This is a genomic window from Martelella sp. FOR1707, from assembly GCF_053484265.1.
In genome coordinates this window covers 115,344-230,686 of record NZ_JBAKFP010000007.1, presented here as the reverse complement: position 1 = coordinate 230,686, position 115,343 = coordinate 115,344, and the positions used below count along the sequence as shown (strand labels likewise).

General features: G+C 63.2%; 103 protein-coding genes and 1 pseudogene (2 of these 104 cut by a window edge). 65 read left to right on the top strand and 39 right to left on the bottom strand.

The genetic code is table 11. The annotated features are described in order from the left end of the window. Both rpoH and V6765_RS19605 read right to left on the bottom strand, forming a co-directional pair. A protein-coding gene (rpoH, locus tag V6765_RS19610) for an RNA polymerase sigma factor RpoH (RefSeq protein ID WP_448431903.1) crosses the window boundary here: on the bottom strand, positions 1-784 show its 5' portion. Its footprint begins 128 nt before the window's first position; the window shows 784 of its 912 coding nt (coding positions 1-784); it begins with the start codon at positions 782-784; its stop codon lies off the left edge, out of view. A 181-nt stretch (positions 785-965) separates the two neighbouring features. Next, a complete protein-coding gene (locus V6765_RS19605) occupies positions 966-1,991 on the bottom strand; it encodes an RluA family pseudouridine synthase (protein WP_448431901.1) in 1,026 nt (341 codons plus the stop codon). Positions 1,992-2,052: 61 nt separating this feature from the next. Here V6765_RS19605 and V6765_RS19600 point away from each other — a divergent pair, with 61 nt between their 5' ends. Next, a complete protein-coding gene (locus V6765_RS19600) occupies positions 2,053-2,442 on the top strand; it encodes a hypothetical protein (RefSeq protein ID WP_448431899.1) in 390 nt (129 codons plus the stop codon). Position 2,443: 1 nt separating this feature from the next. Continuing rightward, positions 2,444-3,268, top strand: a complete 825-nt coding sequence (locus tag V6765_RS19595; RefSeq protein ID WP_448432025.1) for a TrmH family RNA methyltransferase — start codon at positions 2,444-2,446, stop codon at positions 3,266-3,268. Between the two features lie 10 nt (positions 3,269-3,278). Here the strand turns inward: V6765_RS19595 and V6765_RS19590 are convergent, their stop codons facing one another. Together V6765_RS19590 and V6765_RS19585 are read right to left on the bottom strand one after the other, a co-directional pair. After that, entirely contained in the window at positions 3,279-3,545 is a 267-nt protein-coding gene (locus tag V6765_RS19590; protein ID WP_448431897.1) for a hypothetical protein, read from the bottom strand. A gap of 13 nt (positions 3,546-3,558) precedes the next feature. Further along, complete coding sequence (locus V6765_RS19585; RefSeq protein WP_448431895.1) at positions 3,559-4,149, bottom strand: DUF1134 domain-containing protein; 591 nt, start codon at positions 4,147-4,149, stop codon at positions 3,559-3,561. A 234-nt stretch (positions 4,150-4,383) separates the two neighbouring features. On the opposite strand from V6765_RS19585, the gene chpT reads away from it, so the two are divergent. After that, positions 4,384-5,025, top strand: coding sequence for a histidine phosphotransferase ChpT (gene chpT, locus V6765_RS19580; protein ID WP_448431893.1), 642 nt, complete (start codon positions 4,384-4,386; stop codon positions 5,023-5,025). A 361-nt stretch (positions 5,026-5,386) separates the two neighbouring features. After that, positions 5,387-6,760, top strand: a complete 1,374-nt coding sequence (locus V6765_RS19575) for a hypothetical protein (RefSeq protein ID WP_448431891.1) — start codon at positions 5,387-5,389, stop codon at positions 6,758-6,760. Between the two features lie 98 nt (positions 6,761-6,858). Here V6765_RS19575 and V6765_RS19570 read toward each other — a convergent pair whose 3' ends face one another. The 3 genes from V6765_RS19570 to V6765_RS19560 are packed head-to-tail and all read right to left on the bottom strand — an operon-like array spanning position 6,859 to position 10,631. Continuing rightward, positions 6,859-7,452, bottom strand: coding sequence for a SagB/ThcOx family dehydrogenase (locus V6765_RS19570; RefSeq protein ID WP_448431889.1), 594 nt, complete (start codon positions 7,450-7,452; stop codon positions 6,859-6,861). A gap of 53 nt (positions 7,453-7,505) precedes the next feature. Next, positions 7,506-9,281 carry a hypothetical protein gene (locus V6765_RS19565; protein ID WP_448431887.1) on the bottom strand — a complete coding sequence of 592 codons (1,776 nt, stop codon included), beginning with the start codon at positions 9,279-9,281 and terminating at the stop codon, positions 7,506-7,508. A 51-nt stretch (positions 9,282-9,332) separates the two neighbouring features. Continuing rightward, on the bottom strand, positions 9,333-10,631 hold the full coding sequence (locus V6765_RS19560; protein WP_448431885.1) for an adenylosuccinate synthase: 1,299 nt from the start codon (positions 10,629-10,631) through the stop codon (positions 9,333-9,335). A 163-nt stretch (positions 10,632-10,794) separates the two neighbouring features. Between V6765_RS19560 and V6765_RS19555 the strand changes: the two genes are divergently transcribed. Then, the gene (locus V6765_RS19555) at positions 10,795-11,706 is read left to right on the top strand and encodes a DMT family transporter (RefSeq protein ID WP_448431883.1); all 912 of its coding nucleotides are present in this window, start codon (positions 10,795-10,797) and stop codon (positions 11,704-11,706) included. Positions 11,707-11,828: 122 nt separating this feature from the next. After that, positions 11,829-12,629 carry a creatininase family protein gene (locus V6765_RS19550; protein ID WP_448431881.1) on the top strand — a complete coding sequence of 267 codons (801 nt, stop codon included), beginning with the start codon at positions 11,829-11,831 and terminating at the stop codon, positions 12,627-12,629. A 302-nt stretch (positions 12,630-12,931) separates the two neighbouring features. Here V6765_RS19550 and V6765_RS19545 read toward each other — a convergent pair whose 3' ends face one another. Continuing rightward, the gene (locus V6765_RS19545) at positions 12,932-13,870 is read right to left on the bottom strand and encodes a LysR family transcriptional regulator (protein WP_448431879.1); all 939 of its coding nucleotides are present in this window, start codon (positions 13,868-13,870) and stop codon (positions 12,932-12,934) included. 176 nt (positions 13,871-14,046) lie between these two features. Here V6765_RS19545 and V6765_RS19540 point away from each other — a divergent pair, with 176 nt between their 5' ends. The 7 genes from V6765_RS19540 (at position 14,047) to V6765_RS19510 (ending at position 21,962) form a co-directional block, all read left to right on the top strand. After that, a complete protein-coding gene (locus V6765_RS19540) occupies positions 14,047-15,057 on the top strand; it encodes an ABC transporter substrate-binding protein (protein ID WP_448431877.1) in 1,011 nt (336 codons plus the stop codon). 64 nt (positions 15,058-15,121) lie between these two features. Next, entirely contained in the window at positions 15,122-15,928 is an 807-nt protein-coding gene (locus tag V6765_RS19535; protein ID WP_448431875.1) for an ABC transporter ATP-binding protein, read from the top strand. Next, entirely contained in the window at positions 15,925-16,767 is an 843-nt protein-coding gene (locus V6765_RS19530; protein ID WP_448432023.1) for an ABC transporter permease, read from the top strand. The genes V6765_RS19535 and V6765_RS19530 overlap by 4 nt, the downstream gene beginning before the upstream one ends. Beyond that, positions 16,767-18,077, top strand: coding sequence for a cytosine deaminase (locus V6765_RS19525; RefSeq protein WP_448431873.1), 1,311 nt, complete (start codon positions 16,767-16,769; stop codon positions 18,075-18,077). The genes V6765_RS19530 and V6765_RS19525 overlap by 1 nt, the downstream gene beginning before the upstream one ends. 2 nt (positions 18,078-18,079) lie before the next feature. Continuing rightward, the gene (locus tag V6765_RS19520; protein ID WP_448431871.1) at positions 18,080-19,489 is read left to right on the top strand and encodes an FAD-binding oxidoreductase; all 1,410 of its coding nucleotides are present in this window, start codon (positions 18,080-18,082) and stop codon (positions 19,487-19,489) included. Between the two features lies 1 nt (position 19,490). Beyond that, positions 19,491-20,072, top strand: coding sequence for an NAD(P)H-dependent oxidoreductase (locus V6765_RS19515; protein WP_448431869.1), 582 nt, complete (start codon positions 19,491-19,493; stop codon positions 20,070-20,072). Between the two features lie 186 nt (positions 20,073-20,258). Further along, positions 20,259-21,962 carry a glycoside hydrolase family 32 protein gene (locus V6765_RS19510; protein WP_448431867.1) on the top strand — a complete coding sequence of 568 codons (1,704 nt, stop codon included), beginning with the start codon at positions 20,259-20,261 and terminating at the stop codon, positions 21,960-21,962. Positions 21,963-21,976: 14 nt separating this feature from the next. On the opposite strand, the gene V6765_RS19505 is transcribed toward V6765_RS19510, so the two are convergent. From V6765_RS19505 to V6765_RS19490, 4 genes are all read right to left on the bottom strand, one after another. Continuing rightward, the gene (locus V6765_RS19505; RefSeq protein WP_448431865.1) at positions 21,977-22,774 is read right to left on the bottom strand and encodes an ABC transporter ATP-binding protein; all 798 of its coding nucleotides are present in this window, start codon (positions 22,772-22,774) and stop codon (positions 21,977-21,979) included. Beyond that, positions 22,774-23,712, bottom strand: a complete 939-nt coding sequence (locus V6765_RS19500) for an ABC transporter permease (RefSeq protein ID WP_448431863.1) — start codon at positions 23,710-23,712, stop codon at positions 22,774-22,776. The genes V6765_RS19505 and V6765_RS19500 overlap by 1 nt, the downstream gene beginning before the upstream one ends. A gap of 2 nt (positions 23,713-23,714) precedes the next feature. After that, positions 23,715-24,689: an ABC transporter substrate-binding protein gene (locus V6765_RS19495; protein ID WP_448431861.1), complete on the bottom strand. Its 975-nt coding sequence runs from the start codon at positions 24,687-24,689 to the stop codon at positions 23,715-23,717. 169 nt (positions 24,690-24,858) lie between these two features. Further along, positions 24,859-25,230, bottom strand: coding sequence for a DsrE family protein (locus tag V6765_RS19490; RefSeq protein WP_448431859.1), 372 nt, complete (start codon positions 25,228-25,230; stop codon positions 24,859-24,861). Between the two features lie 101 nt (positions 25,231-25,331). Between V6765_RS19490 and ung the strand changes: the two genes are divergently transcribed. The 3 genes from ung (at position 25,332) to V6765_RS19475 (ending at position 28,081) form a co-directional block, all read left to right on the top strand. Beyond that, positions 25,332-26,027 (top strand): uracil-DNA glycosylase, encoded by a 696-nt coding sequence (gene ung / locus V6765_RS19485; RefSeq protein WP_448431857.1) that lies wholly within the window; start codon positions 25,332-25,334, stop codon positions 26,025-26,027. Between the two features lie 89 nt (positions 26,028-26,116). After that, the gene (locus tag V6765_RS19480) at positions 26,117-27,544 is read left to right on the top strand and encodes an aldehyde dehydrogenase family protein (protein WP_448431855.1); all 1,428 of its coding nucleotides are present in this window, start codon (positions 26,117-26,119) and stop codon (positions 27,542-27,544) included. A gap of 147 nt (positions 27,545-27,691) precedes the next feature. Then, the gene (locus tag V6765_RS19475) at positions 27,692-28,081 is read left to right on the top strand and encodes a RidA family protein (protein WP_448431853.1); all 390 of its coding nucleotides are present in this window, start codon (positions 27,692-27,694) and stop codon (positions 28,079-28,081) included. 28 nt (positions 28,082-28,109) lie between these two features. Here the strand turns inward: V6765_RS19475 and V6765_RS19470 are convergent, their stop codons facing one another. Together V6765_RS19470 and V6765_RS19465 are read right to left on the bottom strand one after the other, a co-directional pair. After that, positions 28,110-29,015, bottom strand: coding sequence for a sugar kinase (locus V6765_RS19470; protein WP_448431851.1), 906 nt, complete (start codon positions 29,013-29,015; stop codon positions 28,110-28,112). Next, positions 29,012-29,695 (bottom strand): GntR family transcriptional regulator, encoded by a 684-nt coding sequence (locus V6765_RS19465; RefSeq protein WP_448431849.1) that lies wholly within the window; start codon positions 29,693-29,695, stop codon positions 29,012-29,014. The genes V6765_RS19470 and V6765_RS19465 overlap by 4 nt, the downstream gene beginning before the upstream one ends. Positions 29,696-29,770: 75 nt before the next feature. On the opposite strand from V6765_RS19465, the gene uxaC reads away from it, so the two are divergent. From uxaC to typA, 4 genes are all read left to right on the top strand, one after another. Continuing rightward, positions 29,771-31,174, top strand: coding sequence for a glucuronate isomerase (gene uxaC / locus V6765_RS19460; RefSeq protein ID WP_448431847.1), 1,404 nt, complete (start codon positions 29,771-29,773; stop codon positions 31,172-31,174). Between the two features lie 117 nt (positions 31,175-31,291). Beyond that, positions 31,292-31,570 (top strand): FeoA family protein, encoded by a 279-nt coding sequence (locus tag V6765_RS19455; RefSeq protein ID WP_448431845.1) that lies wholly within the window; start codon positions 31,292-31,294, stop codon positions 31,568-31,570. A gap of 82 nt (positions 31,571-31,652) precedes the next feature. Further along, positions 31,653-33,491, top strand: a complete 1,839-nt coding sequence (gene feoB / locus V6765_RS19450; protein ID WP_448431843.1) for a ferrous iron transport protein B — start codon at positions 31,653-31,655, stop codon at positions 33,489-33,491. Between the two features lie 315 nt (positions 33,492-33,806). Beyond that, a complete protein-coding gene (typA, locus tag V6765_RS19445) occupies positions 33,807-35,630 on the top strand; it encodes a translational GTPase TypA (RefSeq protein ID WP_448431841.1) in 1,824 nt (607 codons plus the stop codon). A 343-nt stretch (positions 35,631-35,973) separates the two neighbouring features. Here the strand turns inward: typA and V6765_RS19440 are convergent, their stop codons facing one another. Both V6765_RS19440 and odc2 read right to left on the bottom strand, forming a co-directional pair. After that, positions 35,974-36,561: a GNAT family N-acetyltransferase gene (locus V6765_RS19440; protein ID WP_448431839.1), complete on the bottom strand. Its 588-nt coding sequence runs from the start codon at positions 36,559-36,561 to the stop codon at positions 35,974-35,976. 107 nt (positions 36,562-36,668) lie between these two features. Next, complete coding sequence (odc2, locus tag V6765_RS19435) at positions 36,669-37,802, bottom strand: ornithine/lysine decarboxylase (RefSeq protein WP_448431837.1); 1,134 nt, start codon at positions 37,800-37,802, stop codon at positions 36,669-36,671. A 534-nt stretch (positions 37,803-38,336) separates the two neighbouring features. Here odc2 and V6765_RS19430 point away from each other — a divergent pair. Beyond that, the gene (locus V6765_RS19430; RefSeq protein ID WP_448431835.1) at positions 38,337-39,260 is read left to right on the top strand and encodes a LysR family transcriptional regulator; all 924 of its coding nucleotides are present in this window, start codon (positions 38,337-38,339) and stop codon (positions 39,258-39,260) included. A 10-nt stretch (positions 39,261-39,270) separates the two neighbouring features. Here V6765_RS19430 and V6765_RS19425 read toward each other — a convergent pair whose 3' ends face one another. Further along, positions 39,271-40,680 (bottom strand): helix-turn-helix domain-containing protein, encoded by a 1,410-nt coding sequence (locus tag V6765_RS19425; RefSeq protein WP_448431833.1) that lies wholly within the window; start codon positions 40,678-40,680, stop codon positions 39,271-39,273. A gap of 121 nt (positions 40,681-40,801) precedes the next feature. Here V6765_RS19425 and V6765_RS19420 point away from each other — a divergent pair, with 121 nt between their 5' ends. From V6765_RS19420 to mce, 6 genes are all read left to right on the top strand, one after another. Then, the gene (locus tag V6765_RS19420) at positions 40,802-42,334 is read left to right on the top strand and encodes an acyl-CoA carboxylase subunit beta (RefSeq protein WP_448431831.1); all 1,533 of its coding nucleotides are present in this window, start codon (positions 40,802-40,804) and stop codon (positions 42,332-42,334) included. A gap of 70 nt (positions 42,335-42,404) precedes the next feature. Beyond that, positions 42,405-43,289 carry a glutathione-dependent disulfide-bond oxidoreductase gene (gene yghU, locus V6765_RS19415; protein ID WP_448431830.1) on the top strand — a complete coding sequence of 295 codons (885 nt, stop codon included), beginning with the start codon at positions 42,405-42,407 and terminating at the stop codon, positions 43,287-43,289. A 30-nt stretch (positions 43,290-43,319) separates the two neighbouring features. Then, entirely contained in the window at positions 43,320-43,697 is a 378-nt protein-coding gene (locus tag V6765_RS19410) for a hypothetical protein (protein WP_448431828.1), read from the top strand. Next, on the top strand, positions 43,694-45,706 hold the full coding sequence (locus V6765_RS19405; RefSeq protein ID WP_448431826.1) for an acetyl-CoA carboxylase biotin carboxylase subunit: 2,013 nt from the start codon (positions 43,694-43,696) through the stop codon (positions 45,704-45,706). Before V6765_RS19410 ends, V6765_RS19405 begins: the two co-directional genes overlap by 4 nt. A 22-nt stretch (positions 45,707-45,728) precedes the next feature. Next, positions 45,729-47,870, top strand: coding sequence for a methylmalonyl-CoA mutase (gene scpA, locus V6765_RS19400; protein WP_448431824.1), 2,142 nt, complete (start codon positions 45,729-45,731; stop codon positions 47,868-47,870). Further along, the gene (gene mce, locus V6765_RS19395; RefSeq protein WP_448431822.1) at positions 47,867-48,268 is read left to right on the top strand and encodes a methylmalonyl-CoA epimerase; all 402 of its coding nucleotides are present in this window, start codon (positions 47,867-47,869) and stop codon (positions 48,266-48,268) included. The genes scpA and mce overlap by 4 nt, the downstream gene beginning before the upstream one ends. Before the next feature lie 251 nt (positions 48,269-48,519). Here mce and V6765_RS19390 read toward each other — a convergent pair. Next, a pseudogene (locus V6765_RS19390) lies at positions 48,520-49,397 on the bottom strand (2-hydroxy-3-oxopropionate reductase). A 275-nt stretch (positions 49,398-49,672) separates the two neighbouring features. On the opposite strand from V6765_RS19390, the gene cysP reads away from it, so the two are divergent. The 4 genes from cysP to V6765_RS19370 all read left to right on the top strand — a co-directional run bounded on the left by cysP (position 49,673) and on the right by V6765_RS19370 (position 53,457). Continuing rightward, positions 49,673-50,671, top strand: coding sequence for a thiosulfate ABC transporter substrate-binding protein CysP (cysP, locus tag V6765_RS19385; RefSeq protein WP_448431820.1), 999 nt, complete (start codon positions 49,673-49,675; stop codon positions 50,669-50,671). 325 nt (positions 50,672-50,996) lie between these two features. After that, positions 50,997-51,854 (top strand): sulfate ABC transporter permease subunit CysT, encoded by an 858-nt coding sequence (cysT, locus tag V6765_RS19380; protein WP_448431818.1) that lies wholly within the window; start codon positions 50,997-50,999, stop codon positions 51,852-51,854. 1 nt (position 51,855) lies between these two features. Continuing rightward, positions 51,856-52,692 (top strand): sulfate ABC transporter permease subunit CysW, encoded by an 837-nt coding sequence (gene cysW / locus V6765_RS19375; protein WP_448431816.1) that lies wholly within the window; start codon positions 51,856-51,858, stop codon positions 52,690-52,692. A 12-nt stretch (positions 52,693-52,704) separates the two neighbouring features. After that, entirely contained in the window at positions 52,705-53,457 is a 753-nt protein-coding gene (locus V6765_RS19370) for an ABC transporter ATP-binding protein (protein WP_448431814.1), read from the top strand. Here V6765_RS19370 and V6765_RS19365 read toward each other — a convergent pair whose 3' ends face one another. The 4 genes from V6765_RS19365 to aceA all read right to left on the bottom strand — a co-directional run bounded on the left by V6765_RS19365 (position 53,458) and on the right by aceA (position 57,019). Further along, positions 53,458-54,522 carry a nickel/cobalt transporter gene (locus V6765_RS19365; RefSeq protein ID WP_448431812.1) on the bottom strand — a complete coding sequence of 355 codons (1,065 nt, stop codon included), beginning with the start codon at positions 54,520-54,522 and terminating at the stop codon, positions 53,458-53,460. Further along, positions 54,510-55,157: a DUF1007 family protein gene (locus V6765_RS19360; protein WP_448431810.1), complete on the bottom strand. Its 648-nt coding sequence runs from the start codon at positions 55,155-55,157 to the stop codon at positions 54,510-54,512. The genes V6765_RS19365 and V6765_RS19360 overlap by 13 nt, the downstream gene beginning before the upstream one ends. A gap of 287 nt (positions 55,158-55,444) precedes the next feature. Next, positions 55,445-55,714 (bottom strand): SMc00767 family acetate metabolism repressor, encoded by a 270-nt coding sequence (locus V6765_RS19355; protein WP_448431808.1) that lies wholly within the window; start codon positions 55,712-55,714, stop codon positions 55,445-55,447. Between the two features lie 18 nt (positions 55,715-55,732). Further along, a complete protein-coding gene (gene aceA, locus V6765_RS19350; protein ID WP_448431806.1) occupies positions 55,733-57,019 on the bottom strand; it encodes an isocitrate lyase in 1,287 nt (428 codons plus the stop codon). Positions 57,020-57,208: 189 nt separating this feature from the next. Between aceA and V6765_RS19345 the strand changes: the two genes are divergently transcribed. The 7 genes from V6765_RS19345 to V6765_RS19315 all read left to right on the top strand — a co-directional run bounded on the left by V6765_RS19345 (position 57,209) and on the right by V6765_RS19315 (position 64,094). Then, the gene (locus tag V6765_RS19345; protein ID WP_448431804.1) at positions 57,209-58,603 is read left to right on the top strand and encodes a helix-turn-helix domain-containing protein; all 1,395 of its coding nucleotides are present in this window, start codon (positions 57,209-57,211) and stop codon (positions 58,601-58,603) included. A gap of 215 nt (positions 58,604-58,818) precedes the next feature. Then, entirely contained in the window at positions 58,819-60,309 is a 1,491-nt protein-coding gene (locus V6765_RS19340; protein WP_448431802.1) for an ABC transporter substrate-binding protein, read from the top strand. 6 nt (positions 60,310-60,315) lie between these two features. Then, positions 60,316-61,278, top strand: coding sequence for an ABC transporter permease (locus V6765_RS19335; protein WP_448432021.1), 963 nt, complete (start codon positions 60,316-60,318; stop codon positions 61,276-61,278). Next, positions 61,275-62,081: an ABC transporter permease gene (locus V6765_RS19330; protein WP_448431800.1), complete on the top strand. Its 807-nt coding sequence runs from the start codon at positions 61,275-61,277 to the stop codon at positions 62,079-62,081. Before V6765_RS19335 ends, V6765_RS19330 begins: the two co-directional genes overlap by 4 nt. Continuing rightward, positions 62,078-62,884, top strand: a complete 807-nt coding sequence (locus tag V6765_RS19325) for an ATP-binding cassette domain-containing protein (RefSeq protein WP_448431798.1) — start codon at positions 62,078-62,080, stop codon at positions 62,882-62,884. Before V6765_RS19330 ends, V6765_RS19325 begins: the two co-directional genes overlap by 4 nt. Next, on the top strand, positions 62,881-63,663 hold the full coding sequence (locus V6765_RS19320; RefSeq protein ID WP_448431796.1) for an ABC transporter ATP-binding protein: 783 nt from the start codon (positions 62,881-62,883) through the stop codon (positions 63,661-63,663). The genes V6765_RS19325 and V6765_RS19320 overlap by 4 nt, the downstream gene beginning before the upstream one ends. 287 nt (positions 63,664-63,950) lie before the next feature. Then, entirely contained in the window at positions 63,951-64,094 is a 144-nt protein-coding gene (locus V6765_RS19315; RefSeq protein ID WP_230718728.1) for a DUF1127 domain-containing protein, read from the top strand. A gap of 165 nt (positions 64,095-64,259) precedes the next feature. On the opposite strand, the gene V6765_RS19310 is transcribed toward V6765_RS19315, so the two are convergent. Beyond that, positions 64,260-64,649, bottom strand: coding sequence for a DUF930 domain-containing protein (locus tag V6765_RS19310; protein ID WP_448431794.1), 390 nt, complete (start codon positions 64,647-64,649; stop codon positions 64,260-64,262). A gap of 179 nt (positions 64,650-64,828) precedes the next feature. Between V6765_RS19310 and V6765_RS19305 the strand changes: the two genes are divergently transcribed. The 5 genes from V6765_RS19305 (at position 64,829) to V6765_RS19285 (ending at position 72,602) form a co-directional block, all read left to right on the top strand. Then, positions 64,829-66,943 carry a S9 family peptidase gene (locus V6765_RS19305; RefSeq protein WP_448432019.1) on the top strand — a complete coding sequence of 705 codons (2,115 nt, stop codon included), beginning with the start codon at positions 64,829-64,831 and terminating at the stop codon, positions 66,941-66,943. 87 nt (positions 66,944-67,030) lie between these two features. Beyond that, positions 67,031-68,296: a DUF2254 domain-containing protein gene (locus tag V6765_RS19300; RefSeq protein ID WP_448431792.1), complete on the top strand. Its 1,266-nt coding sequence runs from the start codon at positions 67,031-67,033 to the stop codon at positions 68,294-68,296. A gap of 142 nt (positions 68,297-68,438) precedes the next feature. Continuing rightward, positions 68,439-70,769: a membrane-bound PQQ-dependent dehydrogenase, glucose/quinate/shikimate family gene (locus tag V6765_RS19295; RefSeq protein ID WP_448431790.1), complete on the top strand. Its 2,331-nt coding sequence runs from the start codon at positions 68,439-68,441 to the stop codon at positions 70,767-70,769. Positions 70,770-70,941: 172 nt separating this feature from the next. Then, positions 70,942-71,544, top strand: a complete 603-nt coding sequence (locus V6765_RS19290) for a superoxide dismutase (protein WP_448431788.1) — start codon at positions 70,942-70,944, stop codon at positions 71,542-71,544. Between the two features lie 374 nt (positions 71,545-71,918). Further along, complete coding sequence (locus V6765_RS19285) at positions 71,919-72,602, top strand: YoaK family protein (protein ID WP_448431786.1); 684 nt, start codon at positions 71,919-71,921, stop codon at positions 72,600-72,602. 107 nt (positions 72,603-72,709) lie between these two features. Here the strand turns inward: V6765_RS19285 and V6765_RS19280 are convergent, their stop codons facing one another. After that, positions 72,710-73,840 (bottom strand): cytochrome C, encoded by a 1,131-nt coding sequence (locus V6765_RS19280; RefSeq protein WP_448431784.1) that lies wholly within the window; start codon positions 73,838-73,840, stop codon positions 72,710-72,712. Positions 73,841-74,012: 172 nt separating this feature from the next. On the opposite strand from V6765_RS19280, the gene V6765_RS19275 reads away from it, so the two are divergent. From V6765_RS19275 to V6765_RS19235, 9 genes are read left to right on the top strand one after another with little or no spacing between them, the layout of a single operon-like run. Further along, positions 74,013-75,275 carry a Na(+)-translocating NADH-quinone reductase subunit A gene (locus V6765_RS19275; protein ID WP_448431782.1) on the top strand — a complete coding sequence of 421 codons (1,263 nt, stop codon included), beginning with the start codon at positions 74,013-74,015 and terminating at the stop codon, positions 75,273-75,275. Beyond that, positions 75,272-76,072, top strand: coding sequence for an RnfABCDGE type electron transport complex subunit D (locus tag V6765_RS19270; protein ID WP_448431780.1), 801 nt, complete (start codon positions 75,272-75,274; stop codon positions 76,070-76,072). The genes V6765_RS19275 and V6765_RS19270 overlap by 4 nt, the downstream gene beginning before the upstream one ends. Next, positions 76,065-76,865: an FMN-binding protein gene (locus V6765_RS19265; protein ID WP_448431778.1), complete on the top strand. Its 801-nt coding sequence runs from the start codon at positions 76,065-76,067 to the stop codon at positions 76,863-76,865. The genes V6765_RS19270 and V6765_RS19265 overlap by 8 nt, the downstream gene beginning before the upstream one ends. A 1-nt stretch (position 76,866) precedes the next feature. Beyond that, positions 76,867-77,529, top strand: a complete 663-nt coding sequence (locus V6765_RS19260) for an NADH:ubiquinone reductase (Na(+)-transporting) subunit D (protein WP_448431776.1) — start codon at positions 76,867-76,869, stop codon at positions 77,527-77,529. Next, a complete protein-coding gene (gene nqrE / locus V6765_RS19255; RefSeq protein ID WP_448431774.1) occupies positions 77,529-78,140 on the top strand; it encodes an NADH:ubiquinone reductase (Na(+)-transporting) subunit E in 612 nt (203 codons plus the stop codon). The genes V6765_RS19260 and nqrE overlap by 1 nt, the downstream gene beginning before the upstream one ends. Then, entirely contained in the window at positions 78,137-79,363 is a 1,227-nt protein-coding gene (gene nqrF / locus V6765_RS19250; RefSeq protein WP_448431772.1) for an NADH:ubiquinone reductase (Na(+)-transporting) subunit F, read from the top strand. The genes nqrE and nqrF overlap by 4 nt, the downstream gene beginning before the upstream one ends. A 3-nt stretch (positions 79,364-79,366) precedes the next feature. Continuing rightward, entirely contained in the window at positions 79,367-80,362 is a 996-nt protein-coding gene (locus V6765_RS19245) for an FAD:protein FMN transferase (protein ID WP_448431770.1), read from the top strand. 19 nt (positions 80,363-80,381) lie between these two features. Further along, complete coding sequence (nqrM, locus tag V6765_RS19240) at positions 80,382-80,549, top strand: (Na+)-NQR maturation NqrM (RefSeq protein ID WP_448431768.1); 168 nt, start codon at positions 80,382-80,384, stop codon at positions 80,547-80,549. Beyond that, positions 80,546-80,938 (top strand): CBS domain-containing protein, encoded by a 393-nt coding sequence (locus V6765_RS19235; RefSeq protein WP_448431766.1) that lies wholly within the window; start codon positions 80,546-80,548, stop codon positions 80,936-80,938. Before nqrM ends, V6765_RS19235 begins: the two co-directional genes overlap by 4 nt. Positions 80,939-80,997: 59 nt before the next feature. Here the strand turns inward: V6765_RS19235 and V6765_RS19230 are convergent, their stop codons facing one another. Next, a complete protein-coding gene (locus V6765_RS19230) occupies positions 80,998-82,350 on the bottom strand; it encodes a formimidoylglutamate deiminase (protein WP_448431764.1) in 1,353 nt (450 codons plus the stop codon). A gap of 82 nt (positions 82,351-82,432) precedes the next feature. Here V6765_RS19230 and hutI point away from each other — a divergent pair, with 82 nt between their 5' ends. The 4 genes from hutI to hutU all read left to right on the top strand — a co-directional run bounded on the left by hutI (position 82,433) and on the right by hutU (position 87,900). Further along, on the top strand, positions 82,433-83,647 hold the full coding sequence (hutI, locus tag V6765_RS19225; RefSeq protein WP_448431762.1) for an imidazolonepropionase: 1,215 nt from the start codon (positions 82,433-82,435) through the stop codon (positions 83,645-83,647). Next, on the top strand, positions 83,644-85,179 hold the full coding sequence (hutH, locus tag V6765_RS19220) for a histidine ammonia-lyase (RefSeq protein WP_448431760.1): 1,536 nt from the start codon (positions 83,644-83,646) through the stop codon (positions 85,177-85,179). The genes hutI and hutH overlap by 4 nt, the downstream gene beginning before the upstream one ends. A gap of 226 nt (positions 85,180-85,405) precedes the next feature. After that, positions 85,406-86,209, top strand: coding sequence for an N-formylglutamate deformylase (gene hutG / locus V6765_RS19215; protein WP_448431758.1), 804 nt, complete (start codon positions 85,406-85,408; stop codon positions 86,207-86,209). A 14-nt stretch (positions 86,210-86,223) separates the two neighbouring features. Further along, positions 86,224-87,900, top strand: coding sequence for a urocanate hydratase (gene hutU / locus V6765_RS19210; RefSeq protein WP_448431756.1), 1,677 nt, complete (start codon positions 86,224-86,226; stop codon positions 87,898-87,900). Positions 87,901-88,140: 240 nt separating this feature from the next. Here hutU and V6765_RS19205 read toward each other — a convergent pair whose 3' ends face one another. The 5 genes from V6765_RS19205 to V6765_RS19185 all read right to left on the bottom strand — a co-directional run bounded on the left by V6765_RS19205 (position 88,141) and on the right by V6765_RS19185 (position 92,073). Continuing rightward, positions 88,141-89,562 (bottom strand): alanine/glycine:cation symporter family protein, encoded by a 1,422-nt coding sequence (locus V6765_RS19205; protein WP_448431754.1) that lies wholly within the window; start codon positions 89,560-89,562, stop codon positions 88,141-88,143. A gap of 209 nt (positions 89,563-89,771) precedes the next feature. Then, entirely contained in the window at positions 89,772-90,794 is a 1,023-nt protein-coding gene (locus V6765_RS19200; RefSeq protein ID WP_448431752.1) for an LLM class flavin-dependent oxidoreductase, read from the bottom strand. A 253-nt stretch (positions 90,795-91,047) separates the two neighbouring features. Then, complete coding sequence (locus V6765_RS19195; protein WP_448431751.1) at positions 91,048-91,263, bottom strand: hypothetical protein; 216 nt, start codon at positions 91,261-91,263, stop codon at positions 91,048-91,050. A 135-nt stretch (positions 91,264-91,398) separates the two neighbouring features. Continuing rightward, entirely contained in the window at positions 91,399-91,623 is a 225-nt protein-coding gene (gene rpsU, locus V6765_RS19190; RefSeq protein WP_018065179.1) for a 30S ribosomal protein S21, read from the bottom strand. 240 nt (positions 91,624-91,863) lie between these two features. Further along, entirely contained in the window at positions 91,864-92,073 is a 210-nt protein-coding gene (locus V6765_RS19185) for a cold-shock protein (protein WP_448431748.1), read from the bottom strand. A gap of 427 nt (positions 92,074-92,500) precedes the next feature. Here V6765_RS19185 and V6765_RS19180 point away from each other — a divergent pair, with 427 nt between their 5' ends. Continuing rightward, complete coding sequence (locus V6765_RS19180) at positions 92,501-94,336, top strand: AsmA family protein (protein ID WP_448431746.1); 1,836 nt, start codon at positions 92,501-92,503, stop codon at positions 94,334-94,336. Between the two features lie 5 nt (positions 94,337-94,341). On the opposite strand, the gene V6765_RS19175 is transcribed toward V6765_RS19180, so the two are convergent. Further along, positions 94,342-95,211: a LysR family transcriptional regulator gene (locus tag V6765_RS19175; protein WP_448431744.1), complete on the bottom strand. Its 870-nt coding sequence runs from the start codon at positions 95,209-95,211 to the stop codon at positions 94,342-94,344. 244 nt (positions 95,212-95,455) lie between these two features. Then, entirely contained in the window at positions 95,456-96,634 is a 1,179-nt protein-coding gene (locus V6765_RS19170; protein WP_448431742.1) for an NAD(P)/FAD-dependent oxidoreductase, read from the bottom strand. 117 nt (positions 96,635-96,751) lie between these two features. Here V6765_RS19170 and V6765_RS19165 point away from each other — a divergent pair, with 117 nt between their 5' ends. The 6 genes from V6765_RS19165 (at position 96,752) to V6765_RS19140 (ending at position 104,701) form a co-directional block, all read left to right on the top strand. Beyond that, positions 96,752-98,209 carry a glutamine synthetase family protein gene (locus V6765_RS19165; RefSeq protein WP_448431740.1) on the top strand — a complete coding sequence of 486 codons (1,458 nt, stop codon included), beginning with the start codon at positions 96,752-96,754 and terminating at the stop codon, positions 98,207-98,209. 33 nt (positions 98,210-98,242) lie between these two features. After that, the gene (locus tag V6765_RS19160; protein ID WP_448431738.1) at positions 98,243-99,532 is read left to right on the top strand and encodes an NAD(P)/FAD-dependent oxidoreductase; all 1,290 of its coding nucleotides are present in this window, start codon (positions 98,243-98,245) and stop codon (positions 99,530-99,532) included. Positions 99,533-99,710: 178 nt separating this feature from the next. Next, positions 99,711-101,183, top strand: a complete 1,473-nt coding sequence (gene zwf / locus V6765_RS19155) for a glucose-6-phosphate dehydrogenase (protein WP_448431736.1) — start codon at positions 99,711-99,713, stop codon at positions 101,181-101,183. Positions 101,184-101,194: 11 nt separating this feature from the next. Then, entirely contained in the window at positions 101,195-101,893 is a 699-nt protein-coding gene (pgl, locus tag V6765_RS19150; protein ID WP_448431734.1) for a 6-phosphogluconolactonase, read from the top strand. 42 nt (positions 101,894-101,935) lie between these two features. Beyond that, positions 101,936-103,759 (top strand): phosphogluconate dehydratase, encoded by a 1,824-nt coding sequence (edd, locus tag V6765_RS19145; RefSeq protein WP_448431732.1) that lies wholly within the window; start codon positions 101,936-101,938, stop codon positions 103,757-103,759. A gap of 270 nt (positions 103,760-104,029) precedes the next feature. Continuing rightward, complete coding sequence (locus V6765_RS19140) at positions 104,030-104,701, top strand: outer membrane protein (RefSeq protein WP_448431730.1); 672 nt, start codon at positions 104,030-104,032, stop codon at positions 104,699-104,701. A gap of 139 nt (positions 104,702-104,840) precedes the next feature. Here the strand turns inward: V6765_RS19140 and V6765_RS19135 are convergent, their stop codons facing one another. From V6765_RS19135 to V6765_RS19115, 5 genes are all read right to left on the bottom strand, one after another. Beyond that, complete coding sequence (locus V6765_RS19135; protein ID WP_448431728.1) at positions 104,841-105,938, bottom strand: ABC transporter ATP-binding protein; 1,098 nt, start codon at positions 105,936-105,938, stop codon at positions 104,841-104,843. A 14-nt stretch (positions 105,939-105,952) separates the two neighbouring features. Further along, the gene (gene bglA, locus V6765_RS19130; RefSeq protein WP_448431726.1) at positions 105,953-107,608 is read right to left on the bottom strand and encodes a beta-galactosidase BglA; all 1,656 of its coding nucleotides are present in this window, start codon (positions 107,606-107,608) and stop codon (positions 105,953-105,955) included. 47 nt (positions 107,609-107,655) lie between these two features. After that, on the bottom strand, positions 107,656-108,798 hold the full coding sequence (locus V6765_RS19125; protein WP_448431724.1) for a carbohydrate ABC transporter permease: 1,143 nt from the start codon (positions 108,796-108,798) through the stop codon (positions 107,656-107,658). Further along, on the bottom strand, positions 108,799-109,809 hold the full coding sequence (locus tag V6765_RS19120; protein WP_448431722.1) for a carbohydrate ABC transporter permease: 1,011 nt from the start codon (positions 109,807-109,809) through the stop codon (positions 108,799-108,801). A gap of 255 nt (positions 109,810-110,064) precedes the next feature. Further along, the gene (locus V6765_RS19115; protein WP_448431720.1) at positions 110,065-111,423 is read right to left on the bottom strand and encodes an ABC transporter substrate-binding protein; all 1,359 of its coding nucleotides are present in this window, start codon (positions 111,421-111,423) and stop codon (positions 110,065-110,067) included. Between the two features lie 431 nt (positions 111,424-111,854). Here V6765_RS19115 and V6765_RS19110 point away from each other — a divergent pair, with 431 nt between their 5' ends. Beyond that, complete coding sequence (locus V6765_RS19110) at positions 111,855-112,877, top strand: LacI family DNA-binding transcriptional regulator (RefSeq protein ID WP_448431718.1); 1,023 nt, start codon at positions 111,855-111,857, stop codon at positions 112,875-112,877. Positions 112,878-112,896: 19 nt separating this feature from the next. Here V6765_RS19110 and V6765_RS19105 read toward each other — a convergent pair whose 3' ends face one another. Together V6765_RS19105 and V6765_RS19100 are read right to left on the bottom strand one after the other, a co-directional pair. Next, positions 112,897-113,151 (bottom strand): ArsR/SmtB family transcription factor, encoded by a 255-nt coding sequence (locus V6765_RS19105; RefSeq protein ID WP_018065161.1) that lies wholly within the window; start codon positions 113,149-113,151, stop codon positions 112,897-112,899. Positions 113,152-113,212: 61 nt separating this feature from the next. Then, positions 113,213-114,814, bottom strand: coding sequence for a DUF882 domain-containing protein (locus tag V6765_RS19100; protein ID WP_448432018.1), 1,602 nt, complete (start codon positions 114,812-114,814; stop codon positions 113,213-113,215). A 427-nt stretch (positions 114,815-115,241) separates the two neighbouring features. On the opposite strand from V6765_RS19100, the gene V6765_RS19095 reads away from it, so the two are divergent. Next, positions 115,242-115,343, top strand: partial view of a M3 family oligoendopeptidase gene (locus tag V6765_RS19095; protein ID WP_448431716.1) — the beginning only. The gene runs 1,740 nt beyond the window's last position; 102 of the gene's 1,842 nt are visible here — the first part of the coding sequence; the start codon lies at positions 115,242-115,244; the stop codon falls past the right edge of the window.

The following is a 115,343-nucleotide window of genomic DNA, read 5'->3' as shown; positions in this document are numbered from 1 at the left end:
TGAATTCTCCGGACAGCGATTCCAGCGTTTCCGGGTCTTCGGACAGACGGCGGGCCACGAAGATGCGTTTTTCGCGGTCGTTCAGCACGTCCATCGCGGAAGACAGCATATCGCGACGGTTTTCGAGCTCGTCCTGATTGACGAGCATTTCCTCCTGGCTGTCATGCTCGTCGACGAGCCAGTCCTGCCACTGCCCGGATTCACCCTCCGTTGCGCGGATCGGAGCGTTCAGAGAGGCATCGCCGGAAAGCCTCCGGTTCATCGAAATCACTTCTTCCTCGCTGACATTCAGCTTGGTCGCGATTTCGGAGACCTGTTCGGGCTTGAGGTCGCCATCCTCGATCGCCTGGATCTTGCCCTTGAGGCGGCGCAGATTGAAGAACAGCCGCTTCTGGTTGGCGGTGGTGCCCATTTTGACGAGCGACCACGAGCGCAGGATATATTCCTGGATCGAGGCCTTGATCCACCACATCGCATAGGTCGCCAGACGGAAACCGCGCTCGGGATCGAATTTCTTGACGGCCTGCATCAGGCCGACATTGCCTTCGGACACGACTTCGCCGATCGGAAGCCCATACCCGCGATAGCCCATCGCGATCTTGGCGACGAGACGCAGATGGCTGGTGACGAGCTGATGTGCCGCGCCACGGTCGTCATGCTCCTGATACCGCTTGGCGAGCATGTATTCCTGCTGCGGCTCGAGCATGGGGAACTTGCGGATTTCTTCGAGATAACGGTTGAGACCGTTTTCTCCGGCACGGATGCTGGGAAGCGTATTGGCCATGCTTTCACCCCCTTGGTGTTGCAATCCTCTTCAAATCAGCGGCGACAGGCGGGACGAAACCCGCAATCCGACCATCGATTTTCTGGAGGGAAAACCCGATTTAAGTATGGCAGGCAGGGCTTTCAAGGGAATGAGGCCAAAAACTTTCCATTGACTGGAATGTTCTTGAGCGTGACCGAGCTCAGTCCTCGAAGGCTGCGCAAAGTGCTGCCATATCAGCGGGCAGGGGCGCTTCGAAACGCATCTCTTCGCCGGTCGTCGGGTGCTCAATTGCAAGCAGGGCGGCATGGAGCGCCTGACGGGGGAAACCACGCACCAGCGAGGCGGCGGGTTCCTCCAGCAAATTGACCTTGGTCTTGAAGCCCCCGCCATACATGTTGTCGCCGATCAGGGGGTGGCCGATATGGGCCATGTGGACGCGGATCTGGTGGGTGCGGCCCGTCTCGAGCCGGCACTCGACGAGGCTTGCCAGCGCGCTGCCATCGGGCTTTTCGCCGAAACGGCGTTCGACCGTGTAATGGGTGATGGCGAAATCGGCATCGGCGCTGTCGGCCCGTTTAACGGCGCGGCGGATGCGGTCGGGCGCGCGCCCGAGCGGTGCATCGATTGTGCCCTGCAGCGTTTTCGGCCGGCCCCAGATCAGCGCCTTGTAGGCGCGCTGCAGCGGTCCGGTGCGGCCGTGATCGGCGAACTGGGCGGCGAGCGATTGATGGGCGGCGTCGTTCTTGGCCACCACCATCACGCCGGTGGTATCCTTGTCGAGGCGGTGGACGATGCCGGGGCGCTTTACCCCGCCAATGCCCGAAAGCGTGTCGCCACAATGGAAGATCAACGCGTTGACCAGCGTCCCGGTCCAGTTGCCTGCGCCCGGATGCACCACGAGGCCCGCCTGCTTGTTGATGACGATGATGTCGCCGTCCTCGTGCAGGATGTCGAGCGGGATATCCTCGCCTTCGGGTTCGGCGTCCTCCGCCTCGGGCATGATCAGGGTAATGGCCTCGCCCGGCTTCACCTTGCGGCTCGGCTCGGTCACCGGCTTCCCGTCAATCGATACCGCGCCGGTATTGATCAGCGCCTTGACGCGGGTGCGCGAAACGCCGTCGCCCATCTCGCGCGCGATGAAAGCGTCCAGACGCTCTTTCGTGCCCTCGGGGACGAGAAAGTCTTTTCTATCGGCCTGGGTTTGTTTAAACGGGTCGTCTGTCATCTGAACTTTGCAAGTGCGGTTCGCGCTTGTTAAGCGAAACCGGCCCCCGGAGCAATGGACAATGTCGCAACACCGCATTGAAGACGAAGAAGAGGAAAAGCCGCTCGACCCGGCAGTCGAGCTGGTTCGGCGACGGATGCTGCGCCTGCAGGTCGTTTCCGCGCTGATCATGATCGTCTCGCTGATGGCGGTGTTCGGCGCGATCCTCTACAAGGTGATGAGCAGATCGGATGAAGCGCCGGTGGCCGAACGCGGCGGCGCGATCGTGCCCGCCGATGCGCCGCGGGCGTTGACGGCCAACCTGCCGCGCGGGTTCCAGATCGCCGATATCAGTTATGGCGACGGCCAGGCGCTGATCTACGGCACCAAGGAAAACGGCGAGCAGACGCTCTATCTATTTGATATCAATACCGGCCGCATGGCCGCCGATGTCGAAATTCGCTTCGACTGAGATGGCCGCTCCGGCAATTGTGATTACCGATCCAGACGATGAGCGGGTCGCGCCGTTCCGCGCGATCCGGGAGAAGGATCTTGTCGGGCGGCAGGGCCTGTTCATTGCCGAGGGCACGGTGGTGCTCCGGGTGCTGGCCGAGGCGGATGCCGCACGGTTCGAAGCCGATCGTATTCTTGTGCTGGAAAACCGGCTGGCGGGCATCGCTGGCGTGCTGGAGGCCTATCCGGCCAGCGTGCCGGTCTTCACCTGCAACGCTGCGGTGATGAACGCAATTGCCGGATTCGACATGCATCGCGGGGTTCTGGCGCTGGGCCGCATTGCCGGCCGGCCAACGACGGAGGAACTGATCGCGACGCTGCCTGATGATGCGCTGGTGGTCGTCTGCATCGGTCTTTCCAACCACGACAATGCCGGCGCGATCTTCCGCAATGCGACGGCGCTCGGCGCCGATGCGGTGTTTCTCGACGAGACCAGTTGCGATCCGCTTTATCGCAAGGCGCTGCGCGTTTCGGTTGGTTCAGTGCTAAAAATGCCGTGGGCCCGACATGGTAACGGGCCGGAGGTTCTTGCCGCGCTTGCGCGGGCGGGCTTCGATGTCATTGCCCTGTCTCCCTCCGGCGGTGAGGCTCTGCATCGCATTTCGCCGGGACGGCGGGTGGCGCTCGTGTTGGGAACGGAGGGCGAGGGGCTGCCGGGCGAGATCATGGAGGCATTCCGCACCGTGCGTATCCCGCAGGCCCCCGGGCTCGACAGCCTCAATGTCGGCAATGCGGCGGCGATCGCGCTCTATCAGCTTGCGCTTGCCAAGGGGCGGATCGGATAAATGCGCCCTTTTACTTGTTGTCGGCAAGCAGGGCGCGGGCGCGCTCGGCAAGGCTGATCCGGCGGGCGCTGCGGGCCTGGTCGCGCGAAAGCGCGGCTTCCAGCGCATCGCGCGCGCCCTCATTGCCCTCATGATAGCGGTAGGCGATCATCATCGCGGCAAGCTCGGCAAGAGCCGCGCGCAGGGCCTCGTCCTCGCGATCCGAGCCGGCGGCTTTATCCACCTGGCTGCAGATCGCGGCATAGCGCGCTTCGATGTCGGCTTTCAGGTCGCCCAATCCCGCGCTCCGCTCAGAAGGGGTTCCAGGTCGGCCGCTCGGTCAGCTTCAGATAGCCGACATTGACGCCGAGACGGGCGCCAATGCCCGAACGCACCGGAACCAGGATGACATCGCGGTATTTGTAGACCTGCATCGAAAAGCCGGCGACGATATAGGCAGAGCCGGAGACGCCGCCATAGCGGTGGTAGAGCTCGGGCACCGACGGCAGGTTATAGACCAGCATCATCACCCGGGAGCCGTCGCCGCCGTAATCGATGCCGAGCGACGGGCCCTGCCAGAACACCTTGTGGGAGCCGACATTCTTGGTGTTGAGCGTGCCTTCACCATAGGTCAGGCCGGCGATGAAGGCGCCGGAGCCTTCCGCGCCGAGAATATAGCCGTTGGGCAGTCCGTATTTCGAAAAGGCATTCTGAAGCGTCTGGGCGAGGCCCGAGCTGGCTTCGCCGAAAAAAGTGTTGCCGGCGGCGACCACCTCGTCCGGCGAGAATGTGTCGGTTTGCTGGGCCTGCTGTTGCGCTCCGGCCGGAATGGCCGCGAAGACCATCATCAAGAAAGCGAAGACAAGTGCTTTTATGGACCTTACGGCGTTTGTGGCAAACATGGCGGTTCCATTCCTGTTGCTTTTTGGTCTGGTCCGTGGACGCCGCGACTTCTCATGGCGGCAATCCGGCGGACGGCGGACTTTTGCCGGACATTGTGGGCCATACCCCTTAACAATGGATTTACCAAATGGGAGGATTTTGCCGGAAGCTGATTATCGCTTGCCATGACGCGGCGATACCAGCAAAAGACAGGGGCGGCCGCTGGCCGCCTGATCCGAAGGATGGTGGACGCGATGAAGAACCCGAACCTGACCCTGAGCGGCGCAGATCTTGCGGCCCTGCTTGCAAGCCGCATCTGCCACGATGTCGTCAATCCGATCGGGGCTGCCGGAAACGGGCTGGAGCTGCTGGACGAGGGCGGCATGGACGAGGACGCGCTGCAGCTCATCCGCCAGAGCACGCTTTCGGCCACCATCCATCTGAAATTCGCCCGCATCGCCTTCGGCGCCTCCGGCACGCTGGATACGCCGCTTGATACCGGCGAGGCGGAGACGGCGGCGCGCGACCTGATCGGGCTTGGCAAACGGGTGACGCTCAACTGGAACGGCCCGCGCATCAACGCGCCGAAGAACCGGGTCAAGCTGCTTTTGAACCTGTTCCTGGTTGCCCTCTCCACCATCCCGCGCGGCGGCACCATCGATGTCGGTCTCGATGCCGCGGGCGATATTTTCGCCTTCATCATCCGCACCCGCGGCAATTATGTGCAGATGCCGGCCGATTTCGCCCGCATCTATGGCGGGGTCATGGACGACCCGATCACCTCGCACAACGTACAGCCCTATTACACCGCGCTGCTGGCGGAGGAGTCCGGCATGGCCATCGAATTCGTGGTCAATGAGGGCGAGGTCGTGTTCGAGGCCAAGCCCGCGGCCTGATCGCAGAAACCCGCTTTCTTTTGCGGTGCAGCAGACCCTATCCCATTTTTGCCAAGCTTTGCGGCTAACATTGCGGCATTGAATCGCTTGCAGGTCGGCTCCCGGGAAACAATTTCCCGCCCGGGCCGTTTCTGTGAAGCCTGAAATGCAATTTCCCGTCAGTTTCTGAGGGAGAGCCCAGCCGTGAGATATCCGCAATTTCCCCCGGCCTCGCCGGCGGTCTTGAACGTATTTGCGCGCAAGCCCGGCCGATCGCCGGTCGTCATCCCGTCGTTGAATGAACCGGTTGTTCGCAGCCGCACAAGGCATAAAACCCGCGCCGGAGGCATGCCCTCCGCTCTCCAGACGAGTGTTGCCGACCGTGTCTGATCGAAACGTGCGAAACAGGAACGCCGCCAAGCTGGGCATGGGCACGCTTGCGGGCGTCGGGCTGGCGCTTGCCGGGTGCGCCTCCCAGCAATTGCAGCAGACCGCCCAGCAGATCGACCTGATGGAGCAGGAGCTCAGCGCGCAACCGCCCGAACCGCCCGCCGATGGCGCCGTGCTGGGACCTTCTGAACTTCTGGCGAGCGCGGAAGGCGGCGGCAAGGATTTCATGCGCGCCCGCATCAGCCGCGCGCGGGCCATGCTCGAGCTCGACAAGGTCAAATCCGCGCGCCTGCCGCGCATCAGCGCCGAAGCGCGCCAGATCGCAACCTATACCGGCGATGATCTTGGCGATGTCACGGGTACCTCGAATATCGTGCTCGGCGTGAACTGGGATATTTCAAAGGCCTTGCTCCGCCTCGACCAGCCATCGGTCGAGGTCGCAGGCCGGCTGATCCCGGTGCAATACCAGATCGCCCAGCGCACCGCGACGTCCAACCTTCTCAACACCTACAACGAATATACGACCCTCGATTTCAGGCATAAAAACGCCGTGCTGAAGGAAAAGGGGCTTGCCTGCCGGGCCGTCGATGTCGAGGCGGAGGTCGCGGACGAAGAGGCCACGCAACGAGAGTTGAAGGCGCTCAAGGCGCAGGTCGCCGCCGCCCGCCACGAAGCCGACGCCGTGTCGCGCCTGCTTAACTCGAAACGGGACGAATTGCTGGGTCTTGCGGGCCTTGCCGAGGGCGGCTATCGCGTGGCTCCGGAGCGTTCCGTACTGTCTCCGCTTTCCGGCTTCGAGGCCGTGAAGAGCGACGATGCGGAGGCCTGTTTCGCAAGTTCCGGCAAGAAGCGCCTGGAGGATCTGCTCGTTGAAGCCTCGGCCGCGCAGCTCGACCTTGCCCGGCAATCGCGTTTCACCAAGCTGAAAACCTCGATCCCCAGTTTCATGACCCAGACCGGCGGCCTGAACCTCCAGTTTCTGGTCTCCTATGTCCTGCCGCTGATCGATGAAGGCGATGCGTTGCGCATGACGCAGAACGCCCGGCTGACGCTCATGGAGACGATCCTGACCGCGCGCGACAACCGCCGCGACTTCATGAACGACTTCAACGCCCTGAAACTTGGCATCGCCGCCGCCGAAAGCGATCTCGCCGCAGCAAACGCTTCGCTGGTGCGGGCGGAAAACCAGTTGCAGAATGCCGATGAAGCGGCGCGGTGCGGAGAAACTGTCGATGTCGAGAAGGCGAAAACCGCCGTCGCGGCCGCAAAATTCAAGATCGACATGCTCAAGAGCCGCCTATTGCTGCTCTGCGCCCCGCTGAGCGAGAAGACCAGCGATGATACGGGCACGGCGCCGCGTTCCTAAATGCCCAATCCAGTCGAGAACAAGCCATATGCAAATGAGAACGCCCTCATGCATCATCGCGTGAGGGCGTTACGTGACGGCGATGTCGACGCGCTTCCTCAGCGCTCCGGGACCGGAGCGCCGAGGCACATCAGCGCGAGAGGCGCGAGGGGTGGCGCCAGCGCGAGAACACTGGCCGTGGCTTCATCATTGAAACCACCAACCAGAACGCTTCCGAGCCCCTCCGCCACCGCCATGAGCTGGATATTTTGCGCCGCCGCGCCCGCCTCCAGAAAGATGTAGCGCTCGCCGCGCGCGCCATAGGGGTGCTGTTCAACGAATGCCCGCACCGGCGTCAGCATGTCAGCGCATATGGCAATAATGCACGCCGCATTCGCAATCCATTCCGGATGACCAATCGCCGCCTCGCACAGAGCCGGCCGCAAATCGGCATGATTGATGTTCCTCAGGTCCAGCCCGCCCGGCTCAGCGGCATACAATCCGCTCTCAAGGCCGTCGACCCTGCTTGCCATGACAAACAGGCGGAGTGGGTAGAGCGCGTGGGCTGAAGGAACGGTCTTTCCGTCATCCTCTCCCGACTTGCCCTGGCCCGCCCACAGGATTTTTTCCAGCGAGCTAAGCGGTATCGCATGCTTTGCGAACGCGCGGACAGAGCGACGCCGGGTGAGCGCGTGAGCAAGCGTTATATCCATCTGTCCAGCCCTCGCTTCACCTCGGCAGGCGTGCAGGCATTATCGCAAAGCCTTCAATTGTCGCCGATATCGCCCAGCGCCTGCCATTCCTGGACGGCGCGGTCGAAGATCGCCATGCCGGTCGTGCCCTTCTCCAGCGTCAGCAGCGCGCGGCGGCCGTTGCGGTAGGTGATCGGGATGTCGATCCAGTTGCGCTCGGCGAGCAGCGCCAGGTTCTGGCCGCGCGCCTGATCGAAATCATTGAGCGCAAGCATATAGAGATCGTCGGTGATCTTGGCCGAGACCGCGATCAGCGGATCGCCGCGGGCGGCTTCGGTGTTCTTCAGCGATATCCGCTGGACATTGTCGACCGCACCGCCCTGGAAATTATCGCCAAGCGTGAACGCAATATCGATGAGATGGCTTGCCGGCAGCGAGGAATCGTCGTTGCGGCGGAAGGTGATCACACCGGAAAGCCCGGCATCGGGCACGTTCATCACGCCCTCGATCACCGGTTCGGACACCGCCGTGCCGGTGTTCTCCTGCTTCAGCTCCCAGGTCACCGTGCCCTGATAGGCCGACGGGACCGACTGGCCAAGCTGCTCCTCGTAAAGGAACATCTTCTGCGCGGAGCCGACCGGCGGCGCGGGCGCGGCCGCTTCCTGCGTGGAACCGGAAGTCGCCGGCGCGCCCGATGTCTGGTTGGCGACGGTGCGGGCCGGTCCGGCGGTAGCTCCGGCGGCGGGAAGGCCCTCCTCGACTTCGGTACCGTCCGGCAGCAGCCGCTGGGTGAACTGCTTTTCGCCTGCCGCCTCGCCCTCGTCCGCAGCGTCATCGGCCGGCGCCTGGGCGGTTTCAGCCTCCGGTTCTGTCGCCGGCGGCGTCTCGGGCTCTGCCGGCGTTTCGGCAGCCTGCTCCTGTCCCGGGTCGACCAGCGCCGTCACCGCGTCGCGGCTCTGCCAGGCGAAATAGCCGCCGACAGCGACCGCCGCCAGAATGACGACGGCGGCAACCGCAATCACAATACGTTTCGCCCCGCCGCGTCCTCCACGCTCGGTGTCATCGCCATCGCGACCGTAACCGGAAGACCGCTCGTCATCGTCGTAACCCGGCTCTTCCGGCTCAAGCCCCAGAAGACTGTCCACATGGGCCCAGTCCTTCTCGGAAACAGGTCGTCCGCCCGCAGGCGCGGCCGGTTCGGTTGGCACGGCGGCGGGCGCCGCCTCGTAGCGCCAATCGTCAGCGGCGCGGTGTTCGTCCTCATCCGGCTCGACCACCACCGATCCGGCATCGCTTTCCTCTTCTTCCTCCGGTGTGTCGAAGGAATAGGACTCCTCGGGATCGGGCGCGCGCTCGTAGACGACCCTGTCGGGCCGGTTGACCGCCTCGAAGGTGGCGCCTTGCAGGAAGCCTGTGGCTTGGCGCGGCTGCGCAGGTTCTGGTTCCAGCTCCGGCTCCGGCTCGGGCTCGGGCTCGAAATGATGCTCCGGTTCCGGCGCAACCTCGTCTACCGGCGGCTCTTCATACGGCTCTTCGTCGCGATAAGGCTCTTCCACCGGCGGTTCCGGCGCGACATCGTCCTCGACCGGGGCTTCTTCGGTAAACCCGTCCTCGACAATCTCTTCATCGGGCGGCAGGGCCACGGCGAAATCGCTCTCGACTTCGGCGATCGCGGCATCGATCTTGTCGATCTGCCGCTTGATCATCGCTTCCGGCGGCGGGGGGTTCATGTTTTCCATCTGCCGGATGACAGCAGAGCGCGCCTTTTCATAGACGCGGGCGCGCAATTCCGGAGATTGCTCCGGAAGGCCTTCGACCGCGCGCCGAATGACTGCTGTGAAATCCGCCATGAATCACCCCTATTGTGCGGGACAGTGCCGCGACAATACTACGATTTTTTCTTAATCTTCAAATGGATCGGTCACGAGAATGGTATCATCGCGCTCAGGACTTGTGGATAGAAGCGCAACGGGAGCCCCGATCAGCTCCTCAACCTGGCGTACATACTTGATCGCCTGGGCCGGCAGGTCCGCCCATTTGCGCGCGCCGACGGTCGATTCCTTCCAGCCTTCCAGCGTGACATAGACCGGCTTGACGCGCGCCTGCGCGCCCTGGCTTGCCGGCAACGCCTCGATCCGCTCGCCATCCAGCTCATAGGCAACGCAGATCTTCAGCTCGTCCAGCCCGTCCAGCACATCGAGCTTGGTCAGTGCAATGCCGGTGATGCCGTTGGTGGCGACGGCCTGGCGCACCAGCACGGCATCGAACCAGCCGCAGCGGCGCTTGCGCCCGGTGACCGTGCCGAATTCATGGCCGCGCTCGCCGAGGAAATTGCCGACCTCGTCATTAAGTTCCGTCGGGAACGGCCCCTCGCCGACGCGGGTGGTATAGGCCTTGGTAATGCCGAGAATATAGCCGAGCGAGCCCGGCCCCATGCCGGAACCGGCCGCCGCCTGCCCCGCCACCGTGTTCGACGAGGTGACGAAGGGATAGGTGCCGTGGTCGATATCAAGCAGCGTGCCCTGCGCGCCCTCGAACAGGATGCGCTGGCCGGCGCGGCGCTTCTTGTCGAGCAGCAGCCACACGGTTTCGCGGTAAGGCAGAATCTGATCGGCGACCGAGGTCAACTCCTCCATGATCGTCTCGTGAGCGATCTCCGGCGCGCCAAAGCCGCGGCGCAGCGCGTTGTGATGCGTCAGGAGGCGATCGACCTTGGCCGGCAGGCTCTCCAGATTGGCAAGGTCCATCAGCCGGATCGCGCGGCGGCCGACCTTGTCCTCATAGGCCGGACCGATGCCGCGCCTTGTGGTGCCGATCTTGGTGCCGGAATTGGAGGCGGCGTCCTCGCGCATGCCGTCAAGCTCGCGGTGGAGCGAGAGGATCAGCGTCGCGTTATCGGCGATCCGGAGATTTTCAGGCGTGATCTTCACCCCTTGCGCTTCCAGACGGTCGATCTCGGCGATCAGCGCATGCGGGTCGACGACGACGCCGTTGCCGATGACGGCAAGCTTGCCTTCGCGTACGACGCCGGAGGGCAGCAGCGACAGTTTGTAGCTCACGCCGTCGATTACCAGCGTGTGGCCGGCATTGTGACCGCCCTGATAGCGCACCACGATATCGGCGCGCTCGGAAAGCCAGTCAACGATCTTGCCCTTGCCCTCGTCGCCCCATTGCGAGCCGACCACTACAACATTTGTCATATCACCTACCTGGAAGTCCTAAGTCACGGTTAAGCCGCAGCATCTATAACCATCTCGCTGTCATATTGCGATCCCCCACGCCCGCAAGCGCAAAATTTTCTCGTGACAGCCCCATGGCAGACGGACTATTGCGTCCTTACCCTCGAATGGATTGGCGAATGACATGAAATCAGGCGCAAACGCCAGCGAATGGCAGGCCTATCTGCTTCTCACCATCACGGCATTTCTTTGGGGCGGAAACATGACCGCGGGCAAGCTGGCCGTGGGGCACGTTTCCCCCATGGTTCTCAATTCCCTGCGCTGGACCCTGGCCGCCATCGTTCTCGGGCTGTTTTCGCTGCCGCAGTTGCGCAGGGAGTGGCCGGTGGTCAGGCGCAACTGGCCGGCGGTCCTCGCCTTCGGCGCGGTCGGCTACACCGCCTACAACGCCTTTCTCTATTCCGGGCTCCAGCTCACCTCGGCGATCAACGTGTCGATGATCCAGGCAAGCCTGCCCTTTTGCATCCTCGCCATCAATTTCGCGCTGTTTCGCACCCGCTCGACCGTGCTGCAGATGACCGGCTTCATGCTGACGCTGGCGGGCGTTGCGACCGTTGTCTCCCAGGGTGAGATGCGCAAGCTGCTGCATCTCGACCTCAATCTCGGCGATCTGCTGGCGCTTGCCGCAGCGCTCAGCTATTCCGGCTACACCGTTGCGCTGCGCTGGAAGCCGCCGCTCGACTGGCGGGTGATGGTGGTATCGTTCTGCTGCGGCGCGGTGATCGCCTCAATACCGCTGGTGGCGGCCGAAATCGCCGTAGGTTCCGCGATCTTCCCGCATGACGCCATCGGTTTCGGCGTGGTGCTCTATGCCGGGCTATTTCCATCGCTCATTTCCCAGGTCTTCTTTATCCGCGGCGTCGATGTGATCGGCCCCAACCGCGCCGGCATCTTCATCAACCTGATCCCGGTGTTCGGCACGATCATCGCCGTGCTGGTGCTGAACGAGCAGCTTGCGGGATTCCACGCGATCGCCCTTGTGCTCGTGGTCGGCGGGATTGCGCTTGCCCAGTGGGGCAAACCGAAGCCGGCCTGAGACCGCGCGCAAAAAGAGAGCGGACGGGACGCAAAACGATGCTTTTGCCGATCACGCCCTTTGCCTAAACCTGTCTGAGACGCCGCTGCGAAAAGCGGCGGGGAACATCAGACAGGTGAGACATGGCCAAGCGCTTTTACTGGAATGAACTGACGAGCCCGGATTTTGCCGCGCTTGATGCCGAAAAGACGATCGCGATCCTGCCGATCGCCTCCACCGAGCAGCACGGCCCCCACCTGCCGGTCGCGACCGATGTCGCGATCGCACGCGGCATGCTGGACACGCTTCAGGACATGATCCCCGACGATCTCGACGTTCTGGTGCTGCCGGTTCAGGAAATCGGCAAGGCCAACGAACATGTCTACGGCCCCGGCACGCTATCCTTCGGCGCCGATATCCTGATCCCCGCCTGGACCGCGATCGGCGAGAAGGTGGCCGAGGCCGGCCTCAGAAAGATGATCATCGTCAACAGTCATGGCGGCAATCTCGACATCATGCACATCGTCGCGCGCGAAATGCGGGTGCGTTTCAATATGGCGGTGGTTTCCACCCAATGGGGCCGCTTCGGCCACCCCGAGGGCATGATCAGCGACGAGGAGCGCACCTACGGAATCCATGCCGGCGAGGTCGAAACTTCGCTGATGCTGCATTTCCGGCCCGAGCTGGTGAAGATGGAGCATGCGGAAAACTTCGCCTCGCTCGCCAAATGGCAGAAGGAAAACACCCGCCACCTGCAACCGATCCCGCCCAATTCGCTCGCCTGGATCGCCCACGACCTCAACCCCAAGGGCGCCGTCGGCAACGCCGCCGCTGGCACCGCCGAAAAGGGCGAGGCGATCGCCCGGCATCAGGCGGCGGGTTTCATCGAGCTGATCGAGGATTTGCGGGATTATCCGCTGGAGAAGCTTTATACCCCGGGGTGAGAAGAATGCGCCGATGCTTTGAGATTCAGAATGGTGATGTCGAAGCTGTCGCCACAAGTTCTGCTTTCCGTCGACAAAAGACCTCTCAACCACAATCTCCCCCCTTGAGGGGGAGATGTCGCGAAAGCGACAGAGAGGGGTAAAGGGCGCAAGCCCTAAAGGCCGCAGACTCCGTGCTCTCGGATAGGGTTCACCCCTCTCTGCCCCTGTCGGGGCATCTGCCCCTCAAGGGGGGAGATTAGTGGCTGCAACGCCTCGATCCCACACTACTACTCAGCTGACACTGGCCCGCAGCCAGAAAACTACACCGTCTCCGGCAAATGCCGGCGCTCCTGCAGTGTTGCGATCATCGCGGCCAGTTCGCTGAGTAGGTAATCCACAAACAGGCTGGTGGCGGCGTCGAGGGGCGTGCGGGCGCGGGCGAAGAGCTTCATCGGCTGGTGGCGCACATGCGGGTCGGCGACCGGGCGGAAGACCAGTTCGCCCTTGGCGCAATCGTCATAGACATCGAGCGGATTGAGGAAGGTCAGGCCGGTGCCGCGCTTGACCAGTTGCTTCAGCATTTCCGACGCGTTGGTCTCGACCACCGGTTCGACCGGCAGCGGCAGCGGTGACAGCATGAGATTGATGACATTGCGCAGGCTGGTGCCGCTTTGCGCCAGCACCAGCGGCTCCTGCACCACATCGGAGACGTTGACGCGCTCCTGCTCTGTAAGCGGATGCCCCGGCGGCAGCACCGCACCGATCGGCACATCGAAGGTGGCGACGGTGCGGATGCCCGGTGTGGGCGGAATGTTGAAGCCGAGGCCGAGATCGACATCGCCGGTGACTACCGAAGCAATGGTGGTATCGCCGATATCGGAACGCAGATGAATGCGGATGCGCGGATTCTTCTCCACGAAACGGGCGATGATCTCCGGCAGCGGCCCGGCCGCAAGCCCGACGGTGGTGACCAACGTGACCTTGCCGGCCTGCGGCATCTTCAGCGCCCGGATGCGCGCCTCCAGCCGGTCATAGCTTTTCAGCACCTCGCGAACATGCTCGACGCACATCTCGCCGGCCGCCGTCAACCGCAATCCACGCGGCAACCGCTCGAACAGCGGCGCGCCCAGCTCCTCCTCCAGCGCCAGGATCTGCCGGTTGACCGCCGACGATGCGACATTCAACCTCTGGGCGGCCTTCCGGATCGATCCGCAACGCGCGATTTCATCGATATATTGCAGTTTGCGGGAGTGCAGCATCGGGGTAAACTCGGCTCAGGTGACCATTTTTTACGCAGTGCGACTACAATTATATCATTCCCGAGCCTTGTGCAAAAAAGGCATCGATGCGCACGAAAATTGATACTTCTCAAACAGCGGTTAAGCCGCTCAAATACCAATCATAAGCTTCAGCAAAACGCGAAGGGGAACGAGAAATGTCACTTCAATCCAGCATGACCGGGCTTGCGGCCTTTGCCGGCCTGACGCTTGCCGCGACAGCGCCCGCGCTGGCGCTCGACGAGGTCTCCTACGGCACCAACTGGCTGGCCCAGGCCGAGCATGGCGGCTTCTACCAGGCCGTTGCCGACGGCACCTACGAGAAATACGGGCTCGACGTCACCATCGTGCAGGGCGGACCGCAGGCGGCCAACCGCGCGCTGCTGATCGCCGGCAAGGTCGATTTTTACATGGGCTCGCCGCAGGGCGAATTCGACGCCGTGGTCGAGAATATTCCGCTGATCGACGTCGCCGCGATCTTCCAGAAGGACCCGCAGATCCTGATGGCGCATCCCGATCAGGGCATCGAGGAATTCGGCGATCTCGCCAAACTGCCGACGATCTTCATGGGCAAGGATGGGTTCCTGTCCTATTTCCAGTGGATGAAGGCTAATTTCGACGGCTTCGACGATGCTCAGTACAAGCCCTACACCTTCAACCCGGCCCCGTTCATCGCCGATCCGCAATCCGCCCAGCAGGGCTATCTGACGTCGGAACCCTATTCGGTGGAAAAGGAAGCCGGCTGGACGCCGAAGGTGTTCCTGCTCGCCGACAGCGGCTACTCGCCCTATTCGACGATGATCACCGCCCAGCAGAAGATGGTCGATGAGAACCCCGACCTCGTGCAGCGCTTCGTCGATGCCTCGATCGAGGGCTGGTACAATTATCTCTACGGCGACAACACGGCCGCCAACGAGCTGATCAAGACAGACAATCCGGAAATGACGGATGAGCAGATCGCCTATTCGATCGAGAAGATGAAGGAATACGGCATCGTCGTCTCCGGCGAGGCCGAGGAAGGCGGCATCGGCTGCATGACCGACGAACACTTCAAGACCTTCTTCGACGACATGGTCGATATCGGCCTTTATGAGTCCGACCTCGACTATACCAAGGCCTATACGACGCAGTTCGTCTGCAAGGGCGTCGGCAAGGACCTGATGAAGTAATCCCTTCGCATTCTTCGCCCCGCGTCCGCGCGGGGCGACCCGTTTACGCATACAGGATAACCGCATGGCGCCCGCCGAGGCATTGCTGCAAAAGCCGCTAGTGAAGCTTGAGCATGTCACCAAGATCTTCTCCAACGGCACGATCGCGCTCAAGGATATGAGCCTCACCGTCTGTCAGGGCCAGTTCGTGAGCCTGCTCGGGCCATCCGGCTGCGGCAAATCGACGGCCTTGCGCATCATGGCCTCGCTCGGCGATGTCACGCAGGGCGCGATCGACTGGCCGACCTCGCGCATCTCCGCCAGGGGCAAGCCGGAAGGCGATATCAGCTTCGTGTTTCAGGAACCGACGCTGATGCCCTGGGCGACCGTGTTCGACAATGTCTTCCTGCCGCTGAAGCTGCGCGGCAAATCCAAGGCCGGCGTGCGCGAAGAGATCATGGCCGCGCTTGCGACCGTCGGTCTTCAGGATTTTCCCAATGCCTATCCGCGCGAACTCTCCGGCGGCATGAAGATGCGGGTCTCGATCGCCCGCGCGCTGGTGACCAAGCCGAAATTGCTCCTGATGGACGAGCCGTTTGCCGCACTGGACGAAATCACCCGGCAGAAGCTCAATGACGATGTGCTCAGGCTCTGGCACGAAACCGGCATCACCGTGATCTTCGTGACCCATTCCGTTTTCGAATCCGCCTATCTCTCCAACCGCATCGTGGTCATGCGCGCGCGGCCCGGTCAGGTGTTCGACGATTTCCCGCTCGACACCAGCCAGGAGCGCGATGAGAGCTACCGCACCTCGGAAGAATACCGGCTGGCCTGCGAGAAGGTCTCGCGCTCGCTTCAGGGCGCCATCCAGGCGGCGGGAGGCGAGCACTGATGAGCAACGAAACCACAGGCGAAACCTATGCCCGCCCCGGCTTCTTCGCCCGCAATGGCGAGACCATTCTGAAGATTGCGATCCCGATCGCGGTGCTGGCGCTGCTGGTGGCGATCTGGCAGGCGATCGTGGTGATCTACCAGACCCCGCATTACATCCTGCCCGGTCCGGCGCTCGTTGCAGAAGCCTTTTTCGAAGACTGGGGCACGCTTGCCCCCGCGCTCTGGGTCACCACCAAGATCACCTTCATCTCACTCGGTCTTGCCCTTGTCGGCGGCGTCGGGCTTGCGGTGATCATGGTGCAGTCGCGCTGGATCGAGACCGCGCTCTATCCCATCACCGTGATCCTGCAGGTGACGCCGATCGTCGCGATCGCGCCGCTGATCCTGATCTATACGCCGACAACGCAGGTGGCGTTGCTGATCTGCGCCTTTCTTGTGGCGTTCTTCCCGATCCTGTCCAACATGGCGCAGGGGCTGAAGAGCGTTGACCACAATCTGCTCAACCTGTTCGAGCTTTACGGCGCCTCGCGCTGGCAGACGCTGATCCACCTGAAACTGCCGGCCTCGCTGCCCTATTTCATGACGGGCCTTCGGATTGGCGGCGGGCTGGCGCTGATTGCCGCTGTGGTCGCGGAATTCGCGGCGGGCTCGGCGGGCGCCGGTTCGGGCCTTGCCTTCCGTCTGCTGGAATCGCAGTACCGTCTCAACATTCCGAGGCTGTTCGCGGCGCTGTTCATGCTCGCCTGCCTCGGCGTCGCGATCTTCGCGCTCACCTCCTTCATCGCCTGGCTGTTCCTGCATCGCTGGCATGAAAGCAGCCTGAAGAGGGAAAACTGATGACCGGTTTTGTCACGCTTCCCAAGGCCCCCGCCTTCGTTCTCCAGAACGCGACCGTGCCGGCGATCTGTCTGAAGGATGCCGCGCCCTTTTCCGCGCGAGAAGGGCTGGTCGCCGCCGATATCACAATTGAGAACGGCAGGATCGCTGCCATCTCGTTGCCGGGAACAGCGCCTGCCGCCCTGCCCGCCACCGACCTTCGCGGCGGCATGGTCTGGCCGACCTTCACCGACATGCACACCCATATCGACAAGGGCCATATCTGGGAGCGCCGCCGCAATCCAGACGGCACCTTCATGGGCGCGCTCGAAAACGTGCGCGCCGACCGGGAGGCCAACTGGTCGGCCGATGACGTCTCCGCGCGCATGGAGTTCTCGCTGAAATGCGCCTACGCCCACGGCACGGGCCTGCTGCGCACCCATCTCGACAGCCTGCCGCCGCAGCATGAAATCTCCTTCGAGGTGTTCTCCGACATCCGCGAGAAATGGGCGGACCGGATCGAGCTTCAGGCCGTTGCGCTGTTTGCGATCGACATGATCTTCGAGCCGTTCTTTGATGATCTGATCGCGCTGCTGAAGCGCCGGGGCGGCCTGATCGGCGGCGTCACCCAGATGCTCCCCGATCTCGATGCCCGCCTCGACCGGATGTTTCAGGCCGCGGGCGATGCCGGACTCGATATCGATCTCCATGTCGACGAGACCGAGGACCGCGAGGTGCTGACCCTTGGCCGCATCGCTGACGCCAAGATCCGTAACGGTTTCGAGGGCGCGGTCACCGTCGGCCATTGCTGTTCGCTGGCGCGGCAGGACGCGGAGACCGCGAAACGCACCATCGACCGCGTCGCCGAGGCCGAGATCGCGGTCGTCTCGCTGCCGATGTGCAACATGTATCTCCAAGACCGCCACGAAGGCGTCACCCCGCGCTGGCGGGGCGTGACGCTGTTCAAGGAACTGGCGGCCGCCGGCGTGAAGACCGCCGTCGCCTCCGACAATACCCGCGACCCGTTCTACGCCTATGGCGATCTCGACCCCGTGGAAGTGATCCGCGAGGCGGTGCGCATTCTCCAGCTCGACCATCCGCTGGACGATACGCCGCGCATCATCACCCGCACCCCCGCCGAAATCCTCGGCAGACCGGAACGCGGGCTGATCGCCGAGGGTGGTCCCGCCGATCTCGTGCTTTTCAGCGCCCGGCGCTGGAGCGAGTTTCTTTCCCGTCCGCAGGCTGACCGCATCGTGATGCGGAATGGCATGGGCATCGACCGCAGCCTGCCGGATTATCGCGAACTTGACCCGCTGATGGATAAGTGAACATGGCTGACTATCAACAGATCAAGACCGAACTCGAAGGCATCGCCATCGAGGACAACCCGAACCTCGTCTCCCGGAAGAGTCGGGATTTCTACTGGTACTCGCCGATCCTCAAGGCCCAGCTCGAAAACGTGACCGGCGACCTGATCGTCTCGCCCGCAAGCGAGGAAGAGGTGATCAAGGTGCTGAAGGTCGCCTTCCGCCATGATGTGCCGGTCACCGCGCGCGGCGGCGGCACCGGCAATTACGGCCAGTGCATGCCTTTGTCCGGCGGCATCGTGCTCGACATGACGAAGATGAACCGGATCAAGGAGATCCACCCCGGCCGCGTGATCACCGAGCCCGGCATCATCTGCGCCCAGCTCGACAAGGAACTGAAGGAGAAGTCCGGCCAGGAGCTGCGCTTCCACCCCTCCACCACCGGCCAGGCGACCCTTGGCGGCTTCATCGCCGGCGGTTCCGGCGGTGTCGGCTCGGTCCACTGGGGGGGCTTGCGTGATCTCGGCAATGTGCTGCGGCTGCGGATCGTGACGCTCGAGGAAGAGCCCCGCGTGATGGAACTGACGGCGCGCGATCTCCTGAAGGTCTCCCACGCATACGGCACCAACGGCATCATCACCGAGGTCGAGATGCCGCTTGCCCCCGCCTATGACTGGGTCGACGTGATCGTCGGCCATGAGACCTTCATGGACGCCGTGCGGTTTTCCGACCGGCTGGCGAAATCCTCCGGCATTCTGGTCAAGGAAATCGCACCGATCGCCGCCCCCGTGCCTTATGAATATTTCACCCGCCACAAGCCGTGGCTGAAGGAGGGCGAGGCGGTCACCGTGGTCATGGTCGCGCCCCATGCGCTCGCCCCTTTCGAGGCGCTGGTGAAGCTGATGAAGGGCGAAATCCGCTTCCGCTCCGATGAGGTGGAGAGCCTGCGCGGGATTCCGCGCGCCTATGAGCTTGGCTGGAACCACACCACGCTGCGCGCGCTGAAGATGGAGCCCGACAGCTTTACCTATCTTCAGGTGCAGTATCCCGGCCCCGACCATGTCGAGAAGGTGCGCGAGATGACCGAGCTTTTCGGTGACGAGGTGATCGGCCATCTGGAATTCCTGCGCTTCGACGGCGCGGTCCAGTGTTCCGGCCTGCCGCTGGTGCGCTACACCACGCCGGAGCGGCTGGAGGAAATCATCCGTATTCACGAAGAACACGGCTGCCCGATCTTCAACCCGCACCGCTATACGCTGGAAGAAGGCGGCATGAAGCAGACCGACGAGTTGCAGCTTGCCTTCAAGAAGGAAACCGACCCCAAGGGCCTGATGAACCCCGGCAAGATGATCGCCTGGGAAAATCCGGATTTCGACTTCAAGGCCGGCAAGAACTTCCTGTTCAAGGGGCTGGCAGAGACGGGAGCGGAGTGAGATGCGGGTTCTCGTGCTCTTTTCCCACCCGGTGGAAACCAGCTATGGCGCGGCCCTGCACAGGCAGGTTGTCGAAAGCCTCACCAAGGCCGGCCACGATGTCGATGACTGCGATCTCTACGCCGAAAACTTCCAGCCGGTGCTGACCCGCGTGGAGCGGATCGGCTATCACGACTATCCGGAAAATACCGCACCGGTGGCCTCCTATGTCGAGCGCCTGCAAAAGGCGGAAGCCCTGGTGATCGTCACGCCGATCTGGAATTTCGGCTATCCGGCCATGCTCAAGGGCTATTTCGACCGCGTCTGGCTGCCGGGCGTTTCCTTCGCGCTGGAGGACGGCAAGCTGAAGCCGACGCTGCGCCACATCCAGAAGGCCGCCGCCGTCTTCACCTATGGTGCGACGCCGATGCGGGCCTTTCTGGCCGGCAATCCGCCGAAGAAGATGATCAAGCGCGTGCTCCGCGCCCAGATCAAGCTCGGCGCCCCGGTGCGCTTCATGGCCCATTACGACATGAACAACTGCACCGAGGAAACCCGCGCCCGGTTTCTCGATAAGGTGAAAAGCGAGATGGAGGCTTTCTAGCCTTCACGCTCTTTACATCCCGTCTCAGTGCATTAGGTCTAAAGCTATTCCGCAGCGCTTCGGCCCTGCGGGATAGCGCATGCGTGCAGCCGGTATTCGTCACGATGCGCATATCTGTAATTCCGGGCTGTTCCGCGCGGCAAGGCGCTGGGGGAATCCGGTAGCGCTGAACGGAGCCGAACGAGCATGCATGAATTGACCACCGCCGATGAGACCCGCCTTCGCAAGCTGCGCGGCAATGTTCCGGTCAATGCCGTGCTGCATGTCTGGCTCAAGGCGGTTCATCCGCACGCGCCTGCCGAACTCAGGCTTTCGCTGAACGATCGGGTTTTCGGCGATGTCTATGTCCAGAATTCCGAGGAATACGAATTCCGGATGTTCTTCATGCCGCATGGCGGGGAACTGGAATGCGCCTATGATCCCGAAACGACCACGATTTCGGTCGCTTACTGGTTCACCGATGCCAAGGCGCTGGAAGAAGGCATCACCGTCTTGCGCACCCATGCCGCCAATGCGCCGGCGCCGGCGCCCGGCTCCTATCATTTCCGCCCGCCCTTCGGCTGGATGAACGATCCGAACGGTTTCGGCCGGTTCAACGGCTCGGCGCATCTGTTCTACCAGCATTATTCGCACGGGCTGAAATGGAACACGATGCATTGGGGCCATGCGGTCTCGGAGGATTTCCTGCACTGGCGGCATCTGCCGATCTTCCTGTTTCCTTCGGAGGATCTGACCGCCAAGCCGGACAAGCGCGGCGGCGCGTTTTCGGGCTCGGCGATCCCGCTGGAAAATTCCGCCGGAGTCCGTGTGTTCTTCACCGAACACATGATCGACCGCGCGCCGGAGCGCGAAATCCAGATGATGGCGACCTCGCAATCGCTGATCTTCGCCGGCGCGGCCAAGCCGCTGATCGACACCCGCCCCGAACTTGAGGGCCTGACACTCGATTTCCGCGACCCTTATGTCTTCCGCGGGCCCGACGGCTATTGGAAAATGCTGCTCGGCAGCCGCATGGGCGAGGACGGCGTCGTGCTGCTCTACCAGACCGCGGATGTGACGGCGGCGAGCGGCTGGGAATTCGTCTCGGTGCTGCATTCGGAAGGCCGGTTCAACACGCAGGTGATCGAGTGTCCCTGCCTGCTGCCGCTCGATGGGCCGGCGGGCGACCCCTCCACGCACTGGGCGCTGATCTGCGGCCTGATGCACAGCCATCACGAGGAAACCGGGCGGAAGAACCTGACCACGGCGACCGTCGGCAAGTTCGACGGCACGACATTCACGCCGCATTTCGAGCAGGAGCTCGACTTCGTCACCGACAATTACGCCTTTCAGGCGTTCCTCGACCAGGGCACGCCGGTCGGCATCGGCTGGCTCGCCAACTGGGCGGATGCCGCCCCCGAAATCGATTTCCCGACGGCGATGACACTGCCGCGCAACCTCGTCTACGACGCCGCCGACGACACGTTGCTGACCCCGCCGATCGAGGGCGTGGAAAGCCTGCGCGACCATCTGATAGACGACACGGCGCTCGCGGCCGGAGAACTGGTGAGCCTTGAAAGCGGCCAGGCCGAGATCGTGATCGAACTGGACGGCCCGACGTTCGAGCTCGACCTCTATCACAACAATATCGAGATCGTGATCACGCTGGACGAAGAGGGCCTGAGCCTGGTCTATCGCGATGACGCCGAAAAGCCGACGCCGCGCTATATCGCGCCCGGCGCAAAGCCGAGTCATATCCGGGTGTTCCTCGATATCGGTTCTGTCGAGGTCTTCGCCGACAATGGCCGCTGGACCGGCACCAAGCGCATCGCCGGCTTCGATCCGATCCATTCGATGCGGCTGCGCCACGGCGACATTCGCTCGGCGAAGGTCTGGGCTCTGGCGCTCTGATCAATAGGCGTTTGTTACGCCAGCATCAGCTGGTCGTCATCGATCTCGGTACCCGCCGCGCGGCCGAAGCGTTCGAGAAGGTCGGCGACCTTCAGTTTCGAGCGTTCCTCGCCGGCGATATCGAGCACGACCTGGCCGGCATTCATCATCAGGGTGCGGGAGCCATAGGCCAGCGCGTCCTTCATCGAATGGGTCACCATCAGCGTCGTCAGACGGCTCTCGCCGGCAATCTCGGCCGAAAGCGTGAGCACCTTGTGGGCGGCTGAAGGGTCGAGGGCGGCGGTGTGCTCGTCGAGAACGAGGATCTTCATCGGCAGCAGCGTTGCCATCAGCAGGCTGACGGCCTGGCGCTGGCCGCCCGACAGCGCGCCGATCGGCGTTGCCATGCGGTGTTCGAGGCCGAGGCCGAGCTTTTCGAGATGCTCGGCGAACATCTGCTTCTGGCCGCGCTTGCCAAGTGCGAGGGCGAGACCGCGCTTCTTGCCGCGGGCGGCGGCGAGCGCCAGGTTTTCCTCGATCGACAACGATGAGCAGGTGCCGAGCCGGGGCTCCTGAAACACCCGGCCGACAAGGCGGGCGCGCTTGGCGGCGGGCCAGTTGGTGACGTCGTTGCCGGCGAGATGGATCGTGCCGGTATCGGGCTTTGCCGTACCGACCACGGTTGAAAGCAGCGTCGACTTGCCCGCCCCGTTGGAGCCGATCACGGTGACGAACTCGCCCTCCGCGATATCGAGCGAGATGCCGCGCAGCGCCCGGACCTCGGTCGCGGTGCCGGCATTGAAGGTGATGTGGATATCGGAGAGTTTCAGCATCAGTCCTGCCCTTCATCCGCTTGCTGCGCGCCGCGCACGAGGCGGAAATTGAACATCGACTTTCGCCCCTTCTTGCCGCGGCTCTGGGAGAGCACAACGGCGACGGCGACGACGATCGCGGTGATCAGGTTCAGATCCTGCGGGCGAATCCCTATGAAGCCGGCCGACAGCGCAAACGCGATGAACAGGCGATAGACGACCGCGCCGATGACGCAGCCAAGCGTGGCGAGAAACACGGTGCGCCGGCCGAGAATGGCCTCGCCGATGATCAGCGCCGCAAGCCCGGTGACGATGGTGCCGACGCCCATGGTGACATCCGCCACGCCCTGCATCTGCGCAAACAGCGAGCCGGCAAGCGCGCAGAGCGCATTGGCGATCGACATGCCGAGCAGCGTCATCGCGCCGTTGCGGATGCCCTGGGCTTCCGCCATGGCCGGGTTTTCGCCGGAGGCGCGCAGGCCGAGGCCGATTTCGGTCTTCAGAAACCAGTCGATAATGAATTTTGCGCCGATCGCGATGATCAAAAGCAGGATGGTGTTGCTCCACAGCCCCGCGCCCACAAGGTCTTCAAAGCGGGAAAACACCGTGTCCTGGCCGTAGACCGGCAGGTTCGGCCGACCCATGATCCTGAGATTGATCGAAAACAGCGCGACCATCGACAGGATGCCGGCAAGCAGGTTCATGATGCCGAAGCGGACATTCAGCAGGCCGGTGACGAAACCCGCGGCCGCGCCCGCCATCAGGCCGAAAAACGTCGCGATGAAGGGATCAATCCCGTGGATGATGGCGGCGGCGGAAACCGCCGCGCCAAGCGGGAAGCTTCCGTCCACCGTCAGATCCGGAAAGTCCAGAACCCGGAACGACATGAAGATGCTCAACGCCACGAGGGCGAAGAGCAGGCCGGTCTCGAACGCACCGGCAAGTGCGAAAAGCGTCATGTTTACTCGATGACCTTCTTGGCGCTGTCAACGACGTCGGCCGGCACTTCGATGCCCATGGCCTTGGCCGCCTTGAGGTTCAGGAACAGGTCCTGATTGCCGGGAACGACGACCGGAATATCGGCAACCGCTGTGCCGTCGAGGATCTGGGCGATCATATCGCCGGTGACCTTGCCCATTTCGGCATAGTTGAAGCCAAGGGCCGCGACCGCGCCGCGCTCGACGGAATCGGTGTCGGTCGTGAAGACGGGCAGTTTGGCGCGCTCGCCGACGGTCACGATGGCTTCCAGAACCGAGATCACGGAGTTGTCGGTCGGCAGCAGGATCGCGTCGGCCTTGCCGACGAGGTTGCGGGCCGCATCCGGCACCATGGTCGACTGGGCGGCGGGGCTTTCAACGACGGTGAGGCCGAGCTCTTCGGCGCCGGCCTTGATGTCATCGACCTGCACGACCGAATTGGCTTCGCCCGGATTATAGATCACGCCGATGGTCTTGACGTCCGGAACCAGCTTCTGGATCAGCTCCAGCGCCGGCTTCGGCGGCTGCTTGTCGGAGGTGCCGGTGATGTTGGCCTCCGGCTTTTCCGGGTTCTCGATCAGGCCGGCGGCCACCGGGTCGGTGACGGCGGCGAACACGACGGGGGTGTCGCCCATGGAATTCTTCAGCGCCTGGGCCGACGGCGTTGAAATGCCAACGGCGACATCCGGATCGATGCCGGCGAATTCATCGGCGATCTGGCTCTGCGTGGTCATGTTGCCCTGGGCGGAGCGGGCGACGACCTTCAGGTTCTCGCCTTCCTTGTAGCCCTTTTCGGCGAGGCTCTCGACAATGCCTTCGCGCACGGCGTCAAGGGCGGGGTGTTCGACGATATAGGTGATGGCGACGGTCTTGGTGTCCTGCGCGACGACCGGCGCGGCAAAGCCGGCAAAAGCGGCGATCGCCGCGGTGGCGAACACCGTTTTCTTGAAGTTGAGCATTTCGAAACCCCCTGTCAGGATTGTTCTTAGCGCGATGTGATCACGCGGCAGTTTGGCCTGTGCCAAAGCGCCGGTCAACGCCGGAACGTCGCCGCCCGCGACTTTATTTGCCGGCGCTGGCGGCGCGTCCCCTGCCGCGCCGGCTCGCATTTGCGGATGCGGTGGCCCGTCAGGTGATCTGCAGCGAACCCTCGGCGTTCATCAGAAGATCGATCACATCGGGCGCGGTGATGATCTCGTAGGCGGGATCCATGTCTTCCGCGCTCATGCCGTTATGCTTCATGCAGGCGCCGCAGATCGCGATCTTTCCGCCGGCCGCGCGGAATTTTTCGAGCAGGTCGGAAACCGGCTCGAACGGCGCGCCGATATCGATGCCGTCGGTCGCGCCCGGCTTGCCGAGTTCCACGGCCTCGACCATCAGGATGATCGTGGCGCTATGCCCCTTCTTCAGCGCGTTGAGCGCCATGGTGAAGGCGACGGTCACCTTGTTCGGGTTGGACTTGCCATCGAAAATCGTTGCAACAAAAGCTGTGGTTTGCATGTTTGAGGCCTCCTTCTGCCTGTTCTGGAATTGGGGAGACGTCGTTGCTATACAAGTGCGACAATTGTCGCAGGCAGGACATGAACGGGAGTTAGCAGAGCATGGGCGAAATCAGACTCGAGCCGGGCTGGAAGGAGAAGCTTCAACCGGAATTCGAAAGCGCCTACATGGCCGGCCTCAGATCCTTTCTTGTGGACGAGAAGAAGAACGGGCAGGTCGTCTTTCCCAAAGGCGAGGAATATTTCCGCGCGCTCGACCTGACGCCGCTCGACCGGGTGAAGGTCGTGATCCTCGGGCAGGATCCCTATCACGGGCCGGGGCAGGCGCACGGGCTCTGCTTTTCGGTGCGTCCGGGCGTGCGCACCCCGCCCTCGCTGGTCAATATCTACAAGGAGCTTGCCGCCGATGTCGGCTTTCAGAAGGTCGATCACGGTTTTCTGGAACACTGGGCGAAGCAGGGCGTGTTGCTCTTGAACTCGGTGCTGACCGTGCGCCAGGCCGCCGCCGCCTCCCATCGCGGCAAGGGCTGGGAAGAGTTCACCGACGCCGTGATCCGCGTCGTCAACGACGAGTGCCCGCATGTCGTGTTCATCCTCTGGGGCGCCTATGCCCAGAAGAAGGCGAGCTTTGTCGACAGAAGCCGGCATCTGGTGCTGAAATCGCCGCATCCCTCGCCGCTTTCGGCCCATAACGGCTTTTTCGGCAGTCGCCCGTTTTCCAAGGCCAATCAGTTCCTGCTCGAACAGGGCATCGAGCCGATCGACTGGCAATTGCCGAAAGACCCCGGAGAAAGTTGAAGAGGCGGCGCTTGCCGAGCCGTGACCTTCACCACATCTATGCGCTATAGACGGCGCGATGGCGTAGCATGCAATTTACGGAGATACCGATGTCCCACCACAGAAAATTCTTCATCGACGGCGCCTGGGTCGAACCGGACGGGCGGGAGACGCTCGACGTCATCAATCCGGCGACCGAGGAGGTCGTTACCGCGATCGCGCTCGGCCAGGCATCGGATGTCGACAAGGCGGTGGCTGCCGCGCGGCGCGCCTTCGAAAGTTTCTCGCTCACCACGCGCGAGGAGCGGCTTGCGCTTCTGGAGCGGGTGCTGGAATGCTACCGGGCGCGCGCCGACGATCTGGTCGAGGCGGTGATGAGCGAAATGGGCGCGCCGCTGAAGCTTGCGCGCAGCGCCCAGGTGCCTGTCGGCGCTTCCCATATCAGCAATACCCGCAAGGCGCTGGAGAATTTCGAATTCTCCGAGGAGCGCAACAAGGGGCTGATCGTGCGCGAGCCGATCGGCGTCTGCGCCCTGATCACGCCGTGGAACTGGCCGCTGAACCAGATCGCGGCCAAGGTGGCGCCGGCGCTAGCCACCGGCTGCACCGTGGTGCTGAAGCCGTCGGAAATCGCGCCGCTCTCGGCCATCATCTTTGCCGAGATCATGGAGGAGGCCGGCGTTCCGCCCGGCGTCTTCAACCTCGTCAACGGCACCGGCCCGGATGTCGGTCAGGTCATGGCCGGCCACGAGGACGTCGACATGGTCTCCTTCACCGGCTCCACCCGTGCCGGCATCATCGTTGCCAAGACTGCCGCCGATACGGTCAAGCGCGTCTGCCAGGAGCTTGGCGGCAAGTCGCCGAACATCGTGCTGGAGGACGCCGATTTCGAAAAGGCGGTGGCCGGCGGCGTGCGCTCCTGCTTCCAGAATTCCGGCCAGTCCTGCGACGCGCCGACGCGCATGCTGGTGCCCGCCGCAAGGCATGACGAGGCGCTGGAGATTGCCAGAAAGGCGGCGCTCACGCTCAAGGTCGGCGATCCGCGCGCGGAAGACACGGATCTCGGCCCGGTCGTCAGCCGCCAGCAATATGACAAGATCCAGGGGCTTATCGAAACGGCGATATCCGAGGGTGCCACCGTTGCCGTGGGTGGCCCCGGTCGTCCGGACGGCATCAATCACGGCTACTACGTCAAGCCCACCGTTTTCGGCCATGTCGACAACGCCATGACGATCGCCCGCGAGGAGGTCTTCGGTCCGGTGCTGTCGGTGCTGTCCTATCAGAGCGAGGAAGAGGCGATCGCGATTGCCAACGACACGCCCTACGGCCTCGCCGCCTATGTGCAATCGGGCGATCTCGACCATGCCCGCAAAGTCGCGGCGCGGCTTCGGGCCGGCAATGTCACCATCAATGATCCGGACTGGGACACCGCCATTCCCTTCGGCGGCTACAAGCAATCCGGCAATGGCCGCGAGTTTGCCGACTGGGGCATGGAAGATTTTCTGGAAATCAAGGGGATACGCGGCTACACGGCTTAAAATTCCCTGCGAAACCGCTACATTAGAGCGTGTTGCGCATCGCCGTCCGCCAGTTCGGATGCGCGAGAACACAAAATATCGCATGCCCGGCGAAAGCGCCGGGCATCGTTGCAATCACGGGTCACGGCAGTATTCGGAGGCGGTTTCATGAAAAAGAGCATCAACCCAGACGGCGTGCGCAAACCCTTCGGAAACTACAGCCACGGGCTTTATGTGCCGCCCGGCGCGGGGCTGCTGGTCACCTCCGGCCAGCTCGGCATCGGCGCGGACGAGGTCATCCCGCGTTCGGTCAAGGGCCAGGCCGAACTCTGTTTCGAAGCGATCGGCAAGATCCTCGCGGAAGCCGATATGAGCTTCGAGGACGTGATCCGCATCAACGGCTATGTGACGATGCGCGAGGATTTCCCGGCCTATATGGAAGTGCGCGACAAGTACATTTCCGATCCCCTGCCCGTTTCCACGCTGCTGATCGTCTCCGGCTTCACCCGCGCCGAGTTTCTGGTCGAGGTCGAGGTGACCGCAGCCAAGCTCCCGTGACCACGGCTACCTGAACGCCAATCTGCCCTCACGCAACCGCGTCAGCCACCAGCGCGCCACGCGCTGCAATTACGCGGGAAGAAAGAGCCGCGGCCCGGGCGATGGCATCGCCAAGGCTTTCGCCCCGCGCCAGCGCCGCGATCAAACCGGCATTGAAGCTGTCGCCCGCCGCCGTGGTATCGACCACGTTTTCGGCCGGCGTCGGTTGGAAGGTGATCGCGCCCTCCGTTCCGGACCGGGCATGGATCGTATCGACGCCGTTCTTGACGATCACCGTCTCCGCGCCGCACGCGCGATAACGCGCGATCGTCGCCTCGGGGCTGTCGTCGCTGAATACCGCGCCGTCCTCGTCAAACGAGGGCAGCACCATGTCGCTGACCGCTGCGGCCTGCATGATGGTCTCCGCCATCGCCACGCGCGAGGGCCAGAGACGGAGGCGCATATTGGGATCGAAGGCGATCACCGCGCCCGCCTTGCGCGCCTTTTCCAGCACGTCCAGCAGCGTGCCGCGATCGGCCTCGTCGACAATCGCCATGGTGATGCCGGAAAACAGGATAAGGTCTCTCTCCCGCACGGCCGTCTCAAGCGCAGCGCGATCGGCGGCAAGCCGTTTGGCGGCGGACTGGCCGCGCCAGTAGGAAAACGAGCGTTCGCCATCCTTCAGCGCGATCATGTAGAGGCCGACCGTGCGGTCCTCGATCCGGCGGATACTGCCGGTCCCGACGCCCGACCGCTGCATGAAATCGATCATCTCTGCGGAGACGGCATCCGTGCCGACGGTGGTGAAATAATCAACCATGGCATCTTCGGGCAAAAGCTTCGCCAGATACCAGGCGGCGTTGAAGGTGTCGCCGGCAAATCCGCGCGTATAGGCGCCATCGGCGCGCGGGGCCATCTCGACCATGCATTCGCCGATGCTGAGAATGTTTTTCATATCTGTTCCTGATCGAAGAAACCGGGATTGGTCTGGTGGATGCGCTCGATGCTGCCGGCGATCCGGGAAAGGTGATGGCGCATGGCGGAAACGGCGGCATCGGCATCCCGCGCCTCGATCGCGTCGACGATGGCGCGGTGCTCGGCCAGCGCGTCATGGGCGGTGAAGGACAGCGAGAGCAGCCGGATGCGATCCATATGGGCCTTGTGCTCGCGGATCAGCGTCCAGGCATATTCATGGCCCGCCAGCGCGCAGATCTGGCGATGAAGCTCGTCATCGAGACGATGGAAGCCTATCCGGTCGTCGGCCTGCACCGCCCTCGCCTGTTCCTCGAGCAATGCGTCGAGCCTGTCGAAATCGGCAGCCGTTCCCTGCTCCGCGGCGGCCGTAACGGTCGCCACCTCCAGCGCCGTGCGAATGAACAGCGCCTGCATCACCGCCTCAACGGAAATAGGCGCGACAAGCGTGGCGCGCTGCGGCCTGACCAGCAGAAAGCCCTGCTGCGACAGCCGGTAAAAGGCGTCGCGCACCGGCTGGCGCGACACGCCGAGCGTGCGCGCGACCTCGGCTTCCGAAAGCTTGGTGCCGGGCGGCAAGTCATTCTCGATGACCTGACGGTAGAGCCTGTCATAGATCAGGTCGGTCACCGTCTGCCGGGGCTGGTCGATACTGGCCACCATGCGGCCTCCGTTGACACATCTCGCATACTAACATATTAGTTTTGGCACGAATTGCAATGCGCCAGGGAGCCGCAAATGCTCGACAATGACCGTCTTTTTCCGCTTGAACCGAAGGCGCGGGATCTGGCGCGCGCGCTTTATCGCGAAGTGAGCAGGCTGCCGATCATCAGCCCGCACGGCCATACCGATCCGCGCTGGTATGCCGAAAACGAGCCCTTTCCGGATCCCGCGCAACTGTTCGTGGTGCCGGATCACTACGTTTTCCGCATGCTGTGCTCGCAGGGCATTCCGCCGGAAAAGCTCGGCGTCGCCCGCATTGATGGCGGCGCGAGCGAGACCGACAGCCGGGCGATCTGGCGGCTGTTCGCCGAAAATTTCTACCTGTTCCGGGGCACGCCCAGCCGGGGCTGGCTGGAACACGCCTTCGAGCATGTATTCGGCCTGACCAAGAGGCTGGGACCTGATACCGCGGATGAATTCTACGATCACATCGACGACTGCCTGAAGCGGCCGGAGCATCGCCCGCGCGCCCTGTTCGAGCGGTTCAACATCGAGGTGATCGCGACCACCGAAGACCCGCTCGACGACCTGAAATGGCACCGGAAGATCCGCGAAAGCGGCTGGACCGGCGGCCGCGTGATCACCGCCTATCGACCCGATCCGGTGGTTGATCCCGATTTCGAGGGCTTTGCCGAAAATGTGGAAAAACTCGGCGCGATCACCGGCCTCGATACCACCAGATACGACCAGTATCTCGACGCCCATCGCATGCGGCGGGCCTATTTCAAGGAATTCGGCGCGACCAGCACCGATCACGGCCACGCCACCGCCCGCACGGAGGATCTGCCGAGGGCGGAAGCCGCCGCGCTGTTTGAAAAGGCGCTGAAGGGCGCGTGCAGCGCGGATGAGGCGGATGCCTTCCGCGGCCATATGCTGACCGAGATGGCCCGCATGAGCATCGAGGATGGACTGGTGCTACAGATCCATCCGGGTTCGTTCCGCAATCATTCCAGCGCGATGATGGCCCGCCACGGCCGCAATGTCGGTTTCGATATTCCGGTCCAGACCAGCTATGTCGAGGCGCTGCGCCCGCTGCTGAACGCCGTCGGCATGGAGCCCTCGCTCAGCATCATCCTGTTCACGCTTGACGAGACCGCCTATACCCGCGAGCTCGCGCCGCTTGCCGGCGCCTATCCCTCGCTGAAGCTTGGCCCGGCTTGGTGGTTCCATGACAGCCCCGAGGGCATGCGCCGCTACCGCGAGATGACGACCGAGACGGCTGGCTTCTACAACACGGTCGGCTTCAACGACGACACCCGCGCCTTCTGCTCGATCCCCGCCCGCCACGATGTCGCCCGCCGCGTCGACTGCGCCTATCTGGCGACGCTGGTGACCACCGGCCGGCTGGACGAGGACGAAGCGCCGGAAGTCGCCCGCGACCTCACCTACAATCTGGTCAAACGCGCCTATAAGCTGTGATCATGCGGCAAACCGCATATATTTCAGAAATTTAATTATACCTTCCCGCGATACTCACCTATTGCCGCCATAAAGCTGCCGTGTCATAGAAGCGTGTCAACGTCAGGGAAGCGAACCATGCAAGACCCGATCATGATGTCGGCCGAAGAGGGCCGGATCGTATCGCTGGAAAGCCTTGCGCCCGGCGAAAGCGGGACTGTCGAAATCATCGACGCCGGCGGTCACGAAAACGGGCTGGCGGTGCGACTGAGGGCGATGGGCCTTTCAAGCCCGCATCAGGTGATGATGGTCCGGCGCGGCTGGTTCGGCGGACCTCTCGTGGTGCGCGCCGGCAAGGCGACCGAGATCGCCATCCGCCGTTCGGAGGCGGCGCTGGTCAAGGTTCGAAAGCTTTAAACGATGATGCCGAAACGGCACGCCGGGTCAAATTGCCGGACGATCTCGCCCGGTCCTGCACTTTGAAGACCCGGAATGCACGATGACCCATTGCTCCCCGGCTGAAGCCGATCTTTCGCGAAACGATATCCCGCGCATAGCGGTCATTGGCCAGCCCAATACCGGCAAGTCGATGCTCTACAACCGGATCACCGGCGCGAGCGCCCATGTCGGCAACTGGCCGGGCATCACCGTGTCGCTATCAAATGCGCGGGTGAAGATCGGCGGGCGGATGGTCGAGGTGGTGGACCTGCCCGGCATATACGACCTTGAGGGCTTTTCCGAGGACGAGACCGTCGTTGCCGATTTTCTGCAGAATTATCCCGTCGACCTCGTCATCATCGTCGTCAATGCCAGCCAGATCGACCGCCAGATCCTGATGCCGCTGCAGGTCAAGCTGCTCGGCCTGCCCGCCATTGTCATGCTCAACATGGCCGACGAGGCCCGCCGCAACGGGATCGCGATCGATACGCAGGCACTGTCGGCGCGGCTCGGCCTGCCGGTGCACTTGATCAGCGCCAAATATGGCGAGGGCTATCCGGAGGCGCTGACCTCGGTCGCAGCCACGCTTGCGGACCATGAGGGCATGCCGGCAAGGCTTGCCGGTTACGATACGCTGCGCGCCACGCTGATGACGCCCGAAACGCTGGCCAAGACCATCGATGGCGCTGTCCATTACCCGGACACGCCGCCGAAGACGATGACGGAGCGCCTCGACCGGGTGCTGCTCCATCCGCTTTTCGGCCTGCCGCTGTTCTTCGCGGTGATGCTGGTCGTGTTCTACATCGTCTGGGCGCTCGGCCTGCCCTCGCAGGACGCGGCCGGCGTCGTCACCGACTGGGTCCAGGCGCATGTCCTCGCCCCGGCGCTCGATCTCGGACCGGCATGGCTGAAGAACTTCGTCATCAACGGCATCTGGCTCGGCGTCGCCACCGTTGCCTCGTTCATCCCGCTGATCATGCTGTTCTTCTTCCTGATGGCGGCGGTGGAGGACTCGGGCTATCTCTCGCGCGCGGCCTATCTGATGGACACCTGGATGCGCCGCGTCGGCCTCGACGGCCGCTCTTTCGTGATGCAGATGATGGGTTTCGGCTGCAACGTGCCGGCGCTGATGGGCACGCGCGTGATGCGCTCGCAGCCGCTCCGGCTGCTCACCATGCTGATCATCCCCTTCTCGCTCTGCTCGGCGCGGCTGGCGGTGTTCGTATTCATCATCGCCGCCGTGTTTCCGCCGGCGCAGGGGCCACTGGTGCTGTTTTCATTCTATATCATCAGCTTCGTCGCGGCCTTCCTCGCCGCTGCGATCTTCTCGCGCTCGAAACAGTTCAAGAATACCGAGCCCTTCGTGCTGGAGCTCCCGCCATATCGGGTGCCGACGCTCAGGCAGGTTTGGCTTCGGGGCTATGGCGAACTCCGCATCTTCCTGCACCGCGCCACGAACTTCATCATCGTCGGCACGATTGCGGTCTGGTTCCTGACCAATTTCCCGACGGATGCCACCGGCCTCGACACCTGGGGCGGTCAGCTCGGCGAATTCCTCCAGCCGGTGATGGCGCCCATAGGAATAAATCCCTACCTGACGCTGGCGCTGATCTTCGGCTTTATCGCCAAGGAAGTGGTGATCGGGTCGCTGTCGACCATCTACGCCATGTCCGCGGGCCTGGTCGCCCACCAGATCGGCCTCACCGTCTCGCCGGTGGCCGCCTATTCCTTCTGCCTGTTCTGCCTGCTCTACACGCCCTGCCTAACCACGGTCGCGACCGTGCGCGCGGAAAGCCGCTCGACAATGTTCATGGTGTTTTCGCTGGTCGTGTCGCTGGTTTACGCGTGGCTGGTCGCGTTCGTATTCTACCAGGGGGCAATCCTGCTCGGCTTCGGTTGAGGCTCTTGCGATCTTCGCTCACCTTACCCCAACCTCGGGTCACCCTCGGGCTTGACCCGAGGGTCCAGGCAGCGTTTTCCGTGTCGCCTGGATGCTCGGGTCGAGCCCGAGCATGACCGATGAGAAAATGGCGGTATAATACGCATCCTACCCATAAGCGAATGACCCGACGCCTCGCTTTACAACGACCGCAAAACCCCTGCCACAAAACATTCTCTTTCGTTTTCGCCAAAATATGTGTAAGAGCGCCCCCAAGAGTACCGGGCGCTCCTCCCCAGAACATTGACTGCGCCCCAGCCCCAGAGATCTAAAAATATGGCACTTCGCAACATCGCGATCATCGCGCACGTTGACCATGGCAAGACGACCCTTGTCGACGAGCTTCTGAAACAGTCCGGCGCATTCCGCGAAAACCAGCGCGTTGACGAGCGCGTGATGGACTCGAACGACCTCGAAAAAGAGCGCGGCATCACCATCCTCGCCAAGGCGACCTCGGTTGTCTGGAAGGATACCCGCATCAACATCGTCGACACCCCCGGCCACGCCGACTTCGGCGGTGAGGTCGAGCGCATCCTTTCGATGGTGGATGGCGCGATTGTTCTCGTCGACGCCGCCGAAGGCCCGATGCCGCAGACCAAGTTCGTGGTCGGCAAGGCGCTGAAGGTCGGTCTCCGCCCGATCGTCGCGATCAACAAGATTGACCGTCCGGATGCCCGCGCCGATGAAGTCGTCAACGAGGTCTTCGACCTGTTCGCCGCCCTCGACGCCACCGACGAGCAGCTCGACTTCCACATTCTCTACGGCTCCGGCCGCGCCGGCTGGATGAACACCTCGCCGGAAGGTCCGAAGGACCAGGGCCTCGGCCCGCTTCTCGACCTCGTTGTCGACCATGTTCCGGCGCCGAAGGTTGCCGAAGGCGCGTTCTCGATGATCGGCACGCTTCTGGAAGCCAACCCCTATCTCGGCCGCATCATCACCGGCCGCATCAATTCCGGCACGATCAAGCCGAACCAGGCGGTCAAGGTGCTGGGTCAGGACGGCAAGACCGTCGAGACCGGCCGTGTCTCGAAGATCCTCGCCTTCCGCGGCATCGAGCGCCAGCCGATCGAGGAAGCCCAGGCGGGCGACATCGTCGCGATCGCCGGCCTTTCCAAGGGCACGGTTGCCGACACGTTCTGCGATCCGTCGGTCACCACGCCGCTGACTGCACAGCCGATCGACCCGCCGACGGTGACGATGTCCTTCATCGTCAACGACAGCCCGCTTGCAGGCACCGAGGGTGACAAGGTGACGAGCCGCGTCATCCGCGACCGCCTGTTCAAGGAAGCCGAAGGCAATGTCGCGCTGAAGATCGAAGAAGCCGAGGGGAAGGATTCGTTCTACGTTTCCGGTCGCGGCGAACTCCAGCTCGCCGTGCTGATCGAAACCATGCGCCGCGAAGGCTTCGAGATCGCCGTTTCGCGTCCGCGCGTCGTCATGCACAATGACGCGGAAACCGGCCAGTTGATGGAGCCGATCGAGGAAGTCGTTATCGACGTCGATGAGGAACATTCCGGCGTCGTCGTACAGAAGATGGCCGAGCGCAAGGGCGAGATGGTCGAACTGCGCCCGTCGGGCGGCGACCGCGTGCGCCTGCGGTTCTTCGCGCCCACCCGTGGCCTGATCGGCTATCAGTCGGAGCTTCTGACCGACACCCGCGGCACCGCGATCATGAACCGCCTTTTCCACGACTACCAGCCCTACAAGGGCGAGATCGGCGGCCGCAGCCAAGGCGTTCTGCTTTCCAACCAGGCAGGCGAAGCCGTGGCCTATGCGATGTTCAACCTGGAAGATCGCGGCCCGATGATCATCGAGCCGGGCGACAAGGTCTATGCCGGCATGATCGTCGGCATTCACACGCGCGACAACGACCTTGAGGTCAACGTGCTGAAGGGCAAGCAGCTCACCAACATCCGCTCCGCCGGCAAGGACGAAGCCGTGAAGCTGACGCCCCCGATCCGCATGACGCTCGACCGGGCGCTCTCCTGGATCCAGGACGACGAGTTGATGGAAGTCACCCCGAAATCGATCCGCCTGCGCAAGATGTATCTCGATTCCAACGAGCGCAAACGTTTCGAAAAGGCCCGCGCTGCGGGCTGAGCGACTGCAGAACCGAATGAACGAACCCGGCCCCAGCGGCCGGGTTTTTTGTGACACCTCGCCGCATAGCCCCCAACCAATCTCCCCCCTTGAGGGGGAGATGTCGCGAAAACGACAGAGAGGGGTATGGGCGGAAGCCGCATACTCCGAATTCTCAGATACGTTTCACCCCTCTCTGCCCCTGTCGGGGCATCTCCCCCTCAAGGGGGGAGATTGTGGCTGCAAGGCCAGCGGAAAGCCGATGGACTGGTGCTGCGCAATGAGTTCGGCGAAAGCAGGCCCGACCAAGCGCAAAAACTCCGCTGATCAGAAATCAGCGGAGCTTTTTTGCGGTGAAGGAACCTTAGGCCGCGCGGCGGAAGGGTTTGACCCGAGCAGACGGGAGTTTCCGGCCCGAGGCCACGAGAACGCCGGCGGCGCAGTCAAGATGGCCGTCCTTCAGCTCGAGGCCGAGGAAACGGCGGCGTTCGAACGGGCCGGGCATGACCAGAAGCTCGGCCTTGTCGGCGCAAAAGCCGAAGCGTGCATAATATTCCGGATCGCCGACCAGTAGGATCGCGCCGTGGCCGCGGGCCGAGGCCTCAGCGATCGCGGCGCGCATCAGCGCACCGCCGACGCCCTTGCCGGAAAGGCCGGGCTCGACGGCGAGCGGGCCGAGGAGAAGTGCTGGCACGCCGCGCCCATCGGCGGCAATGCCGGCATCCACGTGCCACAGGCGCACCGTGCCGATCAGCGTGCCGGCGTCATCGCGGGCAACGAGAGCCAGGCCATCGGCCGGCAGGCGATTGCGGCGGATTTTTTCCGACGATTTCTTCTTGCGCATGGGGCCCATGGCGCGATCGAGCAGCGCCTCGCGGGCGGGCACATCGAAAGAGGCCTCTTCGGCGATAACGAAGGACTGGACAGCGATTTCAGCGAGAACCGGGGCCATCGGACTATCCCCCAAAATTACAGTGCAACAGGATGGCCGGGGCTTGGCCCCGGTCGGCTATCCCGGTGCGGCTCTCCTCAAGCCGCACCGATGTGCAAGGGAAACCCTCAGATGACGTAGGATTTCAGCGGCTCGAAGCCGTTGAACGCCACCGACGCATAGGTCGTGGTGTAGGCGCCGGTGCCTTCGATCAGAACCTCGTCGCCGATCGTCAGCGAGATCGGCAGCGGGTACATGTTCTTCTCGTACATCACATCGGCGCTGTCGCAGGTCGGGCCGGCGAGAACGCAGGGCTCCATTTCGTCGCCATCACGCTCGGTGCGGATCGGATAACGGATCGCCTCGTCCATGGTTTCGGCGAGACCGCCGAACTTGCCGATGTCGAGGAACACCCAGCGATGCTTGTCATCGTCGGACTTCTTCGAGATCAGAACCACTTCCGACTTGATCACGCCGGCATTGCCGACCATGCCGCGGCCGGGCTCTATGATCGTGCGCGGGAGCTGGTTGCCGAAGTGGCGGGACAGCGCCGCGAAGATCGCCTGGCCATAGGCTTCCGCCGTCGGGACGTCGCGCAGATACTTGGTCGGGAAACCGCCGCCCATGTTGACCATCTGCAGGTAGATGCCCTGCTTGGCAAGCTGAGCAAACACACGCTTGGCATCGGAAAGCGCTGCGTCCCAGGCTTCGACCTTGGTCATCTGCGAACCGACATGAAAGGACACGCCGTAGCTTGCGAGACCCAGCTGATGGGCATAGACCAGCACGTCGACGGCCATGGCCGGAACGCAGCCGAACTTGCGCGACAGCGGCCATTCGGCGCCTTCGCCATCGGTCAGAACGCGGCAGAACACGCGCGCGCCGGGGGCTGCACGGGAAATCTTCTCGACTTCCTCATGGCAATCGACGGCGAACAGGTTGACGCCGAGCGCATGGGCGCGGGCGATGTCGCGTTCCTTCTTGATGGTGTTGCCGAAGGAGATGCGGTCGGCGGTCGCGCCGGCTTCCAGCGCCATTTCGATTTCGGCGACGGACGCGCAATCGAAGTTGGAGCCGAGGCCTGCGAGCAGCTCGAGGATCTGCGGAGCCGGGTTGGCCTTGACCGCGTAGAAGATGTCGCTGTTGGGCAGCGCGCGGCGGAAGGCGGTGTAGTTGTCGCGCACGACTTCGCGGTCCACAACGAGGCAGGGGCCATCGGGACGGCGGGTGCGGAAGAATTCGGCGATACGCTCGGTGGTCATTGTTCTAACCCCTTCTGAAGCATTCTGATCCGGTATTCTCCGGATGACAAAGGGCGCATCGATCCGCGCACGAACCCGGCCGGTGGAGACCCCGGGGAACGGTTGCGGCGAACGCTCAAGTTTGAATCAGCCTTGCAAGCAAGGATGATCCGGCTTTGTCTGCCTTGGATTGGGGGATTGACCCGCCGCACTTCCGGCAATGAAGGTATGTGCCTCTTTAGTACCCCGGGGATGGAAATCCGGGAGACACCAGAAAGGCCCGCACCGTCGTTGCTTCAAGATGTCCTCGCTTGACCGGTTGGCCGGGAAGCGACTGGAGGGGTTAGTTCCAGGTACCTTACCGTGACCCTCACCATTCGAGAGTTCGGCGGACACCCACAGGCACGCGCGACTTTGGGCAAGCGGAGAGATATTAAAACCGGACTTGAAAATCAAGTGGGGGCACCCCAAAATCTTCCCCTGTATCCCGTTGAAGATGCTATCTGATTGACAAAACTTCAGTAATTTTTTCGTAAGCCCTTTCAAGGAGCGGCAATGGACACTTTGACGAGAATGCGGGCCTTTATCGACGTGGTCGAGGCCGAAGGCTTTTCCGCCGCCGCCCGCAAGACCGGCCGTTCCAAGGCGCTGCTTTCGAAATATGTGCGTGAGCTGGAGGACGATCTCGGCGTGCTGCTGTTGAACCGCACGACGCGGCAGTTCTCGCTGACGGAGGCCGGTCAGCTTTATCATCGCCGCGTGATCGACATCGTCCAGGACGTCGACAACCTCTCCGATACGGTGCGCGCCAACAATTCCGACCTGCGCGGCAAGCTCAAGGTGTCGGTGCCCCGCACCTTCATCGACGCGCCGGTTGGCCGGTCGCTGCTTGATTTCACCGCTGCCCATCCGGATCTATCGCTGGAAATCGTGGCCGAGGACCGGTTCGTGGATCTGGTCGAGGAAGGCTATGATGTCGCGATCCGGATCACCAGCCTCGAGGATTCCGCGCTGATCGCCCGCAAGCTTGCCGATTTCCGCTCGCTCGTCTGTGTGTCGCCGACATGGCTGGCGGCGCTCGACCGCCCGCTGGAAAAGCCCGCCGATCTCGCCCATGTGCCGTTCCTGGTCGATACCAACCCGAAATCCCACGGCTCGCTCAGGTTCCGCAATCCCGAGGATGGCACCGTCTACACCGTGCCGATCCACGGGCCGGTTTCCGTGAATTCGCCGATCGCGACCATGCGCGGTGCGATTGCCGGGTTGGGGGTGGCGCTGGTGCCGGATTTCATTGCGCGTGAAGCGGTCGCGTCCGGAGAACTTGTCACCCTCTTCGACGATCAACTGCCGACCAGCGCGGCGATCTACGCGATCTACCCCCATCGCCGCTATCTGCCGCAGAAAGTGCGCACCTTCGTCGATTTCCTGACCCGATGGTTCCCCAACAACTGCACCGAGGCCGGGCCGAAGGTCCAATAGCGGCGCGGCCTCACATCAGTTCATAGGGTAGGAAATGCCGCTGGTTCTGGTCGACCGCGATCTTGCGTTTCAGAGGCGGCACGGCGCGGCTCGGGCATTTTGTGCGCTCGCAGATCCGGCAGGAAATGCCGATCGGGCTGAAGGCGGCGCGATTGTCGGCGTCGAGATCATCGGCATAGACGAAGGCGCCCGCATAGGAGACCTCGCAGCCGAGCGCGATCGCATAGGTGGGCTTGGGCGCAAAGAACCCGCCACCGCCCTTGGTGATCTGCGTCGCCAGACAGAGATAGCGCGCGCCGTCCGGCGTTTCGGCAAGCTGGCGGATGATCCGGTCGGGCTGCTCGAAGGCCTGGTGCACGTTCCAGAGCGGACAGGCCGCGCCGAAGCGGGCGAATTGCAGCTTTGCAGCGCTGTGGCGCTTGGTGATATTGCCGGCCCGGTCAACGCGGGCAAAGAAGATCGGCACACCCTTCTGGCCCGGACGCTGCAGCGTCGAAAGCCGGTGACAGACCTGTTCCAGCGAGGAGCCGAAGCGGGCCGACAGCAGCTCGATATCGTGGCGCAGCTCATGGGCGGCGGTCAGGAACTTGCGATAGGGCATGATCAGCGCGCCGGCGAAATAATTCTGTAGCCCCGCCCGGCAGATATCGACCGCCTCGGGCGAACGGAATCCCGCCTCGGCCGCGATCCTGTCGATCAGATCGGCGGCATGCAGCTGCCCGATCTGCAGCGCCATCTGGAAATTGCGGGTCGATTGCGGCACCGAGGCGTTGATCGCCAGCGTGCGCTGCTTGGGATCATATTGCCGGATCAGAGCGCTTTCCGGTCCGATCCGAAGCACCCGGACGCCATGCGCCTTTTCCAGATGGGCGGCGAGAAGCGCTGCGTCATCCGCCTCGCCGATACCGATCTCCGCTGCCAGCTTTTCGGCGGCGATGTCGAGATCGTGCAGGTAGTTGTCGACGAAGTGGAAGAAGTCGCGCACCTCCTCGTAAGGCGTCGCCTCCAGCGGGCTTGCGCGCGAAATCGTATCGTCGAAACCCGCAAGCTGCTCGTTCATCCGCCGATAGGCCTGATGGGCGGCGACCAGCGCGTGGGCGAAGCCGGGCGCGTTCTGGACCACAAGCTTCAGTTCCTGCAGGCCGGGCGTGTAATTCTCGAACACCGGATCCGTCAGCGCCTCGGTGAGCGCCGAAAGCAGCCGATCGCCCTCCCCCGACGAAAGGTCGCTGAGATCGAGCTGGAATTTTTCGGCGAGCGCCAGCAGCACGGCGGCGGACACCGGTCGCTGATTGTTCTCGATCTGGTTGAGATAGCTGGTCGAAATGCCGAGCCGTTCGGCGCACTGGCTCTGGGTCATGTTGCCCTGAAGCCTGAGTTCACGCACCTTGCGTCCGATGAAGAGTTTTCCGGTGGCCATGTTCGCAATTTCGCAATTTCAGTTTTGCCATTTTATAATTTAACAAACTCACGCGTTCAAACATATTCTGCGGTTCGGCTTTGCGTTATGGCCACGGTTCGTCTGGAAATAGGGAAGAGGCATGCGAACAGTTCTGGAACAATTGGAAAGCCGCCGCGCGGACGCCCGCCTCGGCGGCGGTCAGCGCCGCATCGACGCCCAGCATGCCAAGGGCAAGCTCACGGCGCGCGAGCGCATCGACGTGCTGTTCGACGAAGGCTCGTTCGAAGAATACGACATGTATGTCACCCATCGCTGCGTCGATTTCGGCATGGCCGGGCAAAAGGTGCCGGGCGATGGCGTGGTCACCGGCTGGGGTACGATAAACGGCCGGCAGGTCTATGTATTCTCGCAGGATTTCACCGTGCTAGGCGGCTCGCTGTCTGAAACCCACGCCCAGAAGATCTGCAAGATCATGGATATGGCGGTGAAGAACGGAGCGCCCGTGATCGGCCTCAACGATTCGGGCGGCGCGCGCATTCAGGAGGGCGTCGCCTCGCTTGCCGGCTATGCCGAAGTGTTCCGCCGCAATGTGGAGGCCTCCGGCGTGATCCCGCAGATTTCGGTGATCATGGGCCCCTGCGCGGGCGGCGCGGTCTACTCCCCGGCCATGACCGATTTCATCTTCATGGTGCGCGACAGCTCGTTCATGTTCGTCACCGGCCCAGATGTGGTCAAGACCGTCACCAATGAGGTGATCACGGCGGAGGAACTCGGCGGGGCGGACACCCATACGAAAAAATCCTCTGTCGCCGACGGGGCCTATGAGAACGATATCGAAACGCTGGAACAGGTCCGGCTGCTGTTCGATTTCCTGCCGCTCAACAACCGCGAAAAGCCGCCGGTGCGCCCGTTCCATGACGATCCGGGCCGGATCGAGCAGCGCCTCGACACGCTGATCCCCGACAGTTCCAACAAGCCCTACGACATGAAGGAACTGATCCTCGCGCTTGCCGACGAGGGCGATTTCTTCGAACTTCAGGAGGCGTTCGCCAGAAACATCATCACCGGCTTCATGCGGATCGAGGGCCAGACCGTCGGCGTCGTCGCCAACCAGCCGATGGTGCTGGCCGGCTGTCTTGATATCGACAGTTCGCGCAAGGCCGCCCGTTTCGTGCGCTTCTGCGATGCCTTCAACATTCCGCTTCTGACGCTGGTGGACGTGCCGGGTTTCCTGCCGGGCACCGGCCAGGAATATGGCGGCGTCATCAAGCACGGCGCGAAACTGCTGTTTGCCTATGCCCAGGCGACCGTGCCGATGGTGACGCTGATCACCCGCAAGGCCTATGGCGGCGCCTATGACGTGATGGCCTCCAAACATATCGGCGCCGACATCAACTATGCCTGGCCGACGGCGGAAATCGCGGTGATGGGCGCCAAGGGCGCAACCGAAATCCTCCACCGCGCCGATCTCGGCGATGCCGAAAAGATCGCCGCCAAGGTGGCCGAATACGAGGAGCGCTTCGCCAACCCCTTCGTCGCCGCCGAACGCGGCTTCATCGACGAGGTGATCATGCCGCATTCCTCTCGCCGCCGCATCGCCCGCGCCTTTGCCTCGCTCCGCAACAAGCGGGCGGACACGCACTGGAAGAAGCACGATACGATGCCTTTATAGGGATAGACCAACGCATGCCGGCCCGTTACCGCTGCGTTTCGTGCAATCCCCAGCGTGAGGATAGAGTTTCATGACCGAGAACAAGTTTCCGCCCGAAAACAATCTCCCCGCCGGCTACGTCCCGCCCAAGGTCTGGAAATGGGAGCCGGGCAATGGCGGGGCCTTCGCCAACATCAACCGGCCGATTTCCGGCCCCACCCATGACAAGGAACTGCCGGTCGGCAAGCATCCGCTTCAGCTCTATTCGCTCGGCACGCCGAATGGCCAGAAGGTGACGATCCTGCTGGAGGAACTGCTGGAAGCAGGCCATGGCGGCGCTGAATACGATGCCTGGATGATCAAGATCGGCGAGGGCGACCAGTTCGGCTCCGGCTTCGTCGGCGTCAACCCGAACTCCAAGATCCCGGCGATGATGGACCACGCGCCGAAGGACGGCGGCGATCCCATACGCCTCTTCGAGAGCGGCTCGATCATGACCTATCTCGCGGAAAAATTCGGCGCTTTCCTGCCGAAGGAGCCGCGCGCGAGGGCGGAAACCTTCAACTGGCTGTTCTGGCAGATGGGCTCGGCGCCCTTTCTCGGCGGCGGGTTCGGGCATTTCTACGCCTATGCGCCGATCAAGATCCAGTATGCCATCGATCGGTTCGCGATGGAGGTGAAGCGCCAGTTGGATGTGCTGAACCGCCAGCTTGCCAAGAACGAGTTCATCGCGGGCGGCGAATATTCCATCGCCGACATGGCGATCTGGCCGTGGTACGGGCGTCTCGCGCAGCATGGCGCTTACGATGACGCCGGCACGTTCCTGTCGGTCGATGAATATGAGCATGTCCAGCGCTGGGCCAAGCAATTGGCGGAGCGTCCCGGCATCAAGCGCGGTTCGATCGTCAACAAGCCGTCGGGCGAGCCGGCGCTCAGGGAACGTCACGCCGCCTCGGATTTCGACGGCATACTGTAAAGCGCGAGAGCGCGGTTGAAGGAGACTGAAATGGCCAAACTGCCTGACATGACAAAGCATCGCGGATTTCCCTCCGGCATGCCCGGCACCGGCATCCAGTTCGTCATCCGCCGCGCCAATCCCAAACGCGTGACGCCCATCAAGGCCCTGCCGCGCAAGGCCCGGGCCGGCTCGAAGGAACATCTGGTCGATGCGGCCTTTCTGCACGCGCTCTGGCACCATTTCGGCGATCAGCCGTTCGAGCGCGGCAATCTCGACGCGGCGCGCCTGTCGCTGCTGTTCGGTCGCGAGGTCGTCGCGGTCGAACAGGATTTCGATCCGCAGTCCTACGAAGCCATGCTGGTGATCAACGAGCCGGTGGCGCGGGCCAGTTTCCCGGAATCGTTCGAAGATCATCTGGAGGTTTGACGGTGTCGCTCAAGAAAATCCTTATCGCCAATCGCGGCGAAATCGCCTGCCGGGTCATCAAGACGGCAAAGACCATGGGCATTCAAACGGTCGCGGTCTATTCCGATGCCGATCGTGACGCGCTGCATGTGAAGATGGCCGACGAGGCCGTCCACATCGGCCCCGCGCCGTCCGCGCAGTCCTATATCGTGATCGACAAGATCCTCGATGCAATCCGGCAGACCGGGGCGGATGCTGTGCATCCCGGCTATGGCTTTCTCTCCGAAAACCCGGTCTTCGCCGCAGCGCTCGAGAAGGAGGGCATTGCCTTCATCGGTCCGCCGGTCGGCGCGATCGAGGCGATGGGCGACAAGATCACCTCGAAGAAGCTTGCGGCCGAGGCCGGCGTTTCCACCGTGCCCGGCCATATGGGTCTGATCGCCGATGCCGACGAGGCGGTGAAGATTTCCGACGAGATCGGCTATCCGGTGATGATCAAGGCATCCGCCGGCGGCGGGGGCAAGGGCATGCGCATTGCCTGGAACGCCGAGGAGGCGCGCGAAGGCTTCCAGTCCTCGAAGAACGAGGCCAAGAATGCCTTTGGCGACGACCGCATTTTCATCGAGAAATTCGTCACCGAGCCGCGCCATATCGAAATCCAGGTGCTGGGCGACAAGCATGGCAACTGTCTCTATCTCGGCGAGCGCGAATGCTCGATCCAGCGACGGAACCAGAAGGTTATCGAGGAGGCGCCCTCGCCGTTTCTCGATGAAGCGACCCGCAAGGCGATGGGCGAGCAGGCCGTGGCGCTGGCAAAGGCCGTCGGCTATCACTCCGCCGGCACAGTGGAATTCATCGTCGATGGCAAGGAAAACAAGTTCTACTTCCTGGAGATGAACACCCGCCTGCAGGTGGAGCATCCGGTGACCGAGCTTGTCACCGGCCTCGATCTGGTCGAGCAGATGATCCGGGTGGCATCCGGCGAGGCGCTGTCCTTCGGTCAGGACGATGTCGAACTCAAGGGCTGGGCGATCGAAAGCCGGCTTTACGCCGAAGACCCCTATCGCAACTTCCTGCCCTCGATCGGCAGGCTGACGCGCTACCGGCCGCCGGAGGAAGGCGCCTATCCCGATGGCTCGGTGGTGCGCAATGATACCGGCGTCACCGAGGGCGGCGAGATTTCGATGTATTACGATCCGATGATCGCCAAGCTCTGCACCCACGCCCCCGACCGCGCCAGCGCGATCGACGCGATGAGCGACGCGCTCGACAATTTCGAGGTCGAGGGCATCGGCCACAACCTGCCCTTCCTTTCGGCCGTCATGCGTCAGGAGCGGTTCCGCGCCGGCCGGCTGACGACCGCCTATATTGCCGAGGAATTTCCCGACGGCTTTGCCGGCGTCGAACCCGATGATCATGCCGCCCGCAAGCTGGCGGCGATCGCGGCGCTGATCAATTACCGGGTGCAGGACCGGGCAGCGCATATTTCCGGCACGATTGACAATCACCGCCGCGCGGTAGGCGCCGACTGGGTGGTGACGCTTGCCGGCCATGTCTTCACGCTGACGATCGCGGCCGGTGAAAAGGCGACAATCACTTTCGCCGATGGCAAGACCTCAAGCGTTGCCAGCGACTGGAAGCCGGGCATGAGCCACGCAGCCTTCGAGGTCGATGGCCGCCCCGCCGGCATCAAGGTGGATATCAAGGGGCCGGCGATCCGGCTGCGCTGGCGCGGCATGGATGTCACGGCAAGGGTCCGCTCGCCGCATGTGGCCGCCCTTGCCAAACTGATGCCGCACAAACTGCCGCCGGACACCTCCAAAATGCTGCTTTGCCCGATGCCGGGCGTGATTACCGCGCTGTCGGTTGCCGCCGGCGATACTGTGGAGGCCGGTCAGGCGCTTGCCACGGTCGAGGCGATGAAGATGGAAAACATCCTGCGCGCCGAAAAGCGCGGCGTGGTGAAGACGGTCGCCGTCGAAACCGGCGCAAGCCTTGCCGTCGATGAAATGATCATGGAATTCGAGTGATGACCGGCGGGAGGAGATGACCATGGCGAACGACAAGACCATCGCAGACTGGAAGACGCTCGCCGAAAAGGAGGCGAAGAAGCCGGTCGAGGACCTGACCTGGAACACGCCGGAGGGGATCGCGGTCAAGCCGCTCTACACGGCGGAAGACCTGGAGGGCGTTGACCATATCGGCAGCCTGCCGGGCTTTGCCCCGTTCGTGCGCGGCCCGCGCGCGACCATGTATGCGGGACGGCCCTGGACCATCCGCCAGTATGCTGGGTTTTCGACGGCGGAAGAGAGCAACGCCTTCTATCGCCGAAACCTCGCCGCCGGCCAGCAGGGCGTTTCCGTCGCCTTCGATCTCGCCACCCATCGCGGCTACGACAGCGACCATCCGCGCGTGGAAGGCGATGTCGGCAAGGCGGGGGTGGCAATCGACTCGGTCGAGGACATGAAGATCCTGTTCGACGGCATCCCGCTGGAGACGATCTCGGTGTCGATGACCATGAACGGCGCGGTGATCCCGATCCTTGCAAGCTTCATCGTCGCCGGCGAGGAACAGGGCGTTCCGCGCGAAAAGCTCAGCGGCACCATCCAGAACGACATCCTGAAGGAGTTCATGGTCCGCAACACCTATATCTATCCGCCCGAACCATCGATGCGGATCATCGCCGACATCATCGAATATACCGCGCAGGAAATGCCGAAGTTCAACTCGATCTCGATTTCCGGCTACCACATCCAGGAGGCGGGCGCGACGCTGGTGCAGGAACTGGCCTTCACGCTGGCCGACGGGCGCGAATATGTCCGCGCAGCGATTGCCAAGGGCCTCGATGTCGATGCCTTCGCGGGTCGGCTGTCCTTCTTCTTCGCGATCGGCATGAACTTCTTCATGGAGGCCGCCAAGCTGCGCGCCGCGCGGCTGTTGTGGACGCGGATCATGGAGGAGTTCGCGCCGAAGAAGGCCTCCTCGCTGATGCTCAGGACCCACTGCCAGACCTCCGGCGTCTCGCTGCAGGAGCAGGATCCCTATAACAACGTCATCCGTACCGCCTACGAGGCGATGTCGGCGGCGCTTGGCGGTACCCAGTCGCTGCACACCAATGCGCTTGACGAGGCGATGGCGCTGCCGACCGAGTTTTCCGCCCGCATCGCCCGCAATACCCAGCTCATTCTCCAGCACGAGACCGGCGTGACCAAGGTGGTCGATCCGCTGGCCGGGTCCTATTATGTCGAGAACCTGACCAAGGAACTCGCCGACAAGGCCTGGGCGCTGATGGAGCAGATCGAGGCCGAGGGCGGCATGACCGCCGCCGTCGATGCCGGCCTGCCGAAGAAGATGATCGAGGAGGCCGCCACCCGCCGCCAGGCCGCGGTCGACCGGGGCGAGGAGGTGATCGTCGGCGTCAACAAGTTCCGGCTCGAAAACGAGGAGCCGATCGAAACGCTCGATATCGACAATTCGGCCGTCAAGGCATCCCAGATCCGCCGGATCGAGCAGACCCGCCGCCAACGTGACCCGAAGGCCTGCGACCGGGCGCTGGCCCGGCTTGCCGAGGTGGCGAAGACAGGCGAAGGCAATCTGTTGGAGGCGGCCGTCGAGGCGGCCCGCGCCCGCGCCACCGTCGGCGAGATTTCCGATGCGATGCGCGAGGCCTTCGGCAGCTACGCCGCCACCCCCAAGGTTGTGCGCAACATTTATGGCGCGGCCTACAAGGACGATCCGGAATATGCCGTGATCACCGACCGGCTGAAGGCCTATGCCGAAACAAAGGGCCGCGCGCCGCGCGTGCTGATCGCCAAGCTCGGCCAGGACGGCCACGACCGTGGCGCCAAAGTGATCGCCTCCGGCTATGGCGATATCGGCTTCGACGTCGTCGCCGGCCCGCTGTTCCAGACGCCGGAGGAAGCCGCCGATCTCGCACTGAGCGAGAAGGTCGATATCGTCGGCATGTCGTCGCTCGCCGCCGGCCACAGGACGCTCGCCCCGCAGCTCGTCAACGCGCTGAAGAAGCGCGGCGCGGACGAGGTGATTGTCGTCGTCGGCGGGGTCATTCCGCGCAAGGATTATGATTTCCTGCTCGAAAACGGCGTCGCCGCCGTCTACGGCCCCGGCACCAATGTGCTCGATTCCGCCAATTCGCTGCTCGACCTGCTCGAAGGCAAGAGGCGCAACCGATGATCACCCGCCTCAATCACGTCGCCATCGCCGTGCCCGACCTCGCCGAGGCCGCCGCAAGCTACGAAGCCCTTGGCGCAAAGGTTTCCGACCCGCAGGACCTGCCGGAGCATGGCGTCACCGTGGTGTTCATCACCCTCGACAACACCAAGATCGAACTGCTGCATCCCCTTGGCGACGGCTCGCCGATCGCGGGCTTTCTCGACAAGAACCCGAGCGGCGGCATCCATCATCTCTGTTTCGAGGTGGAGGACATCGCGGAAGCCTCGGCGAAGCTTGACGAACGCGGCATCCGCGTGCTCGGCGACGGTAAGCCGAAGACCGGCGCGCACGGCAAACCGGTCCTCTTCGCGCACCCAAAGGATTTCCAGGGCGCGCTGATCGAATTCGAACAGGAATAAATTCCTCGGCTACCGGATCACCACGCAGGCCTCGCCGCAAAGCCCCCAAGTCTTCTCGCCCCGGAGGGGAGAGATGTCGCGAAAGCGACAGTGAGGGGGGAGTCTATCCCCGCGAACGCCCTCACACATCAAAACGCTGCACCACCCTCACTCCCCCTTTCGGGGGTATCTCTCCCGCAAGCGGGAGAGAATAGTTGGAGCAAGCGTCAAGACCTGAACTCTACAAAGCGTCTTCGCTCGGCAGCAACACATTAAGAGTCTTCAACCCCCGCCATCGCCTCCAGCGTGCGGATCAACGCGGAATTGTCGAGTTCGCCGTCGCCGCGGGCGATTGCGGCGTTCATCAACTGCTCGGTGGAGGCGGCGTTGGGCAGCGCAAGGCCGATCTCCCGGGCGGCGTTGACGACGAGCGACATGTCCTTCCTCTGCAGCCGCATGCTGAAACCGGGATCGAAGGTGCGGTTGAGCATCCGCTCGCCGTGGATCTTCAGAATCGGCGAGCCGGCGAAACCGCCCATCAGCGCCTCGCGCACCTTGGCGGGGTCCGCGCCGGCCTTTTTCGCAAACAGCAGCGCCTCCGACACGGCCTCCACCGTCAGGCCGACCACGATCTGGTTGGCAAGCTTGGCGGTTTGGCCATCGCGACCGGGCCGATATGGGTGATGGTCTTGCCCATCGCCTCGAACAGCGGCTTGCCGCGGGCGAAATCCTTGTCCGAGCCGCCGACCATGATCGTCAGCGTGGCGTTCTTCGCGCCGATATCGCCGCCGGAGACCGGCGCATCGAGATAGGCACAGCCGATCGCGGCCAGTTTCTCGGCAAAGTCCCGCGTCGCCACCGGCGAGATCGTGCTCATGTCGATCACCATCTTGCCCTTGGACAGGCCGTGGACCGCGCCGTTCTCGCCGAACAGCACCTCTTCCACATCCGGCGTATCGGAAACGATGGTGATGACGATCTCGGCGGCCTCGGCCACCGCCTTCGGCGTATCGCAGGCGGTCGCGCCTTTTTCGACGAGGAATTGCGAGACCGGCTTTACCCGGTTGATGAAGAGTTCGTGGCCGGCTTCGATCAGGTTGGCCGCCATCGGGCGTCCCATCAGGCCGAGGCCGATAAATCCGATTTTCATGAAACTGTTCCTTCGCGATAGTAGAAGACCTTGTCACGGGTTCCGCGAACCTATAGCACGCGTTCGCATCTCCGCACGGGATGGGGACCAAATTTTCAGGCGATGGCCGCCGGGCCGATCCGCGCGCCGCGAAAACAAAAGCCGTTTCAGGGACGAAACGCGACCATAATTTTCCAAAGAAGCAGCCTTCGGGCGAAGGGTTTTCTTGGCGCAAATCCGCCACTTTTCATAATCTCCGCCTCACGATCCTTCCATTCAGCAGATTGGTTTATCTCATGAAGAAGACACTTTTCGCCGCTCTCGGCGCCGCCCTGCTCTTCACCACGCCGGCCAAGGCCGACCAGGTGGAAATCCTCAACGTCTCCTATGACATCGCGCGCGAACTCTACGCCACGATCAACCCGGCCTTCGCCGAATACTGGAAAGCCGAGACTGGCGACGATGTTGAGATCAAGCAGTCGCATGCCGGCTCCTCCAAGCAGGCCCGCGCCATCCTGCAGGGCCTGAAGGCCGACCTCGTCACCTTCAACCAGGTGCTCGACGTGCAGATCCTCGCCGATAACGGCTTCGTCGCGGCCGACTGGCAGCAGGCGTTGCCGAACAACGCCTCGCCCTATTACTCGCTGCCGGCCTTCCTGGTCCGCAAGGGAAATCCGAAGGGCATCGAGGATTGGGACGATCTCGCCGCTGAAGGCGTGGAGCTGGTATTCCCGAACCCGAAGACCTCCGGCAATGGCCGCTACACCTATCTCGCAGCCTATGGCTATGCCCTCGACCAGTTCGGCGGCGATGACGAGAAGGCGCGCGAATTCGTTGGCGATTTCCTCGGCAATGTCGCCGTGTTCGACACCGGCGGCCGCGGCGCCACCACCACCTTCATCGAACGCGGCATCGGCGATGTGCTGATCACCTTCGAGGCGGAAGTGGAAAACATCCGCGCCCAGTACGGCGAAGACGAATATGAGCGCGTCGTACCCTCCATGTCGCTGCTTGCCGAATTCCCGGTCGCCGTCGTCGACAAGGTGGCGCAGGAGCGCGGTACGGAAGAGGTTTCCAAGGCCTATCTCGAATTCCTCTACACCAAGCAGGGCCAGGAAATCGTCGCCTCCTTCAACAACCGCGTCCACAACGAGGAAGTGAAGGCCGAATATGCCGACAAGTTCCCCGAGGTGAAGCTGATCACCGTGGAAGACGTGTTCGACGGCTGGGAAGCGGCCAACGAGACCCACTTCGCCGATGGCGGCGTGCTGGACCAGATCCAGTCGGCTCGGTAACCGCAGCCTGCCAAGAAGTGCCGCATTTGCCTGATCGAAAGGCGGTGCGGCTTTCCTGTTCGCGCCGTGCTCTCCACGTTCTCCGCGTCACCCTCGGGCTTGACCCGAGGGTCCAGGCGACGTTCTCCGTGTGGCCTGGATGCTCGGGTCAAGCCCGAGCATGACACGTCGAGGGGTGAGGCTCGAGAACACCGGAGCCGTCCGTGGTGCACCTCTCTTCGACAGAACACTCTTCGAGACGCACCTATCGCCTGCACCAAACAAAACCCGTGCCCCATGCGGCAGGACTTGCTATAGCCTCCGGCATCACCGCGAAAAGGCCATCATGACGTTCATCATGCCGACAGCGACGAGACGCGCGAACCGCAGCGTCATGCCGGGTTTCGGGCTGACGCTCGGGACCACGCTGCTTTTTGTCGCCCTGATCATCCTGCTGCCGCTGTCGGCGCTGTTCTGGCAGCTTGGCCAGCTCGGCTTTGCCGATTACTGGCGCATCATCACCAATCCGCGCACGCTTGCAGCCTTCCGGGTCACGATTTCGGCGGCAGCACTCGCCACCGTGTTCAACGCGTTTTTCGGCCTGCTTCTCGCCTGGGTGATCGTGCGCTACACATTTCCCGGCAAGCGCCTGCTCGATGCGCTGATCGACCTGCCCTTCGCGCTGCCGACCGCCGTTGCCGGCATCGCGCTGGTGGCGCTTTACGACCGCAATGGCTGGATGGGCATGCTCCTGTCGGAGTTCAACATCAAGGTCGCCTATACCTGGTGGGGCATCGCGCTCGCCATGACGTTTACCTCCGTCCCCTTCGGCGTGCGCACGGTTCAGCCGGTGATGGAAAGCCTGAGCCATGATCTGGAAGAGGCGGCGCAGACGCTTGGCGCCACCGATTTCCAGGTGTTCCGCCATATCGTGTTTCCGCAGCTTTTCCCGAGCTTCATCATGGGCGCGTCGCTGGCCTTTGCCCGTTCGCTCGGCGAGTTCGGCGCGGTAATCTTCATCGCCGGCAACATGCCGTTCAAGACCGAGATCGCCTCATTGCTGATCATGATCCGGCTCGATGAATATGATTTCCCCGCCGCAGCCGCGATTGCCGGCACGGTGCTGGCGCTGGCGCTCCTCGTGCTGATCCTCGCCAACATCGCCCAGAACCGCGCCGCGCGGCATATGACGAGGGGTGCGTAAAATGGCCCATTCGCAAGTTGCAGCCCTGATGCGCAAACGCCGGATGAAGCGAACGGCGTTGGTCCTCGTTGCCGTGCTCTTCGCAGCCCTCGTCATGGGCCTGCCGAGCGTGGCGATCTTTGCCCGCGCCTTTGCCGAGGGTATCGGCGTTTACGCCTCAGGCCTCCTCGAGCCGGAAACGCTGCATGCGATCAAGCTCACCGTGATCACGGCGCTGATCGCGCTGCCGGTCAATATCGCCTTCGGCATATGCGCGGCCTGGGCCGTCACCCGGTTCCGGTTTCCCGGACGCCGCGTGCTGATCACGATCATCGAGCTGCCGTTCTCGATCTCGCCGATCGTCGCGGGCCTTTGCTATCTGCTGGTCTACGGCTCCACCGGGCTTGTCGGCAGCTATGCCGATCAATACGGCATCCAACTGATGTTCAACCTCACCGGCATCGTGCTGGTGTCGCTGTTCGTCACCTGCCCCTTCGTCGCCCGCGAGGTGATCCCGTTGATGGAGGTCGCCGGACGCGATCAGGAGGAAGCGGCGCTGACGCTCGGTGCCAACGGCTGGCAGACCTTCTTCCATGTCACCCTGCCCAATATCCGCTGGGCGCTGCTTTACGGCGCGATCCTGGCAAACGCCCGCGTCATCGGCGAGTTCGGCGCCGTCAGCGTCGTCTCCGGCAATATCCGCGGCGAGACCATGACGCTGCCGCTGCAGGTGCAGTTGCTTTATGACGATTACAACGTGACCGGCGCCTTTGCCGCCGCCACCATTTTGACGGTGATCGCGGTGATCACGCTGATCCTTCGATCGGTGATCGAATCCCGCCACCCGCAAGCGCACTGAGAAAGACCGACAATGGCCCTCACAGTCGAAAACATTTCCAAGTCCTACGGCAGCAACAAGGTGCTGGACCGCGTCGACCTCGATATTCGCCCCGGCGAGTTCGTGGCGCTGCTCGGACCGTCCGGCTCCGGCAAGACCACGCTGCTGCGCATCATTGCCGGTCTGCAATTCGCCGATGAGGGCCGGCTCCTGATGGAGGGTGAGGACATTACCGGGCTGGAGGCGCGGCTGCGCCGTTTCGGCATGGTGTTCCAGAGCTATGCGCTGTTCGAGCACAAGACCGTTGCCGAAAACGCCGCCTTCGGGCTGAAGATGCGCCCGCGCGCCAAACGCCCCTCACGCGAGGAGATCGCCAAGCGGGTGCGCGACCTGCTGGACATGGCCGAGATCGGGCATCTTGCCGACCGCTATCCCTCGCAGCTTTCCGGCGGACAGCGGCAACGCGTGGCGCTGGCGCGGGCGCTTGCGATCGAGCCGCGCCTGCTGCTGCTTGACGAGCCGTTCAGCGCGCTCGACACCAAGATCCGCAAGGGCTTGCGCGGCGCGCTCCGCGACCTTCAACGAAAGGTCGGAATTTCCGCCATTCTGGTGACCCATGACCAGGAAGAGGCGTTCGAGATCGCCGATAGGATCGCTGTCATGTCGGACGGCCATATCGAGCAGTTCGGCACGGCGGAGGAATTGCTGCGCCGGCCCGCGACGCCGTTCGTCGCGGAATTCCTTGAAGGCATGAGCAATTACCAGAACCAGGGCGCCGGCATCTGATCAGCCTGTCATGGAGGCGGCAAACAGCGTCAGGCCCAGAAGCGTGACGAGAAGCGCGCCGCCGATCTCGATGCCGTAGCCGATCCGGGTCGCGCGCTTCGAGCCGCGACCGGCGAGCCGCACGGCGAGCCCCTTGGCCGAAACCGCGATAATCGCCAGCACCGAGACCGTGATCGCGGTACCGATCGCCATGGCGAAGACCGAGGCGATGCCGCCGAGGATCAGCCCGTTCAGCAGCGCGAAGGTCAGCACGATCAGGGCACCCGAGCAGGGCCGCATGCCGATCGCAAGAACGGCGGAACCCGCGCCCTTCCAGTCGAAATCCTTGCCGCCGAGATCCTTCGGCTCCGGCATGTGCACATGGCCGCAGCCGCAATCGGGGCCATGAACATGGTGATCGTGGTCATGATGATGGCCGTGGTTGTGGGCTGCGTGGTGCGCATCGTGCTCATGGCCATGCGCGTGATCGTGTCCATGGTCATGATCATGAGCCCCATGGCCTGTGCCTGCGAAGATCGCACGGGTCTTGGTATAAAGCAGCCACAGCCCGAAACCGGCGATCAGCAGAAAGCTTGCGCGCTCCATGAACAGCGTGGCGTCCCGCATCGAAACCGCCGTGCCGCGCAGAAACAGATAGGCCGCGCCCACCAGCAGGATCGCCGTCACGCCCTGCGCCAGCGAAGCGACGAGCGAGATCGCAATCCCGCGCTTCAGTTCGGTTTCGTTGGCAATCATGTAGGACGAGATCACCGCCTTGCCGTGGCCGGGGCCTGCGGCATGGAACACGCCATAGGCGAAGGAAAGGCCGACGAGGCCCAGCACCTTCACCGGATCATCCTTCATCGCCTTCAGCGCCGCCGTCAGCGCCCGGTAGAACTGCTGCTGATACTGGTTGATGGTCATCAGCACCGATTGCAGCGGGCCGAAGGATGAGGAGAATGACGGCTCGGACGAGCCGATGCCGAGCGGCGAGGCCGAGAACGATTTCTGGTTCAGGCCGAATATCAGAAAAGCCAGAAGCGCCAGAAGCAGGACAAGCGCGATCGGGCGGATCATTCGGTGCATGTGAGGTCCAGGCGGGTTGCGAAAAGCTTGCTCATGTCGGTCGGATCGTTAAAGAACGCCGCCGTCAGCGCATCGCTGTTTTCGGAGATGATTTCATCGGGGTCGGGTCGCACGACCGCGGCCTTGCAGCGCTCAAAGGCATCGCCGATCGTCACCAGGTCCTCGTCGCGCTGGAAGTCGATCGCGGTGTACATGCTGGCATCATAAATGCCGAAGGTGAGATGGCCGTCAAGCCTGACCGGCCTCGACGGCTTTGCCGAGAAGATCAGCAGCAATTGCCCGTCCATCATGTCGGCATGGATGACGTCGGGCTCTGCCAGCGGCACGTCTTCGCCATTGTCGTTGATCTGGGTGTAGTAGCCATATTCGGCAAGCGACTGCCGCACGGTATCGCCGATTTCCGTCAGCTCATCGCCGGTGAGCTGATTGTCCATGTTGGCGTCGTAATCGAGAATGACCGAGGACGAGAAGAACTCGTCGAAGCGCCAGACATTCTGCAGCGCGGTGACATTGCCGTCGCCATCGGCCACCACTTCCAGCCGCGCATCGACAAAGACATGCGGATGGGCGCTCGCCTGCGAGGCGGCGGCGAGGCAGAAAAGGGCGGCGATGCTCAGGCTGCGGTGAAATTTCATGCTGCTTCATTGGCGCAAAACTGAGTCAGAAAAAAGCCCGTTTTCGCAGATTTTGGCGCGGGCGCGACTTGCGTGATCGAAAGGGCGTTCAAAAAGGCCAGAGCGCGCCCCTCGGCTCATGGACGCACCACGGTTTAACAGCGAACGCCTCCCACATTCCGGGTCATCCTCGGGCTTCACCCAAGAAGGAAGGGCCGATAACCCAAGATGGTCAAAGCTTGATGCTTGTTCAGCGGTCCAAAGCGCGCCCCTCGTCAAAAGGACGCGCCTTGTCGCGATGCGCTTGCTCAATGGGCGCTGAGGCCCTCTTCCGGCGCCGGTGCGGCCGCGGCGCCGGCGATGATGATCGGCGTCAGCAGGTCGCCCCACTTGCCGCCGCCGTGATGGCGGGCCGAGCGGATGATCTCGACCGAGACGCCGGCATCGACAGCCCGCATCACCGCCTGGTTCAGCCGGTGGAGATCATTGGCGACCATGCGGATGGCGGCCTGCTGCTCGGCGGACATTTCGCCCGATTGCGCCTCGGCGCGTTCCTTGACGTTGAGTTTCGGTGTCATTACGCATTCCTCCCTTGCCTATTCTGCTGCCTCGAACTGGGCGGTTTCGGTTGATTCTCCCATCGCGGTTGTCGAGCCGGTGCCGCCGGTGATCGCCATCGACACGGCGTCGAAATAGCCGGTGCCGACCTCGCGCTGGTGACGGGTGGCGGTGTAGCCGTTGCGCTCTGCCGCAAACTCCGCCTGCTGAAGCTCGCTATAGGCCGCCATCTGGCGCTCCTTGTAGCCGCGGGCAAGCTCGAACATGCCGTAGTTGAGCTGGTGGAAGCCCGCCAGCGTGATGAACTGGAACTTGTAGCCCATCGCGCCGAGCTCGCGCTGGAACCGGGCGATATCGGCCTCGTCCAGGTTCTTCTTCCAGTTGAACGACGGCGAGCAGTTATAGGCCAGAAGCTTGCCGGGATGTTCCTTGTGAACACCCTCGGCAAAACGCTTCGCCTGTTCCAGATCAGGCTTCGAGGTCTCGCACCAGATCAGGTCACAATGGGGCGCATAGGCGACCGCGCGGGCGATGCCTGACTCCAGCCCGTTTCTGATCTGATAGAAGCCTTCCGTCGTGCGCCCGGCATCGTAATCGACGAAGGGCCGGTCGCGCTCGTCGATGTCCGAGGTCAGAAGCTTAGCCGCTTCCGCATCGGTGCGGGCGATCACCAGCGTCGGCACGCCCATGACGTCGGCGGCGAGCCGGGCTGCCGTCAGGTTGCGGATATGCGCCGCCGTCGGGATCAGCACCTTGCCGCCGAGATGGCCGCACTTCTTTTCCGAGGCAAGCTGGTCCTCGAAATGGACGCCCGCGGCGCCCGCCTCGATATAGGCTTTCATGATCTCGAAGGCGTTGAGCGGGCCGCCGAAACCAGCCTCAGCATCGGCAACGATCGGCGCGAACCAGGTGTCGACCGAAAGCCCCTGGCCTTCCGAAACCTCGATCTGGTCGGCGCGCTGCAGCGTCTTGTTGATGCGCCTGACCAGTTCCGGCCCGGCATTGGCCGGATAAAGCGACTGGTCGGGATACATCGCGGACGCGGTGTTGGCGTCGGCCGCGACCTGCCAGCCGGAGAGATAGATCGCCTTCAGCCCGGCGCGGACCATCTGCATGGCCTGATTGCCCGAGAGCGCGCCGAGCGCGTTGACGAAATCCTCGTCATGGATCAGCGTCCACAGACGCTTGGCGCCTTCTTCCGCCAGGGTGGCGCGGATCGGCATGGAGCCGCGCAGGCGCTTCACGTCCTCGACGCTATAGGGACGCTCGACCCCGTCAAACCGGCCTTCGACCGCGCCTTCGACAAGTTTGTAAAATTCCGACATTTCTTTCTCCTCACTTCAGTATTCGCGTCCGTCTCGATCCAAGACATCTGCTTTCGATGTGACAGGATTAACGGGAAACAGGCGTCCAATCCAATAAAATGAGCTGTACTCGGCGTGAAATCGGGTTATACTGTCGCTTGTTTTACAGATCGCCTTTGTAAATCTGTAAATCTTGTAAAAGGATTTTGGGTGATGGAAAGCAAGATATTCGCCGGGCCGCGCCTGCGCCGGTTGCGCAAGCAGATGGCGCTGACGCAGACGGCGATGGCCGAGGCGCTGTCGATCTCGCCGTCCTATCTCAACCTGATCGAGCGCAACCAGCGGCCGCTGACGGTGCAATTGCTGCTGAAGCTCGCCGCCGTCTACGATGTCGATATCGCCTCGTTGCAGGGCGAGAGCGGCGGTACGATCGGCCAGCTCAAGGCGGTGTTCGCCGATCCGCTGCTCTCCGGCGAACTTCCCGGCGATCAGGAGCTGATCGAGGTGGCCGAGGCCGCGCCCAATGCGGCGATCGGCATGATGAAGCTCTACCGCGCCTATCAGGAACAGGCCGCCCGCCTTTCCGACCTGACGGCGCTCTTGGCCGAGGAAGGTCGCCAGACCCACCTTGCCGGAAGGCGGCTGCCGCATGACGAGGTCCGCGAGGCGCTGTCGCGACGTCCCTGGTACTTCGACGCGCTCGACCGCGCCGCCGAGGCGCTTCACGCCGAACTTGCCCCCGGCGACGAGATGTCAGCCGCGCTCAAGGATTGGCTGCGCGAGCGCCACGGCATCGCCGTCCGGGTGCTGCCGCCGCATGCCCTGGTCAATCTCGGCCGCCGCTTTGATCGCCATACAATGCGGCTGTTCATTTCCGCCCGGTTTTCGCCCCATGACCGTCAGCGCGAGATCGCGATCGAGGCGGCGCTGCTGGCCTTCCGGGACGAGATTGCCGAAGCGATCGAGACGCTGGCGCTCACGGGCGACGAGGCGCGGCGGATCGCGCGGTTCGAGCTTGCCCGCTACGCCGCCCATGCGCTGCTGATGCCCTACGGCCCGTTCGTGGAGGCCGCCCGCCGGGACCGGTTCGATATCTCGCTTCTGGCCGGGCGCTTCGGCGTGTCGTTCGCCCAGGCGGCGACAAGGCTGGTCAGCCTGCAACGGCCGGACAATGCCGGACTGCCGTTCTTCGCTATGGAAGTGGATGTCGCCGGCAATATTCTGCGGCGGATCGGCGAGGGCGGCTTGCGCGGTGAATGTCCAAGGCTCGACGTCTACGACGCCTTCGCGCGGGCCGGTCGGCTGATCGTCCAGCGCGCCGCAATGCCGGATGGCGCGGAGTTCCTGACGCTGTCGCGCACGGTGGAGGGGCCGGAGCCGGCATCCGGCGAACGGCCGCATCTGACCGCGCTGCTTGTCGGCCTGCCCTACGCGCATGCCGCCGCGACGGCCTATGCGACGCCGGAACAGCCGGCAACGCCCATCGGCCCGGTCTGCCGGCTTTGCGAGCGGATCGGCTGCCTGTCGCGCGCCGAACCGCCTGTGACGCGACCACTCGGTCTCGACGAAATGGTCGCGGGGCTCTCGGCCTTTGATTTCCGCTGAGGCAGCCGGCGCCTATAGGCCAGCGCGCCCTCTCTGCTTCAGGGCGGAGAGCGCCGCTCGTCGTGGTCAGCCGGCAAGTGACCAATGCAGCGAGATGGCGCTGAATTTAGTGTACCGTTATTCGTTACACTAAATTCGAAATTGCGCTGAAATATTTACACACCTCCCGCGCGCCCGCTATAGACGCTCCCACCTGACACCGCTTGGAGGAGCGCATGACCCGCACATTTACCATCCTTGCCGCAGCCGCGCTTGTCGCCGGGCTCACTGCCGCGCCGGCGCTTGCGGAACCCCGTAGCGACATCATCGTCGGCATGGCGATCGAGCCGACCGGGCTCGACCCGACGGCCGCCGCCCCGGTCGCGATCGGCCAGGTGGTCTGGAAGAACCTGTTCGAGGGGCTGACAACGGTGGACGAGAACGGCGACATCGCCCCGCAACTTGCCGAGGAATGGGCGGTTTCCGAGGACGGGCTGACCTATACGTTCAAACTGCGCGAGGGCGTGACCTTCCACAACGGCAAGAAGTTCACCGCGGAAACGGCAAAATATTCGATCGACCGCATCATCGCGGATGACAGCGTCAATCCGCAGAAGGCGCTTTACAGCGCGATCGAGACCGTCGAGGCGACCGACGCGCACACGCTGACCCTCACCCTTTCCCGCCCCGCCTATGACCTGCTCTACTGGCTCGGATTCCCGGCCGCCGTGATGGTGGAGCCGGAAAGCGCGGCGACCAACGCCACCGTTCCGGTCGGCACCGGCCCGTTCGAATTCGGCGAATGGAAGAAGGGCAACCAGGTCACGCTCGCCCGCAACCCGAATTACTGGGGCGAGAAGCCCGCGCTTGAAACCGTGACCTTCCGCTTCATTGCCGATGCGCAGGCGCAGGCCGCCGCGCTGACCTCCGGCGGGGTCGACGCCATACCGGAATTCGCGGCCCCCGAACTTGTCGGCACGTTCGAAACCAATGACGCCTTTGACGTCGTGCCCGGCACCACCGGCATGGAAGTCGTCGCCGGCATGAACAATACCAAACCGCCCTTCGATGACGCCCGCGTGCGCCAAGCGCTGATGATGGCGATCGACCGGCAGGCGATCATCGACGCCACCAATTCCGGCTACGGCACCCCGATCGGCAGCCATTTCTCGCCGTCCGATGCCGGCTATGAGGACCTCACCGGCGTGCTGCCCTACGACCCGGAACAGGCGAAAGCGCTCTTGGCCGAGGCCGGCTACGGCGATGGCCTGTCATTCACCATCAAGGCGCCGAACCGCGGCTATGCCGAAAGGGCGGCGGAAATCATGCAGGCCTATTTCGCCCAGATCGGCGTGACCGCCACGATCGAATCCTCCGAATTTCCGGCAAAATGGCTGCAGGATGTGTTCAAGGACACCAATTACGACATGACAATCATCGGCCATGCCGAGCCGCTTGATATCGGCATCTATGCCCGTGACCCCTACTACTTCAATTACGACAACCCCGAATTCGACGCGACGATGACGGCGATCGCCGATGCGACCAGCGAAGAGGAGCGGCTTGCGGGTTACAAAAAGGCGCAGGAAATCCTTGCCGAGGACGTGCCGGCGCTGTTTCTCTATGCTTGGCCCAAAATCGGCGTCTGGAACGCGGATCTGGAAGGGCTGTGGACCAACGAGCCGGTGCCTTCCAACGACATGACCGGCGTGCACTGGAGCAAGTAGACCGTGTTGCAAACCCGGCCGGCGGTGCGGCGCATCGCCGGCAATCTTGCCTTTCTCGCCGCAAGCCTGCTGGCGGTCTCCTTCATCATCTTCGCGGTGATGGCCGCGGTTCCGGGCGATCCGGCGGAGATCATGCTCGGCACCTCGGCGGCCCCGGATACGCTCGCGGCGCTCAGAAGCCAGCTTGGCCTCGACCAACCCTTCCTCCTGCGCTACGGCGACTGGCTGGCGGGGCTGCTCACCGGCGATCTTGGCCTGTCCTACACCTATTCGACGCCCGTTGCCGAGCTGATCGGCGAGCGCCTCGCCGTCACCCTGCCGCTTGCAGGCTACGCCGTGGCGCTGTCGCTGCTGATATCCCTGCCGCTCGGCGTGCTCGCCGGTCAGAAGCCGGGCGGGCCGGCGGATATCGTCGCGACCTTCTTTTCCCAGATCGGCATTGCCGTGCCCGGCTTCTGGATCGGTCTGCTGCTGATCCTCGGCGTGGCGCTCACGCTCGGATGGTTTCCGACCGGCGGCTTTCCGGGCTGGCTGGCAGGCTTTCTGCCCGCAATGAATGCGCTGACGCTGCCGGCGATCGCGCTTGCCATTCCGCAGGCCGCCGTGCTGACGCGGGTGACGCGCACGTCCGTCATCGAGATCGCACGCGAGGATTTCGTGCGCACGGCGCGGGCCAAGGGCGCAAGCCGCGCCCGAGCGCTGTGGCGTCACGTCGTGCCCAACGCGCTGATCCCGGTGGTCACCATGCTCGGCATGCAGGTCTCGGTGCTGATCGCCGGCACCGTGCTGGTGGAAAACGTCTTCACCCTGCCGGGCCTTGGCACGCTTGCCTATCAGGCGCTCGCCCAGCGCGACCTGATCGTGATCCAGAATGTCGCGCTGCTGTTCGCCGTCATCGTCATGGGCCTCAATTTCGCGGTCGACACGCTTTACGCGGTGATCGATCCGCGCCTGAAAGCCGCGCGATGAAACACCTGCCCATCATCATCGGCGGCCTCATCACCGCCGTGCTGGTTGCTGCGGCGATCCTCAGCCGGTTCTGGACGCCGATGGACCCTGCCGCGATCAACATTCCGCTCCGCCTCAAGCCCCCCGGCCCCGGCGGGCTGTTCGGCGCCGACCAGTTCGGCCGCGACGAATTGTCGATGATCATGGCCGGCGCATGGACCTCGTTGTCGATCGCCTTTTCCGCGGTTGCGATCGGCGGAACGCTGGGTACGGCGCTCGGCGCGATGGCGGCCGCAAGGCGGGGCGTCACGGAGGCCGCGATCATGCGCGTCAACGATATCGTCTTCGCCTTTCCGCCGGTGCTGTCAGCATTGCTGCTGGCCGCGGTGCTGGGCGGCGGGCCGGCGACCACCATCACCGCGATCGCGCTGTTCATGGTGCCGGTCTTTGCCCGCGTCAGCCGGGGCGCGGCGCTGCAGATCTGGGCGCGCGACTATATCCTCGCCGCCCGCATGGCCGGCAAGACCGGAACGCGGATCACGCTCGAACATGTGCTCCCCAATATCGCGACGCAGATCATCGTCCAGGTCGCGATCCAGACCGGGCTCGCGATCCTCACCGAGGCCGGTCTTTCCTTCCTCGGCCTCGGCGTGGCGCCGCCGACGCCGAGCTGGGGACGGATGCTGGCCGACGCCCAGACCTATCTCGCAAGCGCGCCGCATCTGGTGCTGGCCCCCGGCCTTGCCATCGCCTTCTCCGTTCTCGGCCTCAACCTTCTGGGCGACGGCCTCGGCCGGCTGACCGACCCGCGCGAGGCGTCATGATGCTCGATATCCGCAATCTCAGGGTCAGTTTCCCCGACCGGCGCGGCGGGCGGCGAGAGGTGCTGCACGGCATCGACCTGTCGCTGGCAAAGGGCGAGACGCTCGGCATTGTCGGCGAAAGCGGGTCGGGCAAATCGGTGCTGGCGCTGGCGGTGATCGGCCTGTTGCCGAGGGCGGCGCGGGCGGAGGGTGAAATCCTGCTCGACGGCGAAAACCTGCTGGCGCTGCCGGAACGCAGGCTCACCCGACTGCGCGGGGCAAAGATCGGGATGATCTTTCAGGAACCGATGACCGCGCTGAACCCGGCCATGACCGCCGGCGGCCAGATCGCCGAGGCGCTGCGCCTGCATCGCCCGCTCTCGCGGGCCGACGCCAAGGCAGAAGCGCTGCGTCTGATGGACATGGTCCGTATCCGCAACGCGAAAACAAGAATAAATTCCTATCCGCACGAGCTTTCCGGCGGCGAGCGCCAGCGGGTCGGCATCACGATCGCACTGGCGCTCAAGCCCGGGCTGCTGATCGCCGATGAACCGACCACCGCGCTCGACGTCACCGTGCAGGCGGAAATCCTCGACATTCTCGACGATCTCGTCACGGAGCTCGGCATCGGCCTGATTCTGATATCGCACGACATCGGCGTCATCGCCCGCATGGCCGACCGCGTTCTGGTGATGCATGACGGGCGGACGATGGAGGAAGGCCGAACCGAAGACGTGCTGCGCCACCCCACCCATGACTATACCAGGACGCTGCTGGCATCGCTGCCCAGACGGGTGCGCGCCGGGCTGGAGGGCGGATCATGACCCCGCTGCTGCAGACCGAGGGGTTGTCCCGGCATTATGGCGGACACACCGCGCTGGACGATGTCTCGATTGCGCTCGAGCCCGGTGAAATCCTCGGCGTTGTCGGCGAGAGCGGGTCCGGAAAATCGACGCTTGCCCGGCTGGTCATGGCGCTCGACCGCCCGAGCGCCGGTCGGGTGCTGTTTGCGGGCGCCGACCTGTTTTCACAGCGGCCGCGCGACCTGCGCCGGATGCGGCGTCATTTCCAGATGGTGTTTCAGGACCCCTATGGCGCGCTCGATCCGCGCCAGACGATCGGCCGCATCATCGCCGAACCGCTGGCGCTCGATCCGGAAGCGCCCACCGGCAAGGCAAGGCGGATGCGGGTGGCAGCCCTTCTGGAAGAGGTCGGGCTTCAGGGACGGGACATCGACCTTTACCCGCACGAATTTTCCGGCGGCCAGCGCCAGCGGATCGCGATCGCCCGTGCGCTGATCACCCGTCCGAAACTGCTGGTCGCCGACGAGCCGACCTCGGCGCTGGACGTGACGGTGCAGGCGCAGATCCTGAAGCTCATTCTCGCGATGCGCGCCGATCACGGCCTCTCGGTGCTGCTGATCACCCACAATATCGCTGTGGTCGATGAGATCTGCGACCGCGCTGTGGTGATGCAGGCCGGCCGCGTGGTCGAGGAAGGGCCAGTCCCGCAACTGCTCGACGCCCCGCGCGAAGCCTATACAAAACGCCTGCTGGCCGCCGAACCGACACTGGCCCGGATCGGTCGCAAAAGACGCGGATAAAAAAAGCCCGGCCAGGCTTGCCGCCGACCGGGCCATGCGGCTTTCACCGCGGGAGAGACTGCTAAACTGGTGCGCCGCATAAGGCGGTTCAAGAAAATAACGAATTTGTCATGATTGGCCCCTCCAGCGCTTATGCGGTGGGCATGCTGCCTAGTAAAAGGGCACCCGTTTCGAGCCCTGCGTTTTTTGCATAGGGGCATTGCTGTTAACCCCCTGCCTCATGCTTCGCGGGCTCTGTATATATCCAATCAACAACAGCGCACCGAACACACGAAAGGAGCCGCAACATGAACATTCAACGCTCGTTCAACAACTGGCTCAAGTATCGCGAAACCGTCGCCGAGCTTGGCCGCATGAGCAATCGCGAACTTTCCGACCTCGGTATCAGCCGCTCTGATATCCGTCGCGTCGCCCGCAAGGACGCGATCTGACAAGTTTTCGAAGGGTGCTATCCTCCTCCCGGCCCCCTTCGATCAGGATCGGCGATCCTCCTCCTCCTCCTAAATCGCCGATCACCACGATGACGCCCGCCGGATCCTCCTCCCCCGGTGGGCGTTTTCATGTGCGCAATTGAGGGTCGTTCAGGCTGACCGGACCTACGGATAAAGGTAAAGCCTTTCCCAGGCGCTGCGCGGGATTTCTTGCCCAAGTTTGAAACTGAATGATTCGATCGCAAGCTCGTCGCTCGCCGTCACGCAGCGATAGGAGAGCTTGTACCAGTGACCGCGGGAGCGCACGGCCGCGCCCGGAGCGCTGAGGCTTGTGCCCTCCAACTCCGTCGGCGCGAAGGTATAGGCGATCACCTTGTCGGGGGTCATGTCCTTGCGCGCCGCGTCAATCCTTGCCAGAGCCTCGATATCGCAACGCTGTTCCAGTTTCTCCTCGGGATCGAGCCGGTCGAGTTCGTTTTCGATCCGCTGGCTGATGGCGAGAGCCGGGGTGGCAGCAAATGTGAGCGTCAGCAGCGCAAGGAGGGCCTTGTTCAAGTCTCTGTCTCCGATCGTGGGGATTTGTCTTTCGCGTTTCCGGCCGGAATCGGCGTCTTCAAACGCATAGCGTACTGTAAGCACAGAGCAGTCGAATACGGCAAGTCTGAGACCGCGCTTGATGTCGCCCGGGCGCGCCCCTATCTTGCACCGACATGAATGACCCGAAAGGCCTGTCCGTGACCCCCTTCAAGACGCTGCCCGATGCTCCCAAGGCAAACAAGAAGCCTCTCAGCGACACCCGCCACGGCAAGACCCGGACGGATGATTACGCCTGGCTGCGGGCCGCCAACTGGCAGGCGATGTTCAAGGACCCGACGATCCTGGAAGCCGACATTCGCGCGCATCTGGAGGCCGAGAACGCCTATATGAAGGCCGCGATGGCCGACACCGAGGCGTTGCAGAAAAAGCTGGTTGCCGAAATGCGCGGCCGCATCAAGGAGGATGACAGCTCCGTGCCGATGAAGGAAGGGCCCTATGCCTACGGCACGGCGTTTCGCACCGGGGCCGAACAGCCCTATTTCTTCCGCATCCCGCGCGATGGCGATGTCAATGACGAGAGCATCCGCGAGATCCTGCTCGATGGCGATCTGGAGGCCAAGGACAAGGCCTATTTCGATCTCGGCGGCTTCGACCAGACCACGGATCACAGCCGCGCGATCTGGAGCTATGACGACAAGGGATCGGAATTCTACACGCTGACGGTCCGCGACCTTGCAAGCGGCAAGGATATGGATGATCGCATCGAAAATACCGGCGGCAGCGGCGTCTGGGCGCCCGACGGAAAGAGCTTCTTCTATACCGAAGTCGATGAAAACCACCGCCCCTCGAAGGTCTTCCATCACGTGATCGGCACGAAACAGGCCGACGACCGACTGGTCTACGAGGAAAGCGATCCCGGTTTCTTCGTCGGCATCGCCGGCTCGCTGCTGGATGATTTCATCTACATCGACATCCACGATCACCAGACCTCCGAAGTCCGAATCATCCCGACCACAAATCTTAACGCCGCGCCGGCCCTGGTGGCGGCGCGCGAGACCATGGTGGAATACGACGTCACCGAGGGCGGCGACGTCTTTTATATTCTGACCAATGACGGCGGGGCCAAGGATTTCAAGATCATGGAAGCGCCGGTCGCCGCGCCCGGCAAGGAAAACTGGAAGGAGGTCGTGCCGCATCAGGAGGGCCGGCTGATCCTCGCGCATACCGCCTTCGCCCGCCATCTCGTCTGGCTGGAGCGCTTTGCGGGTCTGCCCCGCATCGTGATCCGCGACCGGGCGACCGGGGAGGAACACGCCATCGCCTTCGATGAGGAGGCCTATTCCCTCGGCCTGCAGGGCGCTGCCGAATACGACACGGACACGATCCGCTTCTCCTATTCCTCGATGACGACGCCGAGCCAGCTCTATGATTACAACATGGCGACGCGCGAACGCACGCTTTTGAAGACCCAGGAAGTCCCCTCCGGCCATAACCCGGATGACTATGTCACCCGCCGTATCCAGGCGAAGGCCGCCGATGGCGAGCTGGTTCCCGTCAGCATCGTCTATCGCAAGGATACCCCGCTCGATGGCAGCGCGCCCTGCCTGCTCTATGGCTATGGCGCTTATGGCATATCCATCCCTGCCTCGTTTTCCACCAATTGCCTGTCGCTGGTCGATCGCGGTTTCGTCTATGCCATCGCCCATATTCGCGGCGGCAAGGACAAGGGTTTTGCCTGGTATGAAAACGGCAAGATGGGCAACAAGAAGAACACCTTCTCCGATTTCATAGCGGCCGCCGACGCGCTTGTGGCCGAGGGTTTCACAAGTCACGGCAATATCGTTGCCGAGGGCGGGTCGGCCGGCGGCATGCTGATGGGCGCCGTCGCCAACATGGCGCCGGAGAAATTCGCCGGCATCATCGCCGCCGTCCCGTTCGTCGATGTGCTGACCACGATGCTGGACGACACCCTGCCGCTGACCCCGCCGGAATGGAACGAATGGGGCAACCCGATCGCTTCCGAGGAGGCCTATGACTATATCGCCAGCTACAGCCCCTACGACAATGTGGCGGCGAAGCCCTACCCCGCCATTCTGGCGCTCGCAGGGCTCACCGACCCGCGCGTGACCTACTGGGAGCCGGCGAAATGGGTGGCGAAGCTGCGTGAAGCAACCACCGGCACGGCGCCGATCCTGCTCAGAACCAATATGGACGCAGGCCATGCCGGCGCATCCGGCCGGTTCCAGCGGCTGGAGGAAAAGGCGCTGGAATATGCCTTCGCGCTGAAGGTTGCGGGCAAGGCGGAGCGCTGAGGGCCGGCAGGCTCCGGCATCTGCCCCCGGCGGAACCGACAGGCTCTGCCGCACGTTTCATGTCATGGCTGGAAGGGGCAGGGCTGAATGAAATTCGAGATGTCAAAGACCTGGTGGATGGTGCTCCAGGCGATGCGCCAGGTGTGGTTCGTCGCATCGCTCTATTGCGTCGCCGCCATCATGACAGCCCTGCTCGGCATCATGGCCGATCCCCTCATCCCCGATGACCTTCAGGACATTATCGGAAGCAGCGCGGTCAACAGCCTGCTGACCATCATCGCTACGAGCATGCTTTCCGTGCTGGTGTTCTCGCTGAACACGCTGGTGCAGGCCTCGACGGCGGCTGCCAGCAATGCCACGCCGCGCGCCGTCGGTACGCTGTTGCAGGACCGCATCGCCCAGTGGGCGCTTTCGACCTTCCTCGGCGCCTTCATTTTCAGCCTTGTCGGCCTGATCGCGCTTAACACCTCGCTCTATGGCGGCGGCGGCCGGCTGATCCTGTTCCTCGTCACCATCGCGGTCATCGTGCTGATCGTGGTAACGATGCTGCGCTGGATCAACTATCTCGGCCATCTCGGTCAGGTCACGAAAACGATCTCGCAGGTGGAATCCGCCTCCTGCCCTTCCATGGAGCACTATCGCCGCGCGCCCTATCTGCATGCCCGTCCGCAGGAAGGCCCCGTTCCCCACGGGCTTTCGATGATCGAACATGACCAGATCGGCTATCTGCGGTTTATCGACGTTCCCGCGCTCGACGATATCGCGGATCGGCTCGAGGCGAATATCCACGTATTCGAGCGCCCCGGCGCCTTCGTGACGCCCGGCCGCCATATCGCCGGGATCGCGCTTCCAGACGGCAGCGCGATCGACGACGAAACCCGTGAGGCCCTGCGCGGCGCCTTTACTATTGGCAATGCCCGCAGCTACGACCAGGACCCGCTTTACGGTCTTACCGTGCTCTCCCAGATCGCCATGCGTGCGCTCTCACCGGGCATCAACGACCCGGGCACGGCGATCGACGTGATCGGCAATATCGTGCGCATCATGGCCTCGGGCAAAAAGGCCGAAGCGGAGGTGCGTCACAGCCGCGTCTTCATCCCCGCCATCGAAACCGACGATTTCTTCGACGCGGCCTTTACCGGCATTTCCCGGGACGGGGCGGACAAGGTTGAGGTGGGAATGCGGCTGCAGCACGCATTCGAATCCCTGTCGCTGCTTCCGTTTGTCGGTTACGGCGAATGCGCGCGGGACTATTCGGCCCAGGCGCTGGAACGCGCACGAAAGATGCTCGATTTCGACAACGATATCAAACGCCTGGAAGCCTCCGCCAAAAAGGGCCGCCTGTCGCCCTGATCCCTGGCAATATCCCGTCAGGAACATTCCGCCGTACGCGTCGTTATGTTTAAGTCCGCCCCGACTGCGGGGCCGGCTTTCCATGTCCGCGGATGACGCCGGCGTCATCTGCTTGAGACACGCGAATATGGGGACATTTTCAATGATTATTTTCACGACATTCATCTTTGCCGTGATTGGCCTGTTTCTGGGCGGCGGCGGCATCTGGCTGATCACGCTCGGCGGCAGCTGGTTTTATCTCATTGCGGGCGCCGCGTTTCTGGCGACGGCCTTTTTTGTATTCACCCGCTCCGCGCTTGCTTACTGGATCTATGCCGCAACCATATTGGTGACGCTGATCTGGGCGCTGCTGGAGGTCGGCTTCGACTGGTGGCAGCTTGGCGCGCGCGGCGGCCTCGTCGTGCTGCTCGGCCTTTGGCTGCTTCTGCCCTGGGTGCGCCGGCCGATCCTGCGCGATGAATACGGCTTTCCGGAAAAAGACAAGCCCGCCCGTGCCGGCCCGTGGCCGCTGGTGGCAGCCGTTCTGGTATCGGTTGTGGTCGCGGTCATCTCGCTGTTCACCGACCCGCATGCGATCGAGGGGGCTCTGCCCGGCGCCCGCAGCGCCAGCGCCGAAACGGCCGATGCCGTTCCCAGCGGCGAATGGCGTGGCTATGGCCGCACCGAAAGGGGGCAGCGCTGGTCGCCGCTCGACCAGATCACCCCGGAAAATGTCGGCGACCTGGAGCTTGCCTGGCAGATCCAGACCGGCGACATGAAGGGGCCGAACGACGTTGTCGAGACCACCTATGAGAACACCCCGCTGATGGTCGACGACACGCTCTATGTCTGCACCCCGCATAGCTGGGCGATGGCATTCGATGCCAAGACCGGCGAGGAGAAATGGAAGTTTGACCCGAAGGTTCCGGTTGACGGCAACCGTCAGCACCAGACCTGCCGCGGCGTGACCTATTACGACGACCCCGACATTGCCGAAGGCGAACGCTGCAAGACCCGCGTCTACCTGCCGACATCGGACGCCCGCCTGATTGCGCTCAATGCCGAAGACGGCACGATCTGCGAGGATTTTGCCGACAACGGCACGCTGCAGCTTCAGAGAAACATGCCTTACAAGACACAGGGCTACTATTACTCGACATCGCCGCCGCTGGCGATAAACGGCAAGATCGTGGTCGGCGGCTCGGTCAACGACAATTACTCGACCGACAGCCCGTCCGGCGTGATCCGCGCCTATGACATCGACACCGGCGAACTGATCTGGAACTTCGATACCGGCAATCCGGATCAGACCGAACCGCTCGGGCCGGACGAAACCTATACCAAGAACTCGCCGAACAGCTGGTCGGTGATGTCCGGCGACAGCGAACTTGGCCTGATCTACGCCCCGATCGGCAACCGCACGCCGGACCAGATCGGCCTCAACCGCTCGCCCGCAGTCGAGAAATATTCGTCCTCCGTTGTGGCTCTCGATGCCGAGACCGGCGAGCCTGTCTGGAATTTCCAGGGCGTTCACCATGACCTCTGGGACATGGATGTGCCGGCCCAGCCCGCCCTTCTGGACCTGACGATCGACGGCGAAACCGTGCCGGCGCTGGTGCAGGCGACCAAGCAGGGCGAAGTCTTCGTGCTGAACCGTGAAACGGGCGAGCCGATCCTTCCCGTGAAGGAGGTCCCAGCACCCCAGGAGGGCGGACTTGAGGGCGAGAACCTGTCGCTGACCCAGCCCGTCTCGGCGCTTTCCTTCAACCCGCCGAAGCTTGAGGGCAAGGACATGTGGGGGGCAAGCCTGCTAGACCAGCTCGTCTGCCGCATCAAGCTGAAGCAGTATAATTACGAGGGCCGCTACACGCCGCCATCCGTTGACGGCACAATCGTCTATCCCGGCAATTTCGGCACGCTCAACTGGGGTTCGGTCGCCGTCGATCCGGAGCGGCAGGTGATGTTCGCCATGCCGGTCTACATGGCCTACACCTCGACGCTGGTGCCGAAATCAAAGCCCGGCGTGCCGACCCAGGGCATCAACTCCAATAACGGCGCCGACTATGCCGTTGCCTTCTCCACCCTGCTCGGCCCGCTCGGCGTGCCCTGCCAGGCGCCGCCATGGGGCTATGTCGCGGGCGCGGATCTCACCACCGGCGAGATCGTGTGGAAGCACAAGAACGGCACGATCCAGGACATGACGCCGCTGCCGCTCAAGATCAAAATGGGCGTTCCCGGCATTGGCGGCCCGATCATGACCAAGGGCGGCGTCGCCTTTCTCGGCGCGACCATGGACAATTATATCCGCGGCTATGACGTGACCACCGGCGAACAGCTCTGGGAGGCTCGGCTGCCGGCCGGCGGCCAGGCGACGCCGATGACATACGAAACCGCGGACGGCACTCAATACGTGCTGATCGTCGCCGGCGGCCATGGTTCGGTCGGCACCGAGACGGGCGATTATATCCTCGCCTACAAGCTGCCGGAGGGCTAGGATAGTCCGGCCGGCGGACCTTCCGCCGAGGCAAGGGCGTACCGGAATGCCGCCGAACGCCCTTTCCTTCCGGCAATTTGCCCGGATATTTCCGGGCCTGACGGTTGCCCTTCCCGGAAGGGCTTCCTATGTAACCCGCAAGCGTCAATTTATTAACTGAGGAGTATTGAACATGGCTTTTGAACTGCCCGATCTGCCTTACGCCTATGACGCGCTCGCCCCCTACATGTCGGCCGAGACGCTCGAATACCACCACGACAAGCACCACAACACCTATGTGACCACCGGCAACAAGCTGGCGGAAGAAGCGGGTCTCGGTGGTCTTTCCGTCGAAGATGTCATGGTCAAGGCCTATGGCTCCAACCAGCCGCTCTTCAACAATGCCGCCCAGCACTTCAACCACATGCATTTCTGGAATTGGATGAAGAAGGATGGCGGCGGCACCAAGCTGCCGGGGGCGCTTGAAAGCGCGATTTCCTCCGATCTCGGCGGCTTCGACAAGTTCAAGGCCGATTTCATTGCAGCCGGCGTTGGCCAGTTCGGCTCCGGCTGGGCATGGCTCGCCGTCAAGGATGGCAAGCTTGAAATCATGAAGACGCCGAACGGAGAAAACCCGGTGGTTCACGGCGCCAAGCCGATCCTCGGCGTTGACGTGTGGGAGCACTCCTACTACATCGACTACCGCAACGCCCGCCCGAAATACCTGGAAGCCTTCGTCGACAATCTCATCAACTGGGACTATGTCGCCGAACTCTACGAAGGCGCCACCAAGTAAGGCCGAGGCCTTCGCGTTAATAGAAAAAGCTCCGGCCCTTTCTGGATTTCGTCAGTAATCCGAGCCCGCCGGTTTCGACCGGCGGGCTTTTCTATGCGGGCGAATAAAGCTGGGCGCTTGATAACAAGATGGTTCAGCTTGCCTGATGTCGGTCACTCCCACATGTTGCAGCCTCACATATAACCATCCCCCTGGCGCTAAAGGCGTTCGCGATCTGCATAACCATGTATTTACGCTTCGCCGCTAAGCTGCTTGCGTTCACGCGGCAAGGATAGTCGGGCGCAGCCGGAAAATGGCGCGGTCCGGGTCGCCGCGGCTGCCGCCATTACGGAGCGGAGGCCATGAACAGGTCGCGGTCCGGTCGGAGATGATACATGTCGCGCTCCCTGCTTGCCTCGGCCTTGAGCCTGAATGGCGGCTATGTTGACACTATGGGCTTTGTCGCCCTGCACGGGCTTTTCACCGCTCACGTCACCGGCAACTTCGTGACGCTGGGCGCTGCAATCGCGACCGGCACCGGCGGTTTGCTGGCAAAGGCGCTGGCGCTGCCTGTCTTCTGCGCTTCCGTCATGGCGGCGCGCTATTTCGCGCGCTGGCTTGGGCGGCATGAGCGCGCGGTGGTTCCCGTGCTCCTGAAATTGCAGTTCGCGCTGTTTGCGGCGGCCGCCGCGCTGGTATTCCTGCTGCCGACAGCTGCAAACAGTGCCGGTGAAATCATCACCGGCATGACCCTTGTCGTCGCCATGGCGATACAGAACGCCGTCCACCGGGTTCACCTGCCCGATCTTCCGCCTACCACGCTGATGACCGGCACGACGACGCAGATCATGCTCGACGTGACCGACCTCGTCTTCGGCGGCGCGATCGACAAGGCGCCGTTGAAACGCCGGCTGAAGCGGCTGATACCGGCTCTATTCCTTTTCGCGTTGGGCTGCGCGCTCGCTGCCCTTGCCTATCGTATGATCGGCCGATTCTGCTTCCTGGCCCCGCCGATCATCATCATGCTGGCCTTCCGCGCATTTCAACTGGAGGACAAGGCCGAGAAATCGGTGCCTTGAGGCAGGCCGGACGCTCCGGTCGGATTATCCGCGACCTAACAGGCATGCTGCACACCCCCGGCCGATCGAGGATTTGACCCTCTGTCGTCGCCCGAGCGGCCGAATAGTCAGCGCTGGATGCCCAGCGTCTCGACATCGATATCCAACGGTCCCGCAAGGTCGTCGATCGAATCGTAAAGCAGTTCCAGGGCGTAATGCGGGTTGTGGACGAAGGCCCCGGCATCCGCGTTCACGAACTTCCAGTTATAGGCCGCCTTCAGCATGCGCGGCGTCCAGGCATTGTATTTCTGCGGCCTACCGTCGACCGTGTCGCCACGTCCGTCCTGATCGGCATCGAGGAAGAAATAGGGATAGGAGTGCTCGAACACGATCGGCGCGCCGGCCACCGTGACGCTGTAATCCTGAATGGTCTTGAGCAGCAGCGCCGAGTTGGCTTCGATATCGGAGCGGATGCCCTTGGAGATATTGCCGCTGCCGTCATAGCTGATCCGCGAAATGCGGATCGCATCGGGCGCGCCGCTTTCGTGACAGCTGAGACAGGTTTCCTCGGCCACAGTCAGGGTATGCGGATCGTGACAGGACGCGCAATCATTGATCGGGCGAGCATGGAAAAACCTTCCGCTATAGGACTTGCCGGGATATTCGAAGCCGCCCGCCCCGATGCTGCCGAGCCGCATCGCGCCGGCGAGCGCATAATGCGGGTTGACGAAATTGATGGTCGGGTCGGGCGTATCCTCGTCCTTTTCGCCGACGGTTTTCGTCACGCTGACGCCGGCCTCGCGGCCGATGTGACAGGTCATGCAGGCGGCCTGGGCGCCCGGCGCCACCGGATGCTCGATGCCGCTCGGCAGGGTGATCGCGGCAATTTCCCCGAGGCCGGGGCTGTGACAGGTGTCGCAATCGACCACGCCGCCAACCGGGGTCGGCCCCTCAATGCCCGGCGCGCTGCCATCCAGACCGTGGAAATCCCGGAAGCCGGCGCCGGAGTGACAGGCGGCACAATTCGCGGGAATCTCGCCCTCGCCGTCCCAGTGGGTAAACGCCTCAGCGGAGGCATCGGCATGGGCGGACCGCGCCCAGGCGGAGATCAGCTCCTGCTGGGGAACCGGTATCTGATCGGGGCGGAACGGGCCGGACTGCGGCATCACGTAAAGCTCAAGCGCCTCCACCGCGTCGGAAGAATTCTCCTGTGCGTTGGCAGTACAAAAATTGACAATTGTCAATATCGCAGCAATCATGAACAGGGTTCTTGAGTTAACGCGACCAACTACCGATGACATATCTTTCCACCCCCGCTGAAAAACTTCAGTTTGAACGTGTGGGAATGCTAAACAATCTGTTCCATCCCGGCAAATCAAATGTCATGATGTTTGCGTTGTATTTGCATTCAAGTTCTTGAGGAGCGACGCGTTGGTCGGCCTTTTCGGCACCGGTCTGTCTTTGACCACCGGCTCGATATCACCGGATTATAACCAGATTACAACGGCGCTGACCGTCGAGGCCGCATTGACGCCGGCCCGGGGCGAGGAGCTGCGCGTTACCCCGCTCGTCGGCGTCGACGACATTGTGTCGCAGGGCCAGCCGGTGCTCGGCCTGCGCAACGCGCCGGACATTCAGATGGTTGCCCCGATGGCCGCCCGCATTGCCGCAATCGACCTGGAACCGGGCCGGCGGCTGACCCGGCTTTTGCTGTTCAGAGAGGAAACCGGCGCGCGCTTTACCCATGACGTTGGAGACGCCCAAAAGGATGCCGCCAGCCTGCGGTCACTGCTCAAGGCATCCGGGCTCTGGCGCCGCATCCTGAGCCGCCCCTTCGGCCGCATGCCGGGGGCGGACGAGATGCCGTCGGCGATCATCGTCATGGCGACCGACAGCAGACCCGGCGCGCCCTCACCCGTCCACGCCTTGAAGGGCCGGGAGGAAGCGCTTGCCCGCGGGCTTTCGGCGCTCCGGCTTCTAGTTGGCGAGCGGCTGTTCTTCTGCGAGGCGGCGCGGATCGAGCTCGATCTGCCGCAAGCCGTGCGGCGCGTCAGGGTCGGCACGCTGCACCCGCTCGGCCTTCCCGGATTGCAGGTACACCGGCTTGCGCCCGCTTCGCTGGACCAAAAAGTGTGGGATATCCATGCCGAGGATGTCGCCGATATCGGCGAGTTGATCGAGACCGGCATGGTGCCGGAAACGCGGCTGGTGTCCGTCACCGGCCCCGCGCTCACCGAGCAGCGTCTGGTGCGCTGTCAGCCGGGCGCGGATATGCGCGGTCTCTGTCTCGGCTTCGTGCGGCCGGGACCGCATCGCATCATGGCGGGCTCGCATATCGACGGCCACCCGGGCCACTGGCTCGGCCCCCGCGACCGACAGGTGACCGTGCTCGGCGATGACGCCGGACATCGCCGGAACCACTGGTTCTCGGCGGCGCTGACCAGGGCCGCCCGACCGCTGCCGATCATTCCGACGGCGGCGCTCGAACAGGCGCTCGGCGGCGATATTCCGGCCGTGGCGCTGATCCGCGCGCTTTCCGCCGGCGATCAGGAGACCGCCACCCGCCTCGGCGCTCTTTCGCTGGTGGAGGAGGATCTGGCGCTCGCCGATTACGTGACGGCGGCCGAGCCAAGCCTTGCCGCCCAGCTTCGCGTGCTACTGGACCGGATCGAGCAGGAGGAGGTCGCAACATGATTCGTGGTTCGACCCACGGTCCGACACGGGGAATGTGGGACCGCGAGATGGTGGCGCTTCTGCTGCTGGCGGCAGCGATGCCGATTGCCCTTGCCTGGCTCTGGTATGGCGGCATGGATGCAGCGCTGCGGCTGGCTCTGGCGCTCGTCATCTCGGGGCTGTGGCATCTCATCTTCATGCTGGCGCGCGCCCAGCCGCCATCCTTTGCCGGCGCGCTGACGGCGCTGGCCATCGCCATTCTGGCGCCAGATGAGCTCGGCTTTCTGCCGTTCCTGCTCGGCATCAGCTTCGGTTCGGTTATGGCGGAACTGGTGTTCGGCGGCTGGGGCCGCAATATCCTGAACCCGGCCACCGTGACGCTCGCCTTTCTCGGCTTCGGCTTCGTCACCGCTCCCTGGCCTGATATCGACCTGCCCGTCGCCTGGGCGGCGATCCCGGCGGCCGTCATCGGCATGTTCGTCGGGGTGATGCCCTCCCGCGTCATTCTTGGCGCGGCGGCGGTGATTGCCGCCGGCTTCCTCGCCGGCATGCCGCTGCAGCCGGTGCTGCCCGCCTTCGCGCTGGCGCTGGTGCTGCTGGTGGCCGATCCGGTCGCAAGCGCCTCGACGCGGCTCGGCGGCTGGCTGAACGGCGGTATCTACGCCGCCCTCGTCATCATGTTCACGCTTAACTGGGAGGGCGCGCCGCCGGTGCGCGTGGCGGTTTCGGCAGCACTTCTCGCCTCGCTCGTCGCCCCGCTTCTGGATGAGGCGGCGATCGCCCTCTGGCATGCCCGCAGGAGAAAACGTCATGGCTGACCTGAACCCGATTTCGGCATGGCGCCGTTTTCTGGCCCTGCCCAATGAGAACCGCTTCAAGACGGTGGCGATCGCCTTCATCGTCTCGGCCGTCTGCGCGCTTTTGGTGAGCGGCGCAACAGTGGTTCTGCGGCCGATCCAGGCGGCAAACCGCGCCGCCGAGCAGCAGGCGCGGCTGGAGGCGCTGGTGGCGGGCATTCCCGGCATGACGCAGCTTCTGGAGCAATCCGGCGGCGCGCTTTCCACCGTCGTCATCAACCTGCCCAAGGGTCGGGCCGCAGACGACGTGACGCCCGCAACCCTTCTCGCCGCACTCGACAACGCCGCCAACTGGAAGACGCTCACACCGGGCGAGGATACCGCCGGCATCGGCCGCCGCCCGGATTTCGTGCAGATCTACCTGCTGCGCAACGATGCCGGCGATATCGAACTCGCGCTCCTGCCGATCAGCGGCGCGGGCTATATCGGCCCGATCAATGGCATTCTTGCGCTGAACGGCGACATGAACACGATTGCCGGCCTCGCGATCACCGATCAGGTCGAAACCCCCGGGCTGGGCGGGCGGATCGAGGAACCAGCCTTCCTCGCCCAGTTCGCCGGCACCGAGATTGCCGACCCCTCCGGCAATATCCGCTTCGCCGTCGCCCACGGCAAGGCGGGCAACGCCTACGAGGTCGACGGCATTACCGGCGCCACAAGGACCTCGAACGCGCTGACCAGAACGATCCGCTTCTGGCTCGGTCCGGATGGCTACGGCCCGCTGGTCGCGGCGATCAAGCGCGGGGAGTTCTGATATGGCCAAGCCCATCAGCCTGTGGACGACGCTGACGGAGCCGCTGATCCGGCAAAACCCGGTGACGCTGCAGATTCTCGGCATCTGCTCGGCGCTGGCGGTGACCACATCGGTCGCCACCGCCGTCACCATGTCGGCATCGCTGACGGTCGTGATCGTGTTGTCGGCCCTGCTGGTGAGCCTGATCCGCCGCCACATTCCCGATTCGATCCGGCTGATCGTGCAGATCGTCATCGTCGCCTCGCTGGTAATCGTCATCGACCAGTTCCTGCAGGCCTATTTCTTCGACATCAGCAAGCGGCTTTCGGTGTTCGTCAGCCTGATCACCACTAATTGCCTGGTGCTGGGGCGCACCGAATCCTTTTCGCGCAACAACCCGCCGCTGCCGTCAATGATCGACGCGCTCGGCAATGGTCTCGGCTATTCGCTGGTGCTGATCGTCATCGGATCGCTGCGCGAACTGTTCGGCACCGGCAAGCTGCTGGGCTACCAACTCTTCGCCACGACCGATCAGGGCGGCTGGTTCGAGCCGCTGAACCTGATGCTGCTCGCCCCCAGCGCCTTCTTCCTGATCGGCGGGCTTGTCTGGGCGATCCGCTCCATGTTGCCCGAACAGGCGGAAGCCGCCGAATTCACGCCGCCGGACACAGAGGAGGCAGGCTGATGAGCGAGCTTGCAGGCCTCTTCTTGAGCGCGGCCTTCGTCGAGAATATGGCGCTGACGCTGTTTCTCGGGCTCTGCACCTTTCTGGCGCTGTCGCGCCGCACGGGTTCGGCGCTTGGCCTCGGCATTGCGGTGATGGCGGTGATGGGCGTGACCATGCCGCTCAACAACCTGATCTACAACGCGCTGCTGAAACCGGGCGCATGGGCCTGGGCCGGCATGCCGGATACCGATCTTTCCTATCTGAAGCTGATCGCTTTCATCGGCGTGATCGCGGCTACGGTCCAGCTCGTCGAAATGGTGCTCGACCGGTTCTTTCCGGCGATCCATGCCTCGTTCGGCGTGTTCCTGCCGCTTCTGACGGTGAATTGCGCGATCCTCGCCGGCAGCCTGTTCATGGTCGAGCGCGACTACAATCTGGCGGAATCGACCGTGTTCGGGCTTGGCGCGGGCTTCGGCTTCGGGGTTGCCGTGGTCATGCTCGCCGCGATCCGCACCCGGCTTGCCTATGCCGACCTTCCGAACGGCCTGCGCGGCCTCGGAATCGCCTTTACCATTGCCGGCATGATGTCGCTCGGCTTTTCGGCCTTTGCGCAGATGGTGTCGCCATGAACGAGATCGTCCTTGCCGCCGTCATCGTCATTGCGCTTGTGGTCATTCTGACGCTGGCGCTGCTGGTGACCCGCACGCGCCTGATACCGGCGGAAAAGATCGTGATCAGCGTGAACGGCGCGATGTCGCTTGAGGCCCAACGTGGCGAACGGCTGCTTGGCGTGCTGCACCGTTCGGGCATCGGCATTCCCGCCGCCTGCGGCGGTTCCGGCACGTGCGGGCTCTGCCGCGTCCATGTGGAGGGCGAAGGCGCGGGCGAACCGCAGGCGACAGAGCGCGGCGTGCTGTCGGCCGCCGAGCGCCGCTCCCACATCCGTCTTGCCTGCCAGACCGCGCTGCGCGGACCCTGCGCCGTCACCGTGCCGCAGGATTTCGTCGGAGCGACCGGTTTCACCTGCACCGTGGTGTCCAACACGATGAAGGCCCCGCTGATCCGCGAACTCGTGCTCAAGCTTCCCGAGGGCCAGCCCTTCGATTATCGCGCCGGCGGCTTCATGCAGCTCACCGCGCCGCCCTACCGGCTTGATTTCCACGATATCGCGATCGACGAGGCCTTTACCGATTCCTGGCGCATTGCCGGCTGGCCGGAGATGAAGGGAGCCTCCGACAGCCCGGTCACCCGCGCCTATTCGATCGCCAACCGCCCGCGGGACGCAGCCGAAGGCCGTGCCGTTTTCAACATCCGCCTCGCCGCCCCGCCGCCGGGCCGCGAGCAGGAGATCCCGCCGGGCATCGTCTCCTCCTATCTGTTCGCGCTGAAGCCGGGCGACGAGGTTCAGGCCTCCGGCCCGTTCGGCGAGTTCCACGTGCAGCCGACCGACCGCGAAATGGTGTTCATCGGCGGCGGCGTGGGGATGGCGCCGTTGCGCGCGATGATCCACGAGCAGATCGGCAAGGGCACCAAGCGGAAGATGCGCTATTTCTACGGCGCCCGCTCGCTCGCCGACCTGTTCTATGTCGAGGAGTTCGACGCGATCGCCGCCGAACATCCGAATTTCTCGTGGACGCCGGCGCTGTCGGACCCCGCCCCCGGCGACCGCTGGACGGGTGCGACCGGCTTCATCCACGACAATGTCCGCGCCGCGATGCAAAACCACCCCGCGCCGGAGGACTGCGAATATTATCTCTGCGGCCCGCCGGTGATGATTTCGGCGGTGCTGGCGACGCTGGCGCGCCTCGGCGTCGAGCCGCATTCCATCTTCAACGACGATTTCGGAGTCTGAGCCATGACTGCATATCTGACCCGCCGTCAACTTCTCGCCGCCGCCGGCGCTGCCGGTTGCGCCCTCGCCGCCCCCGGTCTGCTACGCGCAGCCCCCGCGACACGGCAGGTGACCGGCACGGCCTTCGCCTCCGACTGGAGCGTGACGCTTACCGATACCGCCGACGCGAGCCGCCTCAAACCGCGCTTCGATCGGCTGCTTTCCGGCATCGACAGGATGATGTCGCCCTGGCGCGCCGACAGCGAGATAACCGGCTTCAACGCGACGACGGGCGAGACCGCGCGGATTTCGGCCGAAACCGCGTTCACGGCAGAGGCCGCGCTTGCCGTGGCCGCAGCGAGCGATGGCTGGTTCGATCCGACCATCGGCCCGCTCGTCGCCCGCTATGGCTTCGGCCCGATCGAAGGCACCGCCGGCCCGGAGGATGAGGCCGCGCCGCGCTGGCGCGCGCTCGCCGTCGAGGGCGACCGGCTGATCAAGCGAGATCCAAACCTCACCATGGACCTCTGCGGCATCGCCAAGGGCCGGGCGCTGGATCTGATGGCGCTGGAACTGCGCGAAGCCGGCCATGAGGATTTCCTGATCGCCATCAGCGGCGAACTCCTGTCCAGCGGCCGCCACCCCGAGGGCCGGCCATGGCAGGTGGCGGTGGAAGACCCGCGCCTTGAAGCCGATGAGGCTTTCGCCGTGCTGGGCCTCGACAATGCGGCGATCGCGACCTCGGGCCTCAGGGCACAGAGCTACGATCTCGGCGACACGCGATACAGCCATATAATAGACCCCTACCGCGCCCGCCCGGTCGAAGGCGCAATCGCCTCCGTCTCGGTAATCGCCCCGGATGCGATGACCGCCGATGGCTGGGCGACGGCGCTGACGGCGGCGGGCGCTGAAGGCCCGGCGCTGGCGAGACGCCGTGACATCGCCGCATTGTTCCTGTTCCATGACGGCGCCGGTCTCAGAAACGAAAGCGTGAACGGTTTCGACCGTTTTCTGCTATAATGGCGGCAAGGAGGCGGTCATGGAAATCGTACTGGCAATCGGTATTTTCGCGCTGGTGGCGGCCGGTCTCGGCCTCGGCCTGATGCTCGGTCGCGGCCCGCTGAAGGGGTCCTGCGGCGGCATGGCCTGCCTCAAGGACGTCGCCTGCGAGGGCTGCCCGCACCGGGCGGAGAAGGAGGCGCGATGACCGACACCATTGAAGAGATCACCCGCGCCGACGCGCTGACCGTGACGCCGGACATGGCGATCCGCCGCGCGGTTGCGCTGCTGGTGGAAAACAGGGCCGCCGGCGCGCCCGTGGTCGATGACACCGGCACGCTTTGCGGCCTCCTGACCCAGAAGGACTGTTTCCGCCCGACGCTGCAGGCAAGCTATTATCAGGAATGGAAGGGCACCGTCGGCGACTACATGACAACCACGCTGGTGACCCTGCCGGCCAGCGCCGACCTGATGACGGCCGCCGAAGCCTTCCTTGAACACCCGCACCGCATCTTCCCCGTCGTCGACGGCGACCGTCTCGTCGGCCTGATCCGCCGCTCGGACGTGCTGGCGGCGCTGGTGCGGCTGAGCAACTGAGGCGTTTGGCTGCCGCGCCAGATTTCGCAGTCAGGGCAATGCGTCGACAAGCCGAACCCTCAGCCGCTCCGCGCCATCAGCGCCGTCATCGCCTTGCGGAAGCGGGTTTCGATTTCCGTACGCTTCACGTGGCGACCGGCTTCGACCTGTTTGACGCCGTTGGCCCAGACGCAGTCGGATTTCACCTGGCTGGCGAAGATGAAGCCGTCGAGAGACTGATCCCGGATCAGCCAGGGGGCGGCGCTGTTGTCGAGCGAGAAGAAGCTGGCGGGCCTACCCTCGGCGATGCCCGCTTCGATGCCCATGGCCTGAGCCCCGCCGGCAAGCGCGCCGTCGAACAGGCGGCGGCCGGTGGTGCCGCCGGGTTCGGCGATGACGTTGCGGGCCCGTTCACCAAGGCGTTGGGCATATTCGAGCTGGCGCAGCTCGTCGGCAAGGCCGATCAGTACGTTGGAATCCGAGCCGACGCCGAATGCGCCGCCTGAGGCCAGAAACCGGCTTGCCGGGAAGATACCGTCGCCGAGATTGGCTTCCGTGACCGGGCAGAGGCCGGCAACCGCGCCGGACCTTGCCAGGCCATCGGTCTCGGCATCGGTCATGTGTGTCGCGTGAATGAGGCACCAGCGCCCATCGACGCCGGTGTTTTCCAGCAGCCATTCGACAGGGCGCTTGCCGCTCCAGGCAAGGCAGTCATCGACTTCCTTCGTCTGCTCGGAGACATGCATGTGCACCGGGCCGTCGGTCAGGCTGGCGGCAAATTCGAGCTCTTGCGGGGTGACGGCGCGCAGCGAATGCGGGGCGACGCCGAGGACGGCGTGATCGAGGCCGTAGACGATCTTTGAAGACGCCTCCATCAGGCGGGCAAAACTGTCGCGATCGTGGATGAAGCGGCGCTGGCCATTGTTCGGCGCCGCCCCGCCGAAATCGGAATGGGCATAGAAAACCGGCAACAGCGTCAGGCCGATGCCCGTTTCGCCGGCGGCCGCCGCGATGCGCTCCGCCATCTCGCCGATATTGCCGTAGAGGCTGCCGTCCTTGTCGTTGTGGAGGTAGTGGAACTCGCCGACGCGGGCAAACCCGGCCTCCAGCATTTCCATATAGAGTTGGGCTGCGATCGCCTCCGCCTCGTCCGGTTCGATGGCGAAGGTGAAGCGGTACATCACCTCGCGCCAGCTCCAGAAATTGTCGCTGGCAGGGCCTCGACGCTCGGCAAGGCCGGCCATGGCGCGCTGGAAGGCGTGGGAGTGAACATTGGCGATGGCGGGGACGATGATGCCGTGGCGCTCGTCGCCCGGCTGGGGCGTCTGATCGAAGGCGAGATCGGCAATGCGGCCGCCTTTGATGGCAAACCGCGCATCGGCGCGCCAGCCCTTTGGCGTCAGGATGTTTTCGGCGAAAAGGTGTGATGCCATGCTGTCAGCCCCATTTTATTCTTGCCCGTTCTTGTGTTATGTATATACATAATAATCAATCAAACACAACAAGGGGAAAGGGATGGCTTCCGCCACGCCGAAACTTTTTATCAACGCCCGTATCGCCACCATGGTCGGCAGCGCTGATGCCGCTGATGGCGTACTCGCCGTCGAGGGCGGTCGCATCGCTTACGCAGGATCCGAGGCGGGCCTGCCGGGACGCTGCGCCAGCTTCGAAAAGGTCGATTGCGGCGGGCGGCTCGTCACCCCGGCGCTGATCGATTGCCACACGCACCTTGTTTATGGCGGCAGCCGCGCGAAGGAATTCGAGATGCGGCTTGAAGGCGCGTCCTATGAGGAGATCGCTCGCGCCGGCGGCGGAATTGTCTCGACCGTGAGTGCGACCAACGCGCTTTCCGAAGATGCGCTGGTCGAAGCCGCCCTGCCACGTCTCGACGCCCTGCTTGCCGAAGGCGTCGCCACCATCGAGATCAAGTCCGGCTATGGCCTCAATATCGAGACCGAGCTGAAGATGCTGCGGGCAGCGCGACGCCTCGCCACGCTTCGTCCCGTCCGGATCAAGACCACCTGGCTTGCCGCCCACGCCACGCCGCCGGAATACAAGGGCCGTAACGCCGCCTATATCGAGGAGGTGGCGGTTGCCGGCCTAGAGATCGCCCATGATGAAGGTCTGGTCGATGCTGTCGATGCCTTCTGCGAGGGCATCGCCTTTTCGCCGGACGAGCTTCGACCGCTTTTCGAAAAGGCAAGAGCGCTTGGCCTGCCGGTAAAACTCCATGCCGAACAGCTTTCCAATCTCGGTGGTGCGGCGATGGCGGCATCCTATGGGGCGCTGTCATCCGACCACCTTGAATATCTCGATGAGGCCGGCGTGAAGGCCATGGCCGCCGCTGGCTCCGTCGCGGTTCTGCTGCCCGGCGCCTTCTACACGCTGAAGGAAAAGCAGCATCCGCCAATGGCGGCGCTGCGCGCGGCCGGTGTTCCGCTGGCGCTAGCGACCGACTGCAATCCCGGCACCTCGCCGCTGACCTCGCTGCTGTTGACCATGAATATGGGCGCGACGCTGTTCGGCATGACGGTTGCCGAATGCCTTACCGGCGTGACGGCGAACGCGGCCCGCGCGCTTGGCCTTGCTCAGGAAACTGGCACGCTGGAAGCCGGCAAGGCAGCCGATATCGCGATCTGGGACGTCGCTGCGCCTGCGGAGCTTGTCTACCGCATCGGTTTCAATCCCCTTTCCCGGCTTTATGTCGGCGGCCACGAGGTTGCGCGATGACGCTTGTTCTCACCCCCGGCACCGTGAGGCTGGCCACGCTGGAAAAAATCTATCGCGGCGATGATACGGTGCGGCTCGATCCCGGCTGCGATGTCGCCATCGAAAAGGCCGCCGCCCGGATCGCTGCGATCGCGGCCGGCAACGCCCCGGTCTACGGCATCAATACCGGCTTCGGCAAACTCGCCTCGATTAAAATCGACGCCGCCGATACCGCCACCCTGCAGCGCAACCTCATCCTGTCGCATTGCTGCGGCGTCGGCGCGCCGCTTGATGCCAAGGTCGTACGGCTGATCATGGCGCTGAAGCTGATCTCGCTCGGCCGCGGCGCTTCCGGCGTGCGGCTGGAACTGGTGCGGCTGATCGAGGGCATGCTGGCAAAGGGCGTCATTCCCGTCATTCCCGAAAAGGGCTCGGTGGGTGCTTCCGGCGATCTCGCGCCGCTCGCCCATATGGCCGCCGTGACGATGGGAGAGGGCGAAGCCTTTTACGCCGGTGAGCGGCTTCCCGGCCGGGAAGCGCTGGAAAGAGCCGGCCTGACGCCCGTTCAGCTCGCCGCCAAGGAAGGGCTTGCGCTGATCAACGGCACACAGGTATCAACCGCCCTGGCGCTTGCCGGCCTGTTTCGCGCCTTCCGCTGTGCCGCCACCGCGCTCATTACCGGGGCGCTCTCCACCGATGCGGCGATGGGTTCGCCGGCGCCATTCCATCCGGACATTCATACGCTCCGTGGCCATCAGGGCCAGATCGATGCGGCGGCAAGCTTGCGGGCGCTGCTCGAAGGCTCCGAAATCCGCGTTTCGCATATCGAAGGCGACGAGCGGGTGCAGGACCCTTATTGCATTCGCTGCCAGCCGCAGGTTGATGGCGCCTGCCTCGACCTTCTGCGCCAGGCCGGACGCACGCTCGAAATCGAGGCCAATGCCGCAACCGACAATCCGCTGGTGCTTTTCGACGACAGCGTCGTTTCCGGCGGCAATTTCCATGCCGAGCCGGTCGCCTTCGCGGCAGACCAGATTGCCATTGCGGTCTGCGAGATCGGGGCGATTGCCCAGCGGCGGATCGCGCTTCTGGTGGACCCCGCGCTTTCCTTCGGGCTTCCCGCCTTTCTGTCGAAAAAGCCGGGGCTCAATTCCGGGCTGATGATCGCGGAGGTGACCTCTGCTGCGCTGATGAGCGAGAACAAGCAGATGGCGCATCCGGCCTCGGTCGATTCCACGCCGACCTCTGCCAATCAGGAAGACCATGTGTCGATGGCCTGCCACGGCGCGCGGCGGCTTTTAGCGATGACCGACAATCTTGCCAACATCATTGGCATCGAGGCGCTCTGCGGTGCGCAGGGCGTGGAGCTGCGTGCGCCGCTTGTCACGAGCCCGGCGTTGCAAGGGGTGATTGCCGCATTCCGAGGACTGGTGCCGACGCTCGAAGACGACCGCTACATGGCCGGTGACCTTGAGACGGTGGCGGCGGCGGTGCGCGATGGCGTGCTGATCGATGCTGTCGGGGCAGGGGTGTTGCCGGAGATTGGGCGTTGAAGTCATTCTGCATGTCATCTTTGACACCGGGGTTCCGCCCCTCACCCGGCGCATCCGCGCCACCCTCTCCCCTGCGGGGCGAGGGGGAGCGAAGCAGCCATCGCCTGACCGAGCGGAAAGGTAGTGCCTCGCCGGCGTCCCCTTCTCCCCTTGGGGAGAAGGTGGCCGAAGGCCGGATGAGGGCAGGGGGCGCAAGCAGTAACACTAGACGTAGGAATATTGTCCCATGACCGATCCCGTTATCGTCAAACAGGGCGCGTCACCCATCATTCTCGGCTTCCCGCACACCGGCACCCATGTCCCGCCGGAGATCGAGACGCGGCTCAATGAAAACGGCCATCTGCTCGCCGATACCGACTGGCATGTCGACCGGCTTTATGACGGTCTTCTGGCCGATGCGACGACAGTGAAGGCGACATTCCATCGCTATGTCATTGACGCCAACCGCGATCCCTCGGGGGCAAGCCTCTATCCCGGACAGAACACGACCGGCCTTGTGCCGGAGACGGATTTCGACGGCAAGCCGATCTGGAGGCAAGGTGAAGAACCGACAGAGGCCGATATCGCGGCGCGGACCAAGGCTTTCCATGCCCCTTATCACGCGGCGCTGGCGGCAGAGATCGAACGGGTGCGGCGGGAACACGGTATCGCCATTCTCTATGACTGCCATTCGATCCGCTCGCACATTCCCTTCCTGTTCGAAGGCAAGCTGCCGGACTTCAATATCGGCACCAATCTCGGCGTCACCTGCGCGCCCGAATTCGAGGCGGCGGCGCAAAGCGTGGTCGCTCATGCGCCTGGTTACGACCATGCTGTCAATGGCCGCTTCAAGGGCGGCTGGACGACGCGGCATTACGGCAAGCCAGCGACAGGCGTTCACGCCATCCAGATGGAACTGGCGCAATCGACCCATCTGACAACCGAAGCGCCGCCCTTTGCCTATGACGAGGCGAAGGCGGAAAAGCTGCGCCGCCATCTACAGGACATTCTGGAGCGGATCGAACGCCTGTCGTTCTCCGCACGCATGTAAAAGAGGGAACAGCCATGACCGACAATCCGCGACACAATGCCCGCGAAATCCACGCCCCGACCGGCACGGAACTCAATGCCAAGAGCTGGCTCACCGAAGCGCCGCTCCGCATGCTGATGAACAATCTCGATCCGGACGTTGCCGAAAAACCGCATGAGCTTGTCGTCTATGGTGGCATCGGCCGCGCGGCCCGCACCTGGGGCGATTTCGACAAGATCGTCGAGACGCTGAAGACGCTGGAAGATGACGAGACGCTGCTGGTGCAGTCCGGCAAGCCTGTCGGCGTGTTTCGCACCCATACGCAAGCGCCGCGCGTGCTGATCGCCAATTCCAACCTCGTGCCGCACTGGGCCAACTGGGACCATTTCCATGAGCTCGATCGGAAGGGCCTGATGATGTACGGCCAGATGACGGCCGGTTCGTGGATCTATATCGGCGCGCAGGGCATCGTGCAGGGCACCTACGAGACCTTCGTGGAGGCTGGCCGCCAGCACTATAACGGCGACCTGAAGGGCAAATGGATATTGACCGGTGGTCTTGGCGGCATGGGTGGCGCACAGCCGCTCGCCGCCGTGATGGCCGGCGCCTCCTGCCTCGCCGTCGAATGCGATCCGACACGCATCGATTTCCGCATCCGCACCGGCTATGTCGATGAAAAGGCCGAGACGCTGGACGAAGCGCTTGCCATGATTGACGCCTGGACGAAGGCGGGCGAGGCGAAATCCGTCGGCCTGCTCGGCAACACGGCGGAAATCCTGCCTGAACTCGTCAAACGCGGCGTCCGTCCCGACATCGTTACCGACCAGACCTCGGCGCACGATCCGGTCAATGGCTATCTGCCGGCCGGCTGGAGCCTCGGCGAATGGCGCGAGAAGGCGGAGCGTGATCCCAAGGCCGTGGAAAAGGCTGCTCGCGCATCGATGCGCACCCATGTGGAAGCCATGCTCGCCTTCTGGGACTTAGGCATTCCGACCGTCGATTACGGAAACAATATCCGCCAGATGGCCAAGGAAGAGGGCTGCGAACGCGCCTTTGATTTCCCCGGCTTCGTGCCGGCCTATATCCGTCCGCTGTTCTGCAAGGGCATCGGCCCGTTCCGCTGGGCGGCTCTTTCCGGTGATCCGGAGGACATCTACAAGACCGACCAGAAGGTCAAGGAGCTGCTGCCGGACAACACCCACCTGCACAACTGGCTGGACATGGCGCGTGAGCGCATTCATTTCCAGGGCCTGCCGGCGCGCATCTGCTGGGTTGGCCTCGGCGATCGCCACCGGCTTGGTCTTGCCTTCAATGAGATGGTGAAGAACGGCGAGCTGAAAGCGCCGATCGTGATCGGCCGCGACCATCTCGACAGCGGTTCCGTCGCCTCGCCGAACCGCGAAACCGAGGCGATGCAGGATGGCTCGGATGCCGTTTCCGACTGGCCGTTGCTGAACGCGCTGCTCAACACCGCGTCCGGCGCCACCTGGGTATCGCTGCATCACGGCGGCGGCGTCGGCATGGGCTTCTCCCAGCACTCGGGCATGGTGATCTGCTGCGACGGTTCCGATGACGCCGCCCGCCGCATCGGCCGCGTGCTCTGGAACGACCCGGCCACCGGCGTCATGCGCCATGCCGATGCCGGCTATGACATTGCGATTGAATGCGCGAAGGAAAACGGTCTGCGTCTACCGGGTATTCTCGGGAACTGATTGGTATTGGTCCGGGGGACCGAATGGCGCAGGGGTTCCGCCCCTCACCCGGCGCATACGCGCCACCCTCTCCCCTGCGGGGCGAGGGGTAGAGGGCGTAAGCCCTAAAAGCCGCAGTCTCTGTGCTCTCGGAGAGGGTTCACCCCCCTTTGCCCCTCAAGGGGGGAGGTTAAGATTGCGAGGCGCGGGAACCAACGGCGTTCGCCGAAACAGAAAAGACCGCGGTCCCCGGTCCTCACATCACTTCGCGTCGGGCCAGGCCGTCGGGTCGGTGTCAAGATCCGGGAACTGCTTCGGGTCGAACACCGGCCGTTTGACGCCTGCGGCGAGCTGGTCACGGAAATCGTTGATCAGCCGGAGCGCGATCGGGAACAGCATCATCAGCGCCAGAAGGTTGACGACGGCAAGGATGCCCATCATCGGATCGGAGAAGTTGAACACCGCCGTGGCGCCGGGGGCAACCGCGCCGATGAACACGATGGCGATGATGACCACCCTGAGGATCTGCAGCGCGCTGGCCTTGTCGGTCATGAAATCGAGCGCGTTCTCGCCGAGATAGTAGTTGTAGATGATCGACGAGAACGAGAACAGGAAGATCGCCGCCGTCAGGTAATACTGCGCCCAGGCCCCGAGATGGTCGACAATGCTCTGCTGGGTCAGGATCACGCCGTCGACCCCTTCCTGGCCCGGCTGGTAGACATCGCCGAGCAGGATCACGAAGGCGGTGCAGGAGCAGATGATCATCGTGTCGATGAACACCGAAAAGCTCTGGGTGATGCCCTGGCTCACCGGGTGGCGGACATAGGCGGTGGCGGCCACATTGGGCGCCGAGCCCAGCCCCGCCTCATTGGAAAACAGCCCGCGCCTGAGCCCGTTGGCAACCGCAGCGCCGATGCCGCCGGCCACCGCCTCGCGCAAGCCGAGCGCATTGGCGACGATATCCCACAACACCGCCGGAACAGCGGTGATATTGAGGAGGATGATCACCAGCGCCATGCCAATATAGCCGAAGGCCATGATCGGGATGATGACATCGGAAACCTTGGCGATGCGATGAATGCCGCCGAAAACGATGAAGCCCGTGGCAGCCGCCAGCACGATGCCCGTGACATAGCGCGGAATGCCGAGGCTGTCGGCAGCCGCGCCGGCAACCGTGTTGCCCTGAAACGCATTGAAGCCGATCGCGAAGGCCGCGATCAGGCAGACCGCGTAGATCAGCGCCAGCCAGCGATAGTTTTCGCCAAGACCGTGGATAATGGCCTGCGCCGGCCCGCCGCGATAATCGCCGTTCGGTTCGGTGCGCTTGTAGGCCTGGGCAAGCGTCGCTTCGACCAGGCCCGAGCACATGCCGACAAGGGCGATCGCCCACATCCAGAACACCGCGCCCGGCCCGCCGGCCGTGATAGCAACCGCCACGCCGGCAATATTGCCGCCGCCGACGCGCCCGCCGACCGAAACGAACAGCGCCTCGCGGGCGCTGATCTTGGAGGGATCGCCATCCTCATCGCCCCACAATACGCCGAACATGCGCTTGAAGAACCGGAACTGGACAAAGCCGCTCGCCGCCGTGAAGAACACGCCGAGCACGACCAGGAACGGCACCAGCGCCCAGCCCCAGGTCAGATCATTGATGTAGGTGAAAATCGTATCGAAAAACTGCACTGCCAGTCCCCTTTTGTCGCAAATGCATGCCGCGCCTACGCGCATCGATGCTCAGGGTCCCCACCCGAACGGACCGGCGCGGTCCATCGTTTTTGATTTGCTTGGAGGAAAGCGTATGCGCGAACGCGCCACGGGGCAAGCAGGTTCTCAATTGTCATCTGTCAATTTTGAGGCGGCGGGACGAAACGTCCGCCGCCTCGGAAAAGGCGTCAGCGCCAGCCGAGGCCCGGCGCGACATGTTTCAGGATCGCCTCGATGACATGGGCGTTATAGGCAACGCCAAGCTGGTTCGGCACGGTGAGCAGCAGGGTATCGGCCTCGGCAATCGCCTCGTCGCCCTTCAGCTGTTCGATCAGCCGGTCCGGCTCGGCGGCATAGGAGCGGCCGAAGACCGCGCGGGTCTTTTCATCGATATAGCCAATCGAATCCTGCTCGTTGCCGCCACGGCCGAAATAGGCCCGGTCCATGTCGGTGGTGAGCGCAAAGATCGAACGGCTGACCGAAACCCGCGGCGTCCAGTCGTGGCCGGCCTCTTTCCACGCGGCGCGGTAGGCGCGGATCTGATCGGCCTGCTGCCGGTGCAGCGGCTCGCCGGTCTCATCGAATTTCAGCGTCGAGCTCTGCAGGTTCATGCCAAGCTTCGCCGCCCATTCCGCCGTCGCATTGGTCGCCGAGCCCCACCAGATGCGCTTTCTCAGCCCCTCGGAATGCGGCTCCAGCCGCAGCAGGCCGGGCGGGTTGGGAAACATCGGCCGCGGATTGGGCTCGGCAAAGCCCTTGCCCTCAAGCTGGTCGAGGAACACTTCGGTGTGACGGCGCGCCATCGCGGCATCATCCTCGCCCTCGCCGGGCTGATAGCCGAAATAGCGCCAGCCCTCGATCACTTGCTCGGGCGAGCCTCGCGAAATGCCAAGCTGCAGCCTTCCGCCGGAAATCAAGTCTGCGGAACCGGCATCTTCGACCATGTAGAGCGGGTTTTCGTAGCGCATGTCGATCACGCCGGTGCCGATCTCGATCCGGCTGGTCCTTGCGCCGATCGCCGCCAGCAGCGGAAACGGCGAGGACAGTTGCCGGGCGAAATGATGCACCCGGAAATAGGCACCGTCTGCGCCCAGTTCCTCTGCGGCGACCGCAAGGTCGATCGATTGCGACAGCACATCGGCGGCCGAGCGGGTCGCCGATTGCTGCGACGGCGTCCAGTGCCCGAAGGACAAAAATCCTATTTTCTTCATAACCTGCATACCTCCGGCATGTTCATGCCTCTGTTTTGGGGCTTGGCCCTTTTGTTCCGATAGATGCCGTTCACGCAGGCCAAGAGCAATGCGGCATTCGATGAACACTGCGTTTCCCGGTCAACGCGCGCCCAAACGCAAAACGACCCGCCATTGGGCGGGTCGTCTCAATGTCGGTATATCGGTGCGGCTGAACCGAACAATGACGGCGCAGGGGGAAAATCAGCCGGTCAAGCCAAAACCCGAATAGGGCCTATTTGGCCGCCTTGCGGACCCGGTCTTTCCTGGGCTTTTCCGCCGGAGCAGTCGCATCCCGCTCCATTCTCAGCCGGCGCAAACGCGCCGTCTTGGTATCCAGAAGCCTGGCCTCCTCGGCAATGATCTCGCGCGCCGCCCTGTCTGTGGTCGCGAGCTTGTCCGTCGCCGAAACCCGGCCGGGTTTGGAAAGCTGATCTTTTATCTCAGTCATGGCTGTCTCCCTTACCGGAAGCCGCACCGGCTTCCTGGGCATTCTGCGACCAGACGCGATCGCCTGATCCCTGCGAGAATGCATCAAAACAAACGGAGAGAGACGTTGCTCTTGTCCGCCAAGGGCCGGCTTGGCCTAGCCCTTCTTGCGCGAGGGAAGGAGACCTTCGCGCTGCATCTGCTTTCTTTTCAGCTTGCGCAGACGGCGAACCGCCTCGCCCGCTTCGCGATTGCGTTTTTCCGAAGGCTTCTCGTAAGACCGCCGCGCCCGCATCTCGCGAAAGATGCCTTCACGCTGCATTTTCTTCTTCAGGACGCGGAGCGCCTGATCGACATTGTTATCTCTTACCAGTACCTGCAAGAAAACCTCCTTGATTGGTTTATGTTTCTTCCACATTCCCGCCCTTGCAGCGCTTGAGCGCGCAGGGCGGCAACATGAAAACAAAAAGGCCGGGATTAACCCGACCTCTTCCCAGTCACTGCCAGTACATCCGTGGTCAGCGACAGCGAATGACAATGATCTGCTGCTTGAAATAGGGCGATATCCGCCAATGCCGGAAGCGGTTGCCAGTACATCCGTGGTCAACCAGGGGCAATAAGATCAAGCAGCCTGAAGATTGTCGGCCGCGCTCTTTCCAGAGCGGTTGTCGCGAACGACTTCGTAGTTCAATTTCTGCCCGTCATTGAGCGATTGCAAACCTGCACGCTCAACGGCAGAGATATGAACGAAAACGTCCGTGCTGCCATCATCGGGCGCGATAAAGCCGTACCCCTTGGCAGCATTGAACCATTTGACTGTTCCGGTCGTCATGAGGATTTCCCTTCATTTGCGTTTCCTTCGCGGGAATTCGCGAAAGAGATCGATTTTGAGAGGAAATCGGTAGGGCAAATCGCCCCGGACAACGTCACAAGCAATGGTCGATGATCACCATATAGGCTCCTGCACCGCCGATTGCAACGGTCGGCGACAAATTAAACCAGCCGACGCGGCCGGAACGGGACCCTGACGCCACGAGAGGCGGCAGAAAGGGCGGCTCTGAGTCTGCCCCCGCGGGCGTTCCACCCCTTTGTGGGGAAGGAAGCCAGCGATGCGGGGCCGCTAGGCGATCCTTGAAAAGCGGGGAGCACGGTCATTCTTGCCGGCCTTTGCCGGGGAGGTAAACAACAACCCATTATTGTGCCATTAGCAATTTTCGGTTATCGCCGGGACGGGAGTGTGCAGATACAGGCCTTATCTCATGAGAATTCCATCGCCAACCGCGCTTTTTTCGGAACGGCCCCGCCGACTGGTCCGCCGCCGGTGGGTGCGCTACGGGCTTGCGGGCGGAATTCTTCTGGCTGTGGCTGCCTATCACCTCGTGCCCACCATCGTCTCGCCCGCTTCCATGAGCGATGCGCTGGAGGAAGAGCTTTCGGACTGGCTCGGCGCACGCGCGACGGTTGCGGGAACGCCGGAAATCTCCTACTGGCCCCGTCCCAGGATCACCGCGCATGGCGCCGCGATCCCCCGGCCGAGCGGCGGCGGGCTTCTGGTCTATGGCAACGCGGCGGAGTTGACGGCCGATTTCGGCATTTTCGGCGCGCTTTCGGGCAATCCCGCATTCTCCGACCTGACCTTCGAAAAGGCCGTCATCGTGCTGGAGGATGGCGGCGATCCGGGCGCCCTGCCGGCGAACAGGCTGGCGATGGCGGTCGCGGCCATTCAAGATGGCGAAGGCGGCATTGACGGCAAGGGGCCAGGAGAATTGCGGCTGATCGACAGCACAATCGCCATTGCCGGCAAGGGCGACGGCGATGGCGATCCGCGGATCGTGAAAGCCGTCACCGGAGAGCTGGACTGGGAAGAACTGAATGGTGCCGCCCGGTTTACGGGGTCCGCTGAAGTCGGCGGCGAGCCGACTGAAATTTCGCTCAGGACAGCCAAACCGGTCGCGATGTTTGCCGGCGGCTCCTCCACGGTCGATCTCATGCTTTCCAACGCGCTCGCCTCGGTGAGCTATCAGGGCACCGCATCGGGCAGACGGCCCTATTTCCTCAACGGCAGCTTCTCTCTTTCGACTGCCGACCTGCAGAATTTGATGACCCGGCTCGGCGTCGAGACACAGCTTCTCAGCACCGTGGGACAGGCATCACTGAAAGGCCAGGTCGCGCGCAGCGGACCATCCTTGCGCTTCTCACCCGTGGAACTGACAATCGGGGATTCCAGGGCAAGCGGCGCTCTCGATATCGTCATGCAGACGCCCGATGAGCCCGCCCGGATTTCCGCCACCATGGCGTTCACCGATATCGCGCTGTTCGATGCCCAGTCCTCTCTGCCATCCTGGATCGATACGATGGCGGAAGGTGCCGACGACGGAACCGGCGAGCCGCTATCCGATCTCGATCTGCGGGTCTCGGCCGGCACCGTTCGGCTTTCCGACATCACCCTTTCCGATGTCGCCGCCAGCATCATCCGCACCAGCGAGCAGACCAGTTTCGATATCGCCGACAGCAGGCTCGACAATGGCTCATTGTTCGCCCATGTCGCGGTGCAGAACGCCGGCACCGCCAAGGTCCGGCTGAACGCCGAAAATGTCAGATCGGGCCCGCTTTTCCGCCAACTCGGGATCAGCGTTCCGCTGGAAAGCGACGCGCTCACCCTCGAACTGGTCTACCAGGCGAATTTGCCGCTGGAGCGGAACGCCAAGGACGGCCTGTCGGGCAATTTCCGTTTTTCGGCCGGTCCCGGTCAACTGACCTGGCTTGACCTCAACGCGATCCTGGCAACGGCCGAAAACAGCAATGCCTTTGCTTTTTCCCCGCTGAAACAGGCGCCCTATGCCTTCCAGTCGATCAAGGGCCGCGGCAGTCTCGATGGCACCATCCTGACGCTCGACGGCGTCACTATCGAAGGCGAGAACCGGCAGATCACGATCGAGGGGCGGGTCGATACTGCCACCGGCCAGCTTGAGGCAAAGCTGACGGCGACGCCGAAAACCGGCGATACTCCCGGGATCGCACTCGATATCAGCGGCAACGCGCTTGCCGCCTTCGCGCGCGTTACCGAAATCCCCGCCGGAACTGCGTCCGACTAGCTCCTTCAGGCGTCCGCGCCGGAGCGTCTGCCGGCATAGAGCTCCGCCCGCGCCTTCATAAACCCGAACAGCCGGTCGGCGACCCGGCGGATATCGCGCTGGCGGCGATCGTCGTCGTGAAGCACCAGCCACTGGTCGTGGGTGAGTTCATCGATCACCGGACCCGCGCGCACAAGCCGCTGGTTGGCGTCGCCGATGAAACACGGCAGGACGGCAATCCCGGCGCCGGCCTCGACCAGATCGAGCATGGAGCGCGGCCGGCTTGCCGTCATGATGATGGCGTTGGCGTGGTGCGTGTGGGGCCAGGTGAGGTAACGCGAAATCGCGGCTTCCCTTGTGACCGCGATCCATTGCTCCGCGACTGCCGCGTTCCGTGCCCTGAACGGGGCATAGGCGGCGGGACATAGGCGACGGGCGGCAAGATTGGCCTCCTCCGGCCGGAAGGCGCGGATGCCGATATGGTTTTCGCGGTGGGCAAGGCTCGCGCGCTGTTCGCCGACGAGGAACTCAAGGCGGACGGGATCGCCCGGCGCGCGGATTTCGCTGATATGCTGACTGACGAGAAAGGCGTTCCATGTGCCGATGCCAAGACGCACCAGCGTCGGGGCCGCCGTCTCGCCGCCCCAGTCCTCGACCCGGCGTAGCCTGCCTTCCGCATCCTTCAGCATCGCGTGCAGCGTTTCGCCGTCCGGCGTCAGGCTGTAGCCGCGCGGGCTGCGGGTAAAAAGCACCCTGCCGAGCCGTTGCTCGAGGTCGAGCATGTGGCGGCCGACGGTCGCCGGGCTCAGCGCGCTTTCCTGGGAAGCGCCGGTGAGCCCGCCATGGCGGACAACCAGCAGGAACAGTTGATAATGAGACCATGGCGCATTTTTCATGAATGAAAAATAGGGCGCATTTCAGCCGGTATCAAACGATAATTTTTGCGCTTAATAGAGGCGATGGCTCACGACAAAGGAGACATCGCAATGCACCAGGCAAAACGCCCCCCGAAACTCACAGACAACGTCAACTGGCGCGATGTGCCGGAAGACGATTATTACCGCGCCTTCGCCAATCCACTGCCGAAATCATGGTATTTTCTGGCTTCGCTGGCGAAGCGTGTTGGAGAGGGCCTTCGCGTCACACAACGTCGCCGGCGGCAACGCCCGAGGCCCATGCCCACTGGAAATTGTAACCGCCAAGCCAGCCGGTAACGTCGACGCATTCGCCGATGAAATAGAGCCCCGGTACGGCCCGCGCCTCCATCGTGACGGATGACAGCGCCCTGGTGTCGATCCCGCCCAGCGTCACCTCCGCGGTGCGATAACCTTCCGTGCCCGCGGGCTTCACCCGCCAGTCCTGAACGGCTCGGGCCAGCGCCGCGAGCGCCTTGTCCGGCGTGTCGGCGAGCGGCCCGCCGGGGCCGCTCTTCTCGGCGAAATACTGCGCCAGCCGCTTCGGCACATGATTGGAAAGCGCGGTGACGGCGCTCTGCCTGCCATTCTCGCGCTTGGCCTTCACGAGTTCTGCCGCAAGATCGATGTCGGGCAGCATACGCACCGCGATCTCCTGCCCGGGCGTCCAGTAGGACGAAATCTGCAGGATGGCCGGGCCGGAAAGCCCGCGATGGGTGATCAGCATCGCCTCGCGAAAGGCGGTCCTGCCGCAGCCGATCTCGCTGTCGACGCCGATGCCCGAGAGCGGCTGCAACTCCGCCTGCAAAAGCGGATAGAGCGTGAACGGCACAAGGCCCGGCCGTGGCTCCAGCACCGATATCCCGAATGAGGCCGCAACGTCGTAGGCAAAACCAGTGGCCCCCATTTTCGGGATCGACTTGCCGCCCGAGGCGATAACCAGGGCGGCGCAGGAGGCTTTCTCACCGTTCAGCCGCATAGTGAAGCACTCGCCGATTCGGGCGATATCAGTGACCGACGTTTCCAGCGCGACCGTGACGCCGCCTTTGGCGCATTCGTCCATCAGCATGGCGATAATCTCGCGCGCCGAACCGTCACAGAACAACTGGCCCAGCGTCTTCTCGTGCCAGGCGATGCCGTGGCTCTCGACCAGATCGAGAAAATCGCGCGGGGTGTAGCGCGCCAGCGCGGATTTGGCGAAATGCGGGTTTTCGGAGATGTAATTGCGCGGACCGGCATGAATATTGGTGAAGTTGCAGCGCCCGCCGCCGGAAATGCGGATCTTCTCACCGGGCTTTTTCGCATGGTCGATCAGCAGCACGCGGCGGCCCCGCTTGCCGGCGCGCGCCGCGCACATTAGCCCGGCGGCCCCGCCCCCCACGATAATGACATCATAGTCTTTCATGCGCGTATTATCCCCAACGCGGCATCGGGCTTTGAGGCAGAAACTCAACTTGCCCCCTCGCCAACGCGTCACGGGTGTTTATGATACAGAAAACCGCAATGACAACCGGCGAGAAAAATGCCAGCCAAAAAAATATCCATGAAGACCGCAAGCAAAACCCAAAGCAGCAGAACCAAGCGGGCGAAGAAGCCGACCGTGCTTTCCTCCCCGGCCTCCGCGCGCGGTGTCGCGGACTGGAAGGATGCGGCGCGATGGCTGAAGGCACGCGGCATCGAGGATATCGAATGCATCACCCCGGACCTTGCAGGCGTACCGCGCGGCAAGATGATGCCGACCTCGAAGTTTACCTCCAACACTTCGCTCGCGCTTCCCTCCGCGCTCTACCGCCACACGATCTCGGGCGACTATCCGGATGAAAGCGGCAGCTTCCGCTATGAGCCGCGCGATAGCGACCTCAAGCTCGTGCCGGACCTTTCTACGCTGACAACGGTGCCCTGGGAGAGCGACCCGACCGCGCAGGTGATCTGCGACGTCGTCGGCTCCGATGGCGAGGAAGTTCCCTACACCCCGCGCAATGTCCTGAAGCGCGTGGTCGAGCTTTACGAGAAAAAGGGCTGGCGACCGGTGGTCGCGCCCGAGATCGAATTCTATCTCGTCGCCAAGAATGACGATCCCGACCTGCCGCTGGTGCCGCCGGTCGGCCGCTCCGGACGCCCGATCGTCGCCGGCCAGGCCTATTCGATCGCCGGCATCAACGAATTCGACGAGCTGATCGACGACATCTACCACTTCTGCGAGGCGCAGGGGCTGGAGATCGACACACTGATCCACGAGGAGGGCCCGGCCCAGCTCGAGATCAATCTGCGCCATGGCGATCCGCTGGAACTTGCCGACCAGGTGTTCTATTTCAAGCGCACCATCCGGGAAGCAGCCACCAAGCACGGCACCTTCGCCACCTTCATGGCCAAGCCGATGCAGGGCCAGCCGGGCTCGGCCATGCATATCCATCAGTCGCTGATCGATATCGAGACCGGCCGCAACGTGTTCTCGCTGGAAAATGGCGAGCCCTCGCCCGAATTCTTCCACTTCATCGGCGGCATGCAGAAATACGTGCCTTCGACGCTGGTGATGATGGCGCCCTATGTGAATTCCTATCGGCGCTTGACGCCGGACATGGCCTGCCCGGTCAACACCGCCTGGGGTTATGACAACCGTACCACGGCGTTCCGCATCCCGGTTTCCGATCCGGATTCCCGGCGCGTGGAAAACCGGCTGCCGAGCTCCGACGCCAACCCCTATCTGGCGCTCGCGGCATCGCTCGCCTGCGGCTATCTCGGCATCGAGAACCTCACTGACCCTTCCGCGCCGACCGCCGACACCGCCAATGAGGGCATTGTCGATCTGCCGCGTGGGCTCTTGGAAGCGCTGGCGCTGATGGAGGCCGAAACGGCGCTCGTCCCGGTGCTCAACCACGAATTCATCGACCTTTACGCCGGCATCAAGCGCGGCGAGTTTGAGACCTTCATGGAGGTGATCAGCCCGTGGGAACGGGAATTTTTGCTTTTGCATGTATAGTAGTGATTGTTTTGATGACGGAGACCTTCGCGAATGAAATGGCAAAGCCCGATTGCGCCGGGCCTTTCCTGGTATCAGGCAACGCTTGCCGAGCGGCCGACCTATCCGCAGCTTGACGGCTCGACCAGCGCGGACGTCATTATCGTCGGCGGCGGCTTCACCGGCCTTCAGGCGGCCTATCAACTGGCGGCCGACGGCGTTGACGTGGTGCTGCTCGACGCCGCCCGCTTCGGCGATGGCGCATCGGGGCGGAATGGTGGCCAGCTCGGCACCGGCCAGCACTGGTGGCCGGAAGAAATGGAGCACAAGCTCGGCAAGGCGCGCTCGCTCGCCTTTTTCCGCATGGCCGAGGATGCCAAGTCCCATCTTCTGGATTTTGCCCGCGCCCAGAAAATCGATATCGATTTCACGCCCGGCCAGCTTTCCGTCGCCCACAAGCGCAACATGGAATATACCTACCGCCATCACGCCGAGGCGCTGGCGGAGCGCTATGACTACCCGCATCTGTCGTTCATGAGCAGACAGGAGACGGCCGAGCGGCTCGGCTCCAACCACTATTACTGCGGCCTGCGCGATATCGGCACCGGCCATATCCATCCGCTGAAACTGCTGGTGGGCACCGCGAAGGCGGCGGCGGCGGCCGGCGCGCGCCTGTTCGAAATGACCAAGGCGCTCAATATCGACCGCGCCGATGGCAGGATCGCGGTCGAGACCGAGCGCGGCACGGTTACCGCCGACCGGGCGCTGATCGCCTGCAACGGTTATATCCAGGAGCATCTGGAGCCGAAGACGGCGGCGAAGATCATGCCGATCCGCTCCTTCATTGCCGCGACGACCCGCCTACCAAAGGCGCTGAAGATCCTGCCCGGCGGCGAATCGGTCGATGACAGCCGGTTCGTGGTGCGCTATTTTCGCAAGGCACCGACCGGAGAATTGCTGTTCGGCGGGCGCGAGGTCTATTCCGCCGATGACCCCAAAAACGTCTCCAAGCATCTCCACCGCCAGATCGTGCAGGTCTATCCGCAACTGGAAGATGTCGACATTACCCATGCCTGGGGCGGATCGGTGGGCATCACGCTGCCGCGCCGGCCGCTGGTGCACGACATCATGCCGGGCGTCACCTCGATCGGCGGTTTTTCCGGCCATGGCGTCATGCTGTCGAATTACTGCGGCAAGCTCTATGCCGATGAGATCGCCGGACGCTCGCAGGATCTCGGGCTTTACCGCGACCTCGAAATCCCCGCCTTCCCCGGCGGCGAGCGGCTGCGCAAGCCCTTGCTGTTCCTGGCCCTCACATGGTTCGCGCTTCGCGACCTGATCTAGTTGATTTCCTTTCGCCTGCGGATCGCCCCCGGCCCGCAAGCGCTTCACGACCGAGACCGACCGATGAAAGACCGATTGCATTTTCTCGCCCCAGTCCGATTTTTTTGAAATCGGACTGGCATTTTTAAATCGATTTGATAAAACACCGCCAACCAGCTGACGATTGAGAGGACTGACCATGAGCAGTCAAATGATCCCCGTCGACCCCTTCGACTATGTTGTCTTCGGCGCAACCGGAGACCTGACCGAGCGCAAGCTTCTTCCCGCGCTCTACCACCGCCAGATCGCGGGACAGTTCACCGACCCGACCCGCATCATCGGCGCCTCGCGTTCCGAACTCACCTCCGAGCAGTTCCGCGAACATGCCGACAAGGCGCTGAAGGAGCACCTGAAGGACGGCGAGTACGACAAGGCCGAGGTCGCGAAGTTCCTCGCCCGGATCGAATATGTGCCGGTTGACGCGACCACCAATAAGGGCTGGGATGCGCTGAAGAAGATGCTGGAGCCCGGCAAGGACCGGGTGCGCGCCTTCTACATGGCCGTCGCCCCCTCGATCTTCGGCCCGATCTGCGACGGCATTCGCGACCACAAGCTGATCACCAAGCAGACCCGGATCGTGGTTGAGAAGCCGCTCGGCCGCGACCTCGCCTCCGCGCTGGAACTCAACAACATGATCGCCAAGACCTTCCACGAGGAACAGGTCTTCCGCATCGACCACTATCTCGGCAAGGAGACGGTGCAGAACCTGATGGCGCTGCGTTTCGCCAACATGCTCTACGCGCCGCTGTGGAACGCCAACCATATCGATCACATCCAGATCACGGTCGGCGAGGAAGTCGGGCTTGAGGGCCGCGCCGGCTATTACGACAAGTCGGGCGCGCTGCGCGACATGGTGCAGAACCACATTCTCAATGTGCTCTGCATGGTGGCGATGGAAACGCCTTCTTCGATGGAGGCCGAGGCCGTCCGCGACGAGAAGCTCAAGGTGCTGCGCTCGCTGAAGCCGATCACCGAGGACAACGCCAGCGCAATGACCGTTCGCGGCCAATACCGCGCCGGCGCCTCCAAGGGCGGCGCGGTCAAGGGCTATCTCGAGGAACTCGGCGGCGAATCCGACACCGAGACCTTCGTGGCGATCAAGGCCGAGATCGAAAACTGGCGCTGGGCGGGCGTGCCCTTCTACATCCGCACCGGCAAGCGGCTCGCCAGCCGGCTTTCGGAAGTCGTGATCACCTTCAAGGAAATTCCCCACTCGATCTTCGGCCCGGGCGCCGGACGGATCGCGGCCAACCAGCTCGTGCTGCGCCTGCAGCCGGACGAGGGCGTGAAGCAGTGGCTGATGATCAAGGACCCCGGTCCCGGCGGCATGCGCCTGCGCCAGGTGGCGCTCGACATGAGCTTCGCCCAGGCCTTCGACGTGCGCAACCCGGATGCCTATGAGCGCCTGCTGCTCGACGTGGTGCGCGCCAACCAGACGCTGTTCATGCGCCGCGACGAGGTCGAGGAGGCATGGCGCTGGTGCGATCCGATCCTCAAGGCCTGGGAGGAGACCAATCAGCCGGTTCACGGCTACACCGCCGGCACCTGGGGCCCATCCAAGGCGATCGCGCTGATCGAGCGCGACGGCCGCACCTGGCACGAGCCGCTGTGAGGGGCCGCGACATGACAGAGACGATGCACACATTCGAAAACGGCGTTGATCTGGCCGCGGCCCTTTCCGCGGCCGTCGCCAGCAAACTTGCCGCCGCGATCGCCGACAAGGGCATGGCCTCGCTCGCCGTTTCCGGCGGGTCGACGCCGAAGGCGTTCTTTCGCGCGCTGTCGGCAGCGCCGATCGACTGGGAAAAAGTGACCATCACCCTCGTCGACGAGCGGTTCGTACCGGAGGACAATCCGCGTTCGAACCATCTGCTGGTGAAGGAAAACCTGCTGAAGGGACCGGCCGCCAGTGCCCGCTTCATTCCGCTCTACCAGAAGGTCGAGACCGCCGAGGAAGCGGCCGATATCGTGACCAACAAGGTGTCGGCGGCGAGCCTGCCCTTCGACGTCGTGGTGCTGGGAATGGGAACCGATGGCCATACGGCCTCGTTCTTCCCGGGAGGCGACACGCTTGAAAAGGCGCTCGACAAGACCACGCCCACCGGCGTGATGGCCATTCATGCAGAAGGCGCGGGCGAAGCCCGGCTGACCTTCACCTTCTCCAGCCTCGAAAATGCGGGCCTTCTGGTGCTGCATATCGAAGGCGAGGGCAAGAAGGATGTTCTGAACAAGGCGCTGGCCGGCGATGACGAGGCGGAAATGCCCATCCGCGCCGTTCTCACCCGCGCCTCCTCACCCGTGGAAATATACTGGGCGCCCTGACACCTCCTGCCGGGCGCCTTCCGCAAAGCACAGGAAAAGCCCATGACCGCCGATCCCCGTATTGCAGACATAACCGCTCGCATTATCGAGCGGTCCAAACCGACCCGCGAAGCCTATCTCGATCGCGTCTCCCAGGCGATCACGAAGGGCGTCCATCGTTCCGTTCTGTCCTGCGGCAATCTTGCCCACGGCTTTGCGGTCTGTTCCCCCGCCGAGAAGGACGCGCTTTCGGGCGACACCGTCCCCAATCTCGGCATCATCACCTCCTATAACGACATGCTCTCGGCGCATCAGCCGTTCGAGACCTTCCCGGCGCTGATCCGGGAAGCGGCCCGCGAGGCCGGCGGCGTGGCGCAGGTGGCGGGCGGCGTGCCGGCGATGTGCGACGGCGTCACCCAGGGCCAGCCCGGCATGGAACTGTCGCTGTTTTCGCGCGACCTGATCGCGATGGCCGCCGCCGTCGGCCTGTCGCACAACATGTTCGACGCCGCCGTCTATCTTGGCGTCTGCGACAAGATCGTGCCCGGTCTCACGATTGCCGCCTTCACCTTCGGCCACCTGCCGACGATCTTCATTCCCGCAGGTCCCATGACCACCGGCCAGGGCAATGACGAGAAATCGCATATCCGCCAGCTCTATGCGGAGGGCAAGGTCGGGCGCAAGGAACTGCTGGAATCGGAATCGAAATCCTATCACGGCCCCGGCACCTGCACCTTCTACGGCACCGCCAATTCCAACCAGATGCTGATGGAGATGATGGGCCTGCATATGCCCGGCGCCTCGTTCATCAACCCCAATACCCCGCTGCGCGATGCGCTGACCAGGGAGGCGGTGAAGCGCGCCTTCGCGATCACCGCCGATGGCAACGAGTTCACGCCCGTCGGCCAGATGATCGACGAGCGCTCGATCGTCAACGGCGTGGTCGGACTGCACGCTACCGGCGGGTCCACCAACCACACCATGCATCTCGTCGCGATGGCGCGGGCCGCCGGTATCCAGCTCACCTGGCAGGATATTTCCGAGCTCTCCGATATCGTGCCGCTGCTGGCCCGCGTCTATCCGAACGGGCTTGCCGATGTGAACCACTTCCACGCCGCAGGCGGCATGGGCTATCTGATCCGCCAGCTCTTGAACGCCGGCTTCCTGCATGACGATGTCCGCACCGTGTTCGGCGAGGGCATGGAAGCCTATGCGATCGACATCAAGCTCAACGAAGACGGCACGGTGCGCCGCGAACCGATCGGCGACGGCCCGAGCGCCGATCCGAAGGTGCTGACCACCCATGACAAGCCGTTCCAGCCCAATGGCGGGCTGAAGATGCTTGCCGGCAATGTCGGCAAGGCGGTGATCAAGATTTCCGCCGTCAAGCCGGAACGCCGCGTAATCGAGGCACCGGCGATCGTGTTCCACGATCAGCAGGAACTGCAGACGGCCTTCAAGGCCGGCGAACTCAACCGCGACTTCATCGCCGTGGTCCGTTTCCAGGGCCCGAAATCGAATGGCATGCCGGAACTCCATCGCCTGACGCCGCCGCTCGGTGTGCTCCAGGACCGCGGCTACAAGGTGGCGCTCGTTACCGACGGGCGCATGTCCGGCGCGTCGGGCAAGGTGCCGGCCGCGATCCACGTGACGCCGGAAGCAAAGGATGGCGGCCCGATCGCCAGGATCCGCACCGGCGACCGGATGCGGCTCGATGCCGAGGCCGGTACGCTGGAAGTTCTGGTGCCGGCGGAGGAGTTCAACGCGCGGCCGCTCGCCGAGGCTGATCTCACCGGCAATGATTTCGGCATGGGGCGTGAGCTGTTCGCCCCCTTCCGCCACCATGTCGGCACCGCCGATCACGGCGCCAGCGTGTTTTTCGAGTGATCGTTACGCCCGTTCTCATTACGTGATCGCCTGCCCCAATTCGTGCGCCTTGCTGCCACGAAATAAACATACGCCACCAATAATCGTCGGCCCGGGAAACAAATCCCGGGCCTATTTCGTTTCCGAGGCAAGGGTCAATCGAGCAGGGGACACTGTCACATTCCAGCAACAGCTCCCAATGAAGTGCGCGGGATGTGCAAAGTTAATTTGATCGATTGATTAAATCACCTATCTAGACGCTAGGTGAAACACATCGAAGGAGTACAAGTAATGAAAAAGATTCTTCTCGCTTCCGCCGCTCTGGTCGCCATGAGCGCCGCCGCCGAAGCCGCTGACGTGGTCATGACGCCTGCAGCCGAACCCTATGTCGCTCCGCAGGTCATCCCGCAGAGCTTCAGCTGGACCGGCTTCTACCTCGGTGGCACCGGCGGCTACGACTGGGCGACCGCAAACCTGCACTACAACGGTGCACAGATCGGCAGCGACGATTTCGACGGCGGCAAGCTCGGCGGTTTCGCCGGTTACAACTACCAGTTCGACAACAATGTTGTCGTCGGTGTTGAAGGCGAACTCGACTATAACTGGAACGAGCAGGACTATAATGTCGGCGCGCCCTTCTCCGTGAAGGCCGGTTCCGACTGGGAAGGCTCGGTTCGCGCCCGTCTCGGTTACGCGTTCGACAAGGCCCTGATCTACGCAACGGGTGGTTGGGCGATTGCCAATGGCTACATCGACGGCAACGGTCTCGATCAGGACCAGGCCTTCAACGGCTGGACTGTCGGCGCCGGTCTTGACTACGCGCTCAGCAACAACGTCTTTGCCGGTCTGGAATACCGCTACACCGACTTCGGCAAGAAGGACTTCGACGGCGCTCTGACCGGCTTCGAAGCCAAGGACTACACGTCCAACCGGGTTATGGCCCGCGTCGGTTACAAGTTCTGATCTTTCTCCCGAATGGCGGACGTCCTCCTGTCCGCCATTCATTCTTCGCTGTGTCCCCCTCCCGCAGCGAAGAATATAGAAAAGCCCGCCGGCACACATGCCTGGCGGGCTTTTTTTTATATCGGCGCAGCGAATGCGTTCAGCGGTAAAGGTAACTGTGACCGCTTTCGTCGAAGAGATGCAGCCTTTCCGGATCGGCGACGAAGCGCATCACATCGCCGGGCTTGCCCTTGTGGATGCCGGGAAGCTTGACGATGATCGGATCCTCGTCGATGAGATCGCCTTCGATATAGATCAGCGTCACCTCGCCCAGCGCCTCGATGATCGAGAGCTTGCCTTCGAACAGGAAGTCCTCGCCCTCGGCCGCCTCGCGTACATCCTCGGGCCGCACGCCGAAGCTTGCCTTCTTGCCGCGCTCGCTCTCCTCCGTCTTGATCGGCACGTCGAAGCGCTTGCCGTCCTTGAGCTCGACTTCGGTGGTCTCGCCCGTCCGGGCGATCTTCACCGGCATGATGTTCATGGCGGGCGAGCCGATGAACTGGGCCACGAACAGGTTCGAGGGCCGCTCGTAAAGCTCCAGAGGCGCGCCAACCTGTTCGATATAGCCGCCCGAGAGCACCACGATCCGGTCGGCGAGCGTCATCGCCTCGACCTGGTCGTGGGTCACGTAGATCATCGTTGTGTCGGGCATCTTCTCGTTGAGCTTGGCGATCTCGATGCGGGTCGCGACGCGCAGCGCGGCATCGAGATTCGAAAGCGGCTCGTCGAACAGGAAGACCTTCGGATCGCGGCAGATGGCGCGGCCGATCGCCACGCGCTGACGCTGGCCACCCGAAAGCGCCTTCGGCAGGCGGTCGAGATAGGGCGTGATCTGCAGCATGTCGGCGGCAGCCCGCACGCGCCGGTCGATCTCTTCCTTGCTCTCCTTGGCAATCCGCATGCCGAAGGCCATATTGTCGTAGACCGACATGTGCGGATAGAGCGCATAGGTCTGGAACACCATAGCGATGCCGCGCTTGGAGGGCGGAATGTCGTTGACCACCTGGTCTTCGATCGCGATCGTGCCGCCGGAGATTTCCTCCAGCCCGGCGATCATCCGGAGCAGGGTTGACTTGCCGCAGCCGGACGGACCGACAAAGACCACGAACTCACCCGGCTGGATGTCCAGGTCGATCTTGTGAAGAACCTCGACATTGCCGTAGGACTTCTTCACATCCTTGAGTGTTACACCAGTCATTACCGCCCCTTTCCCTATGCGCCCTTACGGGCGAAATATGCGCCCCAGGCAGGAAGTTTTATAGTATCGCCCTCGGCCTCGCACGAGAAGCCCGTTGCTTCAAGCGCACTCCATGCGCCATCCGGCAGGCGCACCGTCACGGGTGCAGCCGAGATGTTGAACGCGCAAAGAAGGCTTTCGCCGTCCAGATCGCGCGTGAAGATCAGCACTGCTTCGTCATCGGCCTCGTGAAACGCGATCCCGCCTCTGGCAAGCGCCGGCTGGCTTTTGCGCAGCGCGAGGAAGCGGCGATAGTGCTCAAGCACCGACCCGTCCTCGCCCTGCTGAACGTCGACCGCCTTCATCACATGATCGGGCGAGACCGGCAGCCAGGTTTTCTCCGCCGTGGAGAAGCCGGCATTGACGGCGCCCGCCTGCCAGACCATCGGCGTGCGGCAACCGTCACGGCCCTTGAATTCCGGCCAGAACTCGATGCCGTAGGGGTCCTGCAGATCCTCGAAGGCGATATCGGCCTCTGTCAGGGCCAGTTCCTCGCCCTCGTAAAGGCAGATCGAGCCCTTCAGCGTCATCAGCAGCGAGGCCAGCATTTTGGCATAGGCCTGTTTGTCCTCGATGCCCGCGCCCCAGCGGCTGACATGGCGGACCACGTCGTGATTGGAAAACGCCCAGCAGGCCCAGCCCTCGGGCGCCGCGGCATCGAAGGCATTGATCGAGTTGACAACATGCTTCGGCGTCACCGGCTGCGGGGCCAGGAACTCGAAGGCGTAGCACATCTGCATCTTGTCGCCGCCGGAGGTGTATTCGCCGACGATCGCGAGACCGCGCTGGCTGTCGCCGACCTCGCCAACGGCGGCAACGGCCGGATACTCCTCCATCACCGCGCGCAACCGCTTCAGGAATTCCAGATTCTCCGGACGGCTCTTGTCGTAGAGATGTTCCTGATAATTGTAGGGATTGACCGCCGGCGCCGTCTGGTCGTTACGAAGCTCGGGCGCAAGTGCCGGATTGTCGCGCAGCTGCTGGTCATGGAAGTAGAAGTTGATCGTGTCGAGGCGGAAGCCGTCAACGCCGCGATCAAGCCAGAACCGGGCGACATCGAGCAGCGCGTCCTGAACCTCCATATGGTGGAAGTTCAGGTCCGGCTGCGAGACCAGGAAATTGTGCATGTAATATTGCAGGCGGCGTGAATCCCACTGCCATGCCGAGCCGCCGAAGATCGACAGCCAGTTATTGGGCGGCGAGCCGTCCGGCTTGGCATCCGCCCAGACATACCAGTCCGCCCGAGGATTATCGCGGCTCGCGCGACTTTCCATGAACCAGGGATGCTGGTCGGAGGTGTGCGACAGCACCAGGTCGATCATGATCTTGAGGCCCAGTTCATGGGCCTTTTCGATCATCGCGTCGAAATCGGCGAGCGTGCCGAACATCGGATCGATGTCCTTGTAGTTCGACACGTCGTAGCCGAAATCCTTCATCGGCGAGGTGAAGAACGGCGAGATCCAGACCGCGTCGGCGCCGAGGCCTGCGATATAATCCAGCCGCTCGGCAATGCCGCGGATATCGCCGACGCCATCGCCGTTGCTGTCCTGAAACGAGCGGGGATAGACCTGGTAGATAACGGCGCCGCGCCACCAGTTCTTGTCGATGGCCTTGTTGTTGGTATCGTTCATTTTCTTGTCTTTTCTTGTCAGTGTCGCAGGCAGGGCTCGAGGCGGCGTCAGCCGCCCTTGACCGAGCCCGCCAGCAGGCCGCGCACCAGATAACGCTGCAGCGCGAAGAACACGATCAGCGGCACGATGATGGAGATGAAGGCGGAGGCCGTCAGGATTTCCCAGTTGCCGCCGCGCGAGCCGAGCAGTTCGCGCAGTCTTGCCGTCAGCACGATGGTCTGCTCGCTATTGCCGAGGAACACGGTCGCCACCAGCAGGTCATTCCAGGTCCACAGGAACTGGAAGATCGCGAAGGAGGCCAGCGCCGGGTAGGACAGCGGCAGGATGATCTTGCGGAAGATCATGAAGTCGTTGGCACCATCGACGCGGGCGGATTCCATGATTTCACGCGGCAGGCCGGCGATATAATTGCGCAACAGATAGATCGCGAGCGGCAGGCCGAAGCCCATATGCGCCAGCCATATCCCGACATAGGTCTTGGATGGCACGCCGAATATGTCACCGATCCAGTTATACATCTTCAGAAGCGGGATCAGCGACATCTGCAGCGGCACCACCAGCAGGCCGACGATGACGGCGAGCAGCAGGTTGCGGAACGGGAATTTCATCCACGACAGCGCATAGGCCGCATAGGCCGCCACCAGCACCGGAATGATGGTCGACGGGATCGCGACCGTCAGCGAGTTGAGGAAGGATTGACCAATGCCTTCCGAGGTCAGCACGTTGCGATAGTTCTCAAGCGTGAAGCGCGGCGGAATTTTGGCGGTGACGAAGATGCGATCGCCGCGCCGTCCGAACGGCTCTTGCGAGGTCATGCGGTATTCACCGTCGGCCTCCACCGTGAGCTCCTGGCCATCGCCCATCTCGACGGTCTGGCCGACCTCGAACTCCTGCGGCCGGAGCGAGGATGTACCGAAGCGGGAGACCTTGCCGCCCGCGCCGTCCAGCGCATTGCCGGTGATCACATAAAGGCCGTCCTCTTCGGTCTGCCCCTCCGCGCCCGGCGCGCGGTAGATCAGGTTCTGGGTGGAGGTCGACAGCGACGTCCACCAGCCGGAGGCCACGATCTGGTCCTTGTCGCGCAGCGACGTCACCAGCAGGCCGAAGGTCGGAATGGTCCACAGGACCACCAGCAGCAGCACGGTGATGTGGGAGAACCAGACTAGCGGCGATTTCTTGTGCGAGTGCATTTACCGGCCCTCCATCTCTTTGCGCGAATTGCGGATATTCCAGACCATGATCGGGATAACCAGAACCATGATGACGATGGCGATCGTGGCCCCGCGGCCGAAATCGCCCCCGCCTCTGAACATCCAGTCGAACATGAGATTGGCGAGCACCTGGGTATTCCACTGCCCGTTGGTCATCGCGAGAACGATGTCGAAGATTTTCAATACGATGATCGTGATCGTGGTCCACACCACGGCAATGGTGCTGTAGATCTGCGGCACCATGATCTTGAAGAAAATCTGCAACCCGTTGGCGCCGTCGATCACCGCCGCCTCGATGGTTTCCTCCGGAATGCCGCGCAGCGCTGCGGACAAGAGCACCATGGCGAAACCCGTCTGGATCCAGAGCAGGATGACCATCAGGAAGAAATTGTTCCAGAACGGCATCGCGATCCACACATGCGGCTCGCCGCCCATGGCCACGATGATCGCGTTCAGGATGCCAATCTGGTCCGCCCCGTCGCCGCGATAGTCATAGACGAATTTCCAGATGACCGAGGCGCCGACGAACGAGATCGCCATCGGCATGAAGATCATCATCTTGGCGAAGGAACCCCACCAGATCCGATCGGTCAGCCAGGCGATGATGAGCCCGAAAAAAGTCGAAAGCGCCGGCACGAAGATCAGCCAGAGCATGTTGTTGAACATCGATTCGCGGAATTCGGAATCGTTGAACATCCAGACATAATTCGCCGCCCCGACATAGGTGTTGCCCGAAGGGCCGTGCAGCGAGTACCAGACCGAGGCCACCACCGGATAGACCAGGTAAACCCCGAGCGACAGCAGCGCCGGCAGCAGGAACAGCCAGGGCCGGATCATGCCGGAGATGCGCAGATTGCGCACGCCCTTTGCCGGATCCTTCGTCTGGGAAGGAAAGATGAGGTCGAGCAGCTTGTTGGTGCCGTAGAAATAGATCACGGCGGCGGCCACGCCTATGACGACGGCCAGCAAGGCTTTGATGATTTGTTCCACGCCTTTCACTCCCCGTAACGGCGCCAGTCGGCAGGTCGCCGCGCCGTTCAGCTTATTTCGGGCCGCCGCGGCTCATGGCCGGGCCCCTTTGTTTTGCCGCGCATTCCGAACCAGAGACCAAAACCCCCTCTGCGGAGCGCGCGTTTGGAAGTCTGCCGCACCGGCCGCGATCTGGCAACCAGGCATGCCTCAGACAGGGCGACCGGGCCGCGAGCGGCCCGGTCAATCATTGCAGATCCTTATGGATTTCGATCGTTACTTGATCGATTCCCAGGTGTTCTGGATGTTGGTTGCCGCTTCTTCGGCAGACTGGCCGCCGACGAAATCAACCATGCCGGTCCAGAACGCGCCCGCGCCGATCTTGCCCGGCATCAGGTCGGAACCGTCGAAGCGGAAGGTCGTGGCGTTGGTCAGGATCTCGCCCTGGCCGCGCAGCGCGTCATTGGCATAGGCTTCCGGGTTGACGCCGGTGAACGGGGTCAGGAAGCCGGACTGGGCCATCCACACTTCATGCGCGATCGGGGTTTCCAGGAATTCGATGAAGGCCTGGGCGGCGGGGCTGTCCTTGGTGATGCCGAACAGCGTGCCGGCGCCGAGAACCGGCTTGCCGAGATCTTCGCCTTCATAGGCCGGGAAGTAGAAGAAGTCGGCATCAAGGCCGAGCTCGGTGCCTTCCGGGAAGAAGGACGGAATGAACGACGCCATCTTGTGCATGTAGCACTTCGGCGGCGACGAGAAGAGGCCCTTGGGGCTGTCGCGGAAGTCGGTGGACGCCACGGCGGCAGCGCCGCCATCGACGAACTTGTCGTTCTTGGCGAACCAGCCGAACTCTTCGATCGCGTTGACGATGCGCGGATCATTGAACGGAATTTCGTTGGTGACCCACTGGTCGTAGACTTCCGGCGGCTGCGTGCGCAGAACCATGTCCTCGACCCAGTCGGTTGCCGGCCAGCCGGTTGCGCCGCCCGAACCGAGACCGATGCACCAGGGCGTGCCGCCATCGGCGACGATCTGTTCGGTCAGCGCCTTCAGCTCTTCCATGGTTTCCGGCACTTCATAGCCGGCATCGTCGAAATTGTCCGGCACGTACCAGACCAGCGACTTCACGTCGGCCTTGTAGGGAAACGCATAAAGCGCCTTCTCGCCATCCTTGCCCGCATAGCTGGACAGGTCGACCCAGGAGTCGCCGGCGGCGTAGTTTTCGGAGAGGAATTCGCCGACTTCGGCCGGAAGCTTGGTCAGCAGGCCCTTGGCGGCCAGATCGGCGGCGAGGCCCGGCTGCGGGAACACCGCGATATTCGGCGGGCTGCCGGCCTGGGTGTCGATCACGATCTGCTGCTCGAAGGAGTCGGAGCCGGAATATTCGACATTGGCGCCGGTCGCCTCTTCGAAATAGGCGATCACGCTTTCGACGAGATCCTTGTCCGGGCCGAGCCAGGGACCGAAGACGGTCAGCGTCTGGCCCGAAATGTCGCCATGGGCTTCGGCGAACTGGTTGTAGCTGTCCCAGTTGAAGCGGGAATCCTCGCCCACCGGGAATTTAAGATCGGCGGCGCTGGCCGCGCCGGCGAAAAGCGCCAGCGTGGCAACGCCGGTCAGAAGAGCTCTGTTCATGTGATTTACCTCCCATCACATAGGGCCCTGTCGCGGGCCTTGGTTGTCATTCGGCACTTTATTCAAAGCGCTTTGACATCTTTAAACATTTCTCGCGCAAGGGTCAGGAGTCAACCCCCCGCGTCAAAAACAGGCCAAAATTTGGACGATTTGTCACAATTTGAATAATTTTCTTGACGATGGCTTGAAAACAATCCCATCAATCGCTTTGATAAATTTCAAGTTTACCCAAAACGCTTTGAGGAGAGCGAAGGGGAAACACGAAGCCGGAAGTTGCAACCGCATCAAGCATTTGCAATGAAGCCCGGCACGTCGGCCCAGCCCGCCGCGAAGACAGGATTTAAAAGTCCTCAAACCCTGCGCCCGTCTGCGTGAACGCAAAGTCGGCAGGGCGGATGGCGAAAGGGCTCCGGGCACGAGGGAGGATGGATGTGAACCTGAAGCAATTATCGGCCCGGCTCGGCCTTTCCCCGACCACGGTCAGCCGCGCCCTGAACGGCTATCCGGAGGTCAACGCCGTGACGCGCGAGCGCGTGCTCAAGGCCGCGCGCGAAACCGGCTACCGCCCGAACCGGACCGCCCAGCGGCTGGCGACCGGCAAGGCCGGCTCGATCGGCCTGCTGATGCCGATCGGCGACCAGGTGATTTCCGACCTGCATTTCGGCGAATTCCTGAACGGGTTGGGCGAGCAGGCGCAGAGGGAAGACTTTCACCTCGTCGTCATGCCCTCCGACCCGGCCGATGAGGTCACCGCGCTTCGAAGCCTTGCCACCAGCGGCTATGTCGACGGGCTATGCCTCGCCTATATTCGCGAGAACGATCAGCGCATCGACCTGATGGAATCCTTCGGCCTGCCGTTCATCGTCCATGGCCGGTTTTTCGACGCGCCGCATGCCTATCCCTCGCTCGATGTCGACAACGAGGCTGCGTTTTACGATGCCACCCGGCTGCTGCTGCAGCTTGGCCACCGCCGCATCGCGCTGATCAATGGCGACGAGAATTTCGGCTTTGCCATAAGGCGACGGGACGGCGTCGCGAAGGCCTGCCGCGAGGCCGGGCTTGCGCTGGAACCCCGCTTTCATGTTTCGACGCAGATGACGGAGGCCGACGGGCAGCGGGCGGCCGAACAGTTTCTGGCGCTTGCAGAGACGCCGAGCGCCATCGTCTGCTCCAGCATGATCCAGGCGCTCGGCATCGTACGCGCGATCGAGGCGGCCGGCATGACGCTCGGCGAAGACATCTCGCTGATATCCTATGACGACGTCCTGCCGCTTTTGCGTCCCGAACTCTTCAGCGTGCCGCTTACGACCACGCGCTCATCGCTGCGCACCGCCGGAAAGCGGGTCGCCGAGCGGCTGATCAACCGGATCAACGGCACGGAGACGGATGATTTCGGCGAATTGTGGCGGCCGGAGCTGGTGGTGCGGTCCTCGACCGGACGGGCGCCCGACTGATTTCCGCGGCACGAATCGTTCAGAACTGACGTATCCAGGCGTTGAGGCTGGCGAACCCTTCGGGGTTGATGGCATAGAACCGCTTCGTGCCCACGGGCGTGACCCGCACCAGATCACTGTCGAGCAGCGCCTTCAGATGCTGCGAAACCGCGGGCCTGCTGATGGGAAGCCCCTCCGACAGCTCGGTCACTGTCTTGGGTTCACGACGAAGCGCCATCAAGAGATGGCGCCGGTTGGGGTCCGCAATTGCGACGAATGGATCGAATCTGCTCATCGCGGCACATTACGTCAAAGTCAGTAGGCCGGCAAGTAGTCCATTTCTTGAAACAATGGAATCAGAACCTTGCGGAGTCAAAATACTGAACGACGGTCTGGCTATCTTGCGCCTTATTTTTAGAGCCAACTAAAACTTGGGTCGGCTCAGTCGAAACCTGATTATTATTACCAAGTTTCGGCGTTATATTATCATTCGATGATGCCAGCGGCACAGCATCGCCCGGACGCCCGCCCTTTTGCGGGGCAGCGGGAGCGGCCGCATTGATGCGCGCGGCCGTCGGCTTGAACAGCGTGCGGAAATCGGCATCTTCATTATAGGCGAGTTCGGTCGTCTCGCCCATCGCTGCAAGCTTGCGGGCGAGCTCGGTCCGGGCATCGTCGATCGGAGCTTCGGTTGCCGGCGCGGCCGAGGCGAGCGTGGGCCGAGGCGTTGGAGCCGCGTTGACGCCCATCGCCGCGCCGCCGGTTTCGGCATAGGCGAGACGGGGGCTGGGCACCGGCACCTCGCCATCGAACAGGCCGAAGCGATCGCCGTCGAAACCGGCATCATCCGACTGCAGAGCGGCAACCTCCGTTGCGGGCGCGGCCGTGACCGGATCGGCGGCCTCCGACACAAGAATATCGGCAACGGACACGCCCTCTTCCGGCCCGAGCGTGGACGGACGCGTCTGCGGCAACGGCACATTGGCAGCAGCCAGAGCCAGAGCCGGATCGGTGGCCATTTCGGTTGCTGTCGGCGTCGGGTCGACCAGCGCGGTGGCGAGCGGCGTTCCAAGACCGGCCTCGCCGGCGCTCGGCCTGCTGAGCGGCAGTGGAATATCGAGATTGTCGAATGTGACAGCCGCCGTCAGGATATCGACGGGACGCTGGGCGGGTTCGGCCTGACGCTGCGGCTGGGCCTGCTGGCGCGAGGGCCTGCTCGGCGTCGGCGGTTCGGCATCGCCCTTGTCCCGCTTGCCGAACAGCATGGAGAGCAGGTTCGGACGTTCATCCTCGTCGCCATCATCCGCGCTTGCGACCTGGACGGGTTGCGACGATCCGACCGCGCCCTTGGCCTTATACTCTGCCAGCGCCTCATTATAGCCCGGCAACGGCTTGCCGTCTGCGGGCAGATGCAGGGTGTGACCTTCCGGGAACAGCGATACGAGCTGGCTGCGGCTCATGCGCGGCCAGGCGCGCACGCTCGCCACATCAAGATGCACGAAGGGCGAGCCGGATTTCGGATAGTAGCCAACCCCGCCGCGCTGCATCTTCATCGCGGTTGCGCGCAGCTTGGCGAGCGGCACGCCCGGAATGAAGAAGTCCATCGCGTTGCCAAGCATGTGCTGCGATTTCTTGGCGACGCCGGAGGAGGTCTTGCGAAGCATGGCGTTGGTCTCGGGCGAGCGATAGGCCGAAACGACATTGATATAGTCGGTCGCGCCAACCTGCTGATAGACCTCCCAGACCAGATCGAACAGCTTCGGGTTCATCGTGGTCGGCTCCTTGCGACGCCAGTCGCGCAGGAACCAGTTGAGCTGTTCGAGCCCTTTCTTGTCGTAGCGGCCATTGCGCTTGAAGGTGATCTCGGCCTTCTCGCCGGTATGGATGTAATAGATCTTGAGTGTCCGGGTTTCCGCACGCGCCTCGACGCCGCCGAAAAAGCACAGCGTCGCCGCCAGTACGGCCAGTACAGCAAATGTCCGACGCAAGAACGCGCGATATGGACGGATAGTCAAACCGGACTCTCCCTGGATTCTCTGAACGTCCCGAAGGCTCCCCCGAGCGCAAGGCATATGCCGACACAAGAGATTAGAACCTCTTTTCTGAAGGCGCAATGCGGCGCAAACGAGGCGATTTTCCGACACAATTTCAGGTCGCCTTTTATAGGCAACATTCCGTTAATTTCCAACCATCGTGGTATCAGATTAAGCTTACATAAGGGTTAACCCATTGTTGCAGATCAAATTGTTTGGCGCCTGAGGCGGCTTTCGGCCACCTCATTTGACCCATTGCGGACTGCGGCGGCAGAGTGGGAAATTCCGCCGTTGCGGGCGGCGGGCGCGAACCATATGTTGAGGCGGCACACAGATCACGAAAGGCAGCCCCATGTTCAATCCCCGTTTCCCCTCCCTTCCCGCCGATGCCGCCGCCGGCAGGGCGGAAAGCCCGGAACTCGGCGTCCTGCCGGAATGGGATCTGTCCCATCTC

Bases quoted from the DNA above. Each gene is read 5' to 3' on its own strand.
- V6765_RS19605 (WP_448431901.1), bottom strand. From the start codon at position 1,991: ATGACAGACGACCCGTTTAAACAAACCCAGGCCGATAGAAAAGACTTT.
- V6765_RS19600 (WP_448431899.1), top strand. From the start codon at position 2,053: ATGTCGCAACACCGCATTGAAGACGAAGAAGAGGAAAAGCCGCTCGAC.
- V6765_RS19595 (WP_448432025.1), top strand. From the start codon at position 2,444: ATGGCCGCTCCGGCAATTGTGATTACCGATCCAGACGATGAGCGGGTC.
- V6765_RS19585 (WP_448431895.1), bottom strand. From the start codon at position 4,149: ATGTTTGCCACAAACGCCGTAAGGTCCATAAAAGCACTTGTCTTCGCT.
- chpT (WP_448431893.1), top strand. From the start codon at position 4,384: ATGAAGAACCCGAACCTGACCCTGAGCGGCGCAGATCTTGCGGCCCTG.
- V6765_RS19570 (WP_448431889.1), bottom strand. From the start codon at position 7,452: ATGGATATAACGCTTGCTCACGCGCTCACCCGGCGTCGCTCTGTCCGC.
- V6765_RS19565 (WP_448431887.1), bottom strand. From the start codon at position 9,281: ATGGCGGATTTCACAGCAGTCATTCGGCGCGCGGTCGAAGGCCTTCCG.
- V6765_RS19560 (WP_448431885.1), bottom strand. From the start codon at position 10,631: ATGACAAATGTTGTAGTGGTCGGCTCGCAATGGGGCGACGAGGGCAAG.
- V6765_RS19555 (WP_448431883.1), top strand. From the start codon at position 10,795: ATGAAATCAGGCGCAAACGCCAGCGAATGGCAGGCCTATCTGCTTCTC.
- V6765_RS19550 (WP_448431881.1), top strand. From the start codon at position 11,829: ATGGCCAAGCGCTTTTACTGGAATGAACTGACGAGCCCGGATTTTGCC.
- V6765_RS19545 (WP_448431879.1), bottom strand. From the start codon at position 13,870: ATGCTGCACTCCCGCAAACTGCAATATATCGATGAAATCGCGCGTTGC.
- V6765_RS19540 (WP_448431877.1), top strand. From the start codon at position 14,047: ATGTCACTTCAATCCAGCATGACCGGGCTTGCGGCCTTTGCCGGCCTG.
- V6765_RS19535 (WP_448431875.1), top strand. From the start codon at position 15,122: ATGGCGCCCGCCGAGGCATTGCTGCAAAAGCCGCTAGTGAAGCTTGAG.
- V6765_RS19525 (WP_448431873.1), top strand. From the start codon at position 16,767: ATGACCGGTTTTGTCACGCTTCCCAAGGCCCCCGCCTTCGTTCTCCAG.
- V6765_RS19520 (WP_448431871.1), top strand. From the start codon at position 18,080: ATGGCTGACTATCAACAGATCAAGACCGAACTCGAAGGCATCGCCATC.
- V6765_RS19515 (WP_448431869.1), top strand. From the start codon at position 19,491: ATGCGGGTTCTCGTGCTCTTTTCCCACCCGGTGGAAACCAGCTATGGC.
- V6765_RS19510 (WP_448431867.1), top strand. From the start codon at position 20,259: ATGCATGAATTGACCACCGCCGATGAGACCCGCCTTCGCAAGCTGCGC.
- V6765_RS19505 (WP_448431865.1), bottom strand. From the start codon at position 22,774: ATGCTGAAACTCTCCGATATCCACATCACCTTCAATGCCGGCACCGCG.
- V6765_RS19500 (WP_448431863.1), bottom strand. From the start codon at position 23,712: ATGACGCTTTTCGCACTTGCCGGTGCGTTCGAGACCGGCCTGCTCTTC.
- V6765_RS19495 (WP_448431861.1), bottom strand. From the start codon at position 24,689: ATGCTCAACTTCAAGAAAACGGTGTTCGCCACCGCGGCGATCGCCGCT.
- V6765_RS19490 (WP_448431859.1), bottom strand. From the start codon at position 25,230: ATGCAAACCACAGCTTTTGTTGCAACGATTTTCGATGGCAAGTCCAAC.
- ung (WP_448431857.1), top strand. From the start codon at position 25,332: ATGGGCGAAATCAGACTCGAGCCGGGCTGGAAGGAGAAGCTTCAACCG.
- V6765_RS19480 (WP_448431855.1), top strand. From the start codon at position 26,117: ATGTCCCACCACAGAAAATTCTTCATCGACGGCGCCTGGGTCGAACCG.
- V6765_RS19475 (WP_448431853.1), top strand. From the start codon at position 27,692: ATGAAAAAGAGCATCAACCCAGACGGCGTGCGCAAACCCTTCGGAAAC.
- V6765_RS19470 (WP_448431851.1), bottom strand. From the start codon at position 29,015: ATGAAAAACATTCTCAGCATCGGCGAATGCATGGTCGAGATGGCCCCG.
- V6765_RS19465 (WP_448431849.1), bottom strand. From the start codon at position 29,695: ATGGTGGCCAGTATCGACCAGCCCCGGCAGACGGTGACCGACCTGATC.
- uxaC (WP_448431847.1), top strand. From the start codon at position 29,771: ATGCTCGACAATGACCGTCTTTTTCCGCTTGAACCGAAGGCGCGGGAT.
- V6765_RS19455 (WP_448431845.1), top strand. From the start codon at position 31,292: ATGCAAGACCCGATCATGATGTCGGCCGAAGAGGGCCGGATCGTATCG.
- feoB (WP_448431843.1), top strand. From the start codon at position 31,653: ATGACCCATTGCTCCCCGGCTGAAGCCGATCTTTCGCGAAACGATATC.
- typA (WP_448431841.1), top strand. From the start codon at position 33,807: ATGGCACTTCGCAACATCGCGATCATCGCGCACGTTGACCATGGCAAG.
- V6765_RS19440 (WP_448431839.1), bottom strand. From the start codon at position 36,561: ATGGCCCCGGTTCTCGCTGAAATCGCTGTCCAGTCCTTCGTTATCGCC.
- odc2 (WP_448431837.1), bottom strand. From the start codon at position 37,802: ATGACCACCGAGCGTATCGCCGAATTCTTCCGCACCCGCCGTCCCGAT.
- V6765_RS19430 (WP_448431835.1), top strand. From the start codon at position 38,337: ATGGACACTTTGACGAGAATGCGGGCCTTTATCGACGTGGTCGAGGCC.
- V6765_RS19425 (WP_448431833.1), bottom strand. From the start codon at position 40,680: ATGGCCACCGGAAAACTCTTCATCGGACGCAAGGTGCGTGAACTCAGG.
- V6765_RS19420 (WP_448431831.1), top strand. From the start codon at position 40,802: ATGCGAACAGTTCTGGAACAATTGGAAAGCCGCCGCGCGGACGCCCGC.
- yghU (WP_448431830.1), top strand. From the start codon at position 42,405: ATGACCGAGAACAAGTTTCCGCCCGAAAACAATCTCCCCGCCGGCTAC.
- V6765_RS19410 (WP_448431828.1), top strand. From the start codon at position 43,320: ATGGCCAAACTGCCTGACATGACAAAGCATCGCGGATTTCCCTCCGGC.
- scpA (WP_448431824.1), top strand. From the start codon at position 45,729: ATGGCGAACGACAAGACCATCGCAGACTGGAAGACGCTCGCCGAAAAG.
- mce (WP_448431822.1), top strand. From the start codon at position 47,867: ATGATCACCCGCCTCAATCACGTCGCCATCGCCGTGCCCGACCTCGCC.
- cysP (WP_448431820.1), top strand. From the start codon at position 49,673: ATGAAGAAGACACTTTTCGCCGCTCTCGGCGCCGCCCTGCTCTTCACC.
- cysT (WP_448431818.1), top strand. From the start codon at position 50,997: ATGACGTTCATCATGCCGACAGCGACGAGACGCGCGAACCGCAGCGTC.
- cysW (WP_448431816.1), top strand. From the start codon at position 51,856: ATGGCCCATTCGCAAGTTGCAGCCCTGATGCGCAAACGCCGGATGAAG.
- V6765_RS19370 (WP_448431814.1), top strand. From the start codon at position 52,705: ATGGCCCTCACAGTCGAAAACATTTCCAAGTCCTACGGCAGCAACAAG.
- V6765_RS19365 (WP_448431812.1), bottom strand. From the start codon at position 54,522: ATGCACCGAATGATCCGCCCGATCGCGCTTGTCCTGCTTCTGGCGCTT.
- V6765_RS19360 (WP_448431810.1), bottom strand. From the start codon at position 55,157: ATGAAATTTCACCGCAGCCTGAGCATCGCCGCCCTTTTCTGCCTCGCC.
- V6765_RS19355 (WP_448431808.1), bottom strand. From the start codon at position 55,714: ATGACACCGAAACTCAACGTCAAGGAACGCGCCGAGGCGCAATCGGGC.
- aceA (WP_448431806.1), bottom strand. From the start codon at position 57,019: ATGTCGGAATTTTACAAACTTGTCGAAGGCGCGGTCGAAGGCCGGTTT.
- V6765_RS19340 (WP_448431802.1), top strand. From the start codon at position 58,819: ATGACCCGCACATTTACCATCCTTGCCGCAGCCGCGCTTGTCGCCGGG.
- V6765_RS19330 (WP_448431800.1), top strand. From the start codon at position 61,275: ATGAAACACCTGCCCATCATCATCGGCGGCCTCATCACCGCCGTGCTG.
- V6765_RS19325 (WP_448431798.1), top strand. From the start codon at position 62,078: ATGATGCTCGATATCCGCAATCTCAGGGTCAGTTTCCCCGACCGGCGC.
- V6765_RS19320 (WP_448431796.1), top strand. From the start codon at position 62,881: ATGACCCCGCTGCTGCAGACCGAGGGGTTGTCCCGGCATTATGGCGGA.
- V6765_RS19315 (WP_230718728.1), top strand. From the start codon at position 63,951: ATGAACATTCAACGCTCGTTCAACAACTGGCTCAAGTATCGCGAAACC.
- V6765_RS19300 (WP_448431792.1), top strand. From the start codon at position 67,031: ATGAAATTCGAGATGTCAAAGACCTGGTGGATGGTGCTCCAGGCGATG.
- V6765_RS19295 (WP_448431790.1), top strand. From the start codon at position 68,439: ATGATTATTTTCACGACATTCATCTTTGCCGTGATTGGCCTGTTTCTG.
- V6765_RS19290 (WP_448431788.1), top strand. From the start codon at position 70,942: ATGGCTTTTGAACTGCCCGATCTGCCTTACGCCTATGACGCGCTCGCC.
- V6765_RS19285 (WP_448431786.1), top strand. From the start codon at position 71,919: ATGTCGCGCTCCCTGCTTGCCTCGGCCTTGAGCCTGAATGGCGGCTAT.
- V6765_RS19280 (WP_448431784.1), bottom strand. From the start codon at position 73,840: ATGATTGCTGCGATATTGACAATTGTCAATTTTTGTACTGCCAACGCA.
- V6765_RS19270 (WP_448431780.1), top strand. From the start codon at position 75,272: ATGATTCGTGGTTCGACCCACGGTCCGACACGGGGAATGTGGGACCGC.
- V6765_RS19265 (WP_448431778.1), top strand. From the start codon at position 76,065: ATGGCTGACCTGAACCCGATTTCGGCATGGCGCCGTTTTCTGGCCCTG.
- V6765_RS19260 (WP_448431776.1), top strand. From the start codon at position 76,867: ATGGCCAAGCCCATCAGCCTGTGGACGACGCTGACGGAGCCGCTGATC.
- nqrE (WP_448431774.1), top strand. From the start codon at position 77,529: ATGAGCGAGCTTGCAGGCCTCTTCTTGAGCGCGGCCTTCGTCGAGAAT.
- nqrF (WP_448431772.1), top strand. From the start codon at position 78,137: ATGAACGAGATCGTCCTTGCCGCCGTCATCGTCATTGCGCTTGTGGTC.
- V6765_RS19245 (WP_448431770.1), top strand. From the start codon at position 79,367: ATGACTGCATATCTGACCCGCCGTCAACTTCTCGCCGCCGCCGGCGCT.
- nqrM (WP_448431768.1), top strand. From the start codon at position 80,382: ATGGAAATCGTACTGGCAATCGGTATTTTCGCGCTGGTGGCGGCCGGT.
- V6765_RS19235 (WP_448431766.1), top strand. From the start codon at position 80,546: ATGACCGACACCATTGAAGAGATCACCCGCGCCGACGCGCTGACCGTG.
- V6765_RS19230 (WP_448431764.1), bottom strand. From the start codon at position 82,350: ATGGCATCACACCTTTTCGCCGAAAACATCCTGACGCCAAAGGGCTGG.
- hutI (WP_448431762.1), top strand. From the start codon at position 82,433: ATGGCTTCCGCCACGCCGAAACTTTTTATCAACGCCCGTATCGCCACC.
- hutH (WP_448431760.1), top strand. From the start codon at position 83,644: ATGACGCTTGTTCTCACCCCCGGCACCGTGAGGCTGGCCACGCTGGAA.
- hutG (WP_448431758.1), top strand. From the start codon at position 85,406: ATGACCGATCCCGTTATCGTCAAACAGGGCGCGTCACCCATCATTCTC.
- hutU (WP_448431756.1), top strand. From the start codon at position 86,224: ATGACCGACAATCCGCGACACAATGCCCGCGAAATCCACGCCCCGACC.
- V6765_RS19200 (WP_448431752.1), bottom strand. From the start codon at position 90,794: ATGAAGAAAATAGGATTTTTGTCCTTCGGGCACTGGACGCCGTCGCAG.
- V6765_RS19195 (WP_448431751.1), bottom strand. From the start codon at position 91,263: ATGACTGAGATAAAAGATCAGCTTTCCAAACCCGGCCGGGTTTCGGCG.
- V6765_RS19185 (WP_448431748.1), bottom strand. From the start codon at position 92,073: ATGACGACCGGAACAGTCAAATGGTTCAATGCTGCCAAGGGGTACGGC.
- V6765_RS19180 (WP_448431746.1), top strand. From the start codon at position 92,501: ATGAGAATTCCATCGCCAACCGCGCTTTTTTCGGAACGGCCCCGCCGA.
- V6765_RS19175 (WP_448431744.1), bottom strand. From the start codon at position 95,211: ATGAAAAATGCGCCATGGTCTCATTATCAACTGTTCCTGCTGGTTGTC.
- V6765_RS19170 (WP_448431742.1), bottom strand. From the start codon at position 96,634: ATGAAAGACTATGATGTCATTATCGTGGGGGGCGGGGCCGCCGGGCTA.
- V6765_RS19165 (WP_448431740.1), top strand. From the start codon at position 96,752: ATGCCAGCCAAAAAAATATCCATGAAGACCGCAAGCAAAACCCAAAGC.
- V6765_RS19160 (WP_448431738.1), top strand. From the start codon at position 98,243: ATGAAATGGCAAAGCCCGATTGCGCCGGGCCTTTCCTGGTATCAGGCA.
- zwf (WP_448431736.1), top strand. From the start codon at position 99,711: ATGAGCAGTCAAATGATCCCCGTCGACCCCTTCGACTATGTTGTCTTC.
- pgl (WP_448431734.1), top strand. From the start codon at position 101,195: ATGACAGAGACGATGCACACATTCGAAAACGGCGTTGATCTGGCCGCG.
- edd (WP_448431732.1), top strand. From the start codon at position 101,936: ATGACCGCCGATCCCCGTATTGCAGACATAACCGCTCGCATTATCGAG.
- V6765_RS19140 (WP_448431730.1), top strand. From the start codon at position 104,030: ATGAAAAAGATTCTTCTCGCTTCCGCCGCTCTGGTCGCCATGAGCGCC.
- V6765_RS19135 (WP_448431728.1), bottom strand. From the start codon at position 105,938: ATGACTGGTGTAACACTCAAGGATGTGAAGAAGTCCTACGGCAATGTC.
- bglA (WP_448431726.1), bottom strand. From the start codon at position 107,608: ATGAACGATACCAACAACAAGGCCATCGACAAGAACTGGTGGCGCGGC.
- V6765_RS19125 (WP_448431724.1), bottom strand. From the start codon at position 108,798: ATGCACTCGCACAAGAAATCGCCGCTAGTCTGGTTCTCCCACATCACC.
- V6765_RS19115 (WP_448431720.1), bottom strand. From the start codon at position 111,423: ATGAACAGAGCTCTTCTGACCGGCGTTGCCACGCTGGCGCTTTTCGCC.
- V6765_RS19105 (WP_018065161.1), bottom strand. From the start codon at position 113,151: ATGAGCAGATTCGATCCATTCGTCGCAATTGCGGACCCCAACCGGCGC.